The 112091-nt window shown below is 74.0% G+C and carries 105 protein-coding genes and 4 pseudogenes (1 of these 109 running past the window's edge); 46 read left to right on the top strand and 63 right to left on the bottom strand.

The window, feature by feature from the left end; translation table 11 throughout:
- From ACIQFU_RS10760 to fes, 8 genes and pseudogenes are all read right to left on the bottom strand, one after another.
- Window positions 1-895, bottom strand: the 5' portion of a protein-coding gene (locus tag ACIQFU_RS10760) for an amino acid adenylation domain-containing protein (protein WP_402550544.1). The gene continues 2927 nt to the left of window position 1, outside the view; 895 of the gene's 3822 nt are visible here — the first part of the coding sequence; its start codon is at window positions 893-895; its stop codon lies beyond the left edge, outside the window.
- Window positions 896-942: 47 nt separating this feature from the next.
- A complete protein-coding gene (locus ACIQFU_RS10755) occupies window positions 943-1179 on the bottom strand; it encodes a phosphopantetheine-binding protein (RefSeq protein WP_402550514.1) in 237 nt (78 codons plus the stop codon).
- Between the two features lie 3 nt (window positions 1180-1182).
- Entirely contained in the window at window positions 1183-1713 is a 531-nt protein-coding gene (locus ACIQFU_RS10750; protein WP_402550543.1) for an isochorismatase family protein, read from the bottom strand.
- 132 nt (window positions 1714-1845) lie between these two features.
- A pseudogene (locus ACIQFU_RS10745) lies at window positions 1846-3468 on the bottom strand ((2,3-dihydroxybenzoyl)adenylate synthase); the annotation flags it as partial.
- Window positions 3459-4670, bottom strand: coding sequence for an isochorismate synthase (locus ACIQFU_RS10740; RefSeq protein ID WP_402550513.1), 1212 nt, complete (start codon window positions 4668-4670; stop codon window positions 3459-3461). The gene ACIQFU_RS10740 and the pseudogene ACIQFU_RS10745, both read right to left, overlap by 10 nt.
- Window positions 4671-4722: 52 nt before the next feature.
- Window positions 4723-5508 carry a 2,3-dihydro-2,3-dihydroxybenzoate dehydrogenase gene (locus ACIQFU_RS10735; protein WP_402550512.1) on the bottom strand — a complete coding sequence of 262 codons (786 nt, stop codon included), beginning with the start codon at window positions 5506-5508 and terminating at the stop codon, window positions 4723-4725.
- The gene (locus ACIQFU_RS10730; protein WP_402550511.1) at window positions 5505-6479 is read right to left on the bottom strand and encodes an ABC transporter substrate-binding protein; all 975 of its coding nucleotides are present in this window, start codon (window positions 6477-6479) and stop codon (window positions 5505-5507) included. Before ACIQFU_RS10730 ends, ACIQFU_RS10735 begins: the two co-directional genes overlap by 4 nt.
- Window positions 6480-6533: 54 nt before the next feature.
- Window positions 6534-7871: an enterochelin esterase gene (gene fes, locus ACIQFU_RS10725; RefSeq protein WP_402550510.1), complete on the bottom strand. Its 1338-nt coding sequence runs from the start codon at window positions 7869-7871 to the stop codon at window positions 6534-6536.
- Between the two features lie 179 nt (window positions 7872-8050).
- Here fes and ACIQFU_RS10720 point away from each other — a divergent pair, with 179 nt between their 5' ends.
- Together ACIQFU_RS10720 and ACIQFU_RS10715 are read left to right on the top strand one after the other, a co-directional pair.
- A complete protein-coding gene (locus ACIQFU_RS10720) occupies window positions 8051-9103 on the top strand; it encodes a FecCD family ABC transporter permease (RefSeq protein WP_402550509.1) in 1053 nt (350 codons plus the stop codon).
- On the top strand, window positions 9100-10191 hold the full coding sequence (locus ACIQFU_RS10715) for a FecCD family ABC transporter permease (protein WP_402550508.1): 1092 nt from the start codon (window positions 9100-9102) through the stop codon (window positions 10189-10191). Before ACIQFU_RS10720 ends, ACIQFU_RS10715 begins: the two co-directional genes overlap by 4 nt.
- A gap of 649 nt (window positions 10192-10840) precedes the next feature.
- On the opposite strand, the gene ACIQFU_RS10710 is transcribed toward ACIQFU_RS10715, so the two are convergent.
- Window positions 10841-12040 (bottom strand): MFS transporter, encoded by a 1200-nt coding sequence (locus ACIQFU_RS10710; protein ID WP_402550507.1) that lies wholly within the window; start codon window positions 12038-12040, stop codon window positions 10841-10843.
- Between the two features lie 123 nt (window positions 12041-12163).
- Between ACIQFU_RS10710 and ACIQFU_RS10705 the strand changes: the two genes are divergently transcribed.
- From ACIQFU_RS10705 to ACIQFU_RS10690, 4 genes are all read left to right on the top strand, one after another.
- The gene (locus ACIQFU_RS10705) at window positions 12164-12907 is read left to right on the top strand and encodes an AraC family transcriptional regulator (protein WP_402550542.1); all 744 of its coding nucleotides are present in this window, start codon (window positions 12164-12166) and stop codon (window positions 12905-12907) included.
- A 65-nt stretch (window positions 12908-12972) separates the two neighbouring features.
- Window positions 12973-13353, top strand: a complete 381-nt coding sequence (locus ACIQFU_RS10700) for a DoxX family protein (RefSeq protein WP_402550506.1) — start codon at window positions 12973-12975, stop codon at window positions 13351-13353.
- On the top strand, window positions 13350-13817 hold the full coding sequence (locus tag ACIQFU_RS10695; protein WP_402550505.1) for a peroxiredoxin: 468 nt from the start codon (window positions 13350-13352) through the stop codon (window positions 13815-13817). The genes ACIQFU_RS10700 and ACIQFU_RS10695 overlap by 4 nt, the downstream gene beginning before the upstream one ends.
- A 61-nt stretch (window positions 13818-13878) precedes the next feature.
- Window positions 13879-16251, top strand: a complete 2373-nt coding sequence (locus ACIQFU_RS10690; RefSeq protein ID WP_402550541.1) for a SpoIIE family protein phosphatase — start codon at window positions 13879-13881, stop codon at window positions 16249-16251.
- A gap of 16 nt (window positions 16252-16267) precedes the next feature.
- Here the strand turns inward: ACIQFU_RS10690 and ACIQFU_RS10685 are convergent, their stop codons facing one another.
- The gene (locus tag ACIQFU_RS10685) at window positions 16268-16885 is read right to left on the bottom strand and encodes a DNA polymerase ligase N-terminal domain-containing protein (RefSeq protein WP_402550504.1); all 618 of its coding nucleotides are present in this window, start codon (window positions 16883-16885) and stop codon (window positions 16268-16270) included.
- Window positions 16886-16933: 48 nt separating this feature from the next.
- Window positions 16934-17764, bottom strand: coding sequence for an aldo/keto reductase (locus tag ACIQFU_RS10680; protein WP_402550503.1), 831 nt, complete (start codon window positions 17762-17764; stop codon window positions 16934-16936).
- A gap of 112 nt (window positions 17765-17876) precedes the next feature.
- Between ACIQFU_RS10680 and ACIQFU_RS10675 the strand changes: the two genes are divergently transcribed.
- Window positions 17877-18881 carry a TauD/TfdA dioxygenase family protein gene (locus ACIQFU_RS10675; protein WP_402550502.1) on the top strand — a complete coding sequence of 335 codons (1005 nt, stop codon included), beginning with the start codon at window positions 17877-17879 and terminating at the stop codon, window positions 18879-18881.
- Window positions 18882-18911: 30 nt separating this feature from the next.
- Here ACIQFU_RS10675 and ACIQFU_RS10670 read toward each other — a convergent pair whose 3' ends face one another.
- From ACIQFU_RS10670 to ACIQFU_RS10660, 3 genes are all read right to left on the bottom strand, one after another.
- The gene (locus ACIQFU_RS10670; protein WP_402550501.1) at window positions 18912-20414 is read right to left on the bottom strand and encodes a metallophosphoesterase family protein; all 1503 of its coding nucleotides are present in this window, start codon (window positions 20412-20414) and stop codon (window positions 18912-18914) included.
- An 89-nt stretch (window positions 20415-20503) separates the two neighbouring features.
- Window positions 20504-21259 (bottom strand): dienelactone hydrolase family protein, encoded by a 756-nt coding sequence (locus ACIQFU_RS10665; protein ID WP_402550500.1) that lies wholly within the window; start codon window positions 21257-21259, stop codon window positions 20504-20506.
- Between the two features lie 51 nt (window positions 21260-21310).
- Window positions 21311-21931 (bottom strand): L-threonylcarbamoyladenylate synthase, encoded by a 621-nt coding sequence (locus tag ACIQFU_RS10660; protein WP_402550499.1) that lies wholly within the window; start codon window positions 21929-21931, stop codon window positions 21311-21313.
- Window positions 21932-22077: 146 nt separating this feature from the next.
- Between ACIQFU_RS10660 and ACIQFU_RS10655 the strand changes: the two genes are divergently transcribed.
- Entirely contained in the window at window positions 22078-23607 is a 1530-nt protein-coding gene (locus ACIQFU_RS10655) for a helix-turn-helix domain-containing protein (protein ID WP_402550498.1), read from the top strand.
- Window positions 23608-23734: 127 nt separating this feature from the next.
- Here ACIQFU_RS10655 and ACIQFU_RS10650 read toward each other — a convergent pair whose 3' ends face one another.
- From ACIQFU_RS10650 to ACIQFU_RS10635, 4 genes are all read right to left on the bottom strand, one after another.
- Entirely contained in the window at window positions 23735-24775 is a 1041-nt protein-coding gene (locus ACIQFU_RS10650; RefSeq protein ID WP_402550497.1) for an NAD(P)-dependent alcohol dehydrogenase, read from the bottom strand.
- Window positions 24776-24822: 47 nt separating this feature from the next.
- Window positions 24823-25614, bottom strand: a complete 792-nt coding sequence (locus ACIQFU_RS10645) for an SDR family NAD(P)-dependent oxidoreductase (protein WP_402550496.1) — start codon at window positions 25612-25614, stop codon at window positions 24823-24825.
- A 10-nt stretch (window positions 25615-25624) separates the two neighbouring features.
- Window positions 25625-26302 carry a TetR/AcrR family transcriptional regulator gene (locus ACIQFU_RS10640; protein ID WP_402550495.1) on the bottom strand — a complete coding sequence of 226 codons (678 nt, stop codon included), beginning with the start codon at window positions 26300-26302 and terminating at the stop codon, window positions 25625-25627.
- A 90-nt stretch (window positions 26303-26392) separates the two neighbouring features.
- The gene (locus tag ACIQFU_RS10635; protein WP_402550494.1) at window positions 26393-27262 is read right to left on the bottom strand and encodes a fructosamine kinase family protein; all 870 of its coding nucleotides are present in this window, start codon (window positions 27260-27262) and stop codon (window positions 26393-26395) included.
- Window positions 27263-27455: 193 nt separating this feature from the next.
- Here ACIQFU_RS10635 and ACIQFU_RS10630 point away from each other — a divergent pair, with 193 nt between their 5' ends.
- Together ACIQFU_RS10630 and ACIQFU_RS10625 are read left to right on the top strand one after the other, a co-directional pair.
- Entirely contained in the window at window positions 27456-27779 is a 324-nt protein-coding gene (locus tag ACIQFU_RS10630; protein WP_402550493.1) for a hypothetical protein, read from the top strand.
- Window positions 27780-27861: 82 nt separating this feature from the next.
- Window positions 27862-28626, top strand: coding sequence for a maleylpyruvate isomerase family mycothiol-dependent enzyme (locus ACIQFU_RS10625; RefSeq protein ID WP_402550492.1), 765 nt, complete (start codon window positions 27862-27864; stop codon window positions 28624-28626).
- A 34-nt stretch (window positions 28627-28660) separates the two neighbouring features.
- Here ACIQFU_RS10625 and ACIQFU_RS10620 read toward each other — a convergent pair whose 3' ends face one another.
- Entirely contained in the window at window positions 28661-30154 is a 1494-nt protein-coding gene (locus tag ACIQFU_RS10620; RefSeq protein ID WP_402550491.1) for an arsenic transporter, read from the bottom strand.
- A gap of 77 nt (window positions 30155-30231) precedes the next feature.
- On the opposite strand from ACIQFU_RS10620, the pseudogene ACIQFU_RS10615 reads away from it, so the two are divergent.
- Window positions 30232-30760: pseudogene (locus ACIQFU_RS10615) on the top strand (hypothetical protein).
- Window positions 30761-30815: 55 nt separating this feature from the next.
- Here ACIQFU_RS10615 and ACIQFU_RS10610 read toward each other — a convergent pair.
- Window positions 30816-32036: an MFS transporter gene (locus tag ACIQFU_RS10610; protein WP_402550490.1), complete on the bottom strand. Its 1221-nt coding sequence runs from the start codon at window positions 32034-32036 to the stop codon at window positions 30816-30818.
- 566 nt (window positions 32037-32602) lie between these two features.
- On the opposite strand from ACIQFU_RS10610, the gene ACIQFU_RS10605 reads away from it, so the two are divergent.
- Window positions 32603-33655 (top strand): NAD-dependent epimerase/dehydratase family protein, encoded by a 1053-nt coding sequence (locus ACIQFU_RS10605; protein ID WP_402550489.1) that lies wholly within the window; start codon window positions 32603-32605, stop codon window positions 33653-33655.
- A gap of 87 nt (window positions 33656-33742) precedes the next feature.
- Here the strand turns inward: ACIQFU_RS10605 and ACIQFU_RS10600 are convergent, their stop codons facing one another.
- The 4 genes from ACIQFU_RS10600 to ACIQFU_RS10585 all read right to left on the bottom strand — a co-directional run bounded on the left by ACIQFU_RS10600 (window position 33743) and on the right by ACIQFU_RS10585 (window position 36126).
- Window positions 33743-34306: a hemerythrin domain-containing protein gene (locus ACIQFU_RS10600; protein WP_402550488.1), complete on the bottom strand. Its 564-nt coding sequence runs from the start codon at window positions 34304-34306 to the stop codon at window positions 33743-33745.
- Window positions 34307-34404: 98 nt separating this feature from the next.
- Entirely contained in the window at window positions 34405-34938 is a 534-nt protein-coding gene (locus tag ACIQFU_RS10595) for a DoxX family protein (RefSeq protein ID WP_402550487.1), read from the bottom strand.
- A 154-nt stretch (window positions 34939-35092) separates the two neighbouring features.
- Window positions 35093-35584, bottom strand: coding sequence for a hypothetical protein (locus ACIQFU_RS10590; protein WP_402550486.1), 492 nt, complete (start codon window positions 35582-35584; stop codon window positions 35093-35095).
- Window positions 35581-36126, bottom strand: coding sequence for a molybdopterin-dependent oxidoreductase (locus ACIQFU_RS10585; protein ID WP_402550485.1), 546 nt, complete (start codon window positions 36124-36126; stop codon window positions 35581-35583). Before ACIQFU_RS10585 ends, ACIQFU_RS10590 begins: the two co-directional genes overlap by 4 nt.
- 141 nt (window positions 36127-36267) lie before the next feature.
- On the opposite strand from ACIQFU_RS10585, the gene ACIQFU_RS10580 reads away from it, so the two are divergent.
- Entirely contained in the window at window positions 36268-36912 is a 645-nt protein-coding gene (locus ACIQFU_RS10580; RefSeq protein ID WP_402550484.1) for a GNAT family N-acetyltransferase, read from the top strand.
- A 19-nt stretch (window positions 36913-36931) separates the two neighbouring features.
- Here the strand turns inward: ACIQFU_RS10580 and ACIQFU_RS10575 are convergent, their stop codons facing one another.
- Genes ACIQFU_RS10575 through ACIQFU_RS10565 form a run of 3 tightly spaced genes read right to left on the bottom strand, consistent with a single transcriptional unit; the run spans window position 36932 to window position 38687 of the window.
- Window positions 36932-37657, bottom strand: coding sequence for a metallophosphoesterase (locus ACIQFU_RS10575; RefSeq protein ID WP_402550483.1), 726 nt, complete (start codon window positions 37655-37657; stop codon window positions 36932-36934).
- Window positions 37657-37980, bottom strand: coding sequence for a BON domain-containing protein (locus tag ACIQFU_RS10570; RefSeq protein ID WP_402550482.1), 324 nt, complete (start codon window positions 37978-37980; stop codon window positions 37657-37659). Before ACIQFU_RS10570 ends, ACIQFU_RS10575 begins: the two co-directional genes overlap by 1 nt.
- Window positions 37977-38687 (bottom strand): hypothetical protein, encoded by a 711-nt coding sequence (locus tag ACIQFU_RS10565; protein ID WP_402550481.1) that lies wholly within the window; start codon window positions 38685-38687, stop codon window positions 37977-37979. Before ACIQFU_RS10565 ends, ACIQFU_RS10570 begins: the two co-directional genes overlap by 4 nt.
- A 144-nt stretch (window positions 38688-38831) precedes the next feature.
- Here ACIQFU_RS10565 and ACIQFU_RS10560 point away from each other — a divergent pair, with 144 nt between their 5' ends.
- Window positions 38832-39143, top strand: a complete 312-nt coding sequence (locus tag ACIQFU_RS10560) for a hypothetical protein (protein ID WP_402550480.1) — start codon at window positions 38832-38834, stop codon at window positions 39141-39143.
- 106 nt (window positions 39144-39249) lie between these two features.
- Here the strand turns inward: ACIQFU_RS10560 and ACIQFU_RS10555 are convergent.
- Window positions 39250-40534, bottom strand: a pseudogene (locus ACIQFU_RS10555) (PP2C family protein-serine/threonine phosphatase).
- 102 nt (window positions 40535-40636) lie between these two features.
- On the opposite strand from ACIQFU_RS10555, the gene ACIQFU_RS10550 reads away from it, so the two are divergent.
- The 3 genes from ACIQFU_RS10550 to ACIQFU_RS10540 all read left to right on the top strand — a co-directional run bounded on the left by ACIQFU_RS10550 (window position 40637) and on the right by ACIQFU_RS10540 (window position 44963).
- The gene (locus ACIQFU_RS10550; RefSeq protein ID WP_402550479.1) at window positions 40637-41050 is read left to right on the top strand and encodes an SRPBCC family protein; all 414 of its coding nucleotides are present in this window, start codon (window positions 40637-40639) and stop codon (window positions 41048-41050) included.
- A 167-nt stretch (window positions 41051-41217) separates the two neighbouring features.
- On the top strand, window positions 41218-42459 hold the full coding sequence (locus ACIQFU_RS10545) for a cytochrome P450 (RefSeq protein ID WP_402550478.1): 1242 nt from the start codon (window positions 41218-41220) through the stop codon (window positions 42457-42459).
- A 1178-nt stretch (window positions 42460-43637) separates the two neighbouring features.
- Window positions 43638-44963, top strand: a complete 1326-nt coding sequence (locus ACIQFU_RS10540) for a cation:proton antiporter (RefSeq protein WP_402550477.1) — start codon at window positions 43638-43640, stop codon at window positions 44961-44963.
- Window positions 44964-45015: 52 nt separating this feature from the next.
- Here the strand turns inward: ACIQFU_RS10540 and ACIQFU_RS10535 are convergent, their stop codons facing one another.
- Window positions 45016-45138: a hypothetical protein gene (locus ACIQFU_RS10535; RefSeq protein ID WP_402550476.1), complete on the bottom strand. Its 123-nt coding sequence runs from the start codon at window positions 45136-45138 to the stop codon at window positions 45016-45018.
- Window positions 45139-45411: 273 nt separating this feature from the next.
- On the opposite strand from ACIQFU_RS10535, the gene ACIQFU_RS10530 reads away from it, so the two are divergent.
- Window positions 45412-45855 carry a hypothetical protein gene (locus tag ACIQFU_RS10530; RefSeq protein WP_402550475.1) on the top strand — a complete coding sequence of 148 codons (444 nt, stop codon included), beginning with the start codon at window positions 45412-45414 and terminating at the stop codon, window positions 45853-45855.
- 135 nt (window positions 45856-45990) lie between these two features.
- Here ACIQFU_RS10530 and ACIQFU_RS10525 read toward each other — a convergent pair whose 3' ends face one another.
- A complete protein-coding gene (locus ACIQFU_RS10525) occupies window positions 45991-47166 on the bottom strand; it encodes a S1 family peptidase (RefSeq protein ID WP_402550474.1) in 1176 nt (391 codons plus the stop codon).
- Between the two features lie 268 nt (window positions 47167-47434).
- Between ACIQFU_RS10525 and ACIQFU_RS10520 the strand changes: the two genes are divergently transcribed.
- The 3 genes from ACIQFU_RS10520 to ACIQFU_RS10510 are packed head-to-tail and all read left to right on the top strand — an operon-like array spanning window position 47435 to window position 50502.
- Complete coding sequence (locus tag ACIQFU_RS10520) at window positions 47435-47941, top strand: SRPBCC family protein (RefSeq protein ID WP_402550473.1); 507 nt, start codon at window positions 47435-47437, stop codon at window positions 47939-47941.
- Window positions 47934-49571: a phytoene desaturase family protein gene (locus ACIQFU_RS10515; RefSeq protein ID WP_402550472.1), complete on the top strand. Its 1638-nt coding sequence runs from the start codon at window positions 47934-47936 to the stop codon at window positions 49569-49571. The genes ACIQFU_RS10520 and ACIQFU_RS10515 overlap by 8 nt, the downstream gene beginning before the upstream one ends.
- Window positions 49572-49623: 52 nt before the next feature.
- Complete coding sequence (locus ACIQFU_RS10510) at window positions 49624-50502, top strand: SDR family oxidoreductase (protein WP_402550471.1); 879 nt, start codon at window positions 49624-49626, stop codon at window positions 50500-50502.
- 31 nt (window positions 50503-50533) lie between these two features.
- On the opposite strand, the gene ACIQFU_RS10505 is transcribed toward ACIQFU_RS10510, so the two are convergent.
- The 3 genes and pseudogenes from ACIQFU_RS10505 to ACIQFU_RS10495 all read right to left on the bottom strand — a co-directional run bounded on the left by ACIQFU_RS10505 (window position 50534) and on the right by ACIQFU_RS10495 (window position 54422).
- Window positions 50534-52069, bottom strand: a complete 1536-nt coding sequence (locus ACIQFU_RS10505; RefSeq protein ID WP_402550470.1) for an FAD-dependent oxidoreductase — start codon at window positions 52067-52069, stop codon at window positions 50534-50536.
- 407 nt (window positions 52070-52476) lie between these two features.
- Window positions 52477-53181 (bottom strand): annotated as a pseudogene (locus ACIQFU_RS10500) (methyltransferase domain-containing protein); the annotation flags it as partial.
- Between the two features lie 38 nt (window positions 53182-53219).
- Complete coding sequence (locus ACIQFU_RS10495; protein WP_402550469.1) at window positions 53220-54422, bottom strand: lycopene cyclase family protein; 1203 nt, start codon at window positions 54420-54422, stop codon at window positions 53220-53222.
- A 280-nt stretch (window positions 54423-54702) separates the two neighbouring features.
- Here ACIQFU_RS10495 and crtI point away from each other — a divergent pair, with 280 nt between their 5' ends.
- Genes crtI through ACIQFU_RS10475 form a run of 4 tightly spaced genes read left to right on the top strand, consistent with a single transcriptional unit; the run spans window position 54703 to window position 58802 of the window.
- Window positions 54703-56217, top strand: coding sequence for a phytoene desaturase family protein (crtI, locus tag ACIQFU_RS10490; RefSeq protein ID WP_402550468.1), 1515 nt, complete (start codon window positions 54703-54705; stop codon window positions 56215-56217).
- On the top strand, window positions 56214-57215 hold the full coding sequence (locus ACIQFU_RS10485) for a phytoene/squalene synthase family protein (RefSeq protein ID WP_402550467.1): 1002 nt from the start codon (window positions 56214-56216) through the stop codon (window positions 57213-57215). Before crtI ends, ACIQFU_RS10485 begins: the two co-directional genes overlap by 4 nt.
- Complete coding sequence (locus ACIQFU_RS10480) at window positions 57212-58294, top strand: DUF5914 domain-containing protein (RefSeq protein ID WP_402550466.1); 1083 nt, start codon at window positions 57212-57214, stop codon at window positions 58292-58294. The genes ACIQFU_RS10485 and ACIQFU_RS10480 overlap by 4 nt, the downstream gene beginning before the upstream one ends.
- A 16-nt stretch (window positions 58295-58310) precedes the next feature.
- Entirely contained in the window at window positions 58311-58802 is a 492-nt protein-coding gene (locus ACIQFU_RS10475) for an MSMEG_6728 family protein (RefSeq protein WP_402550465.1), read from the top strand.
- Between the two features lie 18 nt (window positions 58803-58820).
- Here ACIQFU_RS10475 and ACIQFU_RS10470 read toward each other — a convergent pair whose 3' ends face one another.
- On the bottom strand, window positions 58821-59570 hold the full coding sequence (locus ACIQFU_RS10470; protein WP_402550464.1) for a hypothetical protein: 750 nt from the start codon (window positions 59568-59570) through the stop codon (window positions 58821-58823).
- A 215-nt stretch (window positions 59571-59785) separates the two neighbouring features.
- Here ACIQFU_RS10470 and ACIQFU_RS10465 point away from each other — a divergent pair, with 215 nt between their 5' ends.
- Window positions 59786-60721, top strand: coding sequence for an EamA family transporter (locus tag ACIQFU_RS10465; RefSeq protein ID WP_402550463.1), 936 nt, complete (start codon window positions 59786-59788; stop codon window positions 60719-60721).
- Here ACIQFU_RS10465 and proP read toward each other — a convergent pair.
- The 6 genes from proP to ACIQFU_RS10435 all read right to left on the bottom strand — a co-directional run bounded on the left by proP (window position 60685) and on the right by ACIQFU_RS10435 (window position 68597).
- A complete protein-coding gene (proP, locus tag ACIQFU_RS10460) occupies window positions 60685-62172 on the bottom strand; it encodes a glycine betaine/L-proline transporter ProP (protein ID WP_402550462.1) in 1488 nt (495 codons plus the stop codon). The two genes, ACIQFU_RS10465 and proP, sit on opposite strands and share 37 nt — an antisense overlap.
- Window positions 62173-62353: 181 nt before the next feature.
- Window positions 62354-63691: a lipase family protein gene (locus tag ACIQFU_RS10455; protein WP_402550461.1), complete on the bottom strand. Its 1338-nt coding sequence runs from the start codon at window positions 63689-63691 to the stop codon at window positions 62354-62356.
- Window positions 63692-63980: 289 nt separating this feature from the next.
- Complete coding sequence (gene cdtC, locus ACIQFU_RS10450) at window positions 63981-66065, bottom strand: siderophore ABC transporter permease CdtC (protein WP_402550460.1); 2085 nt, start codon at window positions 66063-66065, stop codon at window positions 63981-63983.
- Between the two features lie 7 nt (window positions 66066-66072).
- Window positions 66073-67056: a siderophore ABC transporter substrate-binding protein CdtB gene (gene cdtB, locus ACIQFU_RS10445; protein ID WP_402550459.1), complete on the bottom strand. Its 984-nt coding sequence runs from the start codon at window positions 67054-67056 to the stop codon at window positions 66073-66075.
- Window positions 67053-67931 carry a siderophore ABC transporter ATP-binding protein CdtA gene (gene cdtA, locus ACIQFU_RS10440; RefSeq protein WP_402550458.1) on the bottom strand — a complete coding sequence of 293 codons (879 nt, stop codon included), beginning with the start codon at window positions 67929-67931 and terminating at the stop codon, window positions 67053-67055. The genes cdtB and cdtA overlap by 4 nt, the downstream gene beginning before the upstream one ends.
- Window positions 67932-68033: 102 nt before the next feature.
- Window positions 68034-68597 (bottom strand): MSMEG_1061 family FMN-dependent PPOX-type flavoprotein, encoded by a 564-nt coding sequence (locus ACIQFU_RS10435; protein WP_402550457.1) that lies wholly within the window; start codon window positions 68595-68597, stop codon window positions 68034-68036.
- Window positions 68598-68754: 157 nt separating this feature from the next.
- Here ACIQFU_RS10435 and ACIQFU_RS10430 point away from each other — a divergent pair, with 157 nt between their 5' ends.
- The 5 genes from ACIQFU_RS10430 (at window position 68755) to ACIQFU_RS10410 (ending at window position 73185) form a co-directional block, all read left to right on the top strand.
- Entirely contained in the window at window positions 68755-69792 is a 1038-nt protein-coding gene (locus ACIQFU_RS10430) for a FecCD family ABC transporter permease (RefSeq protein WP_402550456.1), read from the top strand.
- Entirely contained in the window at window positions 69789-70874 is a 1086-nt protein-coding gene (locus ACIQFU_RS10425) for a FecCD family ABC transporter permease (RefSeq protein ID WP_402550455.1), read from the top strand. Before ACIQFU_RS10430 ends, ACIQFU_RS10425 begins: the two co-directional genes overlap by 4 nt.
- A gap of 166 nt (window positions 70875-71040) precedes the next feature.
- Window positions 71041-71874 (top strand): ABC transporter ATP-binding protein, encoded by an 834-nt coding sequence (locus ACIQFU_RS10420; protein ID WP_402550454.1) that lies wholly within the window; start codon window positions 71041-71043, stop codon window positions 71872-71874.
- Window positions 71871-72905 carry an ABC transporter substrate-binding protein gene (locus ACIQFU_RS10415; RefSeq protein ID WP_402550453.1) on the top strand — a complete coding sequence of 345 codons (1035 nt, stop codon included), beginning with the start codon at window positions 71871-71873 and terminating at the stop codon, window positions 72903-72905. Before ACIQFU_RS10420 ends, ACIQFU_RS10415 begins: the two co-directional genes overlap by 4 nt.
- Before the next feature lie 94 nt (window positions 72906-72999).
- On the top strand, window positions 73000-73185 hold the full coding sequence (locus ACIQFU_RS10410) for a hypothetical protein (protein ID WP_402550452.1): 186 nt from the start codon (window positions 73000-73002) through the stop codon (window positions 73183-73185).
- 29 nt (window positions 73186-73214) lie between these two features.
- Here ACIQFU_RS10410 and ACIQFU_RS10405 read toward each other — a convergent pair whose 3' ends face one another.
- The 6 genes from ACIQFU_RS10405 to ACIQFU_RS10380 form a co-directional block, all read right to left on the bottom strand.
- Window positions 73215-74006 (bottom strand): SAM-dependent methyltransferase, encoded by a 792-nt coding sequence (locus ACIQFU_RS10405; RefSeq protein WP_402550451.1) that lies wholly within the window; start codon window positions 74004-74006, stop codon window positions 73215-73217.
- 113 nt (window positions 74007-74119) lie between these two features.
- Complete coding sequence (locus ACIQFU_RS10400; RefSeq protein WP_402550450.1) at window positions 74120-74761, bottom strand: sugar O-acetyltransferase; 642 nt, start codon at window positions 74759-74761, stop codon at window positions 74120-74122.
- Window positions 74762-74867: 106 nt separating this feature from the next.
- Window positions 74868-76913 carry a beta-galactosidase gene (locus tag ACIQFU_RS10395; RefSeq protein ID WP_402550449.1) on the bottom strand — a complete coding sequence of 682 codons (2046 nt, stop codon included), beginning with the start codon at window positions 76911-76913 and terminating at the stop codon, window positions 74868-74870.
- A 27-nt stretch (window positions 76914-76940) separates the two neighbouring features.
- Window positions 76941-78296, bottom strand: a complete 1356-nt coding sequence (locus ACIQFU_RS10390) for an ABC transporter substrate-binding protein (protein ID WP_402550448.1) — start codon at window positions 78294-78296, stop codon at window positions 76941-76943.
- Window positions 78297-78398: 102 nt separating this feature from the next.
- Window positions 78399-79349 carry a carbohydrate ABC transporter permease gene (locus tag ACIQFU_RS10385; RefSeq protein ID WP_402550447.1) on the bottom strand — a complete coding sequence of 317 codons (951 nt, stop codon included), beginning with the start codon at window positions 79347-79349 and terminating at the stop codon, window positions 78399-78401.
- A gap of 7 nt (window positions 79350-79356) precedes the next feature.
- Complete coding sequence (locus ACIQFU_RS10380; RefSeq protein ID WP_402550446.1) at window positions 79357-80283, bottom strand: carbohydrate ABC transporter permease; 927 nt, start codon at window positions 80281-80283, stop codon at window positions 79357-79359.
- 224 nt (window positions 80284-80507) lie between these two features.
- Between ACIQFU_RS10380 and ACIQFU_RS10375 the strand changes: the two genes are divergently transcribed.
- The 3 genes from ACIQFU_RS10375 (at window position 80508) to ACIQFU_RS10365 (ending at window position 84568) form a co-directional block, all read left to right on the top strand.
- A complete protein-coding gene (locus ACIQFU_RS10375; protein WP_402550445.1) occupies window positions 80508-81575 on the top strand; it encodes a LacI family DNA-binding transcriptional regulator in 1068 nt (355 codons plus the stop codon).
- Window positions 81576-81707: 132 nt separating this feature from the next.
- Window positions 81708-83510 (top strand): thiamine pyrophosphate-requiring protein, encoded by a 1803-nt coding sequence (locus tag ACIQFU_RS10370; protein WP_402550444.1) that lies wholly within the window; start codon window positions 81708-81710, stop codon window positions 83508-83510.
- Window positions 83507-84568, top strand: a complete 1062-nt coding sequence (locus ACIQFU_RS10365) for an SDR family oxidoreductase (protein ID WP_402550443.1) — start codon at window positions 83507-83509, stop codon at window positions 84566-84568. Before ACIQFU_RS10370 ends, ACIQFU_RS10365 begins: the two co-directional genes overlap by 4 nt.
- Window positions 84569-84581: 13 nt before the next feature.
- Here the strand turns inward: ACIQFU_RS10365 and ACIQFU_RS10360 are convergent, their stop codons facing one another.
- The 9 genes from ACIQFU_RS10360 to ACIQFU_RS10320 all read right to left on the bottom strand — a co-directional run bounded on the left by ACIQFU_RS10360 (window position 84582) and on the right by ACIQFU_RS10320 (window position 92512).
- Window positions 84582-85385 (bottom strand): ribonuclease BN, encoded by an 804-nt coding sequence (locus tag ACIQFU_RS10360; protein WP_402550442.1) that lies wholly within the window; start codon window positions 85383-85385, stop codon window positions 84582-84584.
- Between the two features lie 111 nt (window positions 85386-85496).
- Entirely contained in the window at window positions 85497-85901 is a 405-nt protein-coding gene (locus ACIQFU_RS10355; protein WP_402550441.1) for a hypothetical protein, read from the bottom strand.
- 98 nt (window positions 85902-85999) lie between these two features.
- Window positions 86000-87223, bottom strand: coding sequence for a cytochrome P450 (locus tag ACIQFU_RS10350; protein ID WP_402550440.1), 1224 nt, complete (start codon window positions 87221-87223; stop codon window positions 86000-86002).
- Window positions 87220-88461, bottom strand: a complete 1242-nt coding sequence (locus tag ACIQFU_RS10345) for a cytochrome P450 (protein WP_402550439.1) — start codon at window positions 88459-88461, stop codon at window positions 87220-87222. Before ACIQFU_RS10345 ends, ACIQFU_RS10350 begins: the two co-directional genes overlap by 4 nt.
- Window positions 88458-89090 (bottom strand): GTP-binding protein, encoded by a 633-nt coding sequence (locus ACIQFU_RS10340; protein ID WP_402550438.1) that lies wholly within the window; start codon window positions 89088-89090, stop codon window positions 88458-88460. Before ACIQFU_RS10340 ends, ACIQFU_RS10345 begins: the two co-directional genes overlap by 4 nt.
- Complete coding sequence (locus ACIQFU_RS10335) at window positions 89071-89418, bottom strand: DUF742 domain-containing protein (RefSeq protein ID WP_402550437.1); 348 nt, start codon at window positions 89416-89418, stop codon at window positions 89071-89073. Before ACIQFU_RS10335 ends, ACIQFU_RS10340 begins: the two co-directional genes overlap by 20 nt.
- The gene (locus ACIQFU_RS10330) at window positions 89415-89822 is read right to left on the bottom strand and encodes a roadblock/LC7 domain-containing protein (protein ID WP_402550436.1); all 408 of its coding nucleotides are present in this window, start codon (window positions 89820-89822) and stop codon (window positions 89415-89417) included. The genes ACIQFU_RS10335 and ACIQFU_RS10330 overlap by 4 nt, the downstream gene beginning before the upstream one ends.
- Window positions 89819-91648 (bottom strand): ATP-binding protein, encoded by a 1830-nt coding sequence (locus ACIQFU_RS10325; RefSeq protein ID WP_402550435.1) that lies wholly within the window; start codon window positions 91646-91648, stop codon window positions 89819-89821. The genes ACIQFU_RS10330 and ACIQFU_RS10325 overlap by 4 nt, the downstream gene beginning before the upstream one ends.
- 171 nt (window positions 91649-91819) lie before the next feature.
- Window positions 91820-92512 (bottom strand): GAF and ANTAR domain-containing protein, encoded by a 693-nt coding sequence (locus ACIQFU_RS10320; protein WP_402550434.1) that lies wholly within the window; start codon window positions 92510-92512, stop codon window positions 91820-91822.
- Between the two features lie 112 nt (window positions 92513-92624).
- Between ACIQFU_RS10320 and ACIQFU_RS10315 the strand changes: the two genes are divergently transcribed.
- Both ACIQFU_RS10315 and ACIQFU_RS10310 read left to right on the top strand, forming a co-directional pair.
- Complete coding sequence (locus ACIQFU_RS10315) at window positions 92625-93077, top strand: MarR family winged helix-turn-helix transcriptional regulator (RefSeq protein WP_402550433.1); 453 nt, start codon at window positions 92625-92627, stop codon at window positions 93075-93077.
- Window positions 93074-94795, top strand: a complete 1722-nt coding sequence (locus ACIQFU_RS10310; protein WP_402550432.1) for an MFS transporter — start codon at window positions 93074-93076, stop codon at window positions 94793-94795. Before ACIQFU_RS10315 ends, ACIQFU_RS10310 begins: the two co-directional genes overlap by 4 nt.
- Window positions 94796-94813: 18 nt before the next feature.
- On the opposite strand, the gene ACIQFU_RS10305 is transcribed toward ACIQFU_RS10310, so the two are convergent.
- A complete protein-coding gene (locus tag ACIQFU_RS10305; protein WP_402550431.1) occupies window positions 94814-95260 on the bottom strand; it encodes a hypothetical protein in 447 nt (148 codons plus the stop codon).
- A 150-nt stretch (window positions 95261-95410) separates the two neighbouring features.
- On the opposite strand from ACIQFU_RS10305, the gene nsrR reads away from it, so the two are divergent.
- Window positions 95411-95857, top strand: a complete 447-nt coding sequence (gene nsrR / locus ACIQFU_RS10300; RefSeq protein WP_402550430.1) for a nitric oxide-sensing transcriptional repressor NsrR — start codon at window positions 95411-95413, stop codon at window positions 95855-95857.
- Window positions 95858-95930: 73 nt separating this feature from the next.
- Window positions 95931-97127 (top strand): globin domain-containing protein, encoded by a 1197-nt coding sequence (locus tag ACIQFU_RS10295; protein ID WP_402550429.1) that lies wholly within the window; start codon window positions 95931-95933, stop codon window positions 97125-97127.
- A 31-nt stretch (window positions 97128-97158) separates the two neighbouring features.
- On the opposite strand, the gene ACIQFU_RS10290 is transcribed toward ACIQFU_RS10295, so the two are convergent.
- Window positions 97159-97509, bottom strand: a complete 351-nt coding sequence (locus ACIQFU_RS10290) for a hypothetical protein (protein WP_402550428.1) — start codon at window positions 97507-97509, stop codon at window positions 97159-97161.
- A gap of 171 nt (window positions 97510-97680) precedes the next feature.
- Here ACIQFU_RS10290 and ACIQFU_RS10285 point away from each other — a divergent pair, with 171 nt between their 5' ends.
- The gene (locus ACIQFU_RS10285) at window positions 97681-98373 is read left to right on the top strand and encodes an adenosylcobinamide amidohydrolase (RefSeq protein ID WP_402550427.1); all 693 of its coding nucleotides are present in this window, start codon (window positions 97681-97683) and stop codon (window positions 98371-98373) included.
- 73 nt (window positions 98374-98446) lie between these two features.
- Here ACIQFU_RS10285 and snpA read toward each other — a convergent pair whose 3' ends face one another.
- Complete coding sequence (snpA, locus tag ACIQFU_RS10280) at window positions 98447-99124, bottom strand: snapalysin (RefSeq protein WP_402550426.1); 678 nt, start codon at window positions 99122-99124, stop codon at window positions 98447-98449.
- A gap of 215 nt (window positions 99125-99339) precedes the next feature.
- On the opposite strand from snpA, the gene ACIQFU_RS10275 reads away from it, so the two are divergent.
- Complete coding sequence (locus ACIQFU_RS10275) at window positions 99340-100326, top strand: LysR substrate-binding domain-containing protein (RefSeq protein ID WP_402550425.1); 987 nt, start codon at window positions 99340-99342, stop codon at window positions 100324-100326.
- Between the two features lie 89 nt (window positions 100327-100415).
- A complete protein-coding gene (locus tag ACIQFU_RS10270) occupies window positions 100416-101183 on the top strand; it encodes a PepSY domain-containing protein (RefSeq protein WP_402550424.1) in 768 nt (255 codons plus the stop codon).
- A gap of 75 nt (window positions 101184-101258) precedes the next feature.
- Here the strand turns inward: ACIQFU_RS10270 and ACIQFU_RS10265 are convergent, their stop codons facing one another.
- The 3 genes from ACIQFU_RS10265 to mdlC all read right to left on the bottom strand — a co-directional run bounded on the left by ACIQFU_RS10265 (window position 101259) and on the right by mdlC (window position 105712).
- Entirely contained in the window at window positions 101259-102530 is a 1272-nt protein-coding gene (locus ACIQFU_RS10265; protein WP_402550423.1) for an MFS transporter, read from the bottom strand.
- A gap of 90 nt (window positions 102531-102620) precedes the next feature.
- Window positions 102621-104075 (bottom strand): benzaldehyde dehydrogenase, encoded by a 1455-nt coding sequence (locus ACIQFU_RS10260; protein ID WP_402550422.1) that lies wholly within the window; start codon window positions 104073-104075, stop codon window positions 102621-102623.
- 56 nt (window positions 104076-104131) lie between these two features.
- Window positions 104132-105712 carry a benzoylformate decarboxylase gene (gene mdlC / locus ACIQFU_RS10255; protein WP_402550421.1) on the bottom strand — a complete coding sequence of 527 codons (1581 nt, stop codon included), beginning with the start codon at window positions 105710-105712 and terminating at the stop codon, window positions 104132-104134.
- A 94-nt stretch (window positions 105713-105806) separates the two neighbouring features.
- On the opposite strand from mdlC, the gene ACIQFU_RS10250 reads away from it, so the two are divergent.
- Window positions 105807-106745 (top strand): LysR substrate-binding domain-containing protein, encoded by a 939-nt coding sequence (locus ACIQFU_RS10250; protein ID WP_402550420.1) that lies wholly within the window; start codon window positions 105807-105809, stop codon window positions 106743-106745.
- 60 nt (window positions 106746-106805) lie between these two features.
- On the opposite strand, the gene ACIQFU_RS10245 is transcribed toward ACIQFU_RS10250, so the two are convergent.
- Window positions 106806-106961, bottom strand: a complete 156-nt coding sequence (locus tag ACIQFU_RS10245; RefSeq protein WP_402550419.1) for a hypothetical protein — start codon at window positions 106959-106961, stop codon at window positions 106806-106808.
- A 117-nt stretch (window positions 106962-107078) separates the two neighbouring features.
- Here ACIQFU_RS10245 and ACIQFU_RS10240 point away from each other — a divergent pair, with 117 nt between their 5' ends.
- The gene (locus tag ACIQFU_RS10240; RefSeq protein ID WP_402550418.1) at window positions 107079-107507 is read left to right on the top strand and encodes a hypothetical protein; all 429 of its coding nucleotides are present in this window, start codon (window positions 107079-107081) and stop codon (window positions 107505-107507) included.
- Between the two features lie 99 nt (window positions 107508-107606).
- Window positions 107607-109247 (top strand): phosphoglucomutase (alpha-D-glucose-1,6-bisphosphate-dependent), encoded by a 1641-nt coding sequence (pgm, locus tag ACIQFU_RS10235; protein ID WP_402550417.1) that lies wholly within the window; start codon window positions 107607-107609, stop codon window positions 109245-109247.
- 39 nt (window positions 109248-109286) lie between these two features.
- Here the strand turns inward: pgm and ACIQFU_RS10230 are convergent, their stop codons facing one another.
- Window positions 109287-110483 carry a cytochrome P450 gene (locus tag ACIQFU_RS10230; RefSeq protein WP_402550416.1) on the bottom strand — a complete coding sequence of 399 codons (1197 nt, stop codon included), beginning with the start codon at window positions 110481-110483 and terminating at the stop codon, window positions 109287-109289.
- Window positions 110484-110691: 208 nt separating this feature from the next.
- Here ACIQFU_RS10230 and ACIQFU_RS10225 point away from each other — a divergent pair, with 208 nt between their 5' ends.
- Complete coding sequence (locus ACIQFU_RS10225; RefSeq protein WP_402550415.1) at window positions 110692-111429, top strand: SAM-dependent methyltransferase; 738 nt, start codon at window positions 110692-110694, stop codon at window positions 111427-111429.
- 104 nt (window positions 111430-111533) lie between these two features.
- On the top strand, window positions 111534-112007 hold the full coding sequence (locus ACIQFU_RS10220; RefSeq protein WP_402550414.1) for an ATP-binding protein: 474 nt from the start codon (window positions 111534-111536) through the stop codon (window positions 112005-112007).
- Window positions 112008-112091: the final 84 nt, after the last annotated feature.

Genomic DNA, 112091 nt, shown 5'->3' with positions numbered 1-112091 from the left:
GGACGCCGAGTACCACCTGCCGCACCAGTTCGGCGAGGGTCGCGCCGGGGGACACGGCGAGCCTGAGCGGCAGCACGTTCATCACCATGCCGGGCACGCGCAGGGACACCGAGCCCATGCGGCCCATCATCGGCAGGCCGAGCACCACGTCCTGCTGCGCGGTGACGCGGGAGACGCAGAGGGCCTGGGCGGCGATCAGCACGTCCGGCCAGGTGGCGCGCAGGCGCGCGGCGAGGTCCCGCAGCCGCAGCGTCGTCTCCGGGGACATGTGGGCGCCGCGGCGCAGGAAGGTCCGGGACGGCAGCGCCCCGCGCCCCGCGAGCCGGGGTGCCCGGGGACGGTCGGCGAACGCCTCGGTCCAGTGGGCGTGGTCCGCGTCGAAGGCCGGTGAGGCGCGGTACGCCGCGTCGTCGGCGACCAGGTCGGCGAGGGAGCCGAAGGTGCGCGGGGCGGGCTCGTTGCCGCGGGCGAGCGCCGAGTACACCTCGGCGGTGCGGCGCACCAGGAGGGAGTAGCCGTAGCCGTCCATGACGAGGTGGTGGACGCGCTGGTACCACAGCCAGCGGTCCGGCCCGACGCGGAACAGGGCGTGCCGGAACAGCGGGCCCCTCGCCAGGTCGAAGGGCTCGGCCAGGTCGGCGCTCATCCACGCCTCCGCCTCGGCCTCGTCGGCTGGCTCCCGCACGGTCAACGGGAGTTCGACGGCGTCGGCGACGTACTGGCGGGGTCCCTCGGGGGTGTCCTCGACACGGACCACACGCAGCGCGTCGGCCTCGGCGGTCACCCGGCGCAGGGCGGCGGCGAACAGCTCGGGGTCGAGCGAGCCGTCGATCTCCAGGCACTCGGCGGTGTTCTGCGCGGGGCTGAGCGGGTCCAGGGCCTGCGCGTACCACATGCCGGACTGCGCCGCGGTCAGCGGGAGTCCGGCCGGTCCGGGGACGCTCACACCGCCCCCAGCAGGGGAGCCCAGGCCTCGATGGCCGGCCGTTCGGCCAGATCGGCGAAGCCGGCCGTCACCGCGTGCTCGCGGCGCCAGCGTTCCAGCAGCGTCATGACCCGGACCGAGTCCAGGCCGTAGTCGACGAGGTTCTCGTCGACGGGGATGTCCGCCGGGTCCTCGCCGAGGCAGTCGGCGACGTCGGCGCGGATCCGTTCCACGGTGAGCGGGGTGGGTGCCACGGCTCAGACCTCCTTGAGGAGCGCGTCGGTGGTGGTGACGACCGCGCAGCGGCCGGCGGCCCAGCGCAGCGCCATGTCGTGGTCCTCGCGGGAGAAGTCGGCGACCGCGTCGGCGACGACGAAGGCGCGCAGGTCCCGCTGCCAGGCGTCGGCCGCCGTCATCAGCACGCCGATGTGCGCGTACACGCCGACGACCACGAGCTGGTCGCGGCCCGTCTCGCGCAGCAGGTCCGCCAGGCCCGTACGGACGAAGGCGCTGTACTTCCACTTGGTGAGCAGCGTGTCCCCGTCCTCGGGCGCCACCGCGTCCGGCACGGCGAGGGCCCCGGGGTCGTCGGCGGCGCCGGGTCCCCAGAAGTCGAGCTGGAGTCCGCGCTCCTCGGGCGTCTGACCGCCGCGCTGGGCCGAGTAGACGACCGGGACACCGAGGCGGCGGTACTCCTTGAGCAGCCGCGCGGTGTTGCCGAGCATGCCGGTCAGGGGCTGCTCACCGGCCGGGAAGGCGGACAGGAAGTGCTGCTGGAGGTCGTGCACCAGCAGGACGGCCCGCCCGGGGTCCACCGTCCAGGACACGCGGTTCGCGGGGAGTTCGTCCGCGGCAGGGAGCGGGTACGGGGCGATGGCGGGCAGGGCCACGGGGGAGGGCCTCTCGGGGCCGGACCCACCGGCGGCGGAGCGCAGGTGCTTCTTGCTGATCTTGCCGACGCCGGTCTGCGGGAAGGCGTCGACGAACTCGACGAGGTCGGGCACCTTGTAGGCGGCGATGCCGCGCTCGCGCACGAACCGCTTGACCGCGACCGGCCGCAGCGGTCCGGCGCCCTCGCGCAGGATGACGTAGGCCAGGGAGCGTTCGCCCAGGTAGTCGTCGGGCACCGCGACCACCGACACGTCGTGCACGGACGGATGGCCGAGGATGATGTTCTCGACCTCCTCCGGCGCGATCTTCTCGCCGCCGCGGTTGATCTGGTCCTTGGCCCGGCCCTCCACCACGAGATGGCCCGTCGGGGTGCGGCGCACGACGTCACCGGTGCGGTAGAAGCCGTCCTCGGTGAAGGCCCGCCGGTTGTGCTCCGGCGCCCGCCAGTAGCCGCGGATCGTGTACGGACCGCGGGTGAGCAGATGCCCGGACTCCCCGTCGGGGACGTCCCGGTCGGCGTCGTCGACGACGCGGACCTCGTCGTCCGGGGAGATCGGCCGCCCCTGCGTGGTGACGACGGTCTCGGTGTCGTCGTCCAGCCGCGTGTAGTTGACCAGACCCTCGGCCATCCCGAAGACCTGCATCAGCCGGCAGCCCAGCGCCGGCTCCAGCCGCCTGGCCGCCTGCTCGCTGTACTTGGCGCCGCCGACGAGCAGCAGCTCCAGGCTGGACACGTCGTGCGCGGTCTCGGTCGCGGCCTGCGTCCACACCAGCGCCAGCGGCGGCACCAGGCCCGTCATCGTGATCCGCTCCCGGGCGATCAGCGGGAACGCGGTGTCCGGGTCGGGCTTCGGGCACAGCACCACCGTGCCGCCCGCGTACAGCATGCCCAGCCAGCCGGGGGAACTCATCGGGAAGTTGTGGGCGGCGGGCAGCACGACGAGGAACCGGGTGCCGGCCTCCACGCCGCAGATCTCGTTGGAGCCCCGCACCGAGTACAGGTAGTCGTCGTGGGTGCGCGGGATCAGCTTGGACACGCCCGTCGTGCCGCCCGACAGCTGGAGGAACGCCAGCTCGTGCGGCTCGGGTCCGTCGAACGGTGCGGAGGGCTCGCACGGCACGTCGGCCAGCGCGGTGTGCTCGCCGGGCTCGCCCGCCACGAACACGTGCCTGAGCCCGGGAGCCGACTCGCGCATCCGGGAGGCGAGTTCCCGGTGGTCGTAGCCCGCGTGCACGTCCGGGACGACGTACGCGACGGCCTCGGTGAAGGAGCAGAAGTGGGCGATCTCCGTCTCCCGGTGCGCGGGCAGCGCGTACACGGGCAGCGCGCCGATGCGGAACAGGGCGAGGACCACCTCGAAGAACTCGCCGGTGTTGGGCAGTTGGACGACGACCCGGTCGCCCTTGCCGATGCCGCGGGCGAGGAACCCGGCGGCGAGCCGGTCGGCGCCCTCGTCCAGCTCCCGGTAGGTCCAGGTCCGGCGCTCGGGTGCCGGGTCGACCAGGGCGATCCGGTCGGGGTGTTCGGCGGCACGCTCGCGGAGCACACCGCCGATGGTCTCGCCGCGCCAGTGGCCCGCGGCGCGGTAGCGTGCGGCGAACTCGGCCGGCCAGGTGGGCGCGTCCACGCCGGGGGTGAGGGTCACAGCGATGCTCCCACCGCGTCGAGGAACGTACGGAACTTGGCGGCGGTCTCCGCCGTCTCGGACTCGGGCGTGGAGGCCGCCACCACTCCGGCGCCGGCGAACAGCCGCAGCGTCCGGCCCTCGGCCTCGGCGCAGCGGATCGTGACGACCCACTCGCCGTCGCCGTCCGCGTCCTGCCAGCCGACCACGCCGGTGTAGGCGCCCCGGTCGAAGGGCTCGGACTCGGTGATCACGGCCCGTGCCGTCTCGGTCGGGGTGCCGCACACGGCGGGCGTGGGGTGCAGGGCGGTCGCCAGGTCCAGCGCGGTCGTCCCGGCGTCGGCCACCTCGCCCGTGATCGTGGTCGACAGGTGCCACATGGCCGCCGTGCGCACCAGGGTGGGCCGCTCGGGCACCTCCAGCGCGCCGCACAGCGGCGCGAGCGCCTCGCGTACGGCGGCCACGACGACGGCGTGTTCGTGCAGGTCCTTCTCGGACTCCAGCAGGGCGACCGCGCGCCGGACGTCCTCGGCCAAGTCCTCGCTGCGGGGCGCCGAGCCCGCGAGCGGGTTGGCGGTCAGCCGGCCGCCCCGCCGGGCGACGAGCAGTTCGGGGCTGGCCCCGATCAGGGTGCGGCCCGGGCCGCCGGGCACGGCGAAGGTGTAGCCGGCGGGGTCGCGCCGGGCCAGGCGGCGCAGCATCGCGGGCAGGTCGGGCTCGTGGGCGGAGGTGAGTTCCAGGGTGCGGGCGAGGACGACCTTGTCGAACTCCCCGGCCCGAATCCGCGCGACCGCGGCCGCGACCGCCGCACCGTACCGCTCCGGTTCGGGTACCTCCCGCACCGTCCACCGCGGCCGGTCCACGCCCTCGGGGACGGGCAGGGCGATCAGCGGGTCCTCCCGCAGGGGCGGCGCCCAGCGCACCGACTCGGGCACCGCGAGCGAGGGCGGCGCGTCCGGGGCGAAGGGCAGCGCGCCGACGACCAGCGGCACCGGGTCGCCCGGCCGGCGCAGTGCGTCCAGCACCTCGCGGACCCGCACGGCGGGCGGGCGCGGGTCGTGGGGTATCGCGGCGGCGGTGCCGCGGCCCAGCAGGGTCCGGTGGGGGGTGGCGAGGAAGCGGTCGACGGCGGGGCGGTACGACCCGAGGAGGGCGGTCGCGGCGCCGGGGGCGCCCGGCGTGGTGGAGTGCGGGAAATCGCGAAGCGGTTCGTGCAGGGAAAGGGACATGGCTGTCTCCTGTGGGGGTGGCGTGAGCGGTCCCGGGGGAGGGGCCGGCGGGTCAGGCCCGCAGGGTGGCGCCGCCGTCGACGTAGAGGTCGTGCATCGTGATGTGCCGGGCGCGGTCGGAGGCCAGGAAGACCACCGCGTCGGCGATGTCGGCCGGGTCGGCGATCCGGCCCAGCGGGATGCCCGTGCGGTACGAGGCGAGGTCTCCGTCGATCACGCGCCGCGCCGAGGCCGTCTCCTCGCCGGCCGTCCACAGCGCGCGCTGCATGTCGGTGAGGGTGGAGCCGGGGGAGACCGTGTTGCAGCGCACGCCCCGCCCGGCCACCTCCAGGCCGAGACACTTGGTGAACATGACGGCGGCGGCCTTGGAGGCGGCGTAGGCGGCGAGTCCCGCCCGGGGAACTCCGGCCGCGTTGGAGGCGACGGTGACGATGCTGCCGCGCCCGCGTGCGCTCATCCGGCGGGCGGCGGCGCGGGAGACGTGGAACACGCCGGTGGAGTTGACGGCGAACGTGGCCGCCCAGTCCTCGTCGGTGAGGTCCACGACGCCCGACGGGCGCAGGATCCCGGCCACGTTGACGGCGATGTCCAGGGGACCGACGGCGCGTTCGGTCTCGTCGACCAGCGAGTCCACGGCGTCGGCGTCGGTGACGTCCAGGCGGCGTGCGACGACCCGGTCCGGGCCGTGCTCCGCGGCGAGTTCCTCGACTCCCCGGGCCGTCCGGTCGGTGGCGAGGACGCGGGCGCCCTGTTCGACGAGCGCGGTGACGACGGCCGCGCCGATCCCCCGGCCCGCGCCGGTCACGAGGGCGAGCCGCCCGTCGAGTCCGGCGCTCACGAGGTGAGCGCCTTGGTCAGGTCGTCCAGGACGATCCGGGCGGCGAGAGGGCCGCCCGCGCTGTTCCACGCGGAGCCCTGGACCACGACGACATGGCCCTCCCGCTCGGCCTTCAGCCTGCCGAAGTTGGGCGCCTGCCGGGCCTCGGCGTACGCCTTCTCCCCGTCGGTCTTCTCGCCCAGGGTGCCGAAGAACAGCCAGTCCCCGTCGATCGTGGCGAGCTTCTCCAGGCTGACCGGCTCGCTGTGCCCGGTGCCGACGCCCCGCTGGTCCTTCGGCCGGTCCAGGCCGAGGGCGGTGAGGGTGGCCCCCACGTGGCCCACGCCCCGGCCCACCACGGACGGCGCCTTGTTCTGCCAGCGGACCACGCTGACGACCGCGCCGGCGTTCGCGCCCAGCTTGCCCTTCGCGGCGCTCACGTCGGCGTCGAAGCCGCTGAGCAGCTTCTCCGCCTCGGACTTCCGGTTCAGCGCGTCGGCCGTGGCGGAGAAGGCCTTCTTCCAGTCCTCGTTGAGCTTGGCGGTGACCACGGTCGGGGCTATGGACTCCAGCTTGGAGACCTCCTTCTTCACCGCCGTGGTCTCGTCGAGCAGGATCAGGTCGGGTTGCAGCGCGGCCAGCTTCTCCATGTCGGCCTCGGCGACCGTGGCGACGACCTGCACCTTGTCCGCCTTGTCGGCCAGATAGGCGGAGACGCCCTGCTGTCCGCGTCCCGCGGTCGCGCCGACCGGCTCGACGCCGAGCGCCAGGGCGGCGTCGAGGGTGGGCTCGCTCAGGGTGACGACCTTCTTCGGCTCGGTCGGCACGTCGACCGCGCGGCCCGTCGCGTCCGTGATCTGCCGTGTGCTCGCGTTCTGGCCGCCCGCGTCGTCGCCGCCGTCGTCGCCGCAGCCGGTAAGGAGCAGGGCTCCCGCCGCGACGGCGGCGACGGACGGCACGAGGGATCTGCGGGAGGGGTGTACGAACGACATGGGAAGAGGACTCCTTGGCGCGAGAAGAGGTGAATGGACGGGGAGTTGAGTGGTTCACAGGGCGGGCGCGGTGTCCGTTTCCAGCAGACGCACCAGACCGGTGGCGAGGGCACCGTGCCAACAGACGTAGTCGTGGCCGCCGTTGTACGCGTCGTAGCTGACGCGGTGGCCCGTCGTGTGCAGGGCGTCGCGGAGGGCGAGGGCATGGTCGACCATGGAGCCCTCGTGCAGCCCGACGTCCAGGTGTACGGTCAGGGGCTCGGCGGAGCCGGAGGTGAAGCGGCCGACGAGCCAGGGCGTCCCGTACACCGGGGGTTTGACCGCGCCTGCGGGCGGCAGGCCGGGGCGCCACCACAGCGAGGGGGACTGGGCGAGCACATTGGCGAAGCGGTCCGGGCGCAGGAGGCCGGCGTAGAGCGCGGTCATGCCGCCGAGGCTCTGACCGGTGACCACGGTCCGGCGCGGGTCGGTGGTCAGCGGCCAGCGCCCGGCCGCCCAGGGCAGCAACTCGTCCGCCAGGAAGGCGACGAACGGCTCCCGGCAGCCGAGGTCGCGCCACCGGGTGTGCCGGTCCACGGCGTCCGGCGCGACCACCACGAGGGGCGGCAGCGCGCCGTCGGCGATCAGTGCGTCCAGCGTGTGGCCGAGACCGAGCCGCCCGAACCACATGTCGCCGTCGCACACCACCGCGACCGGCAGCGGTGCGTCGGCGGTGTGGTCGTGCCCCGGCGGCAGATAGACCCAGGTGTCGCGGTCGCCGACGGGCTCCGTGCCCGGCACCCGGTGGCGCTCCACCCGCCCGGCCGGCACGGCGCCCCGGCGGCCGGCCCAGGGCTCGGAGGGGGCGTCGGGCAGGGAGAAGACCGAGCTGTCGGCCGGCTGCCAACGGGTGACCACCGTACGGTGGTTGAGCGGGTCGACCGCGGCGTGCGCGGACAGCGAGCGCAGCTGCTGCTGGAGGGCGACCGGGTCGGAGGGGGCCTCCCTGAGCGAGGATTCGGCGGCCAGCCGGTAGGAGCCGCGGTGGTCGGCGCGCAGCCGCAGGCCCAGATGCCACACGTCCGTGCCGGGCACCCGCTCCAGCAGCGAACCGGCCAGCCGGTCGCGGTCGGTGATGCGGTTGCCGAACAGCAGGACCAGGCGCGTGGCGCGGTGTCCCCGCCACAGGAACGTGACCGCCCGGTGGTCCGGTTCGCCCTCGATCTCCTCGATCAGCGGGGTGCCCAGACGTTCCGTCTCGGTCCAGAACGCGGCGGCCAGCGCCGTCCGCCGGGCCTCGTCCGCACCCTGGGTCTCCTCCAGCAGGCGTGCGACGCGCGGGCCCGTGATCCGGACCGGGCGGACGTCCGGCGCGGCGGCACCGCGGGAGGTGGGGCGGGGGAGCGTGGTCATCGGCGTTCTCCGTGAACCGCTGGGCAGAGGGCGGGCAGGACCCAACAGCCGCCGACGAAATCGTCAACAGCTAAAGTTAGGTTAGCCTAAGCTAAGCACATGTCCTTCGGAATGTGTGCACCACGACCGGCCAACCCGGCGCCGGCCGTTCGTCGTCGGGCGCCGCGGTCGGCGGCCTCATGAACGCCACGACCGCTCCCGCCCCGGCCGGCCTCGCGCCCGGCGCGAAGAAGGCCCGGTCCAGGAGTTCCGTGCGTGCGGCGGGCCTGTTGCTCGGCGTCGTCGTGCTGGTGGCGGCCGCCGCCCTCTCCCTGGCCGTGGGGACCAAGCAGATCCCCCTCGACCAGGTCTGGTCGGCCCTGTTCACCCCCTCGGGCACGGAGAACGACGCGATCGTGCGGGACTTGAGGCTGCCCCGCACCCTCGTCGGCGCGGCCGTCGGCACGGCCCTCGGTCTCGGCGGCGCCGTCATGCAGACCCTGACGCGCAATCCGCTCGCCGATCCCGGACTGCTCGGTGTCAACGCGGGCGCGTCCGCCGCCGTGGTCACCGCGATCGGCGTCCTCGGCATAACCTCGTTCACCGGGTACCTGTGGTTCGCCCTGGCCGGAGCGGCCCTCGCCGCCACCGCCGTGCACGCCCTCGGCGGCGGCCGGTGGGCCACCCCGGTCCGGCTCGCGCTGGCCGGAACCGCCGTCAACGCCGCCCTGTTCGGCTACGTCAACGGCCTCTCGCTGTGGCATCTGAGCACCCTCGACGAGATGCGGTACTGGTCGGTCGGCACCCTCGCCAAGCGCGACGTGTCCCTGCTGCTCACCGTGGCGCCGCTGCTCTTGGCCGGCGCGCTGCTGGCCCTCGCGCTCGCCCGGCCGCTCGGCGCGCTCGCCCTCGGCGAGGACCACGCGCTCGCGCTGGGCACCCGGGTGCGGCGCGTGCGGGTGCTGTCCGTCGTCGCCATCACCCTGTTGTGCGGCGGCGCCACCGCCGTGTGCGGGCCGATCGGCTTCGTCGGCCTGATGATCCCGCACGCCGCCCGCGCCTTCTGCGGACCCGACCCCCGCTGGACGTTTCCCTACTGCGCCCTGTACGCGCCGGTGCTGCTGCTCGTCTCCGACGTGGTCGGACGGATCGTGGTGGCGCCGTCCGAGATCGAGGTGGGCATCGTCACCGCCTTCCTCGGCGGCATCCTGTTCATCCACCTCGTCCGGCAGCGGAAGGTGGCCCAGCTGTGAGCCTCGTGGAGGACGACACCGCGCCGGCCCGCGCGGGCGGACGGCCCCGGACCGGCCCGCGACCCGGACTCCTGCGCACCGGGCGCTGGTCGCTGCGCTACGACACCCGGGCCCTGCTGGTCTGCGTGGTGCTCGGCGCGCTCACGGCGTGCGCCATGGTGCTGGCCATCGGCACCGGGACCTACGACCTCTCCCCGCCCGAGGTGCTGCGCACCCTGGCCGGCGACGGTCCACCGGGTGCCGGTTTCGTGGTGCTCGACCTGAGGCTGCCAAGGGCGCTGGTGGCCGGACTGGTCGGCTTCGGCATGGGCACGGCCGGCGCGGTGTTCCAGTCGCTGACCCGCAATCCGCTCGGCAGCCCCGACATCATCGGCTTCGGCAACGGCGCCTCCGCCGGCGCCCTCGTCGCGATCATCCTTCTCGACGCCGGCGCCGCACAGACGGCGCTCGGCGCGGTCTGCGGCGGCCTGGCCACCGCGGTGGCCGTGTACCTGCTCGCGTGGAAGCGGGGCGTGCACGGCTACCGGCTGGTCCTGGTCGGCATCGGCGCCTCCGCCGTGCTCGGCTCGGCGACCGGCTTCCTGTACGTGCGCGCCGACATCGGCAAGGCGGCGCAGGCCGCGAGCTGGATGATCGGCTCGCTCAACGCCCGCGACTGGGCCGACGTGCGGATCGCGGCCCTCGGCCTGGTCGCGCTCGTCCCGGTCGTCCTGGTGCACGGGCGGCGGCTGACCATGCTGGAGATGGGCGACGACACGGCGGCCGCGCTCGGTGTCCCGCCGGAGCGCAGCCGTCTCGTCCTGCTGAGCGCGGGTACGGGACTGACCGCGATGGCCGTGGCGGCGGCGGGCCCCATCCCGTTCGTGGCGATGGCGGCCCCGCAGCTGGCTCGCCGTGTCACCCGTGCCGCGGGACCGGGGATCCTGTCCGCCGGGTGGACGGGCGCGTTCCTGGTGACCGCCGCCGACCTGGCCACGCAGCGGCTGACCGGATCCGCCCTGCTGCCGGTGGGCGTGGTGACCGGAGTGGCGGGCGGTGCCTACCTCGCCTGGCTGCTGCGCGGGGAGCGCCGGGATTCCCGGCTGTGAGGGCGGGCGGTGGGCGGTCCGGGAGGCCCCGCGGGACGGACCGCACCGGGGCGATCGCGGGGTGATGCGACCAAGGCCATCGGCCGCGTCCTGTCGCGCGGCGGCCCCCGCGTCACCGGCACGACGCCGCTGCCACACCGCGGACCACCCCGGGTCTGCCCGGACGAGGAGGAGCCGGGCCCCTCTGCTACCGGCCCGAGGAGCGGCGGGCCACCGGCGGCACCGCCCCCACCGCGCGAGCGGGGGAGTGCTTTCCGGCTCTGCCCGTGGGAGACGGTCCGAGCGGCGCTGCCGGGCGGCTCACCGCGCCTCGGGGGCACGCGCCGGTCGGGGTCGGGCAACGCGCGGGGCCGGACCTGGGCCCGGGGCTTCGGGGCCGGGACCGGGGCACGAGTCGTGGCCGGGCCACGCGAGCGCGGGGGAGTGTCTTCGGGTTTTCGCCCGTGCGGGGCGGTCCGAGCGGCGCTGCTGGGCGGCTCGCCGCGCGTCGGTGTCGGGCGTCGGCCAGGGGCGTGCGCCGGTCGGGGTCGGGCGACCGGCGGGGCCCGGATCGGTGCTGGGCCGGGTCTGGGCCCGGGGTCGTGGTCGGGTCGTGCGGGAGCGGGGGAGTGTTTCCCGGCGGGCGGTCCGAGCGGTGCTGCTGGGTGGCTCACCGTGCGTCGGCGTCGCGCGTCGGTCGGGGGGCGGCGGCGGGCGGTGACGGGGCGGCCGTGGCCGGTTCGCGCAGGCCGGAGAGGAGGAGCCGGCCCACGGCGGGCAACGCCACCAGCGGCAGCAGCGCCGCCCGCAGCGAGGTCGCGTCGGCCAGCGCGCCGAGCACCGGGGCGGCCAGGCCGCCGATGCTCACGGCCAGCCCCAGCGTGACCCCGCTCGCCGTGCCCACCCGGCGCGGGAGATAGTCCTGGCCCAGCGTGATGTGCAGGGAGAACGGCACGTACAGCCCCGCCGACGTCAGGGCGACGAACAGGTACACCGCGGGACCCGGCACGAGGACGACCCCGGCCACCGCGAGGACCGTCAGCACGTACGACCGCCGCACCACCTTCAGCCGTCCGTGCCGGTCGGCGAGCCGGCCCCCGGTCACGGTGCCCACCGCGCCGCCCAGGTAGAGCACGAACAGCGCCGCCGTCCCCGCCGCGTTCCCGCCGCCCACCCGTTCCCTGACGTACAGCGACACGAAAGTGCTCAGCCCGACGAAGACGACCGAACGGCACACGACGGCGCCGGTGAGCCGCAGGAACGACGCCCAGTCGTCCCTGCCGTGCGCCACCGCCGTACGGCCGCCCGCCGCGCGGACCGCCCCGGCCGAACGCACCGCCACCCCGCACAGCACGGCCCCCACCACCGCGGGCAGCACCAGCAGGCCGGACGCATCGAGACCCCCGCTGCCGACGACGGCCCACACCAGCGGCGGCGCCAGCGCGAAGCCGACGTTGCCGCCCAGGGAGAACCAGCCCATCGCCGTATGACTGCTCCCAGCCGCCGCCCGCGCCGCCCTCGCCGCCTCCGGGTGGTACGCGGCGACCCCGACACCGCCCGCCGCGACGGCGGCAAGGGTGAGCGGGTAGGAGCCGGCGAGGCCGCCGAGGGCGACGCCCGCCCCGGCGGTCAGCGTGCTCAGCGGCAGCAGCCACGGCAGCGCCCGGCGGTCGGTGAGCGCCCCGAACAGCGGCTGCACCAGCGACGACAGCAGCGAGGCGGCGAGGACGACACCCGAGGCGGCGGCGTAGTCGTAGGCCCGCTCGGCGACGAAGTACGGCACCAGGGCGGCCACCGTGCCCTGGTAGACGTCGACACAGGCGTGGCCGAAGGACAGCAGGGCGATGGGCCGGTTGCGTGTGAGGGTCACCCGTCGATCGTCGCCTCCACCGGCGTTGGCCCGCTTTCGATATCCTGCCGACTTGTGCCGTACATCCGCCAGAACGACGACGCGTCGGCCGGTGCCGCCGGTCCCGGAGCCCGTACCAGGGCGGTGCGGGCCCGCCACACCCCCGCGGCCCCGACCCGTGCCCAGCTGCTGCTCGCCGGGCAGGAGATCGACGCGCACCGGCACGACGAGCACCAGATCGTCCACGCCGGATCCGGGGTCGTGGCCGTCACCACCGAGGCCGGCACCTGGTTCGCGCCGGGGACGCGGGCCATCTGGATCCCGGCCGGCACCGTGCACGCCCACCGCGCCCACGGCCGCCTCGACCTGCACCTCGTCGGCCTCCCCGCCGACACCAACCCGCTCGGCCTGGACACCCCGGCCGTCCTGTCCGTCGGCCCGCTGCTGCGCGAGCTGATCGTCGCCTACACCCACGACCCCGGGGACACGGGACCGGAACGGGGCCGACTCCTGGCCGTACTGTGCGACCGGCTGCGCACCTCGCCGCAGCAGCCGATGAGCCTGCCCACCGCCACCGACCCCCGGCTGGCCGCGGTCTGCGCGCTCGTGCACGCCGACCCCGCGGACACCCGGAGCCTCGCCGGCCTCGGCGCCGCCACCGGCACCTCGGAACGCACCCTCAGCCGGCTCTTCCGCCGCGAGTTCGGCATGACCTTCCCCCAGTGGCGCACCCAGTCGCGCCTCTACCACGCCCTGCGCATGCTCGCCGAGGACCTGCCCGTCACCGCCGTCGCCCACCGCTGCGGCTGGTCCTCCGCCAGCGCCTTCATCGAGGTCTTCCGCCGTGCGTTCGGCTGCACGCCCGGCACCCACAGCCGCCGGGCGTGAACCGGACGCCACCCAATCCTTACCGTCGAGTAATATCGCGCGGCAGGCCCCCACGAGGAGGAACCGTGTCACGGTCCGAACGCTCACCACTGCTGCTCGCCGGCCTGCTGGCCACCGCGGGCGTCGCCCATTTCGCCCAGCCCCGCACCTTCGACGCGATCGTCCCGCGCTCCCTGCCGGGCGAGCCCCGGGCGTGGACGTACGCCAGTGGCGTCGCCGAACTCGCGCTGGCCGCCGGACTCGCCCTGCCGCGCACCCGCAGGGCCGCCGCGCTCACCGCCACCGCCTTCTTCGTCGGGGTGTTCCCCGCCAACGTCAAGATGGCCTGGGACTGGCGCCACCGCCCCACCCCGCAGAAGGCCGCCGCCCTCGGACGGCTGCCCGTGCAGGCGCCGCTCGTGCTGTGGGCCCGCGGCGTCGCCCGGAGCAGCGGGGGCCGGTCGTGAGCGCACTCCCCGCCGTCGGCGACACCGTCGAGGACTTCACCCTGCCGGACGAGACCGGCACCCCGCGCCGCCTGTCCGAACTGCTCGCCGACGGTCCCGTCGTCCTCTTCTTCTACCCGGCCGCCCTGACCACCGGCTGCACCGCGGAGGCCTGCCACTTCCGCGACCTCGCCGCCGAGTTCGCCGCGGTCGGCGCCCGGCCCGTCGGCGTCAGCGGCGACCCCGTCGAACGGCAGCAGGAGTTCGCCGGGCGCCACACCCTGGGCATGCCGCTGCTGTCCGACGCCGACGGCGCGGTCCGGGAGCGGTTCGGAGTGAAGCGGGGGTTCAGCCTCGCCCCCACCAAACGGGTCACCTTCGTCGTCGGACGGGACCGCACCCTGCTGGAGGTCGTCCGCAGCGAACTGCGGATGAACACGCACGCCGACCGCGCCCTCGCCGCCCTGCGCGCCCACCGGGAGTGACGGGGCCGCCCGCGCCCCGCCCCGGTTGATACCGCATCGTCCTGGGATGATCCTGGACGGCATGGAGGACTCCTCCGCCACGATGATCGTCGACGCCCGCGGACTGGTGACCGGGTGGAGCGACGGCGCGCGCCGGCTCACCGGGTACCCGGCCGAGGCGGTCGTGGGGCGTCCCGCGCGGGACCTGCTCGTGCGGGACGCGCCCCCCGGCCTCCTGTCCGGCAGCCTTCCGGCCGGCACCGCCCGGTCCGGCACCGCGGTGATCCGCCACCGCGACGGCCGCCCGGTGAGCCTGCGGCTGCGGGCCTGCGCGCTGCTGGGCGCCGACGGCGAGGCGGACGGCTGCGCGGTGACCGCCGGCCCGTCCGGCGGCCCGGCGCCCGCCCTGATCGACGACGCGGTGCAGCAGGCCTCCCTGTCGGTGTCCGTCCTCGACCCCGGCCTGCGCTTCGTGCACGTCAACGAGACCACGTGCCGGATGATGGGCCGGTCCGCCGACGAACTGATCGGCCGGCGCCTGTCCGACACGCTGGCGGACTTCGACGGCGACGCCCGGTCCTTCCTGCACCACGTGCGGGTCGTCGCGGACACCGGACGGCGTGTCCAGTACGAGAGCTACTCGCCCGCGCCGGCCGGCGCCCGGATGCACGCCTGGACCGTGGAGATCTGGCCGGTCCACGACGCGTCCGGCGCGCTCGCCGCCGTCGCCATGGCCGCGCTGGAGAGCACGGAACAGCACCGGGCCCGCGAGCGGCTGGCCCTGCTGAACGCGGCCGGCACGGTCGGCACCACCCTCGACGTCGTCCGCACCGCCGAGGAACTGGTCCACCTGCTCGTGCCGCGGTTCGCGGGCTTCGCCGGCGTCGACCTGCTCGGCTGGGTCCTCGGCACCGACGAACCCCTCGCGACGCCGCCGGGGCACGCCGAACTGCGCCGGGTCGCCCACGCCGCCGCCACCGAGGGCTTCCCCACCCCCGCCGTGCACCTCGGCGGGCACGAGGTCCACCCGTCCGACAGTCCACCCGCGCGCGCGATACGGGAGGGCCGCGTCGTCCTGAGCGGACCCGGCGACCCCGAGTTCGACCGGTGGATGCGCACTCGAGAGGCCGAGGCCCCGCACAACCGCCCCTTCCGCGAAGCCGTCTGCTCGGTCCTGGCCGTGCCCCTGCGGGCCCGCGGCACCACCCTGGGGGTCGCCCTGGCCGCCCGGACCGCGCCCCGGGAGCCGTACGCCACCGAGGACGCCGTTCTGGCCGAGGAACTGGCCGGCCGGGCCGCCGTCTCCATCGACAACGCCCGCCGCTTCGCGCGCGAGCGCTCCACCGCCCTGGCCATCCAGCGCAGCCTGCTCCCCAGGGACCTGCCCGGACAGGCCGCGGTCGAGGTGGCCCACCGCTACCTCCCCTCCGCCTCCGCGGCGGGCATCGGCGGCGACTGGTTCGACGTGATCCCGCTCTCCGGCACCCGCGTCGGCCTCGTCGTCGGGGACGTCGTGGGCCACGGCATCCCGTCCACGGCGACCATGGGCCGGCTGTGCACGGCCGTGCGCACCCTCGCCGACGTCGACCTGCCCCCCGACGAGCTCCTCACCCACCTCGACGACCTCGTCACCCACCTCGCGGCCGTCGGCACGCACGACGGCGCCGGCTCGGAGATCGCGGAACTGGGCGCCACCTGCCTCTACGCCGTGTACGACCCCGTGTCCCGGCGCCTGGCCCTGGCGGCCGCCGGCCACCCCGCACCCGCCCTCCTCCTGCCCGACGGCACCACCCGGACCGTCACCATGACCGCCGGGCCGCCGCTCGGCGTGGGCGGACTGCCGTTCGAGGCGACGGAGCTGGAACTGCCCGAGGGCTCCGTCGTCGCCCTCTACACCGACGGACTGGTCGAGGACCGCGACCGCGACGTCGACCACGCCACCGCGGAACTGTGCCAGGCGCTCGCCGCGCCCGCGAACTCGCTCGAGGCGCTGTGCGACGGCGTGCTCAAGGCCGTACTGCCCGAGGAGCCCGGCGACGACGTCGCGCTACTGCTGGCCCGCACCCGTGCACTGGGCGAGGACCGGGTGCGCACCTGGGACGTCACCCCCGACCCCGCCGGAGTGGCGGCCACCAGGCGGTCCGTCGGCGAACAGCTGACGGCGTGGGGACTGGACGACACGGCCTTCGTGACCGAACTCGTCGTCAGCGAACTCGTCACCAACGCCATCCGCTACGGCGAGCCCCCCATCCAGCTGCGCCTCATCCGCCACACCGCCCTCATCTGCGAGGTCTCCGACGCCAGCTCCACCTCGCCCCACCTGCGCCGCGCCCACGCCTACGACGAGGGCGGCCGGGGCCTGCTCCTGGTCGCCCAGCTCACCCAGCGCTGGGGCAGCCGCCAGACGGACACCGGCAAGACCATCTGGGCCGAACAGCCGCTGCCCGCCGAGTGAGCGTCCCGCGCGGTCCCTACCCCTCGCCGTCCTCGGCGGCCACCCGCGCCAGCGTGCGACCGGTGCGTGCGGAACGGGCCCGCCGGGGATCGGGGGTGCCGTGCCCGTGCCCGCCGCCGGCCGTCTTCACCAGCAGCCACGCCGCGTCCTCACCGGCGTCGCGGTCCGGGCCGCCGCGGAACCGGGTCAGCGCGTACTCGCCGCGCAGCTTCGCGCCGTGCAGCCGGAACCGGGCGTGCCCGCGCGCCAGCGACTCGGCGAAGTCGACAGGCCGTCCCCGCCGGTCGTGACTGAGCGGCTCGTAGGTGCCGTGGTCCCAGACGATGACCGTGCCGCCCCCGTACTCGCCCGCGGGGATCACACCCTCGAACTCCTCGTACTCCAGCGGATGGTCCTCCGTCGGCACCGCGAGCCGCTTGTCGCTCGGATCCGCCGACGGTCCCTTCGGCACCGACCAGGACTTGAGCACGTCCGCCACCTGCAACCGGAAGTCGAAGTGCAGGGTGCTCGCGTCGTGGATCTGCACGACGAAGCGGGGCCGGCCGCCCTCGCCGGGCGGCCCGTCTCCCGCGGGCTCACCGGTCCGGCCGAAGTCCCGTCTGCCGTGGTATTCCCGCAGCCCGTCGCCGTCCACCTGACGCTCCTTCCCGGGAGACCTCCCGACCCGCGCCGGGTACCCCGCTCAGAACTCCTCGTGCACCTCCGGGTCGCCGCCGATCCGCCGGTGGGCGCGGTCCGCCACCGCGCGCATCTGTTCGGCGTCCAGTTCGAAGCCGAAGACGTCCAGGTTCGCCCGCTGGCGCGCCGGGTCGGCGGACTTCGGGATCGGCACCGCGCCCAGCTGGGTGTGCCAGCGCAGGACCGCCTGGGCGGGCGTCACCCCGTGCGCCTCGGCGACCGCGGCGACGGCGGGGTCGTCCAGCAGGTCGCTGCCCCGGCCCAGCGGGCTCCAGCTCTCGGTGCGGATGCCCTTGCGCTCGTGGTACGCGCGCAGCTCGTCCTGGGGGAAGAGGGGATGCAGCTCGATCTGGTTGACGGACGGCAGAACGCCCGTCTCCTTCTCCAGCCGCTCGATGTGCTCCGGCGTGAAGTTGGAGACGCCGACCGACCGCACGAGGCCGTCCTCGCGCAGCTTGACCATGGCCTTCCAGGAGTCGACGTACTTGTCCACGCGCGGCAGCGGCCAGTGGATCAGGTACAGGTCCACGTACTCCAGACCGAGACGGGCGCGGGACTCCTCGAACGAGGCCAGCGTCTCCTCGTAGCCGTGGTGCCGGCCGGGCAGCTTGGTCGTCACGACGATCTCCCCGCGGGGGAGACCGGCGGCGGCGACCCCGCGTCCGACGCCGATCTCGTTGCGGTAGTTCGTCGCCGTGTCGATCAGGCGGTAGCCCGTCTCCAGGGCGGTGCGGACCGCCCGCTCGGCCTCGTCGTCCTTCATCGGCCAGGTACCCAGGCCCAGGGCGGGGAGCGTGGTGCCGTCGTTGAGCGTGTACGCGGGGATGCTGATCACTGTGGGACCTTCCCTCGACTGTGCGCGGCGTGTGCCGTCCGGTCCAGCCTCGCCCACGCGAGGACGGGTGATCAACCGGACGGCGCGGAACGACGTCTGCCACGATCGGGGCATGACGACCGACAGGGCAACGGACACGGCAACGGACGCGGCGACGGCACAACGCACGGCGACCACCGGGACCGCCGGAATCGAGGTGCGTCCGGCCGCCGGGCACATCGGCGCGGAGATCCGCGGCGTCGAACTGGCGGCGGGCCTCGACGCCGCACAGGTCGCGGCGGTGCGGGCGGCCGTACTGCGCTGGAAGGTGGTCTTCTTCCGCGACCAGCACCTCGACCACGCGGGCCACGTCGCGTTCGCCCGCCTCTTCGGCGAGCCGGTCGTCCTGCCCAGGCGCGGCAAGGCGTCCCCGGCCGGCTTCCCGGAGATCGAGACGACCGCCGACCGGCTGGAGCTGGGCGGGCGGTTCGGGATGGAGCACGACGAGTGGCTGCGGCGCCGGCGCCACACGCTGCTTCGCGGCTGGCACTGCGACCACGGCGCCCGCGTCGACCCGCCGGCCTTCACGATCCTGCGCGCCGAGACCGTCCCGCCGTACGGCGGCGACACCACCTGGTCCAACCTCGCCGCCGCCTACGCCGGACTGTCCGCGCCCCTGCGCGCCTTCGCCGACACCCTGCGCGCCGAACACCGCCTCGGCGTCGGCTACCAGTCCCGGACCGGCGACGACGCCTACCTCCGGCACCTCCTCGACCACCAGACCGCGACCGTGCACCCGCTGGTCCGCGTGCACCCGGAGACGGGGGAGCGGGTGCTGTTCGTCAACGGCTACTACGTCGAACAGATCACCGGGCTCTCCCGCCCCGAGAGCGCCGCGATCCTCGAACTCCTCGTCGAGCAGGCCACCCGCCCCGAGTACACCGTCCGTCTGCGCTGGGAGCCGGGCAGCGTCGCCTTCTGGGACAACCGCGCCACCATCCACCTCGCGCCCGGCGACAACGCCCACCTCGACCACCCCCGCACCATGCACCGGGTGATGCTCACCGGCGACGTACCGGTGGGCGTCGACGGCACCCCGTCGGAGCCGGTCGTGGGGAGCGAGGCGGGCCACTGGTGAGACGGCCCCCGGCGACGGGCCGGGCGCCGGTCACACGAGCGGGATCGTCACCTCGTCCTCGACCGGCGGGTCCACCTCCTGGGCCCGGTTGCCGGTGGCGGCGTAACAGCGCAACCGGACCGCCTCCGGCGTCACGTCCAGACGCAGGAAGCACTTGAAGAAGGGCGGGCTGTACGTCGCCGAACCCGGTGAGAACAACTGCGTGTAGATCTTGCGCACGGGGAGCCGGAACCGCTTGCGGCGCTCGGGCCGCCGTGCCGTGCCGAGCAGCCCGGCGACCAGCCGGGTGCGCCGGGTGACCCGCGCGCCGCTGCCGGGGGCGCGGCCGGTGCGGATGCCGAGGCGCTCGGCGATCACGGCCGTGGCCTCGGCCTCCGTCAGGGTGAAGAAGCGGCGCAGCCGGAGCCGGCGGCCGTACAGGGCGCTGTAGAAGGCGAGCGAGTCGCCGCGCAGCGGATAGGAACGGAAGTCGTCCTCGGTGACGCCGGCCACCGAGACGCGCGGGATGGTGTGGGTGGCGTGCATGAACGCACCGCCGCCGCCCGCCACCACGTACTGGACGGTACGGCCGTCCACGTCGACCGGGTAGCGCTGGTAGTTGTGGATGTCGCCGCCGATCGCGGCGACGTAGTGGTGATCGGGATCGCGCACGATGTCGTCGACCGTGCCGCCCCCCTCGATGGAGCACGGGTGGTGCTCGCCGTCCACGTACAGGGGCGAGCCGGTGACGAGGATCTTCGGCCGGTCGCCCGCCGACACCTCGCGCAGCCAGGCGCCCTGCTCCGCGTCGATCGTGCCCAGCAGCCCCGTGTCGATGCCGACGATCCGCACCGGACCGGCGTCGACGGCCCAGTACGGCCCCGGCTGGACGGCCTGCTGGGCGGGGGACGGACGCAGTTTGCGCGCCTCGTCCAGGTGCCGGCCGTCGTCCGGGCGCGGCCGGTGCCACAGCAGGGACCGCAGCCGTGCGGGGGAGAACGGGCGTGGCGCGGGCACCGGCGGCAGGGGCGGGGCGTCGTCGCAGAAGACGCGCATGAAGCCGCCGAGGTCCTCGTACCAGTCGTGGTTGCCCGGTATCGCGTATATGGGAGCCCGGTAGTCGCCGTAGGGGCGGAAGAACTTGGTGCCGTAGTCGTCGGCGCTGCCCACCGGGTAGATCACATCGCTGGCGAGGACCGCGAACCGAGTGTCACCGCCCGCCTTCAACAGCCCGGGCACGACGGCGTACTGGGGGTCGTCGCCCTCGCCCGTGTCACCGATGACCAGGAAGGAGAACCGGTCGGGATCGTCCCGCCGGATCACCTTGTCGGCCGGTGCCCCGGCCGCCGCCCGCTGCGCCACCCAGCGGGAGCGGGTGCGGCCCGTGGGGTCCCCGAACCAGGAGGCCAGCACGCCGTTGCGGGCGGCCCACAGCGTTCTCGGGTCCAGCCAGGACAGCTTCTCGGTGCGCTGCGGCATCAGCGCCCGGTAGGCGCCGGGCTCGGCGGAGCCCCAGCCGGCGCCTTCGGCGGAATCACGTGAGGAGTTGGACACCCGGGCACGGTAACAACGCCCGGTCCGGGGGCCGGACGGGGGCGGGCCCGCCGAGTCCGGTGCAGGGCGGGCCGTTTCGGACGTCCGGGTCAGAAGGTCCGCTTCAGGAGGTCGAACAGCGCGTCCCAGTGGCGTTCCGCGGCCTTCTCGTCGTACGCGGAGGTGTCGGCCTGGGTGTAGCCGTGGTGCGCGCCCGCGTAGACCTCGCAGCGATGGGGCACGCCCGCCGCGGTCAGGGCCGCCTCCAGGCGCTCCTGTTGCTCCGCGGGCATACCCGGGTCGTCGTCGGCGTGGGCGAAGTACACCTCACCGGTGAGGCGTCCGGCCACCCGGTGCGGGCTGTCCGGCGCCTCGGTCGCCAGGTTCCCGCCGTGGAAGCCGGCCGTCGCCGCGACCCGCTCGGGATAGGCACCGGCGGTACGCAGGGCGAGGGCGGCGCCCATGCAGTAACCGACCACCGCGACCGGTCCGTCGGCCGCCTCCGGACGGCCGGCCAGCCACCGCAGATACGCGTCGGCGTCCCGCTCCACCTGTTCGGGCGTGAGCGACCGCATCATCGGCCCGAGGCGCTCGAAGATCCTCGGCCGCGACGCCTGGTCGATGAACTCGGGCAGTTCCACGACCGGTGCCCGCCCCTCCCGGTACAGGACGTTGGGCACCGCGACGGTGTACCCGGCAGCGGCCAGCCGGTCCGCCATGGCGCGCAGGGACGGGCGCAGACCGAAGCCGTCCATGTACAGCAGGACCGCGGGATGCGGCCTCCCGTCGTCCGGGTGGGTCAGAAAGGCGTCGGCGGTGCCGTCGCCGGTGGGAATGCCGGTGTCGGTGCCCTGCACTGCGGTCATCGCGGGGTCGTTCCCTTCTGTCGGAATGTCGGTTGTCCCGTGGACGGCCCGCTACTCGAACCGGGCCGTGTCGCCCGCGCCCCGCCGTACGATCTCCGCCTCGCCGTCGGAGAAGTCGACGACCGTGGTCGGCTCGGTGCCGCAGTCCCCGGAGTCGACGACCGCGTCCAGCACGTGGTCGAGCCGGTCCTTGATCTCCCAGCCCTGCGTCATCGGCTCCTCCTCGTCGGGCAGCAACAGCGTGCTGGACAGCAGCGGTTCACCGAGTTCGGCGAGCAGAGCCTGGGTGACGACGTGGTCGGGGATGCGCACGCCCACGGTCTTCTTCTTCGGATGCTGGAGCATCCGGGGCACCTCCCTGGTCGCGGGCAGGATGAAGGTGTAACTGCCGGGGGTCGAGGCCTTGATCGCCCGGAACACGTCGTTGTCGATCTGCACGAACTGGCCGAGCTGCGCGAAGTCCTGGCAGACCAGCGTGAAGTGGTGCCGGCTGTCCAGTCGGCGGATCGACCGGATGCGGTCGATCCCGTCGCGGCTGCCCAGCCGGCAGCCCAGCGCGTAGCAGGAGTCCGTCGGGTACGCGATCAGCGCGCCGGAGCGGACGCTGTCGGCGACCTGGGCGATGCTGCGCGGCTGGGGGTTGTCGGGGTGCACGTCGAAGTACTTCGCCATTCACCGAGCTTATGCCCGTCCGGCCGCCGCGGCCGACCCGCCCGGCGGGTCCCGCCGCCGAGTCCGCGAAGGGGCCCGGGCACAGCGCCATGAGGTAACGTCCCCGACCTGGGCCGGGGACGAGACGAGACGAGGAGAAGGCCGACGTGGCGGGCCGACAGGACGCGGAACGGCAGCGGGCATCCGGAGCCGGTGAGCATGCGGAATGGGCGCGGGAGCTGCTCGAGCACCTGCGGCCGGCCGGACGCGACCTGAACCGGCTCGTGGCCTGGCTCGCCGGCACCGCGCACGCGGCCGTGTCGCTGCAGGACGGCACCGGCCGGCTGCTGGCCGGCACCCGTGTGCCGCTGGACGAGGGCCTGGTCGCCGACGTCACCTCCGGCCGGATCGCGTCGGCCGCACTGGAGGACCGGGGCCGCCATCTGCGGCTCGTCCGGGTGGAGCGGTCCCGCCCGGCGCGGGCCGCCGTCCTCGCGGTGGCCCGCGAGGGGCCGTTCGACCGGCGCGTCTCCGAGATCGTCACGCACACCGCGCAGGTGGTGCAGCTGCTGCTGGCCGGCCACGAATCGACCGCGGCCGGGCACCGGCTGCGGCGGGCCACCTCCGACCTGCGCCTGGCCATCCTGCAACTGCTGATGGTGGAGGACACGGTCTCCGCCCGCCGCGTGGCCGCCGGACTCTGGCCCGGCCTCCTCGACACCGACACGGCCTGCGTGTACGTCGTGGAGAGCAGCCCCGCCGAACGGGACCGCCTCGCCGAGGAGTGCGTGTCGGCGACGGGGGAACGGGCGCTGGTCGTGCGGTGCCCGGCGGTGGACGGACACGTGATCGTCCTCGCGCCGCGCGACACCGCCGGGCGGGAGCTGCGCTCGCTCGTCGGCCGCCGCCCCGGCGTCTTCCTCGGCGGCAGCGCACGGCAGGGCCTCGCCCGTACCGCGGCCGCCTACGGACAGGCCGTCAGCGCCCTGGCCGTGGCCCGGTTCCATCCCGAGAAGGCGGCCCTGTACGCCGAGCGGACCCGCCCCGAGCGGCTGATGGACCCGGCGGAACTGCACGACTGGACGGCCGGCGTGCTGAGCCCGCTCGACACCCTGTCGCACCACACGCGTGCCGAACTGCTCGCCACCACCCGGCTCGGTCTGGAGTTCACCGCCGTCAACACGGCGAAGGTCCTCGGCGTCAGCCGCAACACGGTCCGCGCCCGAATGGACCGGGTCGAGTCGCTGCTGCGCACGGACTTCGCCGACCTGACCGTCCGGGCCGCCGTCCACCTGGCCCTGAACGCCCAGGTGGGCCTCGCCGAGCCCCCGCCGGGCGCCGGCACCCGGGCGGGCACCGCCCGGCTCACCGGCCTGCTGTCCGGGCCCGCGCTGCGTACCTGGGCCGTCGACCTGCTCGGCCGGCTGGACCCGGACGGCCGGGACCTGCGGCGCACCCTGCGCACCTGGATCGCCGCCGGCGGCAACGCCGAGCGCGCCGCACAGAAGCTCGGCATGCACGCGCAGACCGTCCGCGAGCACGTGCGCAGCGCCGAGCCCGTACTCGAACGCGAGCTGCTCGCCGCCGGCAGCGACCTGTACGAGGTCGTGCTGGCCCACCTGGCGACCGGCGACCTCGACCAGCCGCTTCTGTACGGGACGAAACCGGGCCATCCGGACTCACCTGTGCACGAGTGAGTCCTCGGGGGCCCGGCAGCGGGCATCGGCACGATTCACAACCGCGGAGCCGTCCACGTAGGTTCGACGGGCAGGGGGCACGACCGGAACGGGGGACCGGTCGCGCCCCCTGGGGCCCGTCCGGCGGTCAGCCGTGGGGCAGGACCACCGCGCGGCCGGCGACCCTGCCCTCGTGCAGCCGCTCGTAGGCGAGCGGGGCGTCGTCCAGGGAGTACGTCTCGGTGTACACCGACACGGCACCGGAGCGCGCCAGGCTCAGCACCTCGATCAGTTCGCTGCGGCTGCCCCAGTACGGCGCGTTGACCGACACCTCGAAGGGCAGCATGCCGAAGCCGACCGGCAGCGAGCCGCCGCCGATGCCGACCAGCGTGACGTCGCCCTCGACGGCCGCGACGGCCCCGGCGGTCTTCACGGTGGACGCCACGCCGACGAAGTCGAACACCGCCTCGGCGCCGAGACCGCCGGTGATCTCGCGCACCGCGTCCGCGGCCTTCGCGTCCGACAGCACCGCCCCGTGCGCGCCCACCGCACGGGCGAGGCGCAGCTTCTCCTCGCTGACGTCCAGGGCGACGACCCGGGCGGACGTCAGCGCGCGCAGCAGCTGGATCGCGACGTGACCGAGGCCGCCGGTGCCGATGACGACGGCGGTCGAGCCGGGGACCAGCTTGGGCAGCGACCGCTTGATCGCGTGGTACGGCGTCAGCCCGGCGTCGGTCAGCGGCACCGCCGCGACCGGGTCGAGCCCGTCCAGCGGGACCAGGTGCCGGGGGTCGTCGACGAGCAGGTACTCGGCCATGGAACCCGGACGCCCGAGCCCCGGCGGGCGGATGCCCAGTTCGTCGGCGCGCAGGCAGTAGTTCTCCTTGCCCTCGGCGCACTTGGCGCAGGTGCCGCAGCCCCAGGGGCCGTACACGGCGACCGCGTCGCCCTCGGCGATCCGGGTCACCCCGGCGCCCAGCGCGGCCACGGTGCCGACGCCCTCGTGGCCGAGGGTGAGCGGCAGCTCGTACGGGAAGCCCTCGGCGGGCCAGCCCATCACCGCGATGTCGGAGTGGCAGACGCCGGCGGCGGTCACCTTCAGCAGCACCTGGCCGGGGCCGGGCTCGGGATCGGGGACGGTGACGACCTCGGGCGGGGCCCCGATGGTGCGGTACTGCAGTGCCTTCATGACCGAACTCCTTTGTTCTCGTCCCCCCCCCGGTGGACGACCTGCGGTCAGACGGCGGTGTAGGCGCCGTCGACCAGGTGGTAGCTGCCGGCGACGAAGGACGCGCGGTCCGACAGCAGGAAGGCGATCAGCTCGGCGACCTCCTCGGAACGCCCGAGGCGGCCGGCCGGGTGCAGGGCGACCAGGCCGTTGTGGGCGGCCTCGTCCATGGTCTTCAGCAGCGGGGTGTCGATGAAGCCCGGACCGACCGCGTTGACCCGGATGCCGCGGGCGGCGTACTCGGCGGCGGCCGCCTTGGTCAGCCCGACCACGCCGTGCTTGGCCGCGACGTAGGCGGGGGAGCCGGCGAAGCCGACCGAGCCGAGGATGGAGGCGACGTTGACGACGGCGCCGCCCCGGCCGCCGGCCAGGATGGCGGGCAGCTCGTAGCGCATCGAGTAGAAGACGCCGTCGAGGTTGGTGCGTACGACCCGCTGGTAGGCGTCGACGTCGTACTCGCCGGTCGGGGCGCTGGGGCCGCCGATGCCGGCGTTGTTCACGGCGAGGTCCAGTCCGCCGTAGGCGTCGACGGTGAACGCGACGGCCGCCTCGACGGACTCCGGGCGGGTGACGTCCAGCTCGGCGGCGGCGGCGCGCACGCCCCGCGCCGTCAGCTCGGCGACGGCCTTCCCGGCGCCCTCGGCGTCGAAGTCGGCGACGACGACGTTCGCGCCGCCGGCACCGAGCCGGCGGGCGGTGGCCAGGCCGATGCCGGAGGCGGCGCCGGTGACGAGGGCGGTACGCCCGGCGAACTCGGCGGCGTACTCGGTGGTGACGGGGGTCGTTCCGGTGGTGCTCATGGTGCTGTTCTCACTCTTCGGTGGTGCTGTCGGGGGTCGCGGCCGCGGCCTCCGAGGTCAGGGCGTCGTAGGCCCGCTCCACGAGGGCGGCGAGGTCTGCGGCTCCCGAGTCCCGCTCGTCGCCGCGCGCCCACAGGCGCAGGGCGGCGATCAGGACACCGGCGGCGGCGTCGACGACGGCGGCCGGGCGCACGTCCCGGGCGTCGTCGCTGCCGAGCCGGCCGGCGACGATGCGGATCGACTCCTCCTGGGCGTCGACCCGGATGCGCTGGTAGGCGGCGAACAGCTCGGGCTCGGTGTCGGCCAGGGCCAGCAGGCGGCGCATCCGCGGACGCACGTGCCAGGCCGGGTCCTCCCGGTCGGCCAGCCAGTCCCGCACGGCCCTGCGGTAGGCGAGCAGGGGCGGCTCGTCGGCGGGGCGGGACCGCAGCAGAGCGTTGATCCGGTCGCCGTCCCGGCGGACGAAGTCGAGCGCCGCGTCCTCCTTGCCGGCGAAGTGCCGGCTGAACGTGCGGCGCGTGACGTCCGCGCGCTCGGCGATCGCCTCCACCGTGGTCGCCGCCGGCCCGCGCTCCAGGATCAGGTCGCAGGCGGCGGTGGCCAGCGCGTCGCGGGTCTGCCGCGCCCTGCGCTGCCGCCGGTCCTCGATGTGGTCCTCGGCGGTGCGGGAGGGCTTCGTTGCCGTCATGCCTCCGAGCGTACACCTGGAAATGTCCCAATGGGACATGTGACCCTCTGGGACATTACATGCGCCGTACGGCCCGCCGTCGGGCGCGGCTCACCCCGCGCGCCGCAGCGCCGTGCGCGCCGCCGCGACCGCCTGCTCGGCGTAACCGCGCCCGAACAGCACGGCGTGCACCAGCAGCGGGAAGAGCTGGTGCAGGCCGACCCGGTCGGCCCAGCCGTCGGCGAGCGGCGCCGCCTCCTCGTAGCCCGCCGTGATCCGGTCCAGGTGCGGACAGCCGAACAGGCGCAGCATCGCCAGGTCGGTCTCCCGGTGCCCGCCGTGCGCGGCCGGGTCGATCAGGTGGACGTGCCCGTCCGCGCCCCACAGGACGTTGCCGCTCCACAGGTCCCCGTGCAGCCGGGCGGGCGGCTGCACGGGCCCCGCCAGTCCGGGCAGCCGCTCGCAGACCCGTTCGACGTCGGCCGCCTCGTCCGCCCGGACGGTGCCGGCGTCGACCGCGCGGCGCAGATACGGCAGCACGCGGTGCGCGGCGTACCAGCGGGGCCAGTCGTCCCCGGCGACGTTGCGCATCGGGGCGAGCCCGATGCAGGCCTCCTCGGGCCCGCCGGGCGGCGGGGCGCCGAACGCGGGTGCCCCGGCGGCGTGCAGCCCGGCCAGGTCCCGGCCGAACCGCAGCGCCGCGCCGGAGCTCGGCGGGCCCTGCGCCACCCGGTCGGAGACCAGCCGGCGCTCGTCCGCGCCGTGCACCACCGGGACCCGCACCGTGCCCGCGTCCGCCAGCCAGCGCAGCCCGGCGGCCTCGGCCCGTGCCGCACCGGGACCGTCCGCACGCTTGACCACGACGGTGCGGCCGTCGTCGAGGTCGACTTCGGTGAGCGACCCGGACAGCGGGCGCTCGGCGGTCACCGCCCGGCCGGTGAACCGGGCCGCGACGGCAGAGGAGGAGTCGGCGGGACACATGACGTGGAGCCTAGGACCACCACGCACCGATTCAGGCCCGCGCCGCCCGCGCCGCCCGTGCCGCGTCCGCCCGGGACCATACGGAGGCCGGCCGCGACCGCGCCGCGTCCGCCCGGGCCGGGCTGCCGCCGACCCGGTGAAAAGCGCCGGGTGTCCCGATCGGACCCGCCGAATACGGGGGAGCGATGGGAGTATGACCAGTTCAGCATTTCATCGCACGATCACCCTGCCGGCCCCCGTGTGCCGTCAGGCCGCACAGCACCTCGAGCAGGCGGTGCACAAGGCCATCGACGGTGCCGCGACGCCGTGGCGCGCGTTCCGCGGGGCCGACGGCGACGACTACGCGTTCTCCGTCCCGGTCGTCGAGCAGGCCGCGGGCTGTCTGCTGGTGCTGGCCGCCGAGAGCGCCCAGAGCCTGCGGCCCTCCGCGCTGCGCGCCCTGATCACGGTCGCGCTGCACCTGCGGGACGCGGCCGAGGCGGTCCGCCGCCCCGCGGTCCCCAGCCCGGCCTGGTGAAGGCCCCACGCGGGGGTGCGGGAGGGCGGGGCGCGCGGAAAACACCGTGCTTGGGGCCTGAGCGTGTGTTTGGCTCGACGCCATGGAGTACACCCGATTCCTCGACTGCCTCGCGGCCGACCACGACCGGCTGCGGGCCGCGGTCGAGGCCGACGCCGACGCCCCGGTGCCGACCTGCCCCGGCTGGACCGTCGCCGATCTGACCCGGCACGTCGGCGAGGTCTACCTGCACAAGACCGCCGCCATGCGCGACGGGGCCGAGCCCGATCCCTGGCCGCCGAAGGAGTTCGCCGACGAGGCGCCGACGGCGCTGCTCGACCGGGGCTACACCGCGCTGCGCGCCGAGTTCGCCACCCGCGCCCCCGAGGACCCGGCCGGCACCTGGTACGGCCCCGACCAGAGCGTCGGCTTCTGGATCCGGCGGATGGCGCAGGAGACCGTCGTCCACCGCATCGACGCCGAACTCGCCACCGGCCGGCCCGTCACCGCCGTACCGGACGATCTCGCGGTGGACGGGATCGACGAACTGCTCAAGGTGTTCGCCTCGTACGCCGTCGCCGAGTGGGGCGACTACTTCACCGAGATCCTGGACGGCTCGCCCGGGCGTACGTTCCTGGTGCGGGCCGGCGACGAAGCGGCGTGGCGAGTGCGGACCGGTCCGGGCGAGTTCACCGTCACGGACGGCGCGGGCGACGGCACGGCCGACGTGACACTGAGCGGCTCCCCGGAGAGCGTGCTCAGGTCGCTGTGGAACCGGGCGGGCGAGGACGACGGCGGCGTGAGCGTCGAGGGCGCACCCCCGGCCGTGACGGAACTGAGGCGCTGCCTCGTCGTCGCGACCCAGTGACCGGGCGCCCGGCACGAGGCAGCGGGCGCGGGCCTCACGGGCCGATGAGACGCAGCGCGCCCCACAGGGCCACCGTCGAGGCGGCGACCGCGGCCGGCACGGTGAGCAGGCCCAGCAGGGTGAAGCGGCGCAGCTCCACCTCGATGCCGTGCCGGTGCAGGATGCGCCGCCACAGCAGGGTGGCCAGCGAACCGACGTAGGTCAGATTCGGGCCCAGGTTCACGCCGATCAGCACGGCGAGGACCTGGGAGGGACCGGCGGGCGCGGCCAGGGGGAGCAGGGCGAGCACGGCCGGCAGGTTGTTCACGAGGTTGGCCAGCAGCGCGGCGACCGCCGCCACCCCGAGCAGCGCCGGCAGCGAGTCCCCGTCCGGCAGCAGCCGGCCCAGCTGCCCGCCCGGGCCGCCCGCCACCACCGCCTGCACCACGATGCCGAGGGCCAGGACGAACAGGCAGAACAGCGGTGCGGCGGCGCCCGCCATCTCCCGGGCCGTGACATGGCGCCGGGCCAGCGCCCGCCCCCCGAGCACCAGCACGCCGCCGAGCGCCGCCCAGGCGGGATCCACCCCGGCGGGCGAGGCCACGGCGAACCCGGCAAGGGTGAGGGCCACGACGACCACGGTGAAACGGGGCACCTTCGGCGCGGGCGGCGTGGCCGGCACGGTCGGGCCGCCACCGGCGCCGCCCGGCGCTCCCGGGGCCGCCGGGCGGACCCGCGCGGGGGCGACGGACACGGGACCGACCCGCGCGGGCACGGCGGGCACGGGGCCGGCCAGGTCAGCGCGGAAGAAGCGGCGGAAGACGGCGTACTCGACGGCGATCGCGGCCAGCCAGGGCAGCGCCATCAGCGCGGCGAACCGGGTGAAGGTCAGCCCGCTGGCCGTGAAGGCCAGCAGGTTGGTCAGGTTGGAGACCGGCAGGAGCAGCGAGGCGGAGTTCGCCAGGTGCGCCGTCGCGTACACGTGCGGGCGGGCCCGGGCGCCGGCCCGGGACGCGGTGGCGAGGACCACGGGGGTGAGCAGGACGGCGGTGGCGTCCAGACTGAGCACGGCCGTCACCGCGCAGGCCACCGCGAACACCCCGGCCAGCAGCCGTCGCGGGTTCCGCCCGCACCGGCGGGCCACGGCGGCGCCGACGGCCTCGAACAGGCCCTCCTTCGCGCACAGGTACGCCAGCATCAGCACCAGCGCGAGGAAGACGACGACCGGCAGCAGCGTGCGGGTCTGCTCCCACGCCTCGTGCGGAGTGATCGCGCCGAGCGCCACCACCAGCACCGCGGCGGGCACGGCGGCCACCGCCTCCGGCAGCCCCCGGGGGCGCAGCACGGCGAAGGCCAGGACGCCCAGCAGCAGGACGACGGGGACGGCCTCGGAGAGGACGGCGGTACTCAGGGCTTCTCCTCCACACCGGTGAGCCGGGCGGGAACCCGGTGATCGGCGAACGGGATACAGGGTCGCACCCCCGGCCGGGGACGACCCGTGCGGGACGTGGTGTGGCCGAGGCCACGCCGCGGGCGGGAGCCGGGCCATGTCCCGCGGGGTGCGCCGCGGGCTACCGTTCTCACGGACCCGTGTTCCCCACGACGAGCAGTTCGGACGGCCCGCCAGTGCACACAGATCTCTCCCCCGTCATCGCGGCGACCGCGCAATGGCTCGTCCGCGCCTACCCGGCGTCCGGTGGCGCGCTGGCCGGGACCCTGTGCGAGGTGCAGGCCCGGCAGGCCGGCGACGGTCGCGGCCCGGCTGCGCTACCCCACCCCGATGGACGTGGCGCTGCTCGGCGTCGCGGGACCCGGGGGCGCCGCCCGGCTCGACTGGATCACCGGAGCCGACGGCGCGACGTCCGCCGACCCGGACGCGGACGCCTGGCGGACCTGGGTGGACGAGGTCGTCGCCAGCTGGGCGGCCTGCCTGCTGACCGACCCGGCGCTCGCCGGGCCGGCGGTGGCCGCGCTGGCCGAGGGCGGGCCCTCGGCCGGGACGCCCGCGGAGTTCCGTCGCCTGCTCGCACCCGACGGGGCCGACCGCCGGGCAGCGGCCCTGCTGCGTCATCCGGACCTCGTCGCGCCCGTCGCCGCCCTGCACCACGCCCAGCTGGTGGCCCGGCTGGACCCGGGCCAGGCCCTCGTCGCCTGATCCGCGCCCGGCCGGGCGCCCGGTGCGTGCCCGCGCGGCCACCGGGGCCGGGACCTCAGGCAGCCGGCTCCAGGCCCGCCACCGGAGACACCCGCGGCGCCGCCGTCCGGCGTTCGCGCAGGAGGTGGCCCGCACCGATGGTGCCGGCGATGATCAGCCCGCCCGCGATCAGGGCGCCGCGGGCCCCGGCCAGCTCCATCAGGAGACCCAGCGCGGGCGGCCCGCCCAGGCCCCACACCGTGCCGATGCTGCCCCACACCCCGAGCACCCGGCCCCGCATGTGCGCGGGCGGGTCGGTCTGCAGCACCGCCGTGCCGGCCGTGTCGGAGACGGACTCCACGACGGCCATCGGCAGCACCATCACCAGCAGCACGGCCAGCGACGGCGACATGCCCGCCACCACCTGCAGCAGCCCGCCCGCCGCCGCCAGCGCGCCCACCACCCGTACCGAGGGGCGGCGCAGCCGGGCACCCAGGACGGCACCGACGATGCCGCCGGCCGCCAGCACCGTGGAGACCGTGCCGAAGGACCCCGCGCCGCCCGCGAGCGGCCCGGTGACCAGTACCGCCAGGGTCAGCTGGTAGTTCCGGCCGAAGACCGCGCTGACCCCGGTGACACCGGCCAGCGCCAGCAGCCGGGGCCGGCGCGCGAAGAACGCCAGGCCCTCGCGCACGCTCATGGCGTCCTTCGTCCCGCGGTCCTTCGCCGCCCGCACCTGCGGTACCGCGCCCCGCGCCGGCCGCAGGAAGGGGATGACCGACGCCACGAACAGGAACGACAGCCCGTTGGCGGCGTACGCCGCGGCCGTCCCGAGGAAGCCGACCGTCACACCGGCGAGCGCGGCGCCGGTGAGCCGGCCCGCCTGGTGCACCAGCGCGCCCACCCCGATGGCGGACGGTACGTCCTCGCGCGGGACGAGGTCGTTGCCCAGGAGGGAGCACGCCGGGCCGTCGACGGTGGCGATGACGCCGGTGACGGCGGCCAGCACCATCAGCAGGGTCACGTCGAGCCGGTCCAGCGCCACCATCAGCGCGGTCGCGAACGCGACCGCGCCGAGCAGCGCCTGGCTCACCGTGGCCGTCAGTTTCCGCGGCCAGCGGTCGACGGCCGCACCGCCGAACACGCTGATCAGCAGCGCGGGCGCGGCCTGTACGGACATGGAGAGACCCGTCGCGGCGGCGGACCCGGTGATCTGCAGGACCAGCAGGTTCTGCACGGTGAGCTGCATCCACGTACCGGCGTTGGACACGAAGTTCGCGACCGACCACCAGCGCATGCCGCGGTACCTCAGGGCACGCCACGGAGAGGTGGCCGCGGACCCGGACGGCACGGGGGCGGGAGGAGGCGGGGCGGAGACGGAGGAAGAAGACACAGGGCGCCACTCGAAGGCGGGTCACGGGACCCGGAGGGGGATACGGACGGGAACGAGGGGCCGGCTGCGCTGCGCGGCCGTTCCACTGAGCCGGAGACGGCGCCGACCATCGTGGCAGAAGGGACCGGCGAGTCGTCGCCGTCCGGCGTGCCCGCCCGCGGCCGGTGAGGACCAATCGCCGCGGACGGCACCGCACTTGGCGAGCCGAGTGTGCTTGATCACAGCACCGGGCGTCCCGGTGCGGGCCCCGCCGTCCGTGACCGCGGTCACGGGGAGTGCTCCGGGCGGCGGGCGGCTGAGCATGCGAGGGCCCCGGCGGGGCACTCGGGGCACGCTCTTCGGCGCTCTGCGAGCGCGCCGCGAATGCTCCGCGAGCGCTCCGTGAGCGCGTCGCGAATGCTCCGCGAGCGCTCCGTGAGCGCGCCCCGGCGCTCCGTCAGCGCCTCGCGGAGGGAAGAAAGGTCGTCCTCATGATGCCGACGGCGGCGTTCAGCCCACGGGGAGAGTCCCGCACACCCTGGGACCGCGTCCTGGTGACCGGCGGCGCCGGATTCCTCGGCTCCCACCTGTGCACCCGGCTGCTGGACGCGGGTGCCGAGGTCGACTGCCTGGACAACCTCTGCACGGGGCGTGCCGAGAAGGTCGCCCACCTGTCGGGCCGCCCCGGCTTCCGCTTCCTGGAACGGGACATCTCCGAACCCGGCTGCGCGGACGCGCTCCCCGGCCCCTACGACCTGGTCCTGCACCTGGCGGGCCCCGCCTCCCCGGCCGCCTGGCCGAAGCGGCCCGTGGACGTCCTCGACACCGGCAGCATCGGCACCCGCACCGCGCTGGCCGTCGCCGCCCGGGACGGCGCCCGGTTCCTGCTCGCGTCCTCGCCGCCGGTGCGTCCCGACGTCCGGGGCGGCGACGTACCGGACGACGCCGACCCCGTCCGGCCCCACAGCGCCTGCGCCGAGGCCGTCCGGTTCGCCGAGGCCCTGGTCGCGGCCCACGCGGGCGCCCACGGCTCGAACGCCGGGATCGTCCGGCTGTTCACCGGCTACGGACCCGGGATGCGGACGGACGGCACGGGGACACCGGCCGCCGCCATCGAGCAGGCCCTGGCCGGGCAGCCGGTCACGGTCCCCGGGGACGGCAGCCGGACGCAGCCCCTGTGCTACGTCGACGACATGGTCGACGGCGTCCTGCTGGTCGCGGCCGGCCGTTCGGTGCGGCCCGTGGACATCGGCGGCGACGAGGAGCCCACGGCCGCGGAGATCGCCAGGCTGGTGATCGAGCTGACGGGGTCCGACTCGCCGCTGGCGTTCGTCGAGGACACCGGGAACGGGCACGCGGAGCCCCGGCCGGTCACCGGCTTCGCCCGTGAGATCTTCGGCTGGCTGCCGAGCGTGACCTGGCAGGACGGCCTGGAACGCACCGTCGCCGCCCTCCGCGGACGGCCCGGTCCGGTCCCGACGGCGACCGGGGAGCCGACGGAGTCGCGTGCGGTGGAGGGGCGTGCGGTGGAGTGGTGGACGTGAGAGCGCCCGCCGTCCCCCGGCACGTGTGAGGGGCCCGTCGCCACGGCTACGGGCCCCTCGCGTCCCAGGTGTGCCGGCGGTGGCCGCTCAGCCGGACTTGCCCCGGCCGGACAGCGCGTCGCGCACCCGGTCGACCATGCCCGCGCCGGGGGCGAGCAGCTTGTTCATCGGGGGCTTGTCCGGGGAGGACGGGTGCGGACGGGTCGGCGCCGTCTTCTTGGCCTGCCGGACCTTGTCGCCCAACTGGTCCAGGGCGTCCGCGGGGCACGCCTCGCGGAGCCTGGGGAACAGGTTGCCCTCCTCGTCGGCGACGTGCTCACGGATCTCGCTCATCAGCTTGCCGATCAACCGGTCGAACTCGGCGTCGTCCGCCGCGCACCCCTCCAGGTCCTTCATGATCTGCTCGGCTCCGGCGTGGTCCTCGAGCTCCTTGTCCGCGAGGGCACCTCCGTTCGCCACGTGTTCACGGACGGCCGGGTACAGATACGCCTCCTCCGCCACCGAGTGCCGGACCAGCTCGATCGTGGCCTGATCGGCGTACAGCTTGCGGTCCTTGTGACCGGGCGGCAGCGCCTCGATCCTGCCGAAGAGCTCCTCGACCTCTCGGTGATCGGTCGTCAGCTCGTCGATGACGTTTCCTCCGTGTCCCATGCTCCACCTCCAGAAGGTCGTGGCGGCCCGGGGACCGACCCGCCACGGGCGTACGGACGACCGGGTCCCCCCCCGTGCGTGATGGGCCAACGCCGGGTTCAGGCCCCCAGCTTGGCCCGGATGCCGCCCGCCCGTGCCGCGGGACCGGCGGCGGCCCGCACCGAACGGTGCACCAAGTGGGCGTCGTGCCGGAGGTCCTTGGCGGCATGCCGGCCGCGCCACAGCAACGAGGGCGCGCCGCCCGTGTCGTCGGCGGCGATCAGCAGTCCGCCCATCATGGACAGGTTCTTCAGGAAGTGGATGCGCTGCTGGGTGCGGTCGGCGGGGTCCTCCGCGTCCCAGTACCGGTGCGCCGCCAGCGTGGTGGGGACCAGCGTCGCCGCGAGGGCCAGCGCGGCCAGCCGCGGACAGCGGCCGAGTCCGAGCATGAGGCCGCCCACCACGTGAACGGCGCCGTTGAGCCGTACGAGCTGCTCGGTGCTGTCCGGCAGCACCGGTACGCGGTCGGTCACCGGCCGCACGACCGGCTCGGCCGCGGGGGCCACGTCCTGCGGCCTGCGCAGCGACTGCAGGCCGCCCGCGACGAACATGGAGGCGAGCATCGGCCGGCCGGCCAGACGCAGAAGACTCATGACGCTGTCTCGCTCTCTCCGAGGGGGTGTCAACGGGGTCATCAGCGGGGTGTGCCCCACTGGGATCATCGGGTGCTCCGGGTGGCCCGCGCCATTCGGCGGGCGGTGCGGTTCCGGTGCTCTTCGGCACCGCGCCGGATGGGGAAAACGCAGGTCACAGGCTGGTGAGAATCTGGGGCGACAAGTTCTTGATCATGGTGTTGGTCCAGCGCATCTGGCGCAGTGTCTCCGGATGGCAGGAGGAGGCCGGCGCCAGCAGCCCGCTGTCCCCCGACGCCTGGGCGGCCTGGGCCGGCATCTCCCAGTGCAGCGAGTTCTCCGCCGCGGCGACGTGCAGTGCCCGCAGGTCGCGCAGGAGCAGCAGGCCCGGCTCCGGCCGGTGCGCGACCGCCTCGGACGCCTTCTTCCGCAGCGTGGCGAAGACGCCGTCCGCGCAGTGGTCCGGCAGGTCGCCCAGCTTCGCGCCGTGCTCCGCGGCGACTTCGGCGATCCGCCGCACGTGCTCGCGGGACCGGCGGGCGAGGTCGGTGGCGACGTGGTGGACCTCGTGCTCGGTGCGGTGCCGCTCGGCGACGGCCACCAGGTCGTGCGCCAGGTGCCGTTCGCCTCGGCGCAGGGTGCGCAGGGTCAGAGTGATGCCGTTCACCGGGCGCCTTCCTCGTGGGCGTGCGGGAACTCGGTGGGTTCCCGCTGCGTGGTGTGTGCCGCGGGTCCGCCCGTGGTGGGCGGGGCGACGCCGGCGCCAGCCGGTGCCGACGCGGTGGTGGTGGGTGCCGACGCCGGCCCGCGTTCGTCCAGCAGTGAGCGCGAGCGGGCGGTCACCAGCTCCATCGCGGTGTCCCAGTCCGTCTCCACCAGTCGCCCGTCGCGCCGCACCAGCGGGCGGGTCAGCCGGTCGCGGGAGCCGTTCGCCTGCCGGCCGAAGAGGTCCTTCGGGCCGAGCCGGCCCCGGTTGACCCGGTCCACGTCCCGGCCCCGCACGCCCACCATGCGGCCGTCGGCCACCGCGATGTCCATCGCGTCGCCGTCCGAGTGCAGGACGGACGCGGACTGCACCCGCCGCTGCACCGCCCCGGGGTCCACCCCCTCCGCGAGGAACGTGTCCACCCGGGCCGGCCAGGTCTCGTGCCGCCCGTAGGGCGCCCTCGCACCCCACGGCCGCGCGATCCGGTCCGTCACGTCCTCCACCGTCGGCCTCCCGTCCCCACGTCCGCACGCGTCCCGCCGTTCACGGCGCGTTCCGTCACACCGCGGGCCGCCGGGTACCCGGGCGGGGACGGTCGAAGCAAACCACTTGTGGGAGCGCTCCCAGGCAGGCAGGATGGTGCGGTGACAGCGACTGCCTCCGTACGCCCCTACCGTCCGGCCGACGCGCCGGCCCTCGACGACATCTGCATCCGGACCGCGCACAACGGCCTGGACAGCCGGCCCGTGTACGCCGACCCCGCCGTCCTGCCCGCCATCTTCGCCGCCCCCTACGTCCACCTCGACCCGGACCTGGCCTTCGTGCTGGACGACGGCGAGGGACGTGCGGTCGGCTACGTCCTCGGCACGGCCGACACCGCGCGCTTCGCCGAGGAGTTCCGGACCAAGTGGCTGCCGCGGGTCGCCGACCGCCACCCGGTACCGCAGACCCCGCCCGCCGCCCGCACCCCGGACGAGGTCATGGCCGGGCTGCTCCACGACCCCGAGCGCATGATCGTCCCCGAGCTGGCCGCGTACCCGGCCCACCTGCACATCGACCTGCTCCCCGGCTGGCAGGGACAGGGTCACGGCCGGACCCTGATGCGGACGTTCTGGCGCGCCCTGCGCGAGCGCGGCGTACCGGCCGTCCATCTGGTCATGGCGACGGCCAACACACCGGCCAGGGCCTTCTACGACCGCCTCGGCTTCCACGAGATCGCCGCGGCGGGGCTCGACCCCGCGGACGTCACCTGTCTGGGGCGTACGACGCGGGAACCGGCACGGACCTGACGGCCGGGGCGGGGGAGGGTCAGGCCGCGCCCAGCCGGTAGACGTTGAAGGCCCGGCGGATGACCGGCTGGGCCACGTTGCGCACCCGGACTCCGCCCGCCGTCATCCCGTGCTCCGAACCCAGGTGGGCGTGGCCGTGGACGGCCAGGTCGGCGCCGGCCGTGTCGATGGCCTCCGCCAGCAGATAACTGCCGAGGAACGGGTGGATCTCCGGCGGCTCCCCGGCGAGCGTGTCGGCGACGGGGGAGAAGTGGGTCAGCGCCACCCGCGCCGTGCAGTCCTCCTCGTCCAGCTCCTTCAGGGCGGCGTGCAGACTGTCCGCCGAGCGGCGTGTGGTGCGCACGAACTCCTTCATCACCGGCTCACCGAACTCGCCCGCGCTGCGCCCGACGAAGCCGCCGCCGAACCCCTTGGTGCCCGCGATCCCCAGCCGCCCCCCGGCGCACTCCACGACGGTTCCCTCGCCCTCCAGCACGCTCACGCCGGCCTCCCGCAGGATGGCGGTGACCTTCTCGGGCCGTTCGTCGTGGTGGTCGTGGTTGCCGAGCACCGCCACCACCGGCACCGGCAGTCCGCGCACCTCCCGGGCGACCACCGCCGCCTCCTCCGGTGTGCCGTGCCGGGTGAGGTCCCCGGCGAGGAGCAGCAGGTCGGCACAGTCGGGCAGGGTCTCGAACGCGGGCCGCAGCAGCCCTTGGCTGTCGGGTCCCATGTGGATGTCTCCGACGGCGGCGACGCGGATCATCACAGCTCCTCCGCATGGTCGGGGCGGGCGGTCCCGGCCACCACGACGTCCGTGTGCACGGTCAGCCCGGCCAGCTCCTCGCGGGCGACGCGCAGCACCGTCTCCCGGCACCGCGCCGAGGGCACGGTGCCCGTGACCGCGACCGTCCCGGCCCTGATCTCCGCCCGTACGCCGAGTTCGCCCAGCTCCTCCGCGGCGAGCCGCTCCTGGAGATGAGCCACGCGGTATTCGGCGTTCTCGGGGGTCTCACGGGTGTCGGGGCTCCCGTCCGCAAAGGCGGGGCCGCTCGCCGCGGGGCCCTGGTGTCCGACGGGGTCGCTCATGGCTGCTCCTCCTTCGGGGCGCCGGCCGCAGGACCGGCCGGGGGGATGATCTCCAGCCGTTCGAGGATGAAGAAGAACGCGGCGGGCATCGGCGCGTCGCCGCAGTCGCGCCGCAGCGCCTCCCAGTCGATCTTCTCCCGCAGCGTCCGGGCGATCGGCAGTACCGCACCGAAGTCGCAGTGGTGCTCGGAGAAGGCCGCCAGCAGACCGCGCAGCAGATCGGTCGGCGCCAGGACCGGCATCCGCACCGAGTCGACCGAGAGTTCCCGGGCCCGTGCCAGCAGTCCCGACGTCACCGGCTCGTGCGCCAGCTCGAAGATCAGATCGACCTGCTGCCCCAGACAGTCGGCCTTGAGCAGCCAGTCCTCGGGGGGCGTGTAGACCACCAGCCCCGCTTCCCCGAGCGTCGCGGCGACGGCGTCCGCGTCCTCGGGCCGGATGCAGAAGTCCACGTCGTGCTGGAGGTTCTGGGTGCCGCCGTGGGCGTACACGGCGACGCTGCCGGCCAGCGCGAACGGCTGCTCCGCCTTCTTCAGGATCGACCCCACCTGCTTGGCGGCCTGGAGGATCGCCTGGTTGCGGTCGAGGGGGAGATCCTCGTGAGGTGCCTCGTTCCGGGCGCCGGACCCCGGCTCACCGGCGGCCGGGCGCAGTTCGGAGACACCGGCGCGCCTGCCGTGGGCGTGGTCGTCGGCGGGCTGCCTCATCGTCGTCCCCTTCCCGGGCCGTCGCCGTCGCAGGGGCGGAACGAACCGGCCCACCCCTGTGGACGCGGGTACCCGGCGCCGTACCGCCGACACCGCGGCCCGTCGCCGGGTGGGCCGTGCGCGGATCGCGGGCACTCGGCCGGCATGAGCGACGAGCACACACGACAGGGGACCGGCCCCGACGGCGGCCGGACCGTGGAACGGCTGGTGGCGGCGTGGCTGGCCGAGACCGAAGAGCACGACTCCGTAGCCGCGGCCGAGGCCCGGGACGGATGGGAGCGGGGCGCGCTGTCCGAACGGGCCGCGCAGGACCTGGCCACCTGGGTCACCGCCCGGGTGACCGACACCGGTTTCAGCGAGGACGAGGGCCCCTACGTGGAGGGACCCGTCCGGATCACGCCGGCGGACAAGGACACCGTGCACGCCTGGCTGCGCGCACGGGGGCACCCCGTGTGAGGCGGACGGACACCGGCGCGGTGCCCGACACGGCCCGATCCGGACGGGGTCCGCCCGCTCCGGTCCGCCCGCTTTGGTCCACCTGCTTTGGTCCGCCCGCCGGCCGTCAGCCGGGCGGCATGCCGGAGCGCGGCGGTTTGCCCTCCGGGGGCGGCTGCCACTCGAACATCAGCAGCGTCGCGTCGTCCCGCAGCCGGCCCTCCTGCATGTCCAGGATCGAGTGGATCAGACGGCGCAACGACTCCGGCGCCAGCTCCCCGCCGGCCGTGGCCCGGATGACGTAGTCGGCGAAGCGTTCGAGGCCCAGCAGCTTGGCCTCCCGGGTCCGGGCCTCCACGACACCGTCGGTGTACATCAGCACCCGGTCCCCGGGCTCCAGCGCGATCTCGTACGTCCGGCGCGGCTGGGGGGGTGAGCAGGGAGGGCATGCCCATGGGCGGGTCGGTGTCACGCTCCATGGCGTCGATGATCAACCGTTTGTCGCGGATCAGGATGGGCGCCGGGTGACCGCAGTTGACTCAGTGCAGCACCCCGGTGACCAGGTCCAGCTGCGCGATGACCGCCGTGCAGAACTTGTCCGGGAGCCAGCTGGACAGGGCCTCGTCCACACTCCGCACGAGTCCGGGCAGGGGCAGGCCGGTGCGCCGGGCATTGCGGCAGGCCGCCAGCGAGACGGTGCTGGTGAGTCCGGAGGCCAGGTCGTGCCCCATGGCGTCCAGGACCGCCACGTGCAGCGTCGTCTCGGTGAGCGCGTGGTCGAAGGCGTCGCCACCGATCTCGTAGGCGGGTTCGAGGACGGCCGTCGACACCACGTTGCCGTCGCCGATGGTGCGCGGCGGCAGCAGAGCGCGGAGCATCTCGGCCGGCAGCCGCATCCGCTCGGTGCGGGTGCGCCGGACGAAGGAGTCCTCGAAGGCCCGCTTGGACGTGATCACCATGGCGAGCAGCGAGGCGAGCGCCCGGCCCCGGGTCAGCGAGGACGCGGTGAGGGAGGGCTCGTCCACGGCCAGCACGCCGAGCCGCTCGGCGCCGTCGAGGAGCGGGAACCAGGCGGTGATGCCGCCGCCCGTCCTGGACTCCTCCACCCGCAGCGACTGCGTGCGGTACGCCCAGCCCGCCAGGGAGCCGTCGACCGGGAGCGCCGGGGCCACGGCCGTCTGGGGGACGAGGCGCCGCTGCTGCAGGTCGACGAGGTAGACGACGGCGTGCCGCAGCCCCAGCGCCTTGGCGGAACGCGCCGTGGCCTCGCGCAGATCCAGGGTGAGGTGGGCCGGATCGGCGAGCAAGCGCCGCAGCGCCGCGTCGCCCGGGTCCGACGTGGACACCTCGTCTCCTCTCGTCGGGAGCCCGCCGCGGCGGGGGACGATGCCCAGCAGTCTGGCACCGCTCATTCGGCCCCGCCCCTCGGGCCGGTCGTCCGTGCGGCGCTTCGGTCCCGGCAGAAGGGGCACGCGTCACCACGTACGAACCCGAGCGCCGAGGAGTGGTGCCGCATGACCGAGTACGAGCGTTCCCGCACCATGCCCGCCCAGCCCGAACAGGTCTTCGACCAGGCCGCGAACGTCGGACAGCTGGAGACCTGGCTGCCCCGGGACCTGCACGTGGAGCCGGAGGACCCGCCCGCCGTCACCGTGCACGAGGACCGCACCGACCAGGACACCTCGGCCCTGCTGAGCGCCCGGCCCGAGCAGATGCGGCTCGAGTGGGGCACCCGCGAGCAGGGCAGCTACGCCGGCTGGCTGCAGGTCGCCGGGCTCGACAGCGGGGCCAGCGAGGTCACGGTGCACCTGTCGTTCTTCGACGACAGCCACGACCCGGGGCAGCGGACGGTGGCCGAGGCACTCGACGGGAGCCTGCGGCGCCTGGAGGAGCAGGTGAGGATGCGCACCGACAACGCGGCCGGCTGAAGAACGAGGCCGGCAGAACGCCAGAAGAGAACGCCGGAGGACAACGCGGGGCGAGGACCGGCCTGTCGGCGGCCGGCCGCCGACGAGCCGTCCCCGGCGGGTGGGCGGCGCCGCTGACGCCACCCCGGCCCGGGTGTCCGCCCGCCGCCCCGGGGCACCCACCCGCCATGGACGCTCACCGCCGCCCGCTGATGGACCGCACCCCGGCACTGCTCACCGAGGGCTACGCCTGGCTGCCCAACCGCATGCGCGACAGCACCCGTTCCGTGCTGCGCACCCGACTGCTCGGCAGGCCCGCGCTGGCCGTACGGGGACCGGAGGCCGTGCGCTTCTTCTACGACGAGTCACACGTCCGACGCCACGGCGCGATCCCCGCACCGGTGCTGGACACCCTGTTCGGACAGGGCGCGGTCCACACCCTCGACGGCGTCGCCCACCGCACGCGCAAGGAACGGTTCCTGCCGCTGCTCGAAGCCGGCCGCGTCGCCCGCCTCACCGAACACGTCACCGGGGCCTGGGACGAGGCGGTGCGCTCCTGGAGCGGGCGCGAGCGTGTCGTGCTCTTCGACGAGGCGGCCGTCGTGCTCACCCGTGCGGTCTGCGACTGGACGGGAGTCCCGCCGGGGGCCGTCGACGCCCGGACCCTGGCACGGGACCTCGTCGCGATGGTCGACGGCTTCGCCACCCCGGGCCCGCGCCATCTGCGGGCCCGCCGTGCCCGCACCCGGCAGGAGACCCGCATGGCCGGCCTGATCGAGCAGGTCAGGGCGGGCGCGGTCGCCGCTCCCGAAGACTCGGTCCTCGAACGGGTGGCCCGGCACCGCGACACCGGGCGGGGCACGCCGGACTCCAGGACGGCGGCGGTGGAACTGCTGAACGTCCTGCGCCCCACCGTCGCCGTGAGCTGGTTCGTCGCCTTCGCCGCCCATGCCCTGCACCGGTGGCCGGCCCACCGCGAGCGGCTGCGCGCCGGTGACGACGCCTTCGCCACGGCCTTCGCGCACGAGGTCCGCCGCTTCTACCCGTTCGCCCCGTTCCTCGGCGGCCGGACCGTCACCGAGCTGACCTGGCACGGCGAGTCCGTCCCGGCCGGCGGGATCCTGCTCCTCGACGTCTACGGACAGAACCACGACGAGGAGCTGTGGGGCGACCCGTACGCCTTCCGGCCCGAACGCTTCCTCGACCGGCCCCCGGGCCCCGACGAGCTGATCCCCCAGGGCGGCGGCGACCCCGCCGACGGCCACCGCTGCCCCGGCGAGCGCGTCACCGTCGGCCTGCTGGAGGCGCTGGCGGTGCGGCTGGCGCGCCTGGACTGCACGGTTCCCGAACAGGACCTGCGCATCCCGCTGCGCCGCATTCCGACCCGCCCCCGCAGCGGCTTCGTCGTCACCGGAGTACGCGCACCCTGACGAGGCGTCACGCGCACCCGTGCAGGCCCGGTTGGCTGATCGTTTGCAGCCGTCCGGGTGTGCGGCCGTCCCGGCCGGCCGAAGCGGCCGTCACCCGAATGGACCCCGCTCGCTACTGGTCGCGGCCGAACCGGTGTCTCCTGGAGAGTGTCAGCGGCGTCCAGGCTGGGAGGCCGATCATGTACGAAATGTGCGTGGGCCCGGAGAAGGCGGGCGGAGCGTTGGTGTGGCACGTGTTGGCCAAACAGGCCGCGGCCACACTCTGCGGACAGCAGCTCCGCGAACGCAGAGAAGCATCCGACGGTGAACGGGCGCGTCACTGCCCGGACTGCATGGCTTCCTTCGAGAAGTTGATGGCAACCACACCGTGCTGACGGACCGTCCGCGAGCCGTCCGCCCCGTCGCCTTCCGCGGCGGGGCGGACGGCGTGCCCCGGGCGGAAGAACGGGAGCCGGAGCGCGGTCCCTGACGATCACTCGGTTGGCGCAGTGTCACGGCGGAATGCCGGGGAATTCGCCGGTCGTGCCCCGCCGCGCGCAGTCCTCCCGCGCCCGGGGCGGCAGGGCGCGCCGCGGCCGGGATCCCCGAGTCGGCCGCGGCGCATCCTCCTTGGCCCGCCGGGCGGCTCCCCTGCCGGGGCGGCCGATGGGTGTCGGCCGCAGGATCATTTGGGTGTCGTCCCCGATGCCGCGCGCCGGCCCGGCGTGTGATCGTGGACGGACGCCGCGCCCCGGGGGGTCTTTCCGGGGGCCGGGGGACGTTTCGGAGGAGGCCCTGTCCCGCCCGTTCGCGGGCGCTGCCGCATGGTTCGGCGCGGGTGTGCCGTGTGCACGCCGGGCGCCGGGGCGGCCGATGGCCATGGTGGCGTACCGCCGCGGACGCGGCCCGTTCGCGGGCGCTCGCAGTCCGGGCCGGTGGCCGGCCCGCCGGTGTTCCCTTTCCGCCCCGGAGCGGTGTTCCCGGCACGGCGTCGTGGGCGGTCCACGGCCGTCCGGCCGGCCCGACGACGTACGTCATGACGACGTACGACACGAGGGCACACCACACGACGACGTCCGACCCGACGATGCACGACCGACGAAGGAGAATGCGCATCCATCCCCGTCAAACGAAGCCCTCCCGGCCCTCCCGGCCCTCCCGGCCCTCCCGGCCCGCCGCGCGGTCGAAGGCGGTGACCCGTGGGACACGCTGACACCCTGCTGGCCATGGGCGGCGCCTTCGTGGCCGCCGCGTTCTTCGCCCGCCTCGGCGGCAGGATCGGCCTTCCGACGATCCCCCTGTTCATGCTCGCCGGCATCCTGCTCGGCCCTCACACACCGGGCTTCGTCCTGGTGGAGGACGCGCACGACTTCGAGATGCTCTCGGCGCTCGGACTGGTGCTGCTGCTCTTCTACCTGGGCCTGGAGTTCCACCTCGACGACCTCAAGAGCGGCGGCAAACGGCTGCTCACCGCCGGGGGCGTCTACCTGCTCCTGAACGTCGGTGCCGGGCTCGGCTTCGGCTTCGTCCTCGGCTGGGGTGTGCGCGAGGCGCTGGTGCTGGCGGGTGTGCTCGGCATCTCCTCGTCCGCGATCGTCACCAAGATCCTCATCGACCTGGGCCGGATCGGCCGCCCGGAGACCCGGCTGATCCTCGGTGTCATCGTCGTGGAGGACATCTTCCTCGCGCTGTACCTGGCCGCCCTGCAGCCGGTCGTCTCGGGCGCCCACGGCGTCGCCGACACGGCCCTGCAGGCCGGCAAGGCCTTCGGCTTCCTGCTGGTGCTGGCCGCCGCGGCCCGCTACGGCACCCGGCTCGTGGGCCGCCTGATCGCCACGCGGGACGACGAACTGCTCGTCATCAGCTTCCTCGGCGCCGCGGTGCTCGTCGCCGGAGTCTCCGAAGTCCTCGGCGTCGCCGACGCGATCGGCGCCTTCATGGTCGGCCTGATCCTCGCCGGCACCCCCTCGGGGCCGCGGATCCGCGAACTGGTGCACCCGCTGCGCGACGCCTTCGCGGCCATCTTCTTCTTCGCCTTCGGGCTCGCCATCGACCCCGGCGACCTCGCCTCCGTCGCCGGTCCGGTCGCCGCCGCGGCTGCGCTGACCGTCGTCATGAACATCATCGCCGGGTTGTGCGTCGCCCGGGTGTACCACTACGGCAGCGAACCGGCCGCGGAGATCGCCACCACCCTGGTCGCCCGGGGGGAGTTCGCGCTGATCCTGGCCGCCATGGCCGCGGGCGCCGGACTGGACGCGCGGCTCGCACCCTTCATCGCCGGCTACGTCCTCGTCCTCGCCGTCCTCGGGCCCGTCGTGGCGGGACGCGCCCACGTCCTCGCCGGTGCGCTGCGGGCCGCCGGACGGCTGCTGCCCGGGACGACGGCACCGGTCGAGGCGCCGGGTGACGGGGCCGGCGGCGGCCAGACGGAGGCGGACGGCCGCCGGGTGCCGGTGCCGGCCGGGAGCTCCCCTTCGTACGGGTCCTCGGCCTCCTCCTCGGAGCACGCGGAGGCAGAACGCTAGGGGGTGCCCCCAAGCGTGAGCCCGACGCCGGCCCGGAAGCGCGGCACGCCGGTCAGCCGCCCGGCAGGGAGGCCGACCGGACGGCCGCCACCGCCCGCTTGCGCCGGCTCCGCAGCAGCACCACGGACAGCTGGACGCTTCCGCTCACCGTCCTGGCCGTTCTCGGTATCGCCACGGCGGTCACCGGACACGGCGCGGGACAGGACCGCCGCACAGGTCGGCCCTCCCGCCGACACGGTCGCCCCGAACACGGCAGGGAGCCGGCGGCCTCGCCGTGCTGCCGCGCGGGGCGTACGACGGCCGGGAGGGGCGTCGGAGCGGAGCATGCGGGTGGCCGGACGTCGACCCGGGCGCAAGGGCACCGCGGTTCCCGGTGGGACAATCTGCCCACAGGGCCGTTGTCCGACACCGTGGTCGAACGCGTCCGGGACCGGAAGGAGCCGTCAGCATGATCGAGTGGGTGCCCCTGGGCAGCGGTGCCAGCCCCGTTCCCAGGCCGGTCGCGGCTCCTCTGGTGTGGGCGGGCGCGTTCGGCGGCGCCCTCGTCCTGGTCGCGCTCCTCAACGGCACCGTGGGGTCGGGCCGTCCGGGTCTCGCCCTGGTCGCGCTCTCCCTGCTGGCGGCCCTGCTCGGACTCTGCGCCCCGTTCACGGCGGCGCCGGGGACGGCCGTCCTGTGCTGGCTGTCCCTCAACGGCTTCGCCATACCGCCGGCCGGCACCCTCACGTGGACCGGCCGGCGGGACACGTTCTGGCTGGCCTGCCTGCTCGGCGCGGCCCTCGTCGGCACGGCGCTGGCCCGCCTGGTCCACGCGCGGGCCGCCTACCGCCGGCTCACCACGGCGACGGGCCTCGACGCACCGGAGCCGGGGGCCGGTCCCGGCGACGTCTGAGCCGTCCGAGTCCACGTCGTGGCAGGGCCTCGGACACCGGTGGGGTGTTGGACAACGGTGGTGCCCCGGGCGTCGGTGGTGGGGAAGGAGCGGACCGGAGCGGAGACCGGCCCGTCCCTCCCCGCCGCCGTCGGATCAGGCCGTGTGCAGGGTCAGGCCGTAGCGGTTCAGGATCTCGTTGACCGGCTGGAACCAGGTCTCCCCGCCGCTGGAGCAGTTGCCCCAGCCGCCCGAGGTCACGCCCTGCGCCTGGTCACCGCTGATGAAGGAGCCGCCCGAGTCGCCGCCCTCGGCGCACACACTGGTCTTGGTCAGCTGGTGCACCACCGAACCGTCGCTGTAGTTGACCGTCTCGTTCTGGGCGAGCACGGTGCCGCAGTGCCAGTGCGTGGTGGAGCCGGAGCGGCAGATCGAGGCGCCCACGGGCGCCACGTTGGAGCCGCGCACGAGCTGGTCGGAGACCGTGCCCCAGCCCAGCACGACCGGCACCGTCCACCAGCCGCTGCCCACACTGACCCACGCGTAGTCGTTGTCGGGGAACGACGATCCCTGGAACGTGCCGATGTACGAGCCGTCCCAGCCACTGACCCCGGCGCCGGCCCGGCCGCAGTGCCCGGCGGTGACGAACCCGCCGTGCACGGAGAAGCCGATGGAGCAGCGGACGTTGCCGGTGTAGTAGGGGTCGCCGCCGACCGTGCCCGCGGCGAAGGTCTGCGGGGCCGACGGCACCGAGCGCACCGTGACCGGCCCGGCCTCGCGGGCCTGCTTCAGGAAGTTCTGGACATCGTTGTCAGCGCGCTCGCCGCCGACCACGTCGACGACCACGGTGTTGGCGCTCTGGTCGACGCGCCAGCTGCTGACACCGGCGGGGGCGTCGAGGCGGTCGACGCGTGCCTTGGCCGCGTCCAGCTGCCGCGCGCTGTGTTCGACGGTGCGCACCTGCGCGCCGGTTGCGCGGACCGCCCGCAGCGTCGAGGGGGCCGCGTCCGAGGTCACGGCCACGGTCAGTCTTCCGGCGTCGGCGTCGAACCACGAGCCGCCGAACGCCTCGCCCGCGGCCCGGCGCGCCACGGGCTCGAGGCCGGTCGCGTCGCGTTCGGCGGCGAGCCGGTCCTCGGCCTCGGCGCGGCTGAGGCCGAAGTCCCGCTGCATGGCGTCGAGGAGACCGGCTGAGGCCGGCTGCGTGTCGGAGGACGAGGCGGGGGTGGAGGGGGCGTCGGCCGCCGAGGCCGGCAGTGTGCCGACCGCGGAGAGGGTGCCGAGCACGAGGAGGCCGGCCAGGCCGAGGTGCCTGAGTCTGCTGCGTCTCACGGGAGTTGCCCTTCGTCGTTCCAGCAAGGTGGGGGTGGAACAGATGGCACGGAACAACCGCGGTTTGAGAGCGCTCTCATCGGGTCGCTTCGAGCTTAGCCAGCCCTCGTCATCAGGTCCATGCCAATGCACGGGCTTTCCGCGTCACCTGTCTCCGCGCCCGTACGACCCGACCCGTTCGTTCCGGTTGGCCGGTCCCCGGCGGGGCACTCAGACTCCGTCCTCGCCATGGCGGCCCCATGGCGGCCCCTGGACGTGGGAGGCACTCGTGGCGGTTCGGCACAGGCTGATCCAGGCGACCCCGGAGGCCGTCTGGGACGTCCTTGCGGACGGGGACCTGTACGTGGAATGGGTGGTGGGCCCCTCGGAGGTCACTCCCAGGGCCGGTCAGTGGCCGCAGGTCGGCGCGACGATCGCGTACGAGGTCCGGCTCGGACCGCTGCGGCTGCACAACGAGTCGGTGGTCAGACGCTGCGTGGAGGGCTCCGAACTGGAGCTGGAGGCCAAGGCGGGCAGGCTCGGCACGGCCCGGATCGCCGTCGAACTGCGCCCGTGGGGCGAGCAGTGCCTGGTGATCGTGGACGAGCACCCGCTGCGCGGTCCCGGCGGCCTGGTGCACAACGTCGGGGTCGAGGCGCTGCTCCAGGTGCGGCACCGCGCCATGCTCGCCAGGCTCGCGAAACTCTGCGAGTCCGAGGCCGGTGACCGGTGCCGTCCCGACCCGCCCGACGTGGTGGACTCCGTGGGCCACCGGCTGGGAACCGGCCGTGCCTGACGGCGTCGACACGGTCGACGCCGTCGTGGTTGGAGCCGGCCCCAACGGCCTGGTGGCGGCGAACCTGCTGGCCGACGCCGGCTGGAGCGTGACGGTGCTCGAGGAGCAGCCCGAGCCGGGCGGTGCGGTGCGCCACGACGACGGGGTCGCCCCCGGCTTCGTCAACGACCTGTTCAGCTCCTTCTACCCGCTCGCCGCCGCCTCCCCGATCCTCGGCGGACTGCGGCTGGAGGACCACGGACTGCGCTGGGCCCACGCGCCCCACGTACTGGCCCACCCCCTGACCGACGGCACCTGCGCCGTCCTCGACCGCGACGTCGCCACCACCGCCGCCTCGCTCGACGCCTTCGCGCCCGGGGACGGCGCCGCCTGGGAACGGCTGCACGAGGTGTGGGACCGCTACCGGGCCGACATCGTCGACGCCCTGTTCACGCCCTTCCCGCCGGTGCGCGCCGGCGCCAGGCTGGCCCTGCGGCTGCGCGGGGCGGGCGGCCTCAGACTCGCCCGCACCCTGGTGCTGCCGGTGCGCCGCATGGGCGAGGAGGAGTTCCGCGGCGAGGGCGGCAGACTGCTGCTGGCCGGCAACGCCCTGCACGCCGACCTCGCCCCCGAGGCGGCCGGCAGCGGCGGCTTCGGCTGGCTGATGTCGATGCTCGGACAGACCTACGGCTTCCCCGTGCCCGTCGGCGGCTCCGGCGCCCTCACCGAGGCCCTGGTCCACCGGCTGCGCGCCCGGGGCGGCACCCTGCACTGCGGGCGGCGCGTCGAGCGGGTCCTGGTCCGCGACCGGCGCGCCGTCGGCGTGCGCACCGCCGACGGGGAGACGGTGACCACCCGCCGCGCCGTCCTCGCGGACGTCTCCGTCCCCGCCCTCTACGGCGGGCTCGTCGCCCCCGCCGACCTGCCGGACCAGGTCCTCGCCGACCTGCGGCGCTTCCAGTGGGACTTCGCCACCTTCAAGGTCGACTGGGCGCTGGACGGACCCGTGCCCTGGCGGTGCGAGGCGGCCGCGCGGGCCGGCACGGTGCATCTGTCCGACGGCCTCGACGAGTTGACCCGGTTCGCCGCGCAGATCGCCGTGCGGCAGGTCCCCGACCGGCCGTTCTCGCTGTTCGGGCAGATGACGACCACCGATCCGACCCGCTCACCGAGCGGCACCGAGTCCGCCTGGGCCTACACCCACGTCCCCCACGACGTCCGCGCCGACGCGGGCGAGGAGGGCATCACCGGCAGCTGGGACGCCGAGGAGCGGGAACTGATGGCCGACCGGATCGAACGCCACGTGGAACGCTTCGCCCCCGGATTCCGCGCGCTGGTCCGGGCCCGCCGCGTGCTCGCCCCGCCGACGCTCCAGGCCATGAACGCCAACCTGGAGGGCGGCGCCATCAACGGCGGCACCACCGCCATGCACCAGCAACTCGTCTTCCGGCCCGTGCCCGGCACCGGACGGCCCGAGACGCCGGTGACCGGTCTCTTCCTCGCCTCCGCGGGCGCCCACCCGGGAGGCGGGGTACACGGAGCACCCGGCGCCAACGCCGCGCGCGCCGCCCTGCGCCGGCACCGGTTCGCGGGACTGGCCGGGATGCAGCGCGCCCTGACCCGACGGGACCGGGCCGGCGACCGCCGCTGACCGCCGGAACCGTCCGACACGCCCCCGAGCCGTCCGAGGAAAGGGCCGACCGGTGACAGACAGCCCCCTGCAGAACCGCACCGTCGTCGTGACCGGCGCGGCACGCGGACTCGGCGCCGCCGTGGCCCGCGCATGCGCCCGCCGCGGCGCCCGGCTCGCCCTGCTCGGCCTCGAGAAGCCGCGCCTTGACGCCCTGGCGGCGGAGCTGCCGACCCCGGCGCTCGCCGTCGAGACCGACGTCACCGACCCGGCCGCGCTGGCCGACGCGGCCGGCGAGACCCGCGGGCGCCTGGGCAAGCCGTCGGTGGTGGTGGCGAACGCCGGTGTCGCGCACGGCGGCCCGTTCGCCACGTCCGACCCCGCCGAGTGGGGCCGCGTCGTCGAGGTGAACCTGACCGGCAGCGCCCACACGGCCCGCGCCTTCCTGCCGGACCTGCTCGACACCGCGGGATACCACCTGCAGATCGCCTCGCTGGCCTCGCTCGGTGCCGCCCCCATGATGAGCGCCTACTGCGCCTCCAAGGCGGGTGTGGAGGCCTTCACCCACTCGCTGCGCGCCGAGGTGGCCCACCGCGGCGTCGCCGTGGGCGTCGCCTACCTCAACTGGATCGACACCGACATGATCCGCGACGCCGACCGCTACCCGGTCCTGCGCGAACTGCGCGCCCACATGCCGCCCCCGGCCCGCCGCACCTTCCCGCCCGAGTACGTCGCCGCCCGGCTGGTGCGCGCCGCGGAGCGCCGCCGTACCGCCGTGTACGTGCCGGGCTGGCTGCGCCTGGTCCAGTGGGGGCGCGTGACCCTGCCGCCCGCGGTCGTACGGCTGTCCCGCCACGAACTGCCCCGGATGGAGGCCGGGGAGCCCCTGGGCCACACCGGACCGCTGGGCGCGGGCGGGCTGGCCGACCGCGCGGCGGACACCCGGCGGTAGCCGGCGCGGCCGCATGTGCGCCCCGTGTCCGTCAGTACGCCCCGAACCGCCGCGCCAACGCCCGCAGCGGCGCCGACCGGCCCCCGTCGGGCACCGTCCACAGCGTCTCGCCCCGCACCCCCCACCGCTCCAGCAGGGCGCCCGCGGCGAGGAACCCGGAGGTGGCGGCGCGCTCCATCAGCGCCACGGGCAGATCCGTACGGACCAGGTCCCCGGCGACCACCACGGCCGGGTCGGGGGTGCGCACCGTGGGACGGTCACGGTAGCCCCCGACCGTGAACAGCGGGCAGTCCGACCGCCACTCGTGCCGCGCGGCGACCACCCCGGCCCGGCGGGTCTCCGGGTACACCCGGTGCAACTGGTCGACGAGGCGCTTCTCCTCGACCTCCCGGACGGCCGCCGACGGCACGGCGTAGGCATGGAGTTCGACGACGCAGCCACCGGTGCGGGCGGCCCAGCGGGCCGCCTCGCCCTCCCAGTGGGACAGCACGCTGACGTTGTCCAGCGAGCCGTAACCGCTCGTGCCCAGGAACCCGGGCCGGCCGGGGGCGACCGGGCGGTCCAGCCACAGCCGGGAGACCAGGAACGGCGGAGCGTTCCGCAGCCGTGCCACCCGCGCCCGCCAGCCGGCGTCCCCGAGGTGCGGTGAGCGGGACACCACGTCCCGCAGCCCGCCGACGTCCATCGCGAGCACCACGGCGTCGTACGGCCGGGCCCCGGCGGCGTCGACCACGAGCCGCCCGCCGGACGGGCCGGGCCGGACGGACTCGACGGGCGTGCCGGTGCGCACCTCGGCCCCGTGCCGCGCCAGATGCCCGGCGAGGGGATCCCACAGCGCCTGCGGAAACGGCTCGCGCGGCACGTCGAACAGCAGCCCCTCGCTGGAGCCGAGGAAGTAGATGTGGAACATCAGCGCCATCTCCGCGGCCGACAGCTCGCGCGGGTCCGCGAAGAAGCTGCGGGAGAACACCTCGAAGGCCAGATGCCGCGCGGCCGCGGGAAAACGCAGGGAGTCGAGGAAGTCCTCGGCGCTGACGTCGTCCAGGCGCTCGTGGACGCGGCGGGTACGGACGTCCAGGAGCGGCAGCGCGGCCGAGGGCCGCAGGGCCGTCAGGTCGCGCAGCCCGAAACTGGGGCTCAGGGCGACGAAGGCGAGAGCGCTGAACGGGGGAGTGCGCGGAATCCGGCGGAAGCCGTCGTGGAGCCCACTGCTGTGCCGCAGGGGGTAGTCCGGCAGGCCGGTCAGCATGCCGAGAGCGGGATCGCAACGGCGCAACAGACCCCGCAGGTTGTAGTACTGGCGGAAGAAGGCGTGGAAGCCCCGGCTCATCGTGGCGGGCGTGCCGTCCGGCAGGGCGAACGTCCGGCCCGAGACCCGGCCGCCGAGCACCGGCTCGCGCTCGTACAGCACGACGCGCACCCCGCGCTCCGCCAGTGCGGTCGCCGCCGCGAGGCCCGCGATCCCGCCGCCGATCACCGCCACCGACGGCGGAGCACCCCCGACCCGCTCCCGCCCGGGGCCGGGACGCAGCACCCGGGCCCGCCGGTCCCGCCCGGGCGGCCGCACCTCACCGCCCCACCCGCCACCACTCCGCCGGATCACCGGCCGCCCCCGGTACGGGCACGGCGGGCACCCGCCCCGCCGCCCTGCCCTTCGCCGGCGCCGGGAGCCCCCGCGGCGCCGGCGTCCCCGGTGCCGTCGGCGGCGGCACGGTCGTCCTGCTCGTCGTCGGCCCGGGGCCTGCGGGTCCCCGTGCCGAGGGTCCGGTTGGCGTCGTGGTGTGGGTCGCCGGCCCGCGTGCGGGCGGTTCCGGCGCCGTCGGTGCGGGTACCGGGGGCCGGTGTGGCGTCGTTCCCGGTGCCGTCCGTGCGGAATCCGTCGCTCCCGGCGCCGCCGTTCCCGGCGGCCCGCGTGCCGGCGCCGCCGGTCTCCGCGCCGCCGGTCTCCCGCGCCGTACCGCCCGGCTCCTCGTGGGCGCGGTGGCCGACGAAGGTGTGGGTGATGCCCGTCTGCCAGCCCGGCAGCGGCAGGACACGCACGCCCTCGAACCCGGCCCGGCGCAGCCGCGCGCCGAAGACCGGGGCCGTGTCGAACGCCGCGACGCTGCGCCACAGATGCCGGTACAGGCCCCGGTCGCCCGTCGCCGTGCCCAGCGGCAGGACGACGGCCCGGCACACCGCGTCCCACACCAGCCGGTCGGCGCGCCGCCCGCCGAGGGCGTACTCGTGCACCGCCAGCCGGCCCCCGGGGGCCAGCAGCCCGCGCACCGTGCGCAGGACGGCGTCGGGGTCGGTCACGTTGCGGAACAGGTAGGCGGCGAGTACCGCGTCGAAGGGGCCGCGGAGCTCCGCCCGGTCCAGGTCCTCGGCCGTCGCGTGCACGAAGCGCACCCGTGACGGCCAGGGCTTGGCCCGGGCCCGCTCCAGCATGCCGGCCGAGGCGTCCACCCCGACGATGCCGGCGGCGGGGAAGACCGCGGCCAGGGCGTCGGTCGAGGCACCCGTGCCGCAGCCCAGGTCCAGCACCCGGCTGCCGGCACCGCCGTCCGCGAGGCCCAGCCGGCGGGCGGAGCGGCGCAACTGGGCGTGGTAGCCCGGATTGAGCGCGACGAGGCGGTCGTAGTGACCCGCCCCGCGGTCGAAGGCGGCGGTCAGCGCGGCGTCGCGCAGCAAGGGCATCGGGGGCTCCGGATGGGTCGGCGTTCGGCGGACGGCGCTCAGCGCGGGGGCAGGTGACGGCGCGGCAGCCACGGCAGTTCGGCCGCCGTGCGCAGCATCGGCAGGACGGGGACGCGCAGGCCGACCGCCAGGTCCTCGGTCAGCCGCGACCGGCCGTCGAGGAACCGCAGCAGCCGCCCGGCGGGCACACGGTCGAACAGCCGGAGGAAGAGCTCGGGCCCGTCGACCCGGCCGGTGTCCAGCGCGCGCAGCAGCACCGCGTCCATCCACCGGGCCCGCGCCGGGTGCGGGGGCGGCGGCACCGGGCGGCGGCCCGCGCGCACCGCACGGGCGACGGCCTCCGACTGCCGCTGCACGGCGGCGAACGTGTAGCCGGTGGACGCCCGGGTCGCGCCGCCCGCGACACCGATCCGGAAGACCCGGCCGCAGCCCCCGGCCCGCCGCTCGAAGACGGCGTCGGTCATGGGGATGACCCCCTGCTCGGTCGACAGGACCTCCGTGGCGCCGGTGCGCAGCACTCGGCTCGTGTAGTCCTCCAGCGCTTCGTCGTACGCCGCGGCCGTCAGGGGATCCGGCCCGAACTCGGTGTACTCGACCAGCGCGGTGTGCCGCCCGGTCGGCAGCACGTAGCCGAACGACAGGCCCCGCCGCGGCTGTGCGGTGCGGAAGTCCATCAGGTCGACCACCTCCGGGTCGAAGACCGGCCGCTCGGTGCGGACGAACCAGCCGCGGAAGTGCTGGAGCAGACGGGTGCGGGCGGCCGGCAACCGGTCCGGCGGACGCGAGTCGAAGACCCAGCGGGCGCGCAGGTCGACCGGCGTGCCCGCGGCGTCCGTGGCCGCCACCCGCACGGTGGCGTCCGGCAGGCCGGTCACCGCGCCGACGACGGCCTCGACGCGCCGCAGTCCCGGACGGTCCTTCAGGTCCCGCTCCACCAGCGCCTCGAAGTCGTCCGAGCGGATCATCTTGTAGCGGGCCGGCGCGATGTGCCGCCGGACGACCGCGCCGTCCCGGCCGTGCACCCGCAGCCACTCCCATGTCGCCGTCGCCGCCCGGTCGAAGCGGCCGGCCCCGGCCTCCCAGAAGCACCAGGTGCGACGCGGGGGCCGCAGCGGCCCCGGCGGCGGATCGACCAGGACCACGGAGGACGCCGCGCCGTGCGGTACCGCCGCCGGGAGCCGGTGGGCCAGGGAGAGCCCGGCCGCCCCCGCACCGACGACCACGATGTCCGCGTCGAGCACGCCCGCCTCCTTCCCGCCGGTCCGGTCCGGCGGAGTATTCCGCCCGGTGCCGTCCGCGGGACGCGCGGCGCGCTGGCCGGCCCGACACGCCCACCCGCCCGGAAGCGCCGTACCGCCGGGCGGGTGACTGCCGGACGGGAAGCGGCCCGCGTGGCGTCGCGCCGCGGGCGAAGGGGGAAGGCATGACGCCGACCCGTACGAGAGGACCCGCGATGCGCCGCAGCACGGCCGCCCACGGCGACCACCGGCCGGACGAACCGCCCGCGGAACGGAGCGCGCGATGACGCGGACGGTGACCGGTCGCACCGACCACGTCGTGGTCGTCGGAGCCGGGCTCGCCGGACTCGCCGCCACCCTGCACCTGCTGGGCGCGGGACGCCGGGTGACGGTCGTGGAACGCGACCCGCAGCCCGGCGGCCGGGCCGGACGGCGCGACCTCGGCGGCTACCACCTGGACACCGGCCCGACCGTGCTGACCATGCCGGACCTGGCCGACGAGGCCTTCGCGGCCGTCGGCGAACGGCTGCGCGACCGCGTCGAACTCCTGCCCCTGCACCCCGCCTACCGGGCCTGCTTCGCCGACGGCACCACCCTGGACGTGCACACCGACGCCGACGCGATGGAGACGGAGGTCGAACGGTTCGCCGGGCCCCGGGAGGCGGCCGGGTACCGGCGGCTGCGCGACTGGCTCGGGCGGCTGTACACCGTGCAGCTGCGCCGGTTCATCGACGCCAACTTCGACTCGCCGCTCGGCCTGCTCACCCCCGACCTGGCCCGGCTCGCCGCCCTGGGCGGCTTCGGCCGGCTCGACACCCGCATCGGACGGTTCCTGACGGACGAACGGCTCAAACGGGTCTTCTCCTTCCAGGCCCTGTACGCCGGTGTCGCACCCTCCCGGGCACTGGCCGCCTACGCCGTCATCGCCTACATGGACACCGTCGCCGGCGTCTACTTCCCGCGCGGCGGCCTGCACGCCCTGCCCCGTGCCATGGCCGCGGCCGCTGCCGAGGCCGGGGCCGACCTGCGCCTCGGACGGGACGTCACCCGCCTGGAACGGTCCGGCGGCCGCGTCACCGCCGTCGTCACCGACCACGAGCGCATCCCGTGCGACGCCGTCGTCCTCACCCCCGACCTGCCCGTCTCCCACCGGCTCCTGGGCCGCCGCCCGCGCCGCCCCGTCGCCCTGCGGCACGCGCCCTCCGCCGTCGTCCTGCACGCCGGCACCACCCGCACCTGGCCGCACCTGGCCCACCACACGCTCTCCTTCGGCGCCGCGTGGCGCCGGACCTTCGACGAACTCACCAGGACCGGCACCCTCATGACAGACCCGTCCCTGCTGATCACCCGGCCCACCGCCCACGACCCGTCCCTCGCCCCCGAGGGCCGCCACCTCCACTACGTCCTCGCCCCCTGCCCCAACACCGACATCGGCCCCGGCGCCCGGGCCTGGAGCGACCTCGCGCCCCGCTACCGCGACCGACTGCTCGCCACCCTGGAACGCCGGGGACTGACCGGCATCGCCGCCGCCGTGGAGGAGGAGTGCCTGGTGACACCCGCCGACTGGACCGCACAGGGGCACGCCGCCGGCACCCCGTTCTCGGTGGCCCACACCTTCGCCCAGACCGGGCCCTTCCGGCCCCGCAACCTGGTGCGCGGCACCGACAACGCGGTCCTCGCGGGCTGCGGGACCACCCCGGGCGTCGGCGTACCGACCGTACTGATCTCCGGGAAACTGGCCGCCGCCCGCATCACCGGCCTCCCGGCCCGCGCCGCGACCGGGGCCGGGCAGCGATGACCGGGCGCGAACTCGACGCCGCCGGCATCACCGACCCGCGGCTGCGGGACGCCTACACCCGGTGCCGGCTCCTCAACGCCCGCCACGGCCGCACCTACTTCCTGGCCACCCGCCTCCTGCCCGTCGACCGCAGGCCCGCCGTGCACGCCCTGTACGGGTTCGCGCGCCGGGCGGACGACATCGTCGACGACACGGGGACCGACGCCACGCCCGCCGAGCGCGCCGCCGCCCTCACCCGCCTCGACCGGCTGCTGCGCCAGGCGCTCACCGGCGGCCGGCCGGCCGCCGAACCCGTGGTGCTCGCCCTGGCCGACACCGCCGCCCGGTACGCCATCGAACCGGCGCACTTCACCGACTTCATGGCCTCGATGCGCGCCGACCTCACGGTCACCGACTACGCCACCTACGCCGATCTGCGCACCTACACGCACGGCTCGGCCGCCGTCATCGGCCTGCAGATGCTGCCCGTCCTCGGAACCGTGACCGACCGCGCCCTGGCCGCCCCGCACGCCGCCGCGCTGGGCGTCGCCTTCCAGCTGACCAACTTCCTGCGGGACGTCGGCGAGGACCTGGACCGCGGCCGGATCTACCTCCCCGCCGACCTGCTGGCCGCGCACGGCGTCCACCGTGACCTGTTGCTGTGGAGCAGGTCCACCGGCCGCCACGACCGGCGCATCACGGCCGCGCTGCGGGCCGCCGAGGACCTCACCCGGGGCGTCTACCGCGAGGCCGAGCCCGGCCTCGCCATGCTCGATCCCGTCGCACGGCCCTGCATCCGCACCGCCTTCCTGCTGTACCGGAACATCCTGGACACCGTCGCGGAGGGCGGGTACGCGGTACTGCACCGGCGGGCGGTGGTGCCCCGCCGGCGGCGCGCGGCCGTCGCGGCCGACGGGCTCGTCCGCGTGCTCGCCGCCCGGCTCGGTGCACGCCGCGCCGTCCCGCCGGCACCGGTGCCGTACGGCGGCGACGCCCTGGACGCGAAGGAGCCCGGATGAGTACCGAACCCCGCCCCCGCCGGGGACGCCTTCCCCTGCGGCTGCGGCGCCACGCGATCCCATGGGAGCGGCAGCGGCCGACGTGGCGCGAGGCCCGGCCCGCCGTCATCGCCGCGGCCCTCAAGCGTGCGCAGGCCCGTCCCTCCGGCAACTGGTACGTCCTCGGCGCGAGCACGGACGTACGGCCCGCGCGTCCGCTGTCCGGCACCGTCGCCGGCGTCGAAGTCGTCGTCTGGCGCGACGCGCTCGGGCGGCTCGTGGGCGGCCCCGGCGCCTGCCCCCACCTCGGCGCCCCGCTGGCCGACAGCCCGGTGCGGTGCGGCACGCTCGTCTGCCACTGGCACGGACTCGCCCTGGACGGCACCCCGTTCGCCGGCTGGGAACCCCTGCCGGTCCACGACGACGGCGTACTGGTGTGGGCAAGGCTGGACACCGTGGGAGAGGAGCCGCCCACCCCGGCGCCCCTCGTGCCGGGCCGGCCGCCCCGGGCGACGGCGCTGACGTCCGTGTGGCGCGGGGTGGGGACCTGCGAGCCCGAGGACGTCGTCGCCAACCGGCTCGACCCGTGGCACGGAGCCTGGTTCCACCCGTACTCCTTCGTGGACCTCACCGTCGTCGAGGCGCCCGGCGAGGCACCGCGCGGCGGCGGCGCGGACGGAGTGGAGGACGAAGGGCGGAACGAAGGGTGGGACGAAGGGCGGAACGAAGGCGAGGACGACCGCTTCGTCGTGGACGTGTCCTTCCGGCTGACCGGGCGCCTGGTCGTCCCCGTGCGGGCCGAGTTCACCGCGCCCGGACCCCGCACCGTCGTCATGCGCATCACCGAAGGCGAGGGCACCGGATCCGTCGTGGAGAGCCACGCCACGCCGCTCGGCCCGGACGGGAGCGGCCGGCCGCGCACCGCGGTCGTCGAGGCGGTACTCGCCACCTCGGACCGGCCCGGCTTCCCCCTCGCCCGGCGTCTGGCACCGGCCCTGCGGCCGCTGATGCGCGCCGCCGCCGGCCGCCTGTGGCGCGACGACCTCGCCTACGCCGAACGCCGCGGACACCTGCGCGCCCGCGGCCTCTTCCCCGGCTGAACGGAGCGGCACCGCGATGCAGACCTTCCTCCCCCACCCCGGTTTCCGGGACTCCGCACTGGCCCTGGACCGGCGGCGCCTGGGCAAACAGCGGGTGGAGGCGCTCCAGGTGCTGCGCGGACTCACCGTCCCCGGCTACGGCTGGCGCAGGCACCCCGCGGTGCGGATGTGGACAGGCTACGAGGAGGCACTGGTCCGCTACGGCCTCGACGTCTGCCGGGTCTGGCGCGAGCAGGGTCACCAGGACAGCTGCGCGGCCTCACTCGTCGCGGGCCTCGCCGAGTGCCGCCCGGGGGAGCCGGTGCGTGACCAGCCGGAGCTGGCGGCCGCCGGGGAACTGCCGCCCTGGGTCGGCGACGAGGCCTTCCACCGCAGCCACCGCTCGGCCCTGGTGCGCAAGGAGCCCGAGGTGTACGCCGAGCTGTTCCCGGAGGTCCCGGACGACCTGCCCTACGTGTGGCCGCGTTCGGACCGGGAGCGCGGGGACGCGGGCGGCGCCGCCTCCTAGGCGGTCGGTGCGGGGCGATCAGGTCTGCTGCCCGGCCGCGAGTTCCTTCATGTCGACCGTCTCGTCGGCCGGCGGCTGCTCGGGGGCCACCTTCTTGTCGTACTCGCCGAAGGTGACGCTGCCGGGGCTCCTGCCGCCCTCGGTCGTGGTCTTCAGGATGTACGGCTCGCCCTCCGCGGCGACGTAGAGGGTGAGCTTCTCGCCGCCGGAGGCGTCCTTGGTCAGCTTCAGGGCCTCCTCGCCGTTCACCTCCGCCGTCGCACCGCGCTTCATGCCCCGGCGCTCCGACTCGTCCTGGTCCATGGCGGCGACGAAACCCTGCTTGTCGCAGACCCCGGCGGTCGTGGCGTCGTTCGCCGGCATCTTCACCCACTTGTCCCGGAGCTTCGGCGCCATCTCCCGCGCCGCGTCGGGCTGCTGCTCCAGGGCGGTCCGCCAGTACCGCTCGTCGCCCCGCAGGTAGAGGGTCGCGTCGGTGTGCCGCACGTCCGCCTCGGTGCCGCCCGCGCCGATGGTGCCCTGGCAGTTCTTCTCCTGGTCGACCGAGACGTCGATGCTGACGGTGCTGCCGTCCTCCAGCCGGGTGTCGCCCTTCACGTGCATGGACTTCGCCTGCCGGGTCGCCTCGACGGCCTTCGCGGCGATGTCGTCGGCACTCTGCCCCTCGAAGGGCTTGCCCTCGTCGCCCGAATCGCCGCCGCAGCCGGCCAGCAGGGCGACGGAGACACTCGCGGTCGCCACGGCGGTTGCCACTTTGCTGGTGCGCACTGGCAGTCCTTTCCCATGTCCGGTCATTGCCGTCAAATCCCTTGTTCGACCGATGTGTTGACACCGGAACCCTCCGATTACCCCCGATTCCCCCGGCATGCACCCGGTGGAGAGGGCGTGACGGGCGTGTGAGTGGTCCCGGCGCGGATTGGTCCCCGACGGCGCCCACGAAATGGACCTCTCGGCGGACCGCCGTGCTCTCTAGCGTCGTCGCCATGAACCCCACCACCTCGCGCGGGGCCCTGCTCGCCGCGCTCGCCTGTGTCCTCGTCGGAGGGTCCTTCACCGCCAACAGCCTGCTCGGGGACTACCCGTACGCGGGCGGCCAGTTCCTGCGCTACGGCCTGGCCTTCCTGCTGCTCCTCCCGCTGGCCGGCCCCGGCGCGTCGACCCGGCTGCGGTCCCTCGGCGCCGCCCGCTGGACACGCCTCGCGCTGCTCGCGGCCGTGGGCATGGTCGGCTTCAACCTCGCCGTCCTCGCCGCGGAACGCACGGCGGAGCCCGCGGTGCCCGGCGTGTTCGTGGGCTGCGCGCCCGTGGTGGTCGCCGTCCTCGTCCCGCTCCTGGACGGGCGCCGGCCACAACGGGCCGTCCTGTACGGGGCCCTGTTCGTGGCCGTGGGAGCCTTCACCGTCCAGGGCTGGGGGCGCACCGACGCCGCGGGCATCGCCTTCTCCGTGTGCGCGCTGGCCGGTGAGGTCGGCTTCGCCGTCCTGGCCGTGCCCGTACTGCGGCCTCTTGGCCCGCGGCTGCTGTCCACCGTGGTGTGCGGCATCGCGGCGGCCGAGTCGGCGGTGGCGGGCGTCCTGGCCGACGGGGCCGGGTGGCTGCGCCGGCCGGACGCGGTGGAGACAGGCGCGCTGCTGTGGCAGGCGGTGGTGGTCACCGTCGTCGGGTTCGTGTGCTGGTACATGGGCATGCAGCGGATCGGGGCCGAGCGCGCCACCCTGTTCTCCGGGCTGATCCCGGTCGCCGCCGCCTGCACGGCCCCGCTCGTCGGCGCGGGTTCCTACGGCGCGGCCCAGGCCGTGGGCAGCGCCCTGGTGTTCGCCGGGGTCGCGGTGGGGTCGGGCGCGCTGCCGGCCGTGCGCCGGCGACGGTCCGCGGCGGGGCGTCAGAGGGCCTTCGAGCGGTCCTTGGAGAAGGTGTAGAGGTCCTTCGAGGTCGTGATCAGCTCGCGCCGTTCCTGCGGGGAGCCCACCATGGGCTGCGAGCCGTGCAACGGCACCTGGGCGCTCTCGGGCAGGAACCTCACGGTCACCAGGCCGATGGCGCCCGCGACCATCAGGTAGTAGGCGGGCATCAGGTCGTCGCCGGTGATGCTCACCAGCGCCTCGGTAACCAGCGGCGTGGTGCCGCCGAAGGCCGCGACGGCGAAGTTGAAGCCGATGGCCATCGCGGCATAGCGCACCGCGGTCGGGAACAGCGCCGGCAGGGTGGCGGCGCTGGGCGCGGCGAAGCAGGCCAGCAGGGTGGACAGCAGCAGCACCCCGAGGACCGGCGCCCAGACGCCGTCCGACCTCAGCAGCAGGAACGCCGGCACGGCGAGGACGATCATCGCCGCGGCGCCGACGGCGTACAGCGGGCGGCGGCCGACGTGGTCGCTGAGCCGTCCGAGGAAGGTGATCAGCAGCACGATCCACACCATGCCGATCAGCACCAGCACGTCCGCGAAGCCGCTGGAGCGGTCCAGGGTCTCCGTCTGGTAGGTCGGCAGATAGCCGGTGACCATGTAGTTGGTGACGTTGTAGAGCAGCACCAGGCCCATGCAGACGAGCAGCGGACGCCAGTGGTCGCGCACGATGGTCTTGAACTCGCTGCCCGCCGACTCCTGGGCGAGGCCCTTCTCGTGCTCGTCGAGCTGCTGCTGGAAGGCGGGGGACTCCTCCAGCTTGAGCCGCATGTACAGGCCGATGACGCCGAGCGGGCCGGCGATCAGGAACGGCAGCCGCCAGCCCCAGTGCAGCATCTGGGCGTCGGTCAGGGACAGGTTCAGGACGGTGACCAGCGCCGAGCCCAGCGCGTAGCCGACGAAGGTGCCGAAGTCGAGCCAGCTGGAGAGGAACCCGCGCCGCCGGTCGGGTGAGTACTCGGCGACGAAGGTGGTGGCGCCGCCGTACTCGCCGCCGGTGGAGAAGCCCTGGACCATCCGGGCGAGCAGCAGCAGGACCGGGGCGGCGATGCCGATGGTGTCGTAACTGGGGATGAGGCCGATGGAGAAGGTGCCGAGCGCCATCATGATCATGGTGGTGGCGAGGACCTTCTGCCGTCCGACGCGGTCCCCGAGCGGGCCGAAGACCAGGCCGCCGAGCGGGCGTACGACGAAGGCCGCGGCGAAGGTGGCGAAGGAGGAGATCACCTGGGCGGCGGGGGAGGCGCCGGGGAAGAACACCTTGCCGATGGTGGCGGCCAGATAGCTGTAGACGCCGAAGTCGAACCACTCCATGCAGTTGCCGAGCGCCGAGGCCCCGACCGCGCGCTTGAGCAGCGGCGCCTCGACGACCTGGACGTCCTCCTCGCGAAAGGCCCGCTTGGTGCGGCGCAGCCGGCGGGTCAGCTCCTCGCGCACCTGCCGGGGCAGGTGCGCCACCGTGCTCGGCATCTTCCTCCCGCTCGGGGGACCGGACCCGCCGTCGGGCTTCGCGTCGACCACGCCGCTGCCTTCCTGTCGCTCCGCCACAGTTCGCCTGAGCGAATTCTGTGCCGCAACCCGGTACCGGCGCATGCCGGAGCCGCTGCCCGGGGCGGCGCGGACGCCCCGGGCCGCGGCGCGGCGGTACGGCTCAGGGCTGTACCGGCATGCTCCAGCAGTTGGAGCCGGCCGGCTTGCCGGAGAGCCGGTCGGTGAGCCAGGAGATCGCGTTGCCCTGATCGGTGAGCAACGGCGCGAAGTGGTTGAGCAGGCCGCTGCCCACCCCCGGCAGCAGCACGGGGACGTAGGTGACCTTCGCGCCCTTGTCGCACCAGTCGACGGCCAGCCGGCGGGCCTGGCCGTGGGGGACCAGGTCGTCGCCGGTGCCCGTCGCCACCCGCACGGGGCCGGCGGGCCGCAGTGCGCCGATGCGCTGCTCGGCCAGGAACTCCCGGAGCGCGGGCTCGGCCCGGATGATGTCGCTGAGGGACTGCCCGGTCTTCGTCCATGCCGTGCTGCTGTCGCCGCCGTAGCCGAGGAGCGCGTCGCCCACACACATGGTCGACAGGTCGTCCAGCGCCTCCTCGCCCGCCTCGTTGACGTACCGGTCGGCGATGGGCCGCAGGGCCGGCTCGGTCTGCAGGAAGCCGTTGAGCGACCAGCCCAGCGCGCCCGCCAGGTCGCTGCCGTCGATCGCCTTCGTCACCTCCGTCAGGTCGGCGGGCGGAGCGCCGGCGTAGGTGCCGGACAACCGGACGTCCGGGGCGTAGGAGGGCTGCAGCTCGGCCGCGGCCGCCGTGGCGCCGCCGCCCTGGCTGTACCCGAACAGGCCCACGCGGGAGTCGGCGGTGACGGACGACGAGTCGAGGGAGCGCGCGGCACGCACGGCGTCGAGCACCGCGTGGGCCCCGTCGAGGCGGTTGACGTAGGTGTGCAGCCGGTCGGTGGTGCCGAGGCCCACGTAGTCGGTGACGACGACGGCGACGCCGCGCAGCAGCAGCCGGTAGACCGACAGGTCCTCGTAACCGACGGAGACCGTCTGGCCGTTGAGCCGCAACGGGTGTTCCAGGGCCATCGAGGCGGCGCACTGGTCGCCCTGCCCCATCGTGCCGGGCGCGACGGCGACCAGGGGACGCGGCCCGTCGCCGCGCCACTTCGCGGCCGGTTCGATGTAGGCGCCGGTCACGGCGACGGCTTCGCCGTTCGCGTCGGTGGTCTTGTACATCAGGCGCGTCGCCCGGCCCGGAAGGGGTCCGCCGATGCCGGGCAGGCTCAGCGCCAGGGGCAGCGGCTCGGTGCGGATCAGTGTGCCGTCGGCGGCGGGGAGCTGGGACGGCGGGGTGTAGAAGGCCGGTATCTCGACGCCGCGCGACGTCGTGGTGGCCGGGTCGGTGGCCGCGCCGTCGGACGCGACGGCCGGGACGGCCTGGACGCCGAGGGCGAGGGCGACGGCGGTCGCCGCGGCGAGCATGCGTGGACGTGGGGGCATGGCGAACCTCCTGGGGAAGGGCCGGATCCGGTCGTCCGCGGTCCCGTGGGGTCAGGGCCGTGGTCGCGCTGCTCCTGTGGGGTTACGGGACCGTAACCGGACAGGGGTTACCAGGGGTAGCACCCGACTCATTACGGTTCAGTAACTTGACGCCACGTCTAACAAGAGCCGGACCGGGCGGCCGGAACGCGCTGGGCCCAGGTGGCCCCCGTCCGCGCCGCGCCGGTCCATGGCGGCTCCCTACGGGGGCTCGGATCCGCGGGCCCCCGGTTCTCCGTCCCGGGATCGCCTAGCGCCGGCTCCGTACCAGCAGGTACAGGAAGTACGGCGTCCCGATCACCGCCGTCATGAGCCCCGCCCCGAGCTGGGCCGGGGCGATCACCGTGCGGCCGAGCAGGTCGGCGGCGCAGACGAGAAGGGCGCCGAGGAGAATCGCGACCGGCACGACCCGCACGTGCCGGCGGCCCACGAGGGCGCGTGCCGCGTGCGGGGCGACCAGCCCCACGAACCCGATCGTGCCCGCGCAGGCCACCGCGGTCGAGCTGAGGACCACGCTCAGCACCAGGAACCCGAGGCGGCCCGGAGCCAGCCGCAGGCCGAGCAGCCGCGGCGTGTCCTCGTCCAGCGAGATCAGGTCGAGTTCGGTGCGCCGGGCGACCGCGACCCCGATGCCGACGAGCAGCGCCAGCGCGACCGGCACGACGTCCGGCAGGGTCCGCCCGTAGGTCGAACCCGACAGCCAGGTCAGCGCCTTGGTCGCGTTGAACGGGTCGGTGAGCACGATCAGCAGGCTGATCAGCGCCGCCGTCCCGGAGGCCACGCCGATGCCGACGAGGACCAGCCGGTTCTGCCGGAAACCGCCCCGGGCGGCGAGCCCGAAGACCAGGACCGCGGTGACCGCGGAACCCGCGAACGCGGCACCGGCGACGCCCCACGTCCCGGCGGCCGGCACCGTGGTCACCAGGATCACCGCGCCCAGCGCGCCGCCGCCGGTCACCCCGAGGACGTTCGGTTCGGCGAGGGGGTTGCGGGTGACGGCCTGCACGAGCGTGCCGGCCAGGGCGAGCGCCGCGCCCGCGCCCAGGGCCGCGAGCACCCGGGGCACCCGCGTGTCCAGCACGAAGGAGACCGCCCGCCCGGCCCGGCCCTGGGCCCAGTTGACGACGTCGCCGAGCAGCAGCTTGGTGTCGCCCACCAGCACGGCGGCGATCACCAGCCCCACCAGGGCCACGACCAGGACGGCGACCGTGGCCAGGAACACCGCACGGCCCGGGATGCGCAGCCGGTCCGGCGCCCCGGCCCCGGCGGTGTCCCGCACCCGCAGCGCCATGGCGACCAGGAACACGGCGCCGACCAGGCTCGTGACGACGCCCGTGGGCACGGACACCGACCGGTCGGCCGAGACCAGGGCCCGCAGCAGCACGTCCGAACCGAGTACGAGGGCCGCGCCGGTCAGCGCCGCCGCGGACATGGCCGTACGGGAGCGGGTGAAGCCGCGGAACCGGCGGGCGAGCGGGCGCACCAGGGCGGGCGCGCACAGGCCGACGAAGCCGATCGGGCCGGCGAGCGTGACGGCGGCGGCGGACAGCAGCGCCGCCAGCACGACGACCGTCACGCGGGTGGCCCGGACCGGGACGCCGAGACCGCGCGCCGCGTCGTCGCCGAGGGCCAGCGCGTCCACCCGGCGGGCGGTCAGCAGCAGGCCCACGAGTCCGGTCAGGGCGACCGGCAGCATCTGCAGGACGCCGTCGAAGCCGTTCTGGGCGATGCTGCCCTGGTTCCACGCGTAGAGGCCCTCCGTCTGCTCCGGGAAGAGCAGCAGCAGCCCCTCGGTCATGGAGTTCAGGCCCAGCATCAGCGCGGTGCCCGCCAGCACCAGCCGGACGGTGCCCGTGCCGAGGCCGGACAGCCCGAGGACGACGGCCGCCGCCGCGAGTCCGCCCACGAAGGCGACCCCGGACGAGGCGAGCATCGGCAGCGACACGCCGGTCGCTCCGACGAGCCCGAGGGCCAGGTAGGAACCCGCGTTCACCGCGAGGGTGTCGGGCGAGGCGAGCACGTTGCGGCTGACCGCCTGGAGCACGGCGCCGGCCGTGCCCAGGACGGCGCCGACCAGGAGCCCCGCGGTCATCCGGGGCAGCCGGGAGGCGACGACGACGGACGCGTCGTCCGGATCGGCCTGCCCGGTGAGGGCACGCAGGACCTCGGACGGTCCGACGGCGGCGGTGCCCTGGGTGATGTCGACGACGGCGAGGACGGCGACCAGCAGGAGGATTCCGGCCGTCACCGCGGCCGCGCCCGACCGGGACGGCGGCACCGCCGACGGACGGGCCGCGGTGGGCTCGGTGGCGGGTTCGGTTGCGGTGACGGCCATGGCCCCGCTACTTCGTCAGGGCGCCGACGACGGCGTCGACGTACGCCTCCATCGACCCGGGACCGCCGAACATCCAGATGCCGTCGTCGAGGCGGTGCACGTCGCCGGCCTTCACGAACGGCAGGGACTTCCACACCGAGTTCTTGGCCAGCTCACCGGTGAACGGGGTGGCGCTCGGGTCGTCGTCGTTGCCGATGTAGGCGAACCGGGTGTCCTTCGGCAGCTTGGTCAGGCCCTCGACGTCGGTGGTGCCGAGACCGTAGGCCTCGTCGCCCTTGACCGTCCAGGCGTTCTCGAGACCGATGGCCTCGTTGACCTCGCCGATGAGCGAGGTCGCCGTGTAGGGGCGGATCGATACCTGGTTGGAGGCGACGTAGCCGTCCGCGAAGGCGAAGTCCGTGCCGGCCAGCCCGGCGTCTGCCAGGGCCTTCCTGCCCTCGGCGACCTTGGTCTCGAAGCCCTCGCGCAGCGACTTCGCCTTGTCCGTGGTGCCGGTGGCCTCGGCGATGAGGTCGACGTTCTCCAGCATCTGGTCGATCTGGCCGGTGCCGTCGGCGGAGGTCACCTCGATCACCGGTGCGACCTCGCGCAGCTGCTTCACGGCGGCCGGGGTGAGGTCCGTGGTGGCGACGATGAGGTCGGGGGCGAGGGAGGCGACGGTGTCCATGCTCGGCTCGCCGCGGGTGCCGATGTCCTTCGGCTCGTTCTTCAGCGGCACCGCGCTGTCCCAGGCCTTGTAGCCCTTGACGTCCGCGACGCCGACCGGGTCGACCCCGAGCGAGACGAGGCTCTCGACGACGTTCCACTCGGTGGCGACGACCTTGGTGGCCGGCCCGTCGAGCTTCACCTCGGTGCCCTTGCCGTCCTTGAGCGTGATCGCCTCGGAGGCCTTCTTCTCCGTCTTGTCGGCGGCGGGTTCGGTGGTGCCGCAGGCGGCGAGGGTGAGCGCCGCGGCGGTGGTGGCGGCCGCGGTGAGCAGGAGGCGTCTCATGAGGTGGTGCCGAGCCTTTCGGGGGTTCGTATGCCGGGGGTTCGTATGTGATGGCGGCCGATCGGGCGGGTGCGCAGCCGGCCGGTCAGGGGGTCGGTGTCGACGTCGATCCGGATGCCGTACACGGCGGTCAGCCGTTCCGGCGTCAGTACGTCCTCGGGCAGGCCGTCCGCGACGATCCGGCCCGCTTCGAGCAGCGTGATCCGGTCGGCGACGGCCGCCGCCTGGTCGAGGTCGTGCAGGACGACCCCGACGGCGATGCCGTGCTCGTCCGCCAGGTCGCGGACGAGGTCGAGGAGTTCGACCTGGTAGCGCAGGTCGAGGTAGGTGGTCGGTTCGTCCAGGAGCAGTACGCCGGTCTCCTGGGCGAGACAGCTCGCGAGCCACACCCGCTGCAACTGACCGCCGGAGAGGTGGTCGGCACCGCGGTCGGCGAACTCGTCGACCCCGGTGAGCGCGAGCGCCCGGTCGACGGCGGCCGGGCCGTCCGGGTCGGGCCGCCCCCAGCGGCCCCGGTACGGATAGCGGCCGAACTCGACGACGTCCCGCACGGTCAGCCCGCCGGGGGTCGGCCGTCCCTGCGTCAGCAGGGCGACGTACCGGGAGAACTCACGGGACGTCAGCGCCAGGCCGTCGGTGGTGCCGTCGATGTCGAGGGTGGCACTGCGGGCGCGCTGCAGCCGGGCCACGGTCCGCAGCAGCGTCGACTTCCCACTGCCGTTCGGACCCACCAGGACGGTCACTTCGCCGGGCCTGAGCCTGACCTCCGCGTCGTGCACGACATCGACGCCGTCGTAGGCGACGGTCACGCCCGTCGCCGACAGCTCGTGTCCGCGCAGTCGCGGGGGGCCGGCCGCGTCTTCAGCTGATCTCACGCAGTGAAGGTTAGCCTAACCTAAGAGGTGCTGGTAGAGGCGGGGGTCACACCCGAACGCGGCCGCCGTCCCGCCGGCGTGTCCCCTGCCGGAAGCGGGATATCAACTCGCCTTCGGGGGACGGGTGTTCCACAGTCCCGCCCGGTTCAGGGACATCGGGCAGTGGAGGTAGATCTCGTCGATCTCCAGGAGCAGGGCGAGGTCCGGACGCCTTCCGTTCCGCGCCATCGTGCCGAAGAACGGCGCATCGGTGAGGATGCGCGCCCGGCCGTTGATCCGGAGCACCTCCTTGCCGCCGGGGATCAGATACAGCAGGCCGGCGTGCGGATTGTCCAGGATGTTGTGGAAGCTGTCCCCGCGCCGGTTGCCCGCGCGGTCGGGCAGGGCGAGGGTGCCGGAGTCGAGGACGTGGGTGAACCCGGGGGCGTCGCCGCGGGGCGACACGTCGCAGTTGCCGCCCGCGTCGGACGTGGCCAGCAGGCAGAAGGGGGAGCGGGCCAGGATGCCCCGGTCGTCGTCGGTGAGCCGGTCGTGCACCTTGTCGATGACCACGGGCCAGGGCTCGCCCAGCAGCTCGCGCAGTTCGGCGGGTGAGTCCAGTTCGACCCAGCCGTGCCCGGTCGCGGCGTCCGGTCGGTCCTCGGTCGCGTCGATCGTGTCTGGCAAGTCCGGCTCCACGGGTGTGTGCTGACCGGAAGCGGATGCTTCCGGCTGGTGGTTGCGCAGGCAACATTATCTGATGTTAGGTTCGCCTTACCTAACATCCGGAAGTGACCACTCCGGTGAGTTCGGGCTGCCCCGTGCCCTCCCAAGGAAACCGTAGATGCCCCCAGCCCCACCCGCCCGGCCGCGGCCCGCACCCCGCCGCGCCGTCCTCACCGCGGGACTTGGCGGACTCGTCGTGCTGCTGCTCGCGGCCGTCGTCCTCAGTCTCGGCGTCGGTGCGGGCGACGTCCCCCTCCACGACCTCGTGCACGGCGTGTTCGACCCCGACCGCTCCGTGCGCGCTCAACTCGTCGTCCGGGAAGTGCGGATACCACGCACCCTGGCCGGTCTGCTCGCGGGCGTCGCGCTGGGCCTGGCCGGCACCGTGATGCAGGGCGTCACCCGCAATCCGCTCGCCGACCCGGGCCTGCTCGGCATCAACTCGGGCGCCGCGGTCGCCGTCGTCTTCGCCATGAGCGTCCTGTCGCTGACCGAACCGGAGCAGTACATCTGGTTCGGCTTCCTCGGTGCCTGCCTGGCGGCGGTCCTCGTGTACGGGGTGGCGAGCTTCGGCCGGGAGGGCGCCACCCCGGTCAAACTCGCCCTCGCCGGAGCCGCCGCCACCGCGCTGCTGGTCTCCGTCACCGACACCATGCTGCTCACCGACAGCCAGACGTACGACCAGTTCCGGTTCTGGCAGGTCGGCGCCCTGAACGGCCGTGAACTCGACGTCCTCCTGCAGGCGCTGCCCTTCGTCGCCGCCGGCGCCGTCCTCGCCCTCGCGCTGGGCCCGCGGCTCAACGGACTGGCCCTCGGCGACGACATCGCCCGCTCCCTCGGCCAGCGCGTCGCCGTGGCCCGGCTGGCCGGGGCGGCGAGCACCGTCCTGCTGTGCGGTGCGGCCACCGCCGTGGCCGGCCCCATCGGCTTCGTCGGCCTCGCCGTCCCGCACACCGTGCGCATGGTCACCGGCCCCGACCACCGCTGGATCCTGCCCTACAGCGCGCTGCTCGCGCCCGCACTGCTCCTGGTCGCCGACGTCGTGGGCCGGGTCGTCGCCCCTCCCGGTGAGGTGCAGGTGGGGGTCGTCACCGCCGCCGTGGGCTGCGTGCCGTTCATCCTCCTGGTCCGCAGACGTGGAAAGGCCGCGCTGTGAACGCCCGCACCGCCTTCACCGGCCACAGGACCCGCGGCGGGTTCGCCGGCGCCACCGCCGCCGCCCGCGTCGACCGGCTCAGACGCGCCCGCCGGACCCGCTTCGGCCTCGTCTGCGCGAGCCTGGCGCTCGTCGCGGTGGCCGTGCTGCTGCTGTCCCTCACCGTCGGCGACATCCAGGTCCCGCTCGCCGACGTGTGGGCCGTCCTCACCGGCGGCGGCGACCCGGGCAGCCGGTTCGTCGTGCACGAACTGCGGCTGCCCCGCGCCCTGCTGGCCCTCGCCGTCGGCTGCTGCTTCGGGCTGTCCGGCGCGGTCTTCCAGGCCCTGCTGCGCAACCCCCTGGCCAGCCCCGACGTCATCGGCGTCAGCGCCGGCGCGAGTGCCGCGGCGGTCCTCGCCTCGATGGCGTTCGGCCTCAGCGGTCTCGCCCTGTCCGGGGGCGCGCTGGCCGGAGCGCTCGTGGCCGGGACCGCCATCTACCTGCTGGCCTGGCGCGGTGGGGTCAGCGGCGGCCGGTTCGTGCTCATCGGCATCGGCGTGGCCGCCGGACTGGTCAGCCTGCGCTCCTATCTGATGACCCGGGCGGAGGTCACCGAGGCGCAGAACGCGTTCGTGTGGCTGGCGGGCAGCCTCAACGGCCGCTCGTGGAACCAGCTGTGGCCGCTGCTCGGCTGCGCCGCGGTCCTCCTGCCGCTGACCCTGGCCGCGTCCCGGAGCCTGCCGGCGCTCCAGCTCGGGGACGAGGCGGCCGGTGGTCTCGGCGCCCGCGTCGAGCGCGGCCGGCTCGCCCTGCTGGCGAGCGCCACCGCCCTCGTGGGAGTGGCCACGGCCGCGGCGGGTCCCATCGGCTTCGTCGCCTTCGTCAGCCCTCCGATCGCCCGTCGGCTGCTGCCCGGCCAGGGCGCTGCCCTGCTGCCGTCCGCGCTGACCGGCGCGGCACTGGTCGGCGCGGCCGACTTCACCGCGCAGCACGCGCTGCCGCACACCCAACTGCCCGTGGGCGTGGTGACCAGCGTCGTCGGAGCCCCGTATCTGCTGTGGCTGCTCGCCCGCGCGGGCCGGGCCGGACGGGGCGGGTGACCGTGTCCCGACCCGAACCCCCCGGCCCGCCGGGCACGTCGGCGGCGACGGCGACGGCTGAGACGGCGACCGCGGCAACGGCGACGACGGCAGTGCGGACAGCGACAGCGACGGCGACGGCAGTGCAGACAACGACGACGAGAGAACCGACGACAAGGAGCGCACGGTGACGGCCCAGCACGCCCTGCAGACCAGGGGCCTCGGTCTCGGCTACGGCGAGCGCGAGATCATCTCCGCTCTCGACGTCGATCTGCCGCCCGGACGCCTCACCGTCGTCGTCGGCCCCAACGCCTGCGGCAAGTCCACCCTGCTGCGCGCCCTGGCGCGGCTGCTGACCCCGACGGCCGGCACCGTGCTCCTGGACGGCAAGGACATCCACGCCACCTCGACCAAGCGGGTCGCCGCTGCCCTCGGCATGCTGCCGCAGTCCCCGGTCGCGCCCGACGCCATCACCGTCGCGGACCTCGTGGGCCGGGGCCGCTACCCGCACCAGGGCTGGTTCCGCCGCTGGACCTCCGCCGACAGCGAGGGTGTCGCCGCCGCCATGCTCGCCACCGACGTCCTCGACCTCGCCGACCGCTCGGTGGACGAACTCTCCGGCGGACAGCGCCAGCGCGTCTGGATCGCCATGGCACTCGCCCAGGAGACCGACATCCTCCTGCTCGACGAACCCACCACCTACCTCGACATCAGCCATCAGCTGGACGTCCTGGACCTGCTCACCGACCTCAACCGGGACCGCGGCGTCACCCTCGCCGTGGTCCTGCACGACCTGAACCTGGCCTGCCGCTACGCCGATCACCTGATCGCCATGAAGGCCGGCCGCGTCGTGGCCGAGGGCGCGCCCGCCGACATCGTCACGCAAACCCTCGTCCACGACGTGTTCGGGCTGCACTCGACGGTCGTCCCGGACCCCGCGTCCGGCACCCCGATGGTCGTCCCCATCGGGCGGCACCACATCACCTCCCCGCATCCGCGCCTACCGAAAGAGTCCCCATGACCTCGCACCCCCCTGCCGCCCCCGCCCCGACCGGCCGACGTCCGGGGCGCCTGCGGAGCGCCGCCCTCGTCGCCGTACTGCTCGGTGTCCTCGCCGCCTGCGGCTCCGGGTCCGGCCCGGCCGACTCCGCGTCCGACGCGCCCGCGTCGAAGACGTCCGGTGCCTTCCCCGCGAAGGTGGCCACCAAGTTCGGCACCGTCACCGTCGACGCGCGGCCCGAGCGGGTCGTCGCGCTGGGCTGGGGCGACGCCGAGACCGCGCTCGCCCTCGGCGTGCAGCCGGTCGGCCAGAGCGACTGGCTCGCCTTCGGCGGCGACGGCGTCGGCCCCTGGGCGAAGGGTCTGTACGACAAGAGCCCCCAGAAGATCGGCACCCTGGAGCCCGAGTACGAGAAGATCGCCGCCCTGAAGCCCGACCTGATCCTCGACGTGAAGTCCAGCGGCGACCAGACCCGTTACGACACCCTCAGCAAGATCGCCCCGACGGTGGGCATACCCGAGGGCGGCGACCAGTACAAGATCGCCTGGCAGCAGCAGACCACCATGATCTCCACCGCCCTCGGTGTGCCGGACAAGGGCAAGCAGCTCATCGCCGGCACCCAGAAGAAGTTCACCGCCGCCGCCGCGGCGCACCCCGAGTTCAAGGACAGGACGATCACCGTCGGCTCCCGCACCTCCGCCGGGTGGGGCGCCTACGTGAAGGGCACCGACCGGGTCAACTTCGTCCAGCAGCTCGGCTTCCGCAACAACCCGAAGGTCGACGCGAAGGCCGGTTCCGGCTTCTCCGTCTCCGTCTCCGAGGAGAACCTCCAGCTGCTCGACGCCGACCTGGTCGTGATGGCCCCCATCGGGGTGGACGCCGGCAAGATCTCCTCCGACCCGCTCTTCAGGACGCTCGGGGCGGTGGAGCGGGGCCACTTCGTCGTCTTCGACGACCAGGACATCAGCCGGGCCTTCGCCACCAACTCCGTCCTGTCGGTCGGATACGCCGTCGACAAGGTGGTGCCGCTGTTCGCCGACGCGCTCAAGTGACGCGCGGGCCCGCCCGGAGGGCGAGCCGTGTCACGCGCCCCGTCCGGGGCATACGCGTGACACGGCACCGGCCCGGTGCCGCCGATCCGAAGGGATGTGCACCGTGCTCGCCATCGTCGCGGCTGTTCTGTTCCTCCTCGCCTGGCTGATCAACGCGGCGGAGGTGTCGACCAACGACGTCTTCACCTCCACCAACGTCATGCTCATCGGGCTCGCCCTGCTCGCCCTGCACGTCGCCGGGATCGGCAGCGGCTGGTCGGCCCGCGGGCGCCGCCGCTGAGCCGACCGCCACGGCCTCCCGTCGCCCGGTCAGGGAATGCGCGCCACGCCCGCGTAGATGCCGCTCTCCTCGGGCGCGGGCGGCTCCATGCCCTCGCCGTGCCATTCGGTGGCGGTGACCAGTCCGGGCGGCACCAGCTCCAGGCCCTCGAAGAAGCGGGTCACCTCCGCCCGGGTGCGGAAGCCGAGCCGGATGCCGCCCTTGGCGTACTCGGCGATCACCTGCTGCGAAAGCTCGGGGAAGAGATCGATCGAGGCGTGCGAGAGGACCAGGTGGCTGCCGGAGGGGAGGGTCTCCACCAGTCCCCGGACGATGCCGTGGGCGTCCTGGTCGTCCGGGACGAAGTGCATCAGGGCGATCAGCGACAGCGCGATCGGCCGGTCGAAGTCCAGGATGCCCCGGGCGTGCCGCACGATCTCGTCCGGCTCGCGGACATCGGCCTGGATGTAGTCCGTGGCCCCCTCGGGGCTGCTGACCAGCAGTGCCTCCGCGTGCCGCAGCACGATCGGGTCGTTGTCGGCGTAGACGACCCTGGCCCCGGGCACCGTCCGCTGGACGATCTGGTGCAGGTTGGGCTCGGTCGGGATGCCCGTGCCGATGTCCAGGAACTGGTCGATGCCCTGTGCGGCGAGGTGCGCGGCCGCGCGGTTCATGAACGCGCGGTTCTGTCGCGCCGCGTCCCGGGCCTCGGGCGGCAGCGTCTCGCCCACCGCCTCGTCGACCGGGTAGTTGTCCTTGCCGCCCAGCAGCCAGTCGTAGACACGCGCGGGATGGGCCCGGCCGGTGTCGATGTGGGGTGGCTGGGAATGGTCCGTCGTCATGGCAGGCTCCGTGGTCCGGGAGGTGACGCTCCGCCGCAGTTTTCGATCATCGTACTGCCGTCTCGGCGTGCCATGTGCCGGGCGGACGGAGGAAGTTGCCGTTGACCCGTGGATCACCGGCCGTCCGGGCGCAGGGTGCGCGGCGGACGGTGGGCCCACTCGCGGTCGGCGTCGGTGATCTCGCGCAGCACCCGGGCCGGATTTCCGGCGACGACCGTCATCGGCGGCACGTGTGCCGTCACCACGCTGCCCGCGCCGACCACCGAACCCCGGCCGACGGTCACCCCGGGCATGATCAGCGCACCGGCCCCGATCCACACGTCGTCCTCGACGCGGACCGGCGCGGAGAACTGCGTGCCGTCCCTGCGCAGGTCCGGGTGGACGGGGTGGCCGGTCGTACTGATCGTCACGTGCGGGGCGAACATCACCCGGTCGCCGACGAAGACCTCGACGTCGTCGACGAGGGTGAGGCCGAAGTTGGCGTACACGTCGTCGCCCAGGTGGACGCGGTTGCCGTAGGCCACGTGCAGCGGCGGCTCGATCCACACCGCCGTGCCCACGGAGGCGAGCAGCTCCTCCAGGACCGCCCGGCGGCCCTCCTCGTCCCGCGCACCGGTCCGGTTGTAGGCGTCGGCCAGCTCCTTGCCGCGCAGCCGCTCCTCCGCCAGGCCCGCCAGACCCGGACCGCCGTCCGAGTAGAGCTCCCGGGCCGCCATCCTGCGGCGGACCTCGCGCTCACGGGGGTCGGTGGTCATGCGCTCTCCTCGGGGCCTGCGGCAGGGGGGGCAAGTGACGGGTGCCGGCGGGACGGCCCCGGAGCGGGCGCGTGCCGCTCCGGGGCCCCCGTCGTGCGGTGCGGGATCAGCCGGTGGGCGTGCGCAGGACGGCGACGCCCCGGCCCGCCAGGACGACGGCGCCCTCGTCGCCGGTGGTGCCCACCAGCACCTCCCCGGTGAGCCCGGGGACGGTCACCGGCTCGTCGGTCCGGTTGACCAGGAACAGGAAGCGTCCGCCCGGGCCGCGGCGCACGGTGGCCTCGACCCGTCCCCGTGCCCCGGCGGGCAGTTCGCTCGTCACCCCGGCCGGCTCCAGGAGCCTCGGCAGCAGCGCGGCGAGCCCTTCGGCGCCGAGCCGGGTGGAGACGTAGGCGGCCGAACCGCTGCCCGCGCCGCGCCGGGTGACCGCGGGGCGGCCCGCGTGCGCACCGGTGCGGTAGCGGACGAGGACCTCGGTCCCGGGGGCGGTGACGGTGATGTGGTCGGTCCACAGGCCGCCGGTGCCGCCGTCGTCCAGCTCGACACCCTCCCCGGCGGGCAGCGGGCCGAACTCCTCGACGCGGATGCCGAGCAGGTCCCGCAGGGCGCCCGGGTAGCCGCCGAGCCACACGTGGTCGTTCCGGTCCACGATGCCGGAGAAGTACGTGGTGACCAGGTGCCCGCCCTGCTCGGCGTAGCGCGTGAGGTCCTTGGCCAGCTCGGCCGGGACCAGGTGCAGCACCGGGGCGATCAGCACCCGGTGGCGGCTCAGGTCGGCCCCGGTGGTGACGACGTCGGCGCGGATGCCGAGCGAGAGCAGCGCCGAGTACCAGTCGAGCGCCTCCTGGTGGTAGTCGAGCAGCGAGGTGGGGTGCGAGTCCTGCTCGCTGGCCCACCGCGACTCCCAGTCGAAGAGGATGCCGACCTCCGCGGGCTCCCGCTCGCTGCCGGCGACCGGCGCGAGCGCCTCCAGGGTGTCGCCGAGCGCGACGACCGAGCGGAACAGGTCGCTGTCCGCACCGGCGTGCGGAACCATCGCCGAGTGGTACTTCTCGGCGCCGGCCACCGACTGGCGCCACTGGAAGAAGCAGACCGCGTCGGCGCCGTGCGCCACGTGCGTCAGCGAGTCCCGGGCCATCTCGCCAGGCCGCTTGGCCAGGTTGACCGGCTGCCAGTTCACGGCGCTGGTGGAGTGCTCCATCAGGAACCACGGGCGGCCGCCCGCGATACCGCTGGTGAGGTTCGCCGAGAACGACAGCTCGTCGCGGGCCTGCGGGTGCGGGACGACGTAGTGGTCGTTGGAGACGAAGTCGACCTCGCCGGCCCAGTCCGCGTAGTTCATGCCCTTGGTGCCGGGCATCACCATGAAGTTGGTGGTGACGGGGACGTCCGGGGTCAGCTCCCGCAGGAGGTCGCGTTCCGCGCGCAGGTGGTCCTTGAGCGCGTCCGAGGAGAAGCGCTTGAAGTCCAGCTGCTGCGTCGGGTTCGGGTGCGAGGCGGCCAGCCGGGGCGGCAGGATCTCCTCCCAGTCGCCGTAGCGCTGCGACCAGAACGCCGTGCCCCAGGCGTGGTTGAGGGCGTCCGTGGTGCCGTACCGTGCGCGCAGCCAGTCCCGGAAGGCACGGGCCGCGTCGTCGGAGTAGTCGTAGACGTTGTGGCAGCCCAGCTCGTTGCTGACGTGCCAGGCGACCAGGGCCGGGTGGCCGGCGTAGCGGGTGGCCAGCTTCCGGACCAGGCGCAGGGCGTGCTCGCGGAAGACGGGCGAGGTCGGGCGCCAGTGCTGGCGGGCGCCCGGCCACAGCGTCTCGCCCCGCTCGGTGACCGGCAGGATCTTCGGGTGGGCGGTGGTCAGCCAGGGCGGCGGGGAGGCGGTGGCGGTCGCCAGATCGACGCCGACGCCGTGCTCGTGCAGCAGGTCCATCACCTCGTCGAGCCAGGCGAAGTCCCAGGTGTCGGGTCCCGGCTGGATGCGGGCCCAGGAGAAGATGCCGAGCGAGACGATGGTGACACCGGCCTCGCGCATCAGCCGTACGTCCTCCTCCCACACCTCCCGGGGCCACTGCTCGGGGTTGTAGTCGGCACCGTAGCCGAGACGGGGGGCGGGCGCACCGTCCGTCCCGCGGTGCCCGCGGGAGTGGAGGGTGGAGATCATGGCGGTCCTTCCGGTGGGGGGCGTGCGCTACTTCTGGACGGTGAAGCCCTGCTCCTCGCCGTACTTGACCGAGGCCTCCTGCCAGGACTTGAACCCCTCGGCGAGCGTGGTGCCGGAGACGTAGGCCTTGCCGACGGTGTCGTTGAAGACCGAGTTCGCGTAGACCTGGTAGGGCAGGTACGACCAGTCGTCGGGGACGTCGGCGGCCGACTCGGCGAAGATCTTGTTGGCCTTCTGGCCGCCGAAGTACGGGAACGCGGTGTCCTGGAACTTCGTGGACTGCAGATCCACGGTCGTCGCCGGGAAGGCGCCGTTCTTCAAGCGGGTCTGCACACCGTCCCCGGCGTTCGCGTACTCGACGAACGCGTACGCCAGCGCCTCGTTCTTGCCGAGTTCGGGGAGCGCGAGCGCACTGCCGCCGTTCTCGGCGCTCACCTTGCCGTCCGCGGTCCACTGCGGCATCGGGGCGACGCGCCAGTCGCCGGACGCCGCCTTCGCGCCGGACTCCAGGTTGGCGGGCATCCAGGCGCCGGTCGCCAGCGTCGCGATGCTGCCGTCGCCGAGGCCCTTGTACCACTCGTCGGTCCAGGCGGGGACGGAGGCGAGCAGCTTCTCGTCGATGAGCTGCTGCCAGGTGTCGGTGAAGGTCTTGGCGCCCTGGTCGGAGAAGTCGATCCTCACCTTGGTGCCGTTCACCGTGTAGGGGCGCGAACCGGCCTGCCAGAGCATGCTGGTGGCGAACCCGGCGTCGCCGTTGTCGGCGGTGATGTACGCCTTGGGGTCGGCCTTGTGCAGGTCGCGGGCGGCGTCCAGGTACCCGGCCCAGGTGGTGGGCACCTTGATGTCGTACTTGTCGAAGACCTTCTTGTTGTAGAACAGCGCCATCGGACCGGAGTCCATCGGCAGCGCGTAGACGCCGTCGGAACCGGCCTTCACCCCGTTCCACGGGCCCGGGGAGTACTTGGCGGAGAGCTTGTCGGCGCCGAAGGCCTTGAGGTCGGTGAGCTGCTCGGTCAGGGCGAACTGGCCCATCGCGTAGTACTCGATCTGGGCGACGTCCGGGACGCCCTTCTTCGCCGAGACGGCGTTCTGCAGCGCGGTGTACTCGTCCTTGTTGGTACCGGCGTTGACCAGGTTGACCTTGACGCCCGGGTGCTCCTTCTCGAAGTCGGCTGCCACCTGCTTCAGCGTGGGCTCCCAGGCCCAGACCGTGATGGTGCCGCCCTCCTTGAGGGCCGCCTGTATGTCCGCCTCGGAGACGGCCTTCCCGTTCGAACCCCCGTCGTCGGAGTCGCCGCAGGCGGTCGCCCCGAGGGCGAGGGCGCAGACGAGGGCCGTGCCGCGCAGGAGGCGGCGCGCGTGCTGGGGCAGCTGTGTGGGCATGAGTGTGCTTCCACTTCTTCGTGGCCGGAACCGGCACCGTTGAGGGTTGGCGAGGTCGTTGGTGAGGGGCGGGAGCAGGGGAGGGGTGTCCGTTGACGCCGGCTATTCCTTGACGCTTCCGGCGGCGAGACCGGACCGCCAGTACCTCTGGAGCAGCAGGAACGCGGCGATCAGCGGCAGGATGGTGATGAGCGACCCGGTGACGACGAGGTTGAAGACGGCCTCGCCGCCGGCGGTCGCGGCCTGCTGGTTCCAGCTGTTGAGACCCAGCGTCAGCGGATACCAGTCGGGGTCCTTGAGCATGACCAGCGGCAGGAAGTAGTTGTTCCAGGTCGCGACCGTGGTGAACAGCAGGACGGTGACGATGCCGGGCGCGAGCAGCGGCAGGGCGATCCGGAAGAAGGTGCGCACCTCGCCCGCCCCGTCGATGCGGGCCGCCTCCATCAGCTCGGTGGGGACGGCCTCGGTGGCGAACACCCACATCAGATAGAGGCCGAACGGCGAGATCAGGGACGGGACGATCACCGCCCAGGGGGTGTTGGTGAGCCCCATCTCGCTGAACATCAGGAAGGTCGGCACCGCCAGTGCCGTCCCTGGCACGGCCACCGCGCCGATGACGACGGCGAAGACGGCCCGGCGGCCGGGGAAGTCGAACTTGGCGAGCGCGTAGCCGCCGAGCACGGCGAGGAAGGTGGCGCCGCCGGCGCCGAGACCCACGTACAGCAGGGTGTTGAGCAGCCAGCGGGTGAAGACGCCGCCGTCGTAGGTGAACGTCTCGGCGATGTTGTCCCACAGCGCGAAGTCGCCGTCGAACCAGAGACCCGCGGAACGGGACAGCCCCTCCTGCGTCTTGGTGGCGCTGAGGGCCAGCCAGACCAGCGGCACCAGGCTGTACAGCAGCACCAGCGAGGTGAGCAGGGTCAGCAGCACGCTGCGCCGGGGCCTGTCGGCGGAGTGCCGGCGCCGGGAGGCACGCAGTCGGGGCACGGGGCCCGGCGCGCCGGGCCGTTCGGTGGCACGGCGGTCGGGGACGGTGGCGACGGGACCGGTCATCGCTGCCTCACACTCCCTTGCGCATGCCGCGCAGCTGCACGACGTAGGCGATGACCATGGTGATCAGCCCCATGACGATGGCGACGGTCGCGGAGTAGTTGTGCTGCTGTCCGTTGAACGACAGCGCGTACGTGTAGTAGTTCGGGGTGTAGTCCGTGGTGATGGCGTTGCGCGCCAGCGGCTGCAGGATGCTGGGCTCGTTGAAGAGCTGGAAGCTGCCGATGACCGAGAAGATCGTGGCGATCACCAGGGCACCGCGGATGGCGGGGAGCTTGATGGCGGTGATCACACGGATCTGGCCGGCGCCGTCGATCTGGGCGGCCTCGTACAGCGAGTGCGGGACGACGCGCAGCGCCGAGTAGAAGATCAGCATGTTGTAGCCGACGAACTCCCAGGTCACGATGTTGCCGATGGAGGCCAGCACCAGGTCGGGGGAGAGCGGGTCGGGCAGCGAGACGCCCAGCGCGCCGTTGATGTCACCGACCAGGCCGAAGCGGGTGCCGTACATGAAGCCCCACATCAGGGTGGCCACCACGGCGGGCACGGCGTACGGCAGGAAGATGGAGATGCGGAAGAAGTCCCGGCCGTAGAGGCGTCCGCTGTCCAGTGCCAGGGCCACCAGCAGCGCGAGGCCGAGCATGATCGGCACCTGTACGGCGAGGAAGAGCGAGACCCGGCCGAGCGAGGCCCAGAACCGGTTGTCCTGCAGGGCCTCGGCGTAGTTGTCGAGGCCGACGAAGGTGGTTCCGCCGATGAGCTGGTCGCGGAAGAGGCTGAGGTAGACCGAGTAGGCGATCGGCGCGAGGAACACCAGGGCGAACACGGCCACGAAGGGACCGAGGAAGCCCCACCCCGTCCAGGAACGGCGCTCCCGCCGCACCGGGGGTGGGGCCGGCCGCGGCTCGGCGGCGGCCGGCGGTTGCAGCGTCGTCATGTAGGTCCTCGCTCGTCACGTCCTGGAGCACTTCGAAGCCCCTGTCGGGCTCGGCGTGTTTACGTAAACATCATGTGCCGCGCGAAACGCCGGGGTCGCCGGGAGGGGCTGCTATGTTTACGTAAACATTCGGTGGCGGCATGTCTACACTGCCCCGAGGACGACGGTCAAGGGTCCTTTCGGAAGCCGGGACCGGAACAGCTGCGGAGAGGTGGTGGACGGCAGTGGAGACGGCTGAGGGAGTCGCTCGGGGCCGGGACGCGGGCACGCGGAAGCGGCGCGGCGGCCGGGTGCCCACGGCGTCCATGGCGGACGTGGCCCGGCTGGCGGGAGTCTCCTCGCAGACCGTCTCCCGCGTCTCCAACGGCTACGCGGGCGTGACCGAGGAGACCCGGCGGCAGGTGCTGGCCGCCATGAAGGAGCTGGGCTACCGGCCCAACAGCGCGGCCCGGGCCCTCAAGCGGGGTGAGTTCCGCACCATCGGCGTCATCACCTTCACGCTGGCCACCACGGGCAACGTGCGCACCCTGGAGGCCATCGCCGTCTCCGCGGCGAGCGAGGGGTACGCGGTGACGCTGCTGCCGGTCGCCGTCCCCACCCAGGACGAGGTGCGCGGCGCGTTCTCGCGGCTGGAGGAACTGGCCGTCGACGCGGTCGTGGTCATCATGGAGGTCCACCTCCTGGACGCGGCCTCCCTCACGCTGCCGCCCCATGTCCAGGTCGTCGTGGTCGACTCCGACGCCGGTGACCACTACACGGTCGTCGACACCGACCAGGCCGGCGGCTCCCGCGCCGCCGTGCGCCATCTGCTGGACCTCGGGCACGACACGGTCTGGCACCTCGCCGGTCCCGAGGGCTCCTTCGCCGCCCAGCGCCGCACCGACGCCTGGCGGCACACGCTCACCGAGGCGGGCCGCACCCCGCCGCCCCCGGTCCGGGGCGACTGGTCGGCGGAGTCCGGTTACCGGGCCGGCCTCGAACTCGCCGCCCGGCAGGAGTGCACCGCCGTCTTCGCGGCCAACGACCAGATGGCCCTCGGGCTGCTGCGCGCCCTGCACGAACGCGGCCGGCGGGTGCCCGAGGACGTCAGTGTCATCGGCTTCGACGACATCGCCGAGGCCGGTTCCTTCCTGCCCCCGCTGACCACCGTGCACCAGGACTTCGCCGAGGTCGGACGGCAGTGCGTACGGGCGGTGCTGCGCAAGATGCGCGAGACCGGCCCGGAGCGGGGCACGACCTTGGTCCCGACCCGGCTGGTGACCCGGGCGAGCACGGCGCCGCCCCCGGCGTGACGCGCGCGGGAGCGCCCGAGGGACCTCCGGCCGGTCCAGAGGCGGCCGAAGGGGGCGTACGGCCTGTTCAGGGGCGGCCGGGAGGGTAACCCCACAAGCCGACCGTTGTCCCCCCACGCCCGGGAGAGCCCCATGACTCAAGTCGCCGACTTCGTTCTGCAGCGTCTGTCCGAGTGGGGCGTGAAGCGCGTGTACGGCTACCCGGGTGACGGCATCAACGGTCTGCTCGGCGCCTTCGACCGGGCCGACGGGGACCCGGAGTTCATCCAGGCCCGGCACGAGGAGATGGCGGCGTTCATGGCCTGCGGCCACGCCAAGTTCACCGGCGAGGTGGGCTGTTGCGTCGCCACCTCGGGGCCCGGTGCCGTGCACCTTCTCAACGGCCTCTACGACGCCAAGCTCGACCACCAGCCAGTGGTGGCGGTCGTGGGCCAGCAGAAGCGGCTGTCGCTGGGCACCCACTACCAGCAGGAGATCGCCCTCGACCAGCTCTTCGCGGACGTGTCCGAGTACTGCCAGATGATCGTGCATCCGGGCCAGGCCCGGCACGTGATCGACCGGGCCTTCAAGACCGCGCTGACCACCCGGGGCGTCGCCACCGTCATCATCCCCAACGACATCCAGGAGGAGGAGGCCCAGCCCTCCCCGCCCAGGGAGCACGGCTCCGTCTTCTCCAGCGTCGGCTGGAGCCGGTCCCGTGTCCTGCCCGACCTCGACGAGCTGCGCAAGGCCGCCGACGTGCTCAACGCGGGCGACAAGGTCGCCATGCTCGTCGGGCAGGGCGCGGCCGACGCCGAGGCCGAGGTGATGGAGGTCGCCGAACTGCTCGGCGCGGGAGTCGCCAAGGCCCTGCTCGGCCGCCAGGTCCTGCCCGACGACCTGCCGTACGTCACCGGACCCATCGGCCTGCTGGGCAGCAAGGCCAGCGACAACATGATCCAGGGGTGCGACACCCTGCTCATGGTCGGCAGCAGCTTCCCCTACTCGGAGTGGCTGCCGGAGGAGGGCAAGGCACGCGGCGTCGAGATCGACATCGACGGCCGCATGATCGGCATCCGCTACCCCATGGACGCCCACCTCGTCGGCGACTCCAGGGAGACCCTGCGCGCCCTGATCCCGATGCTCCAGCGCAAGGAGGACCGCGGCTGGCGGGAGAAGATCGAGAAGGACGTCCGCGAGTGGCACGACCTGTGCGACCGCTGGGCCGGTGAGCACTTCGGCAAGACGATCAACCCGCAGGCCGTCGCCGCCGAACTCTCCCCGCGGCTGCCGGACGAGGTCCTCCTGACGGCCGACTCCGGATCCGGCACCAACTGGTGGGCGCGCCACATCCTGCTCCGCGACGGCATGCAGGCCTCGCTGTCCGGCACGCTCGCCACCATGGGCCCCGGGACGCCCTACGCCATCGCCGCGCGGTTCGCGTACCCGGACCGGCCGGTGATCGCCTTCGTCGGGGACGGCGCGTTCCAGATGAACGGCATGAACGAGATGATCACCATCAAGCGGTACCTGGACCGCCTGTCCGGGCCCGCGCCGTTCGTCTTCTGCGTGTTCAACAACCAGGACCTCAACCAGGTCACCTGGGAACAGCGCGCCATGGCCGGCGACCCCAAGTACCCCGGTTCCCAGGACATCCCCGACGTGCCCTACGCCGCCTACGCCGAACTCCTCGGCCTCAAGGGCATCGTCTGCGACGACCCCAAGAAGGTGGGCGCCGCCTGGGACGAGGCGCTCGCCGCCGGCCGGCCCGTGGTCCTGGAGTTCAAGGTGGACGCGGAGATCGCCCCGATCCCGCCGCACATCATGAAGGACCAGGGCAAGAAGGCCGTCAAGGCCGCGCTGCACGACCCGGAGGCCACCGGGATCGCCACCAAGGGCGTCCGCCAGAAGCTCACCCAGTACGCGGAGCACCTCCCCGGCCGGGGAAGGAAGTGAGCGGCGCGCACCGCCGCGGGCAGGTCGTCGTCACCGGGGCGACCGGAGGTGTCGGCCGGGCCGCCGCCCGCGCCTTCGGCGAGCGCGGGGCCGCGGTCGCCCTGCTGGCCCGGGGCGAACACGCCCTGCAACGGGCGGCCGAGGAGATCCGCGGGGCCGGCGGGCAGGCGCTGCCCCTGGTCGTGGACGTCGCCGACGCGGAGGCCGTGGACGCGGCGGCCGGCCGGATCGAGGAAGAACTCGGCCCCATCGACGTATGGGTGAACGCCGCGTTCTCGACCGTGTTCGCCCCCGTGGCCGAGATCCGGCCCGAGGAGCTGAGGCGGGCCACCGAGGTCACCTACTTCGGCTTCGTCCACGGCACCCAGGCCGCCCTGCGGCGCATGACGCCGCGCGACCGCGGCACCATCGTCCAGGTCGGATCGGCCCTGGCCGAACGCAGCGTCCCCCTCCAGGCCGTCTACTGCGGGGCCAAGCACGCCATCCAGGGGTTCACCGAGTCACTGCGCTGCGAGCTGCTGCACGACCGCAGCGGGGTGCGGGTGACCATGGTCCAGATGCCCGGGCTCAACACGCCCCAGTTCAGCTGGGTCCTCACCCGGCTGCCCCGCCATCCGCGGCCGGTGGCCCCCGTGTACCAGCCCGAGGTGGCCGCCGAGGCCGTGCTGTACGCGGCCGACCATCCCGAGCGGCGCGTGTACTGGGTCGGCGGCTCCACCGTCGCCACCCTGCTCGGCCAGAAACTCGCCCCGGGGCTCCTGGACCGCTATCTGGCCCGCACCGGCTACGAGGGCCAGCAGACGGCCCGGCCCGTCGACCCGTCACGGCCGGTCAACCTCTGGAAGCCGCCGGACGACACCGCCCCGGACGACTACGGCGCACACGGCGTCTTCGACGACGAGGCCCATCCACGCAGCCTCCAGTTCTGGGTCTCCGGGCGCCGCGGGCCGCTGGCCCTGGCCACCGCGGTGACCGGGGTGGCCGCCGCGGCACTCGCGGGCGGCCTGCGGCGGCGCGCCGCCGGCTGCCGACCTGGGCGGTCGACCGTCCCGGGGTGAGCCCGTCCCCGGATCAGTCCGGCCTGCGGTCGATGTTCCGCGCCCACCAGTGGTGCTCGCAGAACCAGTGCCCGACCATCGCGCCGCCGAAGACGACGAACCCGACCCCGATCAGCCAGGACTCCACCACCAGCACGATGCCGACCGCGCCGTAGCTGAACGCGTTGTCGAGGATGAGCGGGGTGAAGAAGAGGTACGAGAAGCCGCGCAGCCCGATCAGTCCCACCATGGTGGCGAGGGCTCCCGGCAGCAGGTCGCGCCAGCGGACCTGGCCGCCCAGCAGGAAGTGCTGGCCCCACCAGAAGAACAGCATGCCGCTGGCGGTCGACAGGGCGATCCGCGCACCGCCGTGCAGCGCGGTCCGCGTCTGCACCTCCTGGTAGAGGTAGGCGGTCAGCAGGATCACCCAGGTCATCTGGCGCCAGATGCGGTGCCAGGGGCCGGAGGGCAGTTCCCAGATGCGCTCGTAACCGTTCTGGACGCTCGCCGCGAAGGACACGCCGAACACGCCGAGCAGGATTCCGCCCCACACGCTCGTCGTGCCGACGACCTTGGTCGGTGGGCTGATGATGTCGGTGAGCACGCGGGCCGACCGCCCGGACAGGCCCATCCCGTCGGCCAGCCACGAGGCGAAGCCCCCGCGGGCCAGCGGATCGGCCGCGGCCACCACGATCAGCAGCGGAGCCAGCGTGACCAGGGCGAGCGTGGCGAAGCCCATGGCCCGGTGCATCAGCTCCAGGTCCCGGCCGCGCCGGACCAGCGCGGACGCGGCCAACCAGTCCCACGCACGGTGGAACGGCCGCCACAACCGGTTCACGGGTGCTCCTCGGGCGTCCTTTCGATGGCTCGCGACGGGGAACTGAGTGACCCGGCCGGGGCCCGGGCAAACGTCCGTGCACCCGGACGGAGCCCGGACGCGGCCGGGGCGTCAGGGATCCGAGCGCTGCTGGGCCTCCCGCATGCGCTCGTTGTGCCAGGCTATGGCGGCGCGGATCTGCGGTTCCTGGAGGCCCGTCCGGCAGCCGAGCTGGTCCATGCTCAGGGCGGGCGGGCCGGTGGTCAGGGCCCGGGTCAGCTTCGCCGCCCACAGTTCCTCGTCCACGAAGGGCCGGTCGGCGTACCCCGCCTTGATCATGTCGAAGTGGTCGTCCGAGCACGTGGTGACGAGTCGCAGTCCGTCGAACCACTCGTTGGTGGCGTCCGCCGCGGAGGAGTCCGGCACGTAGCCCTTCACCGACTCCGCCTCGGGGAAGACCCTGGCGCACAGGTCGCACAGCTCCATGGGGGCCGGCTCGGCGGTCCGACGGCCCTTCCTGCCCTTGCGCTTCCACATGGCGACTCCCGGGGATCGATGTCCGGAATGCCGGAGTTACCCGCGGGGCGGGAAGCAAACGCCCCGCGGGTGAGGTGCCCGGCCGCGGCCGGGCACGGTCAGGCCAGCCTGACCGGCAGGTCGAACAGGTCGTTCTGCGTCACCACCGGCTTGTTGCGCAGTTCCCCCACCGGCACCGCCAGGTCCAGCTGCGGGAAGCGGTCGTACAGGGCCGGGAGCGCCACACCGGCCTCCATCCGGGACAGGGCCGCGCCGGGGCACATGTGCGGGCCGTGACCGAAGGAGATGTGCCGGTTCTGGGACGTGCGGGTGATGTCGAAACCGCCCGCCGTCGGACCGTGCGCCCGCTCGTCGCGGCCCAGCGCGCCGTACGACACGATCAGCGCGTCCCCGGCGGGTATCACCTTCCCGCCCACCGGCACGTCCTCGGTCGCGAACCGGATCAGCACGTGCGAGGTCGGCGTCGAGTACCGCAGCGTCTCCTCGATCACCGCGGACCACTCGGCCTTGCCGCAGAGCACCAGATCCCGCTGTTCGGGATGGGCGGACAGGTTGACGACGGCGTTGACGATCAGCGAGATCGTCGTCTCGTGCCCCGCGGCCACCATCAGCTGCAGGGTCGAGACGATCTCCGCGTCGGTGAGGTGGTCGCCGTTCTCGGAGGCCTGGATCAGCGCACTCGTCAGGTCGTCCCCCGGGTCCGCGCGCTTCGCGGCGACCGTGTCCGCCATGATCGACGCCAGCTCGGTGAGGGTCGCCACGACCTCCTCGGGCGGGGTCTGCGTCGAGAAGAACCTCTCGAAGAGCACCTTCAGCCGCGGCAGCCGCGCCTCCTCGATGCCCATCAGGTCGGCGATGACGTACATCGGCAGCGGGTAGGCGAAGGCCGCCTTGAGGTCGACGACTCCGCCGTCCGCGGGCAGCTCGTCCAGCAGCCGGCCGGTCAGCTCGGTGATCCGCCCCCGCATGTGCTCCACCCGGCGCATGGTGAGCGCCTGCGCCACGAGCGTGCGCAGCCGGCGGTGCTCGGAGCCGTCCACCGTGAGCATCGAACGGCCGGGGTTGGCCAGCCCGATCAGCGGCCAGTCCGCGGGGATCTCGCCGCGCTGCCAGGCGCCCCACACGTTGATGTCCTTCACCAGGCGAGGGTCCGTGAGCAGGGCCTTGGCCTCCGCGTGGTGCGTGACCGCCCAGACGGGCACGCCGCCCGGCAGCTCCACCGCGGTGAGCGGTCCGGCGGCGCGCAGCCGGGCGCTCTCACCGTCCAGGTCGGTGACGAACGGGTCCAGCGGGATCCGGGCTTCTTCGGTGCCGGTCGTCATGCTGACGTGCCTCCCAGGGCAGTGGTCGGGGTGAACCGCACGGGCAACTCGGTCAGCCCCCGCAGCCAGGGCGAGGGGCGACGGGTGAGGGACCCGGCGGGCACCGCCAGGTCGATGTCCGGCAGCCGGTCGAGCACGACCTCGATGCCGGTGCGCGCGACGACCTCGGCGACCTCCTGCGCGGGGAACGGGCAGCGGTGCTCGCCGTGGCCGAAGGAGAAGTGCGCGTTGTTGCCGCCGGTGAGCGCGGAGCCGTCGGTGCGGACCTGCGGATCGGAGTTGGCACCCTGCAGCCCGAGCAGCACCAGGTCGCCGGCGCGGATGCGGCGCCCGCCGAGCTGTGTGTCGCGGGCGGCCCAGCGGCCGGCCACATTCTGCGTGGGCGTGTCCTCCCACAGCACCTCGTTCATGGCCTCGGCGACACTGTTGCGGCCACCGAAGAGCGAGGCGGCGAAGCGGTCGTCGGTGAGCATCAGGCGCAGCGAGTTGCCGATCCAGTCCGCCGTCGGCTGGTGGCCCGCGGCCATCATCACCATCAGGTCCTGGGCGACCTCCTCCTCGGTGAAGCCGCTCTCGTCCGCCAGCATCCGGGAGGCGACGTCGTCGGCGGGCGCCGCCTTCCGGTCGGCCAGCAGCGCGGCCATCGACGTGGCGAGGTGCGTCTGGCCCGCCAGGGCCCGCTCCCTGCCGTCGATCATGTCGTTGAGCGCGGTGACGAGCGCCGGGCCCTGCTCGTCGGAGAACCCGTACAGACGGGCCAGGACCCGCACCGGCAGCAGCATCGCGTAGTCGCCGACGAGGTCGGCCTCGCCCTTCGCGCACAGCCGGTCCACGAGTTCGTCGGCGAAGCGTTCGGCGTGGCCGCGCAGCGTGTGCGGGTCGACCGCCTCCAGCGCGTCACTGATCATCGCGGCGCGCTCGCGGTGCCGCTCGCCGACCGTGTAGAGGATCGACGGCTGCCTGCGGCCGATCATCGGCAGCAGCGGCCAGTCGTCCGGGATGTTCTCCCACTGGTTCCACAGGTCCGAGTCCCGGCTGAACAGCACCGGGTCGCCGGTCACCTGGTGCAGCTCGCGGTAGCCGAGCACCAGCCAGGCCGGTACGCCGCCGTCCAGCACCACCGGTGTGACGGCGCCGTGCTCGCGCCGCATCTGCCGGTACAGCAGCGCGGGTTCGGTCTGGAAGCGGGGGCCGCCGAGCGGTACGGCGTCCTTGACGTCGCGGGCGTCGGTGCTCACACGAACTCCTGTCGGGGTGGGGCGGCGTAGCGGGCCCGCAGGTGCTCGACCAGCGTGATCAGCACCTGCTTGCTCGACTCGCGGGACCTGGCGTCGCAGGCGACCAGCGGCACCCGCGGGTCCAGGTCGAGGGCCTCGCGGACCGCCTCGGGCGAGTGTTCCGGGCCGCCGAAGTCGTTGCAGGCCACGATGAACGGCGTGCCGTGGTGCTCCAGGCGGTCGATGGCGTACCAGGAGTCGTCGATGCGCCGGGTGTCGACGAGGACCACCGCGCCGAGCGTGCCCGAGAACAGCCGGTCCCACAGGAACCAGAACCGCTCCTGGCCGGGCGCGCCGAACAGGTACAGCACGTTGCGCGCGTCGAGGCTGATGCGTCCGAAGTCGAAGGCGACGGTCGTCGCGGACTTGCCGCGCACCTCGCTGATGTCGTCGAACGCGGCGCCGGCCTGCGTCATCGTCTCCTCGGTGTTGAGAGGACGTATCTCGCTGACCGAGCGGACCATGGTCGTCTTGCCGGCACCGAACCCGCCCACGACCACGATCTTCAGGCCGTTGTCTGCGGACGCGCCCAGCGGGGTGCGCGCCGGGGCGCTCGCCGGGGTACGGGCGTCAGAGATTGCGGAGTCCAACGAGCACCTGCTCCAGGATGTCGGGGTCGGGGACGGCTGCGGTGTACGGGTGGCGTGCGCTCACCCGGCCGGCGGCGTGCAGGTCGGCGAGCAGGATCTTGGTGATGCTCACCGGCAGCCGCAGTTCGGCGGCGATCTCCACCACGGCGGTGGGCGCCTCGGTCAGCCTCAGGATCGCCGTGTGCTCCGACTGCATGCCGGGTGTCGGCCCGCACTCGGCGACCACGAGGGTGACCAGGTCGAAGGGGTTGTCGGGGCCCGGGCTGCTGCGTCCCTGGGTGACGGTGTACAGGCGGTCGGGTGCGTCGTCCCTGCCGGGGCGGCTCATGAGGTGCGCGGCTGCGCGGTGAGGTGCTCGCCGAGCTGCTCGATGAGTTCGCTCATGTTGTGCCCGACGAGGCCCGCGTCCGCGTCCTCCGAGGTGACCACGGCGAGGTGCGCGCCCTCACCGGCCTCCACGATGAACAGGACGCCGCCGTAGAACTCGGTCATCGCCGAGCGCACCCCGCCGCTGCCGTCGCCGAACTCCACGGAGGCGCCGTGGGACAGCGACTGGATGCCGGCGGCGATGGCGGCCAGTTGGTCGGCCTGGTCGACGGAGAGCTCCGGGGTGCGGCACAGCTTGAGTCCGTCACGGGAGAGGACGAGTGCGTGCCGCGCGCCCGGAGTGCGCTCCAGGAGGCCCTCGATGAGCCAGGTGAGCTTCTCGTCGGCGGTGGTCGAGCCGGTCATGAAGTGGTGTCGCCTTCCGGGTGCGCGGATGAGTGGGACGGATGGTCGGGGGCCGTCTCGGCCGGTTCGGGGGCGGCGCCGGTGGTGTTCCGCACGGCCTGGCGGAAGCTGCTGAAGCGGGCCGCACGCGCCTTCGCGTCGTCGGCGGAGGGTGTGGGGCGCGGCTCGGCGGACCGGGAGGCGGTCCGGGCGCGTTCGGCGGCGGCGAGGGTACGACCCCGGCGGCGCTTGGGCAGCTCCACGGCGGGCTGCTCCTGCGCCGGAGCCCGGTCCTGAGCCGGGCCCTGGTCTTGAACCCGGTCCTGGTTCTGAGCCCGGTCCTGGGCGTGTGCCCTGTGGTGGTCCTGAACCTGGTCGTGGTCCCGGGCCTGGTCCTGGTTCTTTGTCCGGCGGTGGTCTTGAACCTTGTCCCGGCCCTGTCCCCGGTTCCGCCCCTGATCGCGGTCCCTGTTCGGGTCCGGGTCGTGGTCCTGAATCTGGTCCGGGTCCTGGACTCGGCTCCGGTCCTGTCCCCGGTCCCGCCCCTGATCCCGGTGGTCCCGGTCCTGTTCCCGGTCCGCGAGGTCGTGGGCGGGCAGCGGTTCGCGGGCCGTGTCGGCGGGGACGGACACGGACGCGGGCCCGGGCCGGGCCTCGGAGACGGGCGTCGCGGGGGCCTGCCCCTGGGCCGCCGGTGCCGTCGTCCGCGTGTCGGAGACGGCGGGGCCGCTCAGGATGTCCTGGGGGACGAGCATCAGCACGCCCGTGCCGCCGCGTGCGGAGGGCCGGAAGGACACCTTCAGCCCGTACTTGGCCGACAGCCGGCCCACCACGGCCAGACCGAGCCGGGTGCCGGTCAGGCCGCCGAGGGCCGCCGTCTCACCGGCCACCGCCTGCTGGGCCCGGCGCAGTTGCACCTCGCCCATCACCAGCCCGCTGTCCTCCACGGACACGATGACCCCGGCCGGCACCTCCTCCACGTACACGTGGACCTCCGCCGTCGGCGGGGAGAAGTTCGCCGCGTTGTCGAGCAGTTCGGCCAGTGCGTGCATGACACCCTCGGCGGCGTGCCCGGCGACCGCGGAGTCGCTGGTGCAGTGCACGCGCACCCGCTGGTAGCCGGCGATACGGCCCATGGCGCCCCGCAGAATCGACTCCATGCCGATCGGCCGCGCCCAACGACGGCCGGAGCGCGCGCCGGTGAGGACGGCCACGGAGTCGGCGAGCCGGCCCGCCTGCGCGGTGCGGTGGTCGAGGTGGAGCAGGTCGGCGAGGACCTCCTCGTCGCTGTGCCGTTCCTCCATGGCGCGCAGGTCGGCGAGCATTCCGGTGGCCAGCGCCTGCATGCGGCCGGCCGCGTTCGCGGTCGCCGAGACGGCGGCGGCGCGCTCGGCGGTGGCGCGCTTGAGCTGCGAGCCGAGGCGGGCGCTCTCCTCGGCGAGGTGTGCCGTCTCCGCGGCCCGCTGCCCGGCGAGCCGCGCGCGCTCCTGCTCGAAACCGTCCGTGAGCCGCTCCCGTTCACGCGTGAACTCGGCGACGAGAACGCCGCGTTCACGATCGGCCTCGGCCGCGGCGCGGGCCCGTTCGGCGTCCGCCTCCGCCCGGGCGGCGTCCAGCAGCCGACGTGTGGCCCGCTCCGCGCGGACGGCCTGCACGGCCGCCGTCAGTGCCGCGCAGAGCAGGATCGCGCCGGCGCCGGCACCCAGCCCGAGCGGAAGCCGTACCGAGGAGGGTGCCGCGGCGACGGCACCGCCGACGACGAGCGCCGCCACGACGGCGCACGGCAGGGCCACTGCTGCGAGGGCGCGGGGAGAGGGGCGGTCGCCGGGGCGGGCGGGCGCGGTCATCAATCGGGTCCTCGCCAGGCCGCCTCAGCGGCCCTCGTGTCGTCCAACGGGGCGCATGCGAGCAGAGGGCTGTCACATGGCACTCAACTGGCGATCACTATACGAGGGTTGGTGATCCGAAAGTGAGAAACTTGTTCAACTTCTTACTCGTTCTCCCGGTTGCCGGTCCCCTCAGGGCAGGCCGCCCCGTTCGCAGACCTGTGCCGCCACGTCCCGCAGTTTCACGTTGTTGTCCTGCGAGTACCGGCGCAGGGTCGCGAAGGCCTGGTCCTCGGTCAGGCGGTGCCTGCCCATGAGGATGCCCATGGCCTCCCCGATGGTGTGCCGGGTGCCGATGGCCTCCTGCAACTGGGCGTGCGTACGGGCGCTGGAGAAGGCGACCGCAGCGTGGGAGGCCAGCAGCCAGCCGGCCGTCTCGTCGGCCTCGGTGAACGCGCCGGGCTTGTACGAGTACAGGTTCAGCGCTCCGAGGTCCTCGTCCTCGGTGAAGAGCAGGAAGCCCATCATGCTGCCGAGGTTCAGCTTGCGTGCCTCGGGGACGTACTTGGGCCAGCGCCGGGCCTCGTCCCTGAAGTCGGCGATCCGGAACTGGCGCTCCCCGGTGGAGGAGCGGGCGGCGTCGAAACACGGGCCCTCCCTGACGCGCCCCTGCAGTTCGTCGCTGTCGATGACCACTTGTTCGGTGGGGGCCAGCGACTGCACGTGGTGGTTGCGCAGGATGAGGATGCCGGCGGCGTCGCAGTCCGCCACCAGTTCCGTGGCCGAGGCGGTGATCCTTTCGAGGGTGTCGTTCAGCGATTCCTGGGCCAGCAGGTCACGGGCCATCGAGGCCATCTGCTTGGCGAACCCGCGCCAGTCGTCCATGCCGATTCCTCCCTCACTCCCTGAAGGAGTGCCCAGAGACGGCCGGACGCAACAGGGGTGGACCGGCGCGACCCATCTTGTTTCACGTTACACCTAAATGCATAATGCGCTTATGGATACGTCACCGGAGGGCCCGGACGACCTGATCATCGCCGTGGAGCAGATGATCCGGTACGTGCGCCAGAGCGCCCGCACCGGCGGTCTCAGCACCGCCGCCTCCTCGACGCTGGCCAGACTGAGCCGCGAGGGCCCGCAGCGGCTGACCGAGCTGGCCAGGGCCGAGGGCGTCTCCCAGCCGAACATGACCCAGCTCGTCACGCGCCTGGAGCGCGCGGGGCTGGCCCGGCGCACCGCAGACGCGAGCGACGGCCGCGGCGTGCTCGTGGCGGTGACGTCCACCGGCATCGAGGTCCTGGACCGGCGGCGTGCCGAGCGTGCCGGGGCCCTCCGGCAGCTCATGGAGGACATGACCGGGCCGGAACGGCAGGCCACCACCACCGCGCTCCTGGCCCTGGCCCGGGTCATCCGCAACCGTCAGGAAACCTCGGAGGAACACCGCGCATGAGTGCACCACGTGGAAAGGCCGCCAGTCCCTTCCGCCAGCCCAAGGCCGTCTGGGCCGTCGCCTTCGCCTGTGTCATCTCGTTCATGGGCATCGGCCTGGTGGACCCGATCCTGCCCGCGCTGGCCGAGAGCCTGGACGCCACCCCCAGCCAGGTCTCCCTGCTGTTCAGCAGCTACCTGATCGTCACCGCCGTCGCCATGCTCTTCGTCGGCTGGGTCTCCAGCCGCATCGGCGCCAAGCGCACCCTGGTCACCGGCCTCGCCGTCATCGTCGTCTTCGCCGCCCTGGCGGGCGCCACCGACTCCATCAACGGCATCGTCGGCTTCCGCGCCGGCTGGGGACTGGGCAACGCCCTGTTCATCGCCACCTCACTCGCGGTCATCGTGGCCTCGGCCAGCGGCGGCTTCAGCGGCGCGATCATCCTCTACGAGACCGCCCTGGGCCTCGGCATCGCCGTCGGTCCGCTGCTCGGCGGCGAACTGGGCGGCATCAGCTGGCGCGGCCCCTTCTTCGGCGTCGCCGCCCTGATGGCCGTCGCCCTGATCGCCACCCTCGCCTTCGTCCCCGACCTGCCGAGGCCCAAGCGGGTCACCTCACCGCTCGCGCCGCTCAGGGCCCTGCGCCATCGCGGCCTGCTGACCATGGGCATCATGGCCCTGCTGTACAACTGGGGCTTCTTCACCATGCTCGGCTACGCCCCGTACCCGATGGAGTTGGAGGCCCACGAACTCGGCCTGGTCTTCACCGGCTGGGGCCTGCTGGTCGCCGCCTTCAGCGTCTTCTTCGCCCCCCGGCTGCAGGCCCGCTACGGCACCGCACCCGTCCTGTACGCCAACCTGCTCGGCCTCGCCGTCGTCATGGCCGTCATAGCCGCCGGCGTCACCGACCCCACCACCGTGATCGTCGCGGTGATCGTCAGCGGCGCCTTCATCGGCATCAACAACACCCTCACCACCCAGGCCGTCATGCTCGTCTCCCCGGTCGAGCGCCCCGTGGCCTCCTCCGCGTACGGCTTCCTGCGCTTCATCGGCGGCGGCCTGGCCCCCTACGTCGCCGGAAAGCTCGCCGACGCCACAGACCTGAGCGTCCCCTTCTACCTCGGCGCCGCCACCTTCCTCCTCGCCATCCCCGTCCTGGCCAGCGGCCACGGGCTGCTTCGCCGGGCCGAGACGGACACCGGTGAGGGAGAGTCAGTGACCCCGACGCTGACCCCCGTCGGCACCCCGGCCGCCACCGACGCGCCGCCCGTGGTCGTGGCCGTCGGCGCGCACCACGAGGCGGCCGCCGTCGTGGACGCCGCGGCACGGCTCGCCCGTGACACCGGAAGCCCGCTCGAGGTCGTCCACGTACGGCAGACCGCCGTCGTCGAGGAACAGGCCGCCGACACCGAGACCGACGAGGAGGCGAAGGCCGCCGTCACGGCGCACCTCGACCGGCTCGGCGGCCTCGGTGTCGCCGCCACCGGCCAGATCCTCACCGGCGTCGGCGACCACGCCGCCGCGGGCCGCGCTCTGGCCCGGCACGCCGCCGAGGCGGGCGCCCGCACGGTCGCGGTCGGCCGCTCCCCGCGCGGCCCGCTGAGTCAGTTCGCCGACGGGAGCTTCACCAGCGCCCTCACCCACGCCGCCACCTGCACCGTCGTCCTCGTCGACCCCGACGAGGAGCCGCGCCCCCTGACGGCGCGGTCACTGACGGAACTGCGCGCCGAAGCGCGCTGAACGGGCGCCCGCCGACGGTCAGAGGCCGTCGCCGCCGTCGAGCGACCTCCTGAGTCGTTCGGCGGCCTCCGGCGGCTGGATGCGCATGCCGGGCCGCCGGCGGTGCACGGTCAGGTACGTCACCCCGTCCGGCCCGGCCAGTACGGCCCGGGTCGAGCCGTGCGGCAGCCAGGTCAGGGAGCCCGCGCGCAGCAGGTGCCCGCCGTCGGCGGAGTCGAGGCGGGCCTCACCCCCGAGGACGAGGAGCAGGACGTCGAGGTCGGGCTCGGTGTGCGTGTCCACACGTTCCCCGGCGGGAAGACGGACGACGTTGGCGTCCAGCTGCCGTCCGGGTTCCGCCAGCTTCCACAGGGCACCGGCCGGTGTGTCGCCCCCCAGGGACACGAGTTCCGCCGTGTCGCACAGCAACCGGGGGAGGGGGGAGCCGGCCGCCGTACCGGAGGAGCCGCTGTCTTCCACTGCCATCAGGTGCCGCCCATCCGTGTACCCAACCGTGCCTGTCCGCCGCCCCCTTGAGCGGCGCGTCGGGGGTGCGGCCGGTCCAGTGACGCACTGCACAGGGCCCGTACCCCGGGTAAAGGCGAATCTAGCATGCGCATTTGATAGCTTCCTGGTGTGCGGCTGACGAAGTTCACCGACCTGGCGCTGCGTTCCGTCATGCGCCTGGCGGTCGTGAGAGACGGTGACGAACCGATGGCCACCCGAGAGGTGGCCGAGGTCGTCGGTGTGCCGTACACGCACGCGGCGAAGGCCATCACCCGCCTGCAGCACCTGGGTGTGGTGGAGGCGCGGCGCGGTCGCGGCGGCGGTCTGACGCTGACCGGCCTGGGGCGGCACGCCTCGGTGGGCTGGCTGGTGCGTCAGCTCGAGGGCGACGGCGAGGTGGTCGACTGCGAGGGCGACAGTCCGTGCCCGCTGCGCGGGGCCTGCCGGCTGCGAAGTGCGCTCCGCGACGCCCAGGAGGCGTTCTACGCGACCCTCGACCCGCTGACCGTGACCGACCTGGTGGCCTCACCGACCGGCCCGGTTCTGATCGGCCTGACGGAGCGCCCGCCCGGATGACGGGGGGCGCTGCGGAGGGCCGGCCGAGCTGTGACCCAAAACACGAATATCATCTACCAATTAAGGAGTCGCTGTGCTCTCCGAACAGTCCGTTCCCGTGGTCCGAGCCACCCTTCCCGCCGTCGGAGCGGCCATCGGTGACATTGCCGACCTGTTCTACCGCAAGATGTTCGCCGCCCACCCCGAGCTGCTGCGGGACCTGTTCAACCGCGGGAACCAGGCCAGCGGCGAGCAGCAGCGGGCCCTGGCCGGTTCGGTCGCGGCGTTCGCCGGCATGCTGCTGGAGAACCCGGACGAGCGTGCCGACGTGATGCTCTCGCGCATATCGCACAAGCACGCCTCGCTCGGCATCACCTCAGACCAGTACACCGTCGTCCACCGGCACCTCATGGCAGCCATCGTCGACGTGCTCGGCGACGCCGTCACCCCCGAGGTGGCCCGGGCCTGGGACGAGGTCTACTGGCTGATGGCCAACGCGCTCATCGCCCTGGAGGCCCGCCTCTACGCCGAGAAGGGCGTCGCGGACGGAGACGTCTGGCGGTCCATGGAGATCGTGGACCGGGTCGAGGAGAGCGCCGACGCGGTCTCCCTGGTTCTGGCGTCGGCCGACGACCGTCCCGTCGTACCGTTCCGGCCGGGCCAGTACGTCAGCGTCCAGGTCGAACTGCCCGACGGCGCCCACCAGATCCGCCAGTACAGCCTGTCCGCGGCGCCCGGCCGGTCCGACTGGCGCATCACCGTCAAGCGCGTCCGCGGCGACGGACAGCCGGACGGCGAGGTCTCCTCCTGGCTCTACGCGAACGCCCGCAAGGGCGACGTGCTCAGGGTGTCGCTGCCGGCCGGCGACCTGGCCCTGGCGGAGCACGACGGCCCGCTGCTGCTGGCCTCCGCCGGCATCGGCGTCACGCCGATCCTCTCGATGCTCGACCACCTGGCCGCCGCCGGCGTCACCCGCCCGGTGACCGTCGTGCACGCCGACCGCACCCCGGACGACCACGCCCACCGGCAGGAGCAGCTCGACCTGGTGCGTGCGCTGCCCGACGCCCGGCTCCACCTGTGGTACGAGGAGCCCGGCGACCGGGCACCGGAGGCGGCCACCGGCCGCGCCGACCTCAGCGGCATCGACCTGCCCGAGAACCTCACGGTCTACCTGTGCGGGCCGGTGCCCTTCATGCGCGCCGTCCGCGGCGACCTGCTGCGCCGCGGGGTGCCCGCGGAGGCCGTCCACTACGAGGTCTTCGGCCCCGACCTCTGGCTCGGGCAGCAGTAGTGGCGGCCGCCGTGGAACTCTCCCGCGGGCGTTAGGCCGCAGCGGTGAACGCGGTGCTGATCGCCGTGTCCACGCGGGCGTGCACGACCAGGCGGGGACCCGAGGTGTCGGCGTTGTCCTCCAGCAGCCGCCGGACCGGTGCGCTGTGGGTCACGACGGACATCAGGACACCGAGCCGCCCGCACCACTGATGGGCCCGGAGCACCGCACTGACCGCTGCGTGACCGGAGGCCCGCTCGGTCAGCACGATGACGACGGGCGTCGGCTGATGGGCGTCGACCAGGTTGGTGATGTGCGTGGTCAGCGTGGCCCGCCCGTCGATCCCCGGGTCCTGGTCCACCGTGATGACCAGGACCCCATGCTCCAGGGTGTGGGACAGCATCGCGGCCTCCGATCCGTCGCCTGGTGGCGAAGTTGTGTTCAGTGAAGGTGCCCGGGCCCGGGTCCGCAATGCGCCCCGCGACGACCGGCCGGCCGCCGGGACACCGGCGCCGAGTACGATCGGCCGGTCCGTCTTCGCCCCTCTCCGATCACCGCTGGGAGCCCCCGACCCGTGCCCGCCCTCCTGCCTCCGCCCCGCGCCGCGGCCGCCCGCCTGCTGGACCCGGAACACCTGACGCGCGTGGAGGACGGCGAGCGGCTGCACGCCCTGCTGTGGCGCCCCGGGCCCGGCTGGCGGATGGTCAGCAGCGCGGTACTGGGCGGCGGGCTCGCCGAGCGCGGGTGGGTGCTCAACGCCCAGGTCTCCCACGGCTACCGGCGTACCGACCCGGCACGGCACCTGGCGGACCTGGCTCGTGCCGCCGGTGCCCGCGGGCCCGGCGTGGGCCTGATGACGGCCGCCGACGTGTCCGCCTTCGGCCGTGCGCGGGACGGCGGGGCGGAGGCCGTGGCGACCGCGGGCATCTCGGTGCGCGGCTGGGCGGCCGTGCCCGGGGAGGGCGCCGCCCCGCCCTCCCCGCCCGGCACGGTCAACATCGTCGCCGCGCTGCCCGTGGCGCTGAGCGACGCCGCCCTCGTCAACGCGGTGATGACGGCGACCGAGGCCAAGGTCCAGGCGCTGCTCGACGCCGGTCTCGACTGCTCCGGCACCCCGACCGACGCGGTGTGCGTCGCCGCCAGGGCCCCGGCCGGCGGTGCCGAGACGCACGCCTTCGCGGGCCCCCGCTCCGAGTGGGGTGCCCGGCTCGCCCGGGCCGTCCACCGGGCCGTGGGCGCGGCGCTTCCCGCCGCCGCGCACCCCTGACGGGAACGGGCGCGGGCACACGTGCGTGCGGGCGGCCCGGCCGGGCCGCCCGCACGGCTGTCCGTCACCGGGGTCAGTGCTGGGAGGCCTTCTCCAGCGCCTTGTCCAGGGCCGCCTGGAAGCCGTTGGCCCACAGCTGGTTCACCCGGCTGCGCTCGGCGGAGTTCGGGTAGGGGTTGGTGCAGGACGGGCCGGGGCCGCCGCCCGACATCAGTTCGCTGCACGGTCCGGAGTAGTGGTCGGGCAGACCGAGCACGTGACCGGTCTCGTGGGCGGTCACCCGGGTCGAGTCGTACTGCTGGTTCTGCTGGTAGTCGAGGAAGATGTAGCCACTGCCGTGCCCGTTGGTGGAGGCGTACGAACCGCGCGAGTCGTTGCCCTCGTAGTACGCGAAGTCCGCTCCCGAACTGGACTCCGCGAGACGCACGTTGGACACCGAGCTGTTCCAGATCTGCGCGGAGCCGGCTATCTGGGAGCGGAAGCTGGGCGCGTTGGTGGTGCTGTAGTAGACGGTGACGGCCGCCGCCGACGTCGGATTGGCGGCGCGCTTCTCGGCGACGGACTTGACGACCGCCTCGAAGAACGCCCGGTTGGCGGCGGCGTCCTCGCCGGAGCCCGCCGAGGGCTCGTAGCCGAGCTGGGCCCGGACCGGCTCCTGGGGGGTGGCGGCCGTCGCGGCCGGGCCGGTGAGTACGGCGGCCGTCAGGCCGAGACCGACCGCGGTGGACAGCAGGGGCAGGTTGACACGCATCGATGACTCCTTGTGTGGGGGAGTGGGGAGAAGTCGTCACCGCTGAGTGTGGAGCGCCCGTGAGCCCGCTGTGATGATGGCAACCGGTGATAGGACCGGGCTATCACCCACCGTCCGGTCACTCGTTGCGGCTTTGACCAGAGTGCAGAACTCGCCCTGATCCGCCGCCTTTTGTTCACCTGGCGCAACCAACTGTTCCGCCCTACGCTCCCTGCATGGAGCTCGAGGTGAGGCACCTACGCGCGCTGTGCGCCATCGCCGACGCCGGCAGCCTGCACCGGGCGGCGCGCCAACTGGGCGTCGCGCAACCCACGTTGAGCACCCAGTTGGCCCGCATCGAACAGACCCTGGGCGGCCCCCTGTTCGTCCGGGAACGCACCGGCTGCCGTCCCACCCCGCTCGGCCGCACCGTGCTCGGCCGGGCCCGTCCGCTGCTGGCCGACATGAGCACCCTGGTCCGCGAGGCCCGGGCCGCCGCGGCCGGCGGCGACAGCAGGCTGCGGGTCGGCTCCACCGCCAGCCGCGCCCTGGCCGGCTGGCTGCGCCGGCTCAGACGTCCGGGCCTGGAACCCACCCTGCAGATGGACGTCTCCGCCAACGCGCTGCTGCGCCGGGTCACCGACGGCCAGCTCGACGTCGCCTTCGTGCACGAGGTCGAGGGCAGCGCCCTGCACATCCCCGAAGGTCTGCGGGTGCGGGTCCTGGTCGAGCGCGAACCGCAGTTCGTCATGCTGCCCGCCGACCACCCCGCGGCCGTCCGGCCCGTCGTGCGGCTCGCCGACCTCGCCGAGGACCGGTGGATGGTCGACCCCACCGTCGACGGCGAATGGGACGGCGTGCACCGCATGCTGCGCGCCGTCGGACTCAACCCCCGTGTCCTGCACGGCGACTACCACACCGCCGCCTCCCTCGTCGCCACCGGCGAGGTCGTCACGGTCTGCCAGCCCAGCTCCCAGTCCCGCCCCGACATGGCGGTACGGCGCCTGTACGGCGATCCCCTCGGCGTACGCCTGCTGCTGGCCGCCCGCACCCGCGCCGAGCTGGACGCCGTCTTCCCCGCGCTGGAGGACGCGTACTGGGAGGTCGCCCGTCAGTCCACCGCGTACCGGGAGTGGCTGGAAGGGGGCGGGGTCCGGACACTGCCCCCATGCCCGGTGGCCGCCGCCGGAACCGGCCGGGTGGAGTTCGTGCGGGCCCGCTGAGGGCTCCGTCGCCGTAGTCCCTCCGCCAGCAGAGTGATTTTCATACTGGGCCGGTGTGTCTGCGTGACGAACCGGTTACGGACAGCATCATGAGCTCTGCACGACGACTTCCCCCCTTGCGTTCGCTTGCCGTGATCGGCGCCCTGGGCGCCTCCGCACTGATGCTGACGGCCTGCACGAACGCCGATACGAACCGTTCCAGCGTCGCGGAGGCGGCCCAGACCGAGTCCCCCTCCCCGTCCGCCACCGACTCGATGTCCGAGTCCCCCTCCGGCTCTCCGTCGGCCTCGATGAACGAGGACCAGACCGAGCGTAAGGACCTCGTCTCCGCGGCGAAGGTCACCTGGGACAAGGCAGCCGACACCGCCGTCAAGGAGGTCCCCGAGGGCAAGCTCGTGGACCTCGAACTCAAGCGCACGGACGCCGACGCCACCGCGTCGCCGAGCGGCTCCCCGACCGGTTCGGCGAGCCCCGGCATGCCCAACCCCGCCCCCAGTGAGGGCGCCCCGGAGTGGGAGGCCAAGGTCGCCCAGTCCGACGGCACCCTGCACCGCATCGACATCGACGCGGTGAACGGCAAGGTCTTCCGCACCATGGTCGACCCGGACCAGGACCCCGACGACAAGACCCAGATCACCGAGTGGCTGGACAAGGCCAAGCAGACGCCGCAGCAGGCGGTCAAGGCGGCCACCGACAAGGCCAAGGGCACCGTCACCCACGTCGAGCTCGGCGACAACGACGACCAGCAGGTCGTCTGGGGCGTCGACGTGGTCGACAAGGCCAACTGGAACAAGACCACCGTCGACGTCGACGCGGCCAACGGCAAGGTGCTGAGCCAGGACGTCGACAACGACTGAGAACAGGCCCCCGGACACCGACGGGAGCAGCGGGCCGCGCGGCCCGCTGCTCCCGTTCCTCATGGCGTCAGGGCGTCACCCGGCCGGTGCGGCGGGCGCGGCGGGCACTGCGGCCCCGGCCGGCTCGCTCCCGCCGCCGCGCGGCAGCGTCAGCACGGCCAGGAAGCCCAGGACCGCCACCGCGGCGAAGAAGTAGAAGCCCCACGGGTGACCGACCCCCGAGGCGACCAGCGCGCCGGTGATCGACGGGCCGACGATCGAGCCAATCCGCCCGATCCCGGACGCCGAGCCGAGCGCGGTGCCGCGCACGGAGGCCGGGTAGAAGTGCGTCACATACGCGTAGACCAGCACCATGGCCGAGAAGACGAACACGCCGGTGAAGAAGACGACGACGTTGAGCAGCAGGTCGCTCTCCATCTTGATGCTCAGACACCCCAGCATGAGCACCGAGACCGCGAACCAGACCATCGTGGTGCCCTTGATGCCCCGCCGGTCGGCGACGAACCCGCCGAGGACCAGACCGACGACGCCGCCGACGTTGAGCACGAGCAGCTGGGTCACGGCCGTCGGCACGGGGTAGCCGGCGTCGTTCATCAGCTTCGGCAGCCAGGTGTTGAGGCCGTAGACGAGCAGCAGACCCATGAACGAGGCGACCCAGATGCCGATGCCCGCGCGCAGGTAGGCCGGCTTGAGCAGCTCGGTGAACGGCACCCGCCGCGCGCCGTCCTGCCTGGCCCGCTCGAAGGCCTGCGACTCCGGCAGCTTGAACCACTGGACGGCGGCGATCACCAGACCGACGACGCCCAGCAGGTAGAAGAGGATCTTCCAGTTGTCGGTCACCTGGAGGGCCAGCAGCGAGGTGATCACCGCGCCGGTGTGGTAGCCGGTCATGGTGAGAGTGCTGGCCCGCGCCCGGCGGCCGGCGGGCATGTGCTCGGCCATCATCGTCAGCGAGACCGGCATGCAGGCGCCCAGGCCCAGACCGGCGAGCAGGCGCAGCGCGGCGAACATCGCGACGGAGTTCGCCAGCGGCACCACGACGGTCAGGACCGAGAAGAGGACGACCGAGCCGATGAGCAGGCGACGCCGGCCCAGCCGGTCGGCCAGCGGGCCGACGCAGACCGCGCCGATGGCGACGCCCACGAGCGAGAGCGTCGCGATGGTGGTCGCGTCGCCCGCGGTCATGCCGAGATGGTGGGTCTTGAGCAGGGTGGGGATGATGGCGCCGAGGACGACGAGGTCGTAGCCCTCGAGCAGGACGGTGATCCAGCACAGGATCACCGTCCACGCGCCGCTGACGGCGCGTCCGGACTGCGCGGGTGCGCCGGACGTGGTGGTGGAAGCCATGATGACTCTCCCCCCGGGGGACGGGTGTGAGTGAGCGGAGCCGGACCGGCCGGGGCGGCCGGGAAGTACCCGGTACGGGTGACCGGGGGATCAGAACGGGTAGTCGGCGATGTCCGGGCGGACCGTGAGCCACTGGGTCTCGGTGAACGCCTCGACGTTGGCCGCGGCGCCGCCGAACCGGGAGCCGGTGCCGGAGGCCTTGACCCCGCCGAAGGGGGCGTTGGGCTCGTCGCCGACCGTCTGCTCGTTGATGTGCACCTTGCCGGAGTCGATGCGGTCGGCGAGCTTCATCGCCGTGCCGACGTCGCCGAGGATGCCGACCGACAGCCCGTACTCGCAGTCGTTGACGATCCGCGCGGCCTCCTCCGCCGAGGAGAAGGAGATGACGGGCGCCACCGGGCCGAAGATCTCCTCGCGCCAGGCCGGCATGTCCGTCGTCAGGCCGGCCAGCACGGTGGCGCGGTAGCCGGCGCCGTCGATCTCGCCGCCCGCGACGACCTTCGCGCCCGCCGCGACGCTGTCGGTGACGATGCCGTGCACCCGCTCCAGCTGCCGGCGGTCGATGATCGGACCCAGCGCCACGTCCTGACGCGCCGGGTCGCCCACCGGCAGGGCCTCGGCCTTCGCGGCGAGCGCGGCGGTGTACTCCTCCACCAGCGACTCGTGCACGATGTGCCGGCCCGTCGTCATGCAGATCTGCCCCTGGTGCAGGTACGAGCCGAACGCGCCCGCCGAGGCCGCCTTCGCCACGTCCGCGCCGGGCAGTACGACCAGGGCGTTGTTGCCGCCCAGCTCCAGGTGCGCCCGCTTCAGCAGCCGCCCGGCCTGCTCGCCGATCGCCCGTCCGACCGGTGTGGAACCGGTGAACGAGATCACCCGCACCTCGGGCGCCTCCACGACCGCCCGGCCGACCGCGCCGTCGCCCGGCAGCAGGTGCAGGACACCGGCCGGGAGCCCGGCCTCCTCGAAGATCCGGGCGATGACCACACCGCCGCTCACCGCGGTGCGCGGGTCGGGCTTGAGCAGCACGGCGTTGCCGAGCGCCAGCGCGGGGGCCACCGAACGCAGGCCGAGGACGAGCGGGAAGTTGAAGGGCGCTATCACGCTGACGACACCGGCGGGGCGGCGCCGGGCGAGCGACCAGCGGGCGTCCTCCGAGGTGAGCACCTCGCCCTGCGGATGCGTGGGAAGCCCGGCGCACTCGAAGCACTCGCCGATCGCGAGCCCCGCCTCGAAGCCCGCCTTGGACCGCACCGAGCCGGCCTCGCGCACCAGCCAGTCCTCGATCTCGGTGGCGTGCTCGGTGAACAGCTCACCCGCGCGCCGCAGCACGGCGGCGCGCCGCTGGGGCGAGGTCGCCGCCCACTCGCGCTGGGCCTCGGCGGCCCGGGCGGCGGCGCGGCTCACGTCCTCGGCCGCGGCCAGGCCCACCGTGCCGAGGCGGTCGCCGGTGGCGGGCTCGGTCACCGGCTGCTCGGTGGGGGAGTCCTGCCAGCCGTCGCTGTAGAACTTCCCGCCCCAGACGTCGCTGTCCAGGAGTGTCATCGTCTTCCCTCTCGTCGGGATCATCGGTCGGGATCATCGGTCGGTTTCGAGTTGGTTCAGGAAGGCGTGGTGAGGGCCGTGTCCACCTGGATCAGCCGCGGGTGGTCCGGCCGCTCGGCGAGCGCGGCGCGCAGTTCCGCGACCCCGCCGACGTGCCGGGCCCGCACGCCGTAACCCTCCGCGACGCGGGTGAAGTCGAGGCCCGGGATGTCGAGGCCCGGCGCGTCCGGCACACCGAGCAGACCGCCGAACCAGCGCAGCGCCCCGTACGTGCCGTTGCGCAGCAGGACGACGGTCAGCGGGACCCGGTGCTGCGCGGCCGTCCACAGGGCGGTGATGCCGTAGTTGGCCGAGCCGTCGCCGATCACGCCGACCACCGGGCGGTCGGGCTGCGCCATCGCGACGCCGACCGCGCCGGGCAGGCCGAAACCGAGCCCGCCGGCCGCCGGGAAGTAATAGGAGCCCTGGCGGCGCAGGTCCATCTGGCGCCACCACGCCGCATTGGTCGAGGTCGACTCGACGACGTACGCGGTGTCCCCGGGCAGTTCGTCGCGCAGCGCGGCGAAGACCTGCTCGGGGTGGAGCCCCGGCCCCTCGGCGGTCAGCGGCTCGGGCACGGACCGGTAGGAGTCCGTGCGGGTGGAAGCCGCCGGCAGCGACTCGAGGAGTACGTCGATGACGGCACCCGGATCCGCGACCAGCGCCTCGCCCATCGGCGCCCGCGCGGCGGCGGAGGCGTCCTCGGTCACCTGGATCAGCCGGGTGCCCTCGGGCAGGTACCGGCCGGGCAGGTACTCGTGGTAGCGGAAGACCGGCGCGCCCAGCACGAGCACCAGGTCGTGGCCCTCGAAGGCCTCGGAGATCGGCGCGATCCCGGCGGGCAGCACGCCCCGGAACTGCGGATGCCGGTTGGGGAACGGCAGCCGGAACTGCGAGGGCGCCGCCCACACGGGCCCGCCGAGCCGCTCGGCCAGCCGGACGGCGTCGTCGAATCGGCCGGCGGAGTCGATGTCGCCGCCCAGCACCAGCGCGGGGCGCCTGGCCGAGGCGACCTGCTCCACGAGCCACCGGCGCTGCTCGCCGCCGGGCGCCGAAGCCCGCGACACCTGCCGGTCGAGCACGGCCAGGGCGTTGTCGTCGACCTCGGCCGCCCAGTCGTCGTACGGCACCGACAGATACGTGGGCCGCCGCTGGAGCCGCGCCTCGAAGACGGCCTGGGCGAGCGCGCGCGGCACGTCCCCGGCACACGCGGGCTCCGCCGCCCAGCCGACCAGCGGCTTCATCAGGGCCGGGGCGTCGACGCTGGCCAGGTTGGCCTCGGGGCCGATGGCCGGCCGCACCTGCTGCCCGGCGACCACCACGAGTGGCGTACGGGAGGCGACTGCGTTCGTCAGGGCGCCCATCGCGTTGCCGGAACCGGAGGCGGCGTGCAGGTTGACCAGTACCGGGCGGCCGGTCGCCTGGGCGTACCCGTCGGCCATGCCGACGACGGCGCCCTCGTGCAGACCGAGGACGTAGCGGAAGCCGTCGGGCAGCCCGGCGAGGAAGGGCAGCTCGTTGGAGCCCGGGTTGCCGAAGACGGTGGTGAGCCCCTGGCGTTCCAGGAACTCGTGGGAGACACGACGCACGGATGGCACGGACATTCCTTTCGAAGTGACGCGGGACACGCTAGGCACCCCGCGACATGGGCACCAATAGATGTTTCGCCACTCCGATATAGAGTCTTTCGATATGGGGACCTTCGATCTCAACCTGGCCCGCGTCTTCGTGCTGCTCTACGAGACCGGCAGCGTCACGGCCACCGCCGAGACGCTCCACGTCACCCAGCCCACCGTCAGCTACAGCCTGGGCAAGCTGCGACGGCACTTCGACGACGAGCTGTTCCGCCGCAACGGACGCGGGCTGACCCCCACCGCCGGCGCCCGTCGGCTGTACCTGCCGCTCCAGCGCGCGCTGGCGGAGATCGACGGGACGGTCCGCCAGGGCGACCTCTTCGACGACGGGACCATGTCCGGCCGTTTCACCATCGCCCTGTCCGACCTCGGCGAGGCGACGCTGCTGCCGAGGCTCGTGGCCGCGGCGCGCGAGCGGGCGCCCGGGGTGTCGTTCACCGTCCGCCCCTTCGACGTGGAGGACGCCGAGGGCCAGCTGCGCCGCGGCGACCTCGACGTGTTCGTGGCCACCCCGGTGATCACCTCGCACCTGACCGTGCGCATCCCGCTCTTCCGCGAGCGCTACGTCCTCATGGTCGCCGCGGACCATCCGCGCGTGCGGGGCGACGCGGTCACGGCCGGGGACCTGGCGGCGGAGCACCACGCGACGGTGTTCGGCCCGAGCGGTCACGTCACGCCCAGGGCCCTGCTCGGCGCCCACGGGCTGCTCGAACGGGTGGCCGTGGACGCCACCCGCTTCTCGATGCTGCCCTATCTGCTGGAACAGACCGACCTGGTGGCCATCGTCCCCGAGTACGTCGGCGAGGTCTTCACCGCCTCCCACCGGGTGCGGCTGGTGCGCCTGCCGTTCGAGACCGAGCCCATCGAGATCGCCCTGTACGCGCGGCACGAGTCCTCGCGCAGCCCGGCGCAGCGCTGGCTCGTGCAGTTCATGGCCGAGGTGCTGGGCGAGCAGGTGAGCCCGGCCCAACTGCCGCCGACCGCGGCGGTCACGTGAGTGCCACCGGCCGGTGAGCAGCGTCGGCGCCACCGGCTCGCCGGGGCCGGGAAGCGTGCTTCAGGACGGTGCCGGTGCGGAGGAACACCGGATGCCGTGGTCGTCGGCGAGCCGGCGCACCGCGAGGCCCGGGAACCGGCGGTCGGTGAGCGCGTAGTCGCCGATGCCCGGGTGCAGTTGGCGGATCCGGTCGTCGGCCTGCTGGGCGGTGGTCACGCAACGCCGAACGCATTCAGAGGAGTTGGGGGCAGCGAAGGCTCCGTCGAGGGCGCCGCCTCCCACCCGTGCGGGACGTCCGCGTTTGCCGACTCGGTGACGGGCAAGGCGGTGTCCATGAGCGATCCGAACAAGGACACGAACAAGAAGCCCGCCGGCACGCGGACCGCCGAGGCCAAGGCACGGGGCGCCGCCGAGAAGGCCACCGCGCCCGCCTCACGGGCGGGACAGGCCGCCACCGCCAAGGCGGCTGACGCCGCGTCGGCCGCCAAGGCCGGAGCCCAGCGCTCCGCCGATGCCGCGAACGGAGCCGTCCAGACGGCGGCCAAGGGCGTCGCGGCCGGCCGGCAGGCCGTCGTCACCGCCTCGGGGCAGGTCGCGGCCACGGCGAAGACGGCGTGGACGGTCATCGCCCACCGCAGGCTCGTCGCCGCCGGCGTGGGCGCCGGCCTCACCGCCGTGAGCGCCGCGTCGTACGCGGTGGGCCGCCGCGCCGGACGGCAGACGCAGGGCCCCCTCACCCGTCTCACCGGCGGCCGGATCTGACACCGGCCGGAACGCACCGCGCCACTGCGCTGTCCCCGCCCGGACGGGGGAAGATGGGACCCGCGAGCGAAGTCCCGACCGACGCGGAGGAGTGGGCGCATGCAGCACGAGCGAGCCGGAAAGCCGGCCGGCCCCGAAGACCTGATCGACGTGGCCCGGCTGGTGACGGCGTACTACGCCCTGCACCCGGACCCGGCCGAGCCGGGGCAGCGCGTGGCCTTCGGGACGTCGGGGCACCGGGGTTCGTCCCTGGCGGCGGCGTTCAACGAGGACCACATCGCCGCCACCAGCCAGGCCATCTGCGAGTACCGCTCCGCGCAAGGCACCGACGGCCCGCTCTTCCTGGGCGCCGACACCCACGCCCTGTCCGAGCCCGCGAGGGTCACCGCACTGGAGGTGTTCGCCGCCAACGACGTGACCGTCCTCATCGACGACGCGGACGGCTACACCCCCACCCCGGCGGTCTCCCACGCCATCCTCACCCACAACCGGGGCCGCGCCTCGGGCCCGGCCGACGGCGTGGTCGTCACCCCCTCGCACAACCCGCCCGCCGACGGCGGCTTCAAGTACAACCCGCCGCACGGCGGCCCCGCCGGCTCCGAGGCCACTTCCTGGATCCAGGACCGGGCCAACGAGATCATCACGGCGGGACTGAAGGACGTACGCCGTGTCCCCTACGCCCAGGCGCTCGCCGCGCCGGGGACCGGCCGCTACGACTTCCTCGACGCCTACGTCCGCGACCTGCCGAGCGTCCTCGACCTCGACGCGATCCGCTCGGCCGGCGTGCGCATCGGCGCGGACCCGCTCGGCGGCGCCTCCGTCGCGTACTGGGGCCGGATCGCCGAGCAGCACCGCCTGGACCTGACGGTGGTCAACCCGCTCGCCGACCCGACCTGGCGGTTCATGACGCTCGACTGGGACGGCAAGATCCGCATGGACTGCTCGTCGCCGCACGCCATGGCCTCCCTCATCGAGCAGCGCGACCGCTTCACCATCGCCACGGGCAACGACGCCGACGCCGACCGGCACGGCATCGTCACCCCCGACGGCGGACTGATGAACCCCAACCACTACCTCGCCACCGCCATCGCCTACCTGTACGCCCACCGCGCCGACTGGCCGGCCGACGCGGGCGTCGGCAAGACGCTGGTGTCCTCCGGCATGATCGACCGGGTCGCCGCCGACCTCGGCCGGCGGCTGGTCGAAGTCCCCGTGGGCTTCAAGTGGTTCGTGGACGGCCTGGTCGACGGCTCCCTCGGCTTCGGCGGCGAGGAATCCGCCGGGGCGTCCTTCCTGCGCCGGGACGGCTCCGTGTGGACCACCGACAAGGACGGCATCATCCTCGCGCTGCTGGCCTCCGAGATCACCGCCGTCACCGGCAAGACGCCCTCGGAGCACTACGCCGCGCTCACCGCCCGCTTCGGCGAACCCGCCTACGCCCGCATCGACGCCCCCGCCACCCGCGAGGAGAAGGCCCGCCTGGCCAAGCTGTCCCCGGCCCAGGTCACCGCCGACACCCTCGCCGGGGAACCGGTCATCGCCGTGCTCACCGAGGCACCGGGCAACGGCGCCCCCATCGGCGGCATCAAGGTGACCACCGAGAACGCCTGGTTCGCGGCCCGGCCCTCCGGCACCGAGGACGTCTACAAGATCTACGGCGAGTCGTTCCGCGGCGCGGACCACCTCCGGCAGGTGCAGGACGAGGCCAGGACCGTCGTCCTCGGCGCCCTGGGCGGCTGACGCCGTCCCGCAGGCGCCGTACCGCGGCCCCCGGACCGGTCAGTCACGGCCGGTCCGGGGGAGTGCCACGGTCAGGTCCCGGATCTCGTAGCCGCCGATCGCCTCCTGGAACGTCACATGCGGTGCCCCGCTCATCCGGACGCCGTCGAGGGCGAACAGGCGGCTGAGGAAGACATCGGTCTCCAGCAGGGCGATGTGCGCGCCGGGACACCGGTGCGGGCCGTCGCCGAAGGAGAGGCCCGCGCCGACCACCTCGGCCCGCTCGGGACGGACGAGCAGTGGGTCGTCCCCCACGGCCTTCGGGTCGCTGTTGGCGTCGTCCAGGTGGACCACGACGTGTTCGCCGGGGCGCACCGTCACCGGACCGCCGGGACAGGGCAGTTCCACCGGCTCCGTGGCCCGCCTGCGCAGCCGCCCGATGACGGGCTCCAGCCGCAGCAGTTCCCGGAGGACGGCCAGGCGCCCCGCCTCGTCCGCCGACCGGTAGCGGTCGAGCAGCTCGGCGTCCGAGAAGAGGTGCCAGGCGGCCAGACACACGAACTCGCGCGTGGTGACCATGCCCGCCGCCGCGAACGTCAGGCACTCACCGAGGATCTCGACGTCCGAGCAGCCCTCCGCGATCAGGTGGGAGATCAGGTCGTCGTGCTCACGGCGGCGGTGCGCGCGGATCGCGGGGCGCACGTCGGCCAGGTGGATGCGGAGCCAGTTGGTGTTCTGCCGCACCAGCCAGTACAGGCCCCGGACACTGGTCAGTCCGGGCTCGCCGAACTCCCGGGGGAAGAACCGCTCCAGCCGGCGCCGGATGCCGGGCCTGCCGTACCGCAGCCCGACGACCTCGCTCACCACGCCGACGGCCAGACCGAAGGCGAGATCGGACAGCGGGGCCTCGCCGGCCGAGCGCAGGGCGGCCAGTTGTTCCTCCGCGATCCGGACCATCGGCTCGCGGTAGTGCTCGTCCACCCGGCGGGGCGTGAAGTAGCGGGCGGTCTGCCTGCGGTGCTCCCGGTGCTCGGGGCCGTCCCGGTAGAGCACGGGCCGGCGGACGCGCGGCGGGAGCTTCTCCACCGTCTCGATGCCGAGACCGGCCTGCACGGTGCCCGGGCCGCGCAGCAGCGCCCGCGCGACGGCGAAATCGTGCACCTGCCAGCTCCCGTCCGCCGCCCGGCCCACCGGGCACCCCGGCCGGGCCCGCCCCCGGTCGGCCTTCCGCGCGCAGACCTGTCCGTCCTGCTCCACGTGGCCACCCCCACTCCGGCCGAGCGGCCCCGTTGGCCACCCGGCTCGACGACGTGGTCAACAGGATCGGCCACCCCGCCCGGCGCCGACCAGCCCCGAAACGGCCGAGTCGGCAGCCTCGAAACGGCCGGGTCGGCACTCCCGGAAACGAGTCGGCGGTCCTGGAAATGGGGTGCGTCCGTCCGGACGGCCGTGCGAGGCTCCGCCGGTGGAACGTGACCAGATCTCCCGCCTCGCCCATGCCGACCACCCGATCGCGGCCCCGCTCGACGACGAGTCCGTACGCCGGCTCCTGACCCGGGCGGTCCCCGGCGACGGCGCCCGCCTGCTCGACCTGGGCTGCGGTGGCGGGGAATGGCTCCTGCGCGCCCTCGTCGGGCATCCGCGTCTCACGGCCGAGGGAGTCGACCTCTCCGGGAGCGCCCTCGACCACGCCCGCGCGGCGGCTGCGCGGCTCGGGGTGGCGGACCGGCTCACCCTGCACCGTCGGGACGCCGCCGGCTTCACCGCCCCGCACCCCTTCGACCTGGTCCTGTGCGTCGGCTCCACCCACGCCTTCGGCGGCCTGCCCGCCACCCTCGCCGCCGCACGCGAGCACCTGGCGCCCGGGGGACGCGTCCTGGTCGGTGAAGGGTTCTGGGAACGCGATCCGTCCCCCGAGGCGGTCGGGATGCTCGGTGACCTCGCCGACCTGCCGACCACCCTCGACCGGGTCGTCGCGGACGGCTGGACGCCCGTCGGCGGGCACATCAGCACCCGCCGGGAACTCGACGACTACGAGTGGTCCTGGACCGGGACACTGGCCGCGTGGGCCCTGGACCACCCCGCCGGCCCCGACCGCGCGCAGGCGCTCGGGACGGCCACCGCCCACCGCGACGGGTGGGTGCGGGGCTACCGGGAGTCCTTCGGCTTCCTCTGCCTGGTCCTGCGCCCGACGGACGGCTGACGCCACTGTCACGCAGGGCCCGTGCAGAGGCGGGTGATGTTTGCCGGATTCGGGGGTAGACGGGCTGGCGTAAACGGTCAAGGCTCAGGAAGAGGGCGGATCGGATGGACGGGGCTGCCCGCATCGGGGACCGGCGGAGGGACGAGCCGGTGAAGGTTTCGGCAGAGTACGAGGGCATTCCCGGCGACATCGCCCGGGGGCGGGAGCTGGCCCGGCTGTTTCTGGCACGCGTGCGGGCGGCGCAGGGGGCCAGGGTGTCCGAGCGCGCGGTGGAAGTGGTGCAACTGGTGGTCAGCGAGCTGCTGACGAACGCCTGCAAGTACGCGCCCGGCCCCTCGACCGTCGATCTCGAGCTGGCCGAGGACCGGGTGGAGGTCACGGTGTGGGACAGCGAGCCGGTGCTGCCCGTGCCCCACCCCGCGGACCCCGACCGTGTCGGGCGGCACGGGCTGGAGATCGTCATGGCCGTCTGCCAGAGCTTCGAGGTGCACAGGGAACCGGTCGGCAAGCGCATGCGGGCCGCGGTGAGGCTCGTCGACGACCTGCAGGGCGCGACCGCCCTCGGCTGCTCGGCCTGACCCGCCTGCGGAGACACGCCACTCGTCGCCGACCGGGGCGCCGCCGTCGCCCAGCGGTGCCGTCGTCCTCCGGCCGGTTCGCGC

Source organism: Streptomyces sp. NPDC093065, assembly GCF_044754585.1.
GTDB lineage: Bacteria > Actinomycetota > Actinomycetes > Streptomycetales > Streptomycetaceae > Streptomyces.
The sequence above is the reverse complement of the archived record's forward strand: the minus strand, read 5'-3'. Positions and strand labels throughout refer to the sequence as shown.

Excerpts from the sequence above, each read along its gene's own strand:
- ACIQFU_RS10220 (WP_402550414.1), top strand. The coding sequence starts at position 111,534 with ATGGACGGGGCTGCCCGCATCGGGGACCGGCGGAGGGACGAGCCGGTG.
- ACIQFU_RS10320 (WP_402550434.1), bottom strand. The coding sequence starts at position 92,512 with ATGGACGACTGGCGCGGGTTCGCCAAGCAGATGGCCTCGATGGCCCGT.
- ACIQFU_RS10665 (WP_402550500.1), bottom strand. The coding sequence starts at position 21,259 with ATGACCGCAGTGCAGGGCACCGACACCGGCATTCCCACCGGCGACGGC.
- ACIQFU_RS10550 (WP_402550479.1), top strand. The coding sequence starts at position 40,637 with ATGACCGAGTACGAGCGTTCCCGCACCATGCCCGCCCAGCCCGAACAG.
- proP (WP_402550462.1), bottom strand. The coding sequence starts at position 62,172 with ATGCCGAGCACGGTGGCGCACCTGCCCCGGCAGGTGCGCGAGGAGCTG.
- ACIQFU_RS10575 (WP_402550483.1), bottom strand. The coding sequence starts at position 37,657 with ATGATCCGCGTCGCCGCCGTCGGAGACATCCACATGGGACCCGACAGC.
- ACIQFU_RS10675 (WP_402550502.1), top strand. The coding sequence starts at position 17,877 with ATGACGACCGACAGGGCAACGGACACGGCAACGGACGCGGCGACGGCA.
- ACIQFU_RS10315 (WP_402550433.1), top strand. The coding sequence starts at position 92,625 with ATGGATACGTCACCGGAGGGCCCGGACGACCTGATCATCGCCGTGGAG.
- ACIQFU_RS10270 (WP_402550424.1), top strand. The coding sequence starts at position 100,416 with ATGAGCTCTGCACGACGACTTCCCCCCTTGCGTTCGCTTGCCGTGATC.
- ACIQFU_RS10405 (WP_402550451.1), bottom strand. The coding sequence starts at position 74,006 with ATGACGACGGACCATTCCCAGCCACCCCACATCGACACCGGCCGGGCC.
- crtI (WP_402550468.1), top strand. The coding sequence starts at position 54,703 with ATGACGCGGACGGTGACCGGTCGCACCGACCACGTCGTGGTCGTCGGA.
- ACIQFU_RS10720 (WP_402550509.1), top strand. The coding sequence starts at position 8,051 with ATGAACGCCACGACCGCTCCCGCCCCGGCCGGCCTCGCGCCCGGCGCG.
- ACIQFU_RS10410 (WP_402550452.1), top strand. The coding sequence starts at position 73,000 with ATGTGCACCGTGCTCGCCATCGTCGCGGCTGTTCTGTTCCTCCTCGCC.
- snpA (WP_402550426.1), bottom strand. The coding sequence starts at position 99,124 with ATGCGTGTCAACCTGCCCCTGCTGTCCACCGCGGTCGGTCTCGGCCTG.
- ACIQFU_RS10330 (WP_402550436.1), bottom strand. The coding sequence starts at position 89,822 with ATGACCGGCTCGACCACCGCCGACGAGAAGCTCACCTGGCTCATCGAG.
- ACIQFU_RS10265 (WP_402550423.1), bottom strand. The coding sequence starts at position 102,530 with ATGGCTTCCACCACCACGTCCGGCGCACCCGCGCAGTCCGGACGCGCC.
- cdtB (WP_402550459.1), bottom strand. The coding sequence starts at position 67,056 with ATGAGACGCCTCCTGCTCACCGCGGCCGCCACCACCGCCGCGGCGCTC.
- ACIQFU_RS10480 (WP_402550466.1), top strand. The coding sequence starts at position 57,212 with ATGAGTACCGAACCCCGCCCCCGCCGGGGACGCCTTCCCCTGCGGCTG.
- ACIQFU_RS10290 (WP_402550428.1), bottom strand. The coding sequence starts at position 97,509 with ATGCTGTCCCACACCCTGGAGCATGGGGTCCTGGTCATCACGGTGGAC.
- ACIQFU_RS10335 (WP_402550437.1), bottom strand. The coding sequence starts at position 89,418 with ATGAGCCGCCCCGGCAGGGACGACGCACCCGACCGCCTGTACACCGTC.
- ACIQFU_RS10560 (WP_402550480.1), top strand. The coding sequence starts at position 38,832 with ATGAGCGACGAGCACACACGACAGGGGACCGGCCCCGACGGCGGCCGG.
- ACIQFU_RS10625 (WP_402550492.1), top strand. The coding sequence starts at position 27,862 with ATGGAGTACACCCGATTCCTCGACTGCCTCGCGGCCGACCACGACCGG.
- ACIQFU_RS10350 (WP_402550440.1), bottom strand. The coding sequence starts at position 87,223 with ATGACGACCGGCACCGAAGAAGCCCGGATCCCGCTGGACCCGTTCGTC.
- ACIQFU_RS10465 (WP_402550463.1), top strand. The coding sequence starts at position 59,786 with ATGAACCCCACCACCTCGCGCGGGGCCCTGCTCGCCGCGCTCGCCTGT.
- ACIQFU_RS10600 (WP_402550488.1), bottom strand. The coding sequence starts at position 34,306 with ATGGGACACGGAGGAAACGTCATCGACGAGCTGACGACCGATCACCGA.
- ACIQFU_RS10645 (WP_402550496.1), bottom strand. The coding sequence starts at position 25,614 with ATGAGCACCACCGGAACGACCCCCGTCACCACCGAGTACGCCGCCGAG.
- ACIQFU_RS10475 (WP_402550465.1), top strand. The coding sequence starts at position 58,311 with ATGCAGACCTTCCTCCCCCACCCCGGTTTCCGGGACTCCGCACTGGCC.
- ACIQFU_RS10570 (WP_402550482.1), bottom strand. The coding sequence starts at position 37,980 with ATGAGCGACCCCGTCGGACACCAGGGCCCCGCGGCGAGCGGCCCCGCC.
- ACIQFU_RS10355 (WP_402550441.1), bottom strand. The coding sequence starts at position 85,901 with ATGTGGAAGCGCAAGGGCAGGAAGGGCCGTCGGACCGCCGAGCCGGCC.
- ACIQFU_RS10595 (WP_402550487.1), bottom strand. The coding sequence starts at position 34,938 with ATGAGTCTTCTGCGTCTGGCCGGCCGGCCGATGCTCGCCTCCATGTTC.
- ACIQFU_RS10485 (WP_402550467.1), top strand. The coding sequence starts at position 56,214 with ATGACCGGGCGCGAACTCGACGCCGCCGGCATCACCGACCCGCGGCTG.
- ACIQFU_RS10430 (WP_402550456.1), top strand. The coding sequence starts at position 68,755 with ATGCCCCCAGCCCCACCCGCCCGGCCGCGGCCCGCACCCCGCCGCGCC.
- ACIQFU_RS10400 (WP_402550450.1), bottom strand. The coding sequence starts at position 74,761 with ATGACCACCGACCCCCGTGAGCGCGAGGTCCGCCGCAGGATGGCGGCC.
- ACIQFU_RS10325 (WP_402550435.1), bottom strand. The coding sequence starts at position 91,648 with ATGACCGCGCCCGCCCGCCCCGGCGACCGCCCCTCTCCCCGCGCCCTC.
- ACIQFU_RS10610 (WP_402550490.1), bottom strand. The coding sequence starts at position 32,036 with ATGCGCTGGTGGTCGGTCGCGAACTTCGTGTCCAACGCCGGTACGTGG.
- ACIQFU_RS10740 (WP_402550513.1), bottom strand. The coding sequence starts at position 4,670 with ATGTCCCTTTCCCTGCACGAACCGCTTCGCGATTTCCCGCACTCCACC.
- ACIQFU_RS10530 (WP_402550475.1), top strand. The coding sequence starts at position 45,412 with ATGATCGAGTGGGTGCCCCTGGGCAGCGGTGCCAGCCCCGTTCCCAGG.
- ACIQFU_RS10385 (WP_402550447.1), bottom strand. The coding sequence starts at position 79,349 with ATGACCGGTCCCGTCGCCACCGTCCCCGACCGCCGTGCCACCGAACGG.
- ACIQFU_RS10660 (WP_402550499.1), bottom strand. The coding sequence starts at position 21,931 with ATGGCGAAGTACTTCGACGTGCACCCCGACAACCCCCAGCCGCGCAGC.
- ACIQFU_RS10605 (WP_402550489.1), top strand. The coding sequence starts at position 32,603 with ATGATGCCGACGGCGGCGTTCAGCCCACGGGGAGAGTCCCGCACACCC.
- ACIQFU_RS10690 (WP_402550541.1), top strand. The coding sequence starts at position 13,879 with ATGGAGGACTCCTCCGCCACGATGATCGTCGACGCCCGCGGACTGGTG.
- ACIQFU_RS10630 (WP_402550493.1), top strand. The coding sequence starts at position 27,456 with ATGACCAGTTCAGCATTTCATCGCACGATCACCCTGCCGGCCCCCGTG.
- ACIQFU_RS10455 (WP_402550461.1), bottom strand. The coding sequence starts at position 63,691 with ATGCCCCCACGTCCACGCATGCTCGCCGCGGCGACCGCCGTCGCCCTC.
- ACIQFU_RS10310 (WP_402550432.1), top strand. The coding sequence starts at position 93,074 with ATGAGTGCACCACGTGGAAAGGCCGCCAGTCCCTTCCGCCAGCCCAAG.
- ACIQFU_RS10370 (WP_402550444.1), top strand. The coding sequence starts at position 81,708 with ATGACTCAAGTCGCCGACTTCGTTCTGCAGCGTCTGTCCGAGTGGGGC.
- cdtC (WP_402550460.1), bottom strand. The coding sequence starts at position 66,065 with ATGGCCGTCACCGCAACCGAACCCGCCACCGAGCCCACCGCGGCCCGT.
- ACIQFU_RS10650 (WP_402550497.1), bottom strand. The coding sequence starts at position 24,775 with ATGAAGGCACTGCAGTACCGCACCATCGGGGCCCCGCCCGAGGTCGTC.
- pgm (WP_402550417.1), top strand. The coding sequence starts at position 107,607 with ATGCAGCACGAGCGAGCCGGAAAGCCGGCCGGCCCCGAAGACCTGATC.
- ACIQFU_RS10380 (WP_402550446.1), bottom strand. The coding sequence starts at position 80,283 with ATGACGACGCTGCAACCGCCGGCCGCCGCCGAGCCGCGGCCGGCCCCA.
- ACIQFU_RS10620 (WP_402550491.1), bottom strand. The coding sequence starts at position 30,154 with ATGGCCCGGCTCCCGCCCGCGGCGTGGCCTCGGCCACACCACGTCCCG.
- ACIQFU_RS10730 (WP_402550511.1), bottom strand. The coding sequence starts at position 6,479 with ATGTCGTTCGTACACCCCTCCCGCAGATCCCTCGTGCCGTCCGTCGCC.
- ACIQFU_RS10250 (WP_402550420.1), top strand. The coding sequence starts at position 105,807 with ATGGGGACCTTCGATCTCAACCTGGCCCGCGTCTTCGTGCTGCTCTAC.
- ACIQFU_RS10305 (WP_402550431.1), bottom strand. The coding sequence starts at position 95,260 with ATGGCAGTGGAAGACAGCGGCTCCTCCGGTACGGCGGCCGGCTCCCCC.
- ACIQFU_RS10640 (WP_402550495.1), bottom strand. The coding sequence starts at position 26,302 with ATGACGGCAACGAAGCCCTCCCGCACCGCCGAGGACCACATCGAGGAC.
- ACIQFU_RS10260 (WP_402550422.1), bottom strand. The coding sequence starts at position 104,075 with ATGACACTCCTGGACAGCGACGTCTGGGGCGGGAAGTTCTACAGCGAC.
- ACIQFU_RS10275 (WP_402550425.1), top strand. The coding sequence starts at position 99,340 with ATGGAGCTCGAGGTGAGGCACCTACGCGCGCTGTGCGCCATCGCCGAC.
- ACIQFU_RS10415 (WP_402550453.1), top strand. The coding sequence starts at position 71,871 with ATGACCTCGCACCCCCCTGCCGCCCCCGCCCCGACCGGCCGACGTCCG.
- ACIQFU_RS10565 (WP_402550481.1), bottom strand. The coding sequence starts at position 38,687 with ATGAGGCAGCCCGCCGACGACCACGCCCACGGCAGGCGCGCCGGTGTC.
- ACIQFU_RS10240 (WP_402550418.1), top strand. The coding sequence starts at position 107,079 with ATGAGCGATCCGAACAAGGACACGAACAAGAAGCCCGCCGGCACGCGG.
- ACIQFU_RS10545 (WP_402550478.1), top strand. The coding sequence starts at position 41,218 with ATGGACGCTCACCGCCGCCCGCTGATGGACCGCACCCCGGCACTGCTC.
- fes (WP_402550510.1), bottom strand. The coding sequence starts at position 7,871 with ATGACCACGCTCCCCCGCCCCACCTCCCGCGGTGCCGCCGCGCCGGAC.
- ACIQFU_RS10635 (WP_402550494.1), bottom strand. The coding sequence starts at position 27,262 with ATGTGTCCCGCCGACTCCTCCTCTGCCGTCGCGGCCCGGTTCACCGGC.
- ACIQFU_RS10395 (WP_402550449.1), bottom strand. The coding sequence starts at position 76,913 with ATGATCTCCACCCTCCACTCCCGCGGGCACCGCGGGACGGACGGTGCG.
- ACIQFU_RS10390 (WP_402550448.1), bottom strand. The coding sequence starts at position 78,296 with ATGCCCACACAGCTGCCCCAGCACGCGCGCCGCCTCCTGCGCGGCACG.